Annotated in this window: 65 protein-coding genes, 1 riboswitch and 1 other annotated feature; of the genes, 53 read left to right on the top strand and 12 right to left on the bottom strand. The window is 47.7% G+C overall.

The window, feature by feature from the left end:
* Both PXY01_RS16010 and PXY01_RS16005 read right to left on the bottom strand, forming a co-directional pair.
* The coding region (locus PXY01_RS16010; protein WP_218028228.1) for a collagen-like repeat preface domain-containing protein at positions 1–737 on the bottom strand (737 nt) is incomplete at its 3' end.
* A gap of 97 nt (positions 738–834) precedes the next feature.
* Positions 835–2,454, bottom strand: a complete 1,620-nt coding sequence (locus PXY01_RS16005; RefSeq protein ID WP_246027972.1) for a glycosyltransferase family 2 protein — start codon at positions 2,452–2,454, stop codon at positions 835–837.
* 128 nt (positions 2,455–2,582) lie between these two features.
* Between PXY01_RS16005 and PXY01_RS16000 the strand changes: the two genes are divergently transcribed.
* The 3 genes from PXY01_RS16000 (at position 2,583) to PXY01_RS15990 (ending at position 6,315) form a co-directional block, all read left to right on the top strand.
* A complete protein-coding gene (locus PXY01_RS16000) occupies positions 2,583–3,677 on the top strand; it encodes a tetratricopeptide repeat-containing glycosyltransferase family 2 protein (RefSeq protein WP_127571076.1) in 1,095 nt (364 codons plus the stop codon).
* 145 nt (positions 3,678–3,822) lie between these two features.
* Positions 3,823–4,464, top strand: a complete 642-nt coding sequence (locus tag PXY01_RS15995; RefSeq protein WP_127571074.1) for a hypothetical protein — start codon at positions 3,823–3,825, stop codon at positions 4,462–4,464.
* Between the two features lie 108 nt (positions 4,465–4,572).
* Positions 4,573–4,762: riboswitch (Lysine riboswitch) on the top strand.
* A 161-nt stretch (positions 4,763–4,923) separates the two neighbouring features.
* Entirely contained in the window at positions 4,924–6,315 is a 1,392-nt protein-coding gene (locus tag PXY01_RS15990) for an amino acid permease (RefSeq protein WP_127571084.1), read from the top strand.
* A gap of 203 nt (positions 6,316–6,518) precedes the next feature.
* On the opposite strand, the gene PXY01_RS15985 is transcribed toward PXY01_RS15990, so the two are convergent.
* Complete coding sequence (locus tag PXY01_RS15985) at positions 6,519–8,093, bottom strand: FMN-binding glutamate synthase family protein (RefSeq protein ID WP_127571072.1); 1,575 nt, start codon at positions 8,091–8,093, stop codon at positions 6,519–6,521.
* A gap of 143 nt (positions 8,094–8,236) precedes the next feature.
* Positions 8,237–8,503 (top strand) — a binding site (T-box leader).
* A gap of 154 nt (positions 8,504–8,657) precedes the next feature.
* Here PXY01_RS15985 and asd point away from each other — a divergent pair.
* Together asd and PXY01_RS15975 are read left to right on the top strand one after the other, a co-directional pair.
* Complete coding sequence (asd, locus tag PXY01_RS15980) at positions 8,658–9,743, top strand: aspartate-semialdehyde dehydrogenase (protein ID WP_127571070.1); 1,086 nt, start codon at positions 8,658–8,660, stop codon at positions 9,741–9,743.
* A 237-nt stretch (positions 9,744–9,980) separates the two neighbouring features.
* Complete coding sequence (locus PXY01_RS15975) at positions 9,981–11,858, top strand: sensor histidine kinase (RefSeq protein WP_127571068.1); 1,878 nt, start codon at positions 9,981–9,983, stop codon at positions 11,856–11,858.
* 199 nt (positions 11,859–12,057) lie between these two features.
* Here PXY01_RS15975 and PXY01_RS15970 read toward each other — a convergent pair whose 3' ends face one another.
* A complete protein-coding gene (locus PXY01_RS15970; RefSeq protein ID WP_127571066.1) occupies positions 12,058–12,303 on the bottom strand; it encodes an NHLP leader peptide family RiPP precursor in 246 nt (81 codons plus the stop codon).
* A gap of 97 nt (positions 12,304–12,400) precedes the next feature.
* The gene (locus PXY01_RS15965; protein ID WP_164744458.1) at positions 12,401–13,183 is read right to left on the bottom strand and encodes a class I SAM-dependent methyltransferase; all 783 of its coding nucleotides are present in this window, start codon (positions 13,181–13,183) and stop codon (positions 12,401–12,403) included.
* A gap of 118 nt (positions 13,184–13,301) precedes the next feature.
* On the opposite strand from PXY01_RS15965, the gene PXY01_RS15960 reads away from it, so the two are divergent.
* A complete protein-coding gene (locus tag PXY01_RS15960) occupies positions 13,302–15,176 on the top strand; it encodes a histidine kinase dimerization/phospho-acceptor domain-containing protein (RefSeq protein WP_127571062.1) in 1,875 nt (624 codons plus the stop codon).
* Positions 15,177–15,207: 31 nt separating this feature from the next.
* On the opposite strand, the gene PXY01_RS15955 is transcribed toward PXY01_RS15960, so the two are convergent.
* A complete protein-coding gene (locus tag PXY01_RS15955; RefSeq protein WP_127571060.1) occupies positions 15,208–16,146 on the bottom strand; it encodes a hypothetical protein in 939 nt (312 codons plus the stop codon).
* Positions 16,147–16,427: 281 nt separating this feature from the next.
* Here PXY01_RS15955 and PXY01_RS15950 point away from each other — a divergent pair, with 281 nt between their 5' ends.
* The 23 genes from PXY01_RS15950 to PXY01_RS15840 all read left to right on the top strand — a co-directional run bounded on the left by PXY01_RS15950 (position 16,428) and on the right by PXY01_RS15840 (position 60,124).
* Positions 16,428–18,698 carry a CIA30 family protein gene (locus PXY01_RS15950; RefSeq protein WP_164744457.1) on the top strand — a complete coding sequence of 757 codons (2,271 nt, stop codon included), beginning with the start codon at positions 16,428–16,430 and terminating at the stop codon, positions 18,696–18,698.
* Between the two features lie 411 nt (positions 18,699–19,109).
* On the top strand, positions 19,110–20,588 hold the full coding sequence (locus PXY01_RS15945) for an Lsa family ABC-F type ribosomal protection protein (RefSeq protein WP_127571057.1): 1,479 nt from the start codon (positions 19,110–19,112) through the stop codon (positions 20,586–20,588).
* A gap of 47 nt (positions 20,589–20,635) precedes the next feature.
* Positions 20,636–22,252, top strand: coding sequence for an RNA polymerase sigma factor (locus PXY01_RS15940; RefSeq protein ID WP_127571055.1), 1,617 nt, complete (start codon positions 20,636–20,638; stop codon positions 22,250–22,252).
* A gap of 95 nt (positions 22,253–22,347) precedes the next feature.
* The gene (locus tag PXY01_RS15935; RefSeq protein ID WP_127571053.1) at positions 22,348–23,790 is read left to right on the top strand and encodes a VOC family protein; all 1,443 of its coding nucleotides are present in this window, start codon (positions 22,348–22,350) and stop codon (positions 23,788–23,790) included.
* 260 nt (positions 23,791–24,050) lie between these two features.
* Positions 24,051–24,878, top strand: coding sequence for an undecaprenyl-diphosphate phosphatase (gene bacA / locus PXY01_RS15930; protein ID WP_127571051.1), 828 nt, complete (start codon positions 24,051–24,053; stop codon positions 24,876–24,878).
* Positions 24,879–24,918: 40 nt separating this feature from the next.
* Positions 24,919–25,431 (top strand): metallophosphoesterase, encoded by a 513-nt coding sequence (locus PXY01_RS15925; RefSeq protein ID WP_127571049.1) that lies wholly within the window; start codon positions 24,919–24,921, stop codon positions 25,429–25,431.
* Between the two features lie 405 nt (positions 25,432–25,836).
* Entirely contained in the window at positions 25,837–27,339 is a 1,503-nt protein-coding gene (locus PXY01_RS15920; protein ID WP_127571047.1) for a malate:quinone oxidoreductase, read from the top strand.
* A 512-nt stretch (positions 27,340–27,851) separates the two neighbouring features.
* Positions 27,852–29,699, top strand: a complete 1,848-nt coding sequence (locus PXY01_RS22880) for a cellulose binding domain-containing protein (protein ID WP_246027971.1) — start codon at positions 27,852–27,854, stop codon at positions 29,697–29,699.
* Positions 29,700–30,032: 333 nt separating this feature from the next.
* Positions 30,033–30,305, top strand: a complete 273-nt coding sequence (locus PXY01_RS15910; protein ID WP_127571045.1) for a CD3324 family protein — start codon at positions 30,033–30,035, stop codon at positions 30,303–30,305.
* A gap of 125 nt (positions 30,306–30,430) precedes the next feature.
* Positions 30,431–30,952 carry a GNAT family N-acetyltransferase gene (locus PXY01_RS15905; RefSeq protein ID WP_164744456.1) on the top strand — a complete coding sequence of 174 codons (522 nt, stop codon included), beginning with the start codon at positions 30,431–30,433 and terminating at the stop codon, positions 30,950–30,952.
* A 331-nt stretch (positions 30,953–31,283) separates the two neighbouring features.
* The gene (locus tag PXY01_RS15900) at positions 31,284–32,261 is read left to right on the top strand and encodes an alpha-ketoacid dehydrogenase subunit beta (protein ID WP_127571041.1); all 978 of its coding nucleotides are present in this window, start codon (positions 31,284–31,286) and stop codon (positions 32,259–32,261) included.
* 156 nt (positions 32,262–32,417) lie between these two features.
* A complete protein-coding gene (locus PXY01_RS15895) occupies positions 32,418–33,401 on the top strand; it encodes a hypothetical protein (RefSeq protein WP_127571039.1) in 984 nt (327 codons plus the stop codon).
* 589 nt (positions 33,402–33,990) lie between these two features.
* Positions 33,991–38,496 (top strand): non-ribosomal peptide synthetase, encoded by a 4,506-nt coding sequence (locus PXY01_RS15890; protein WP_127571037.1) that lies wholly within the window; start codon positions 33,991–33,993, stop codon positions 38,494–38,496.
* Positions 38,497–38,542: 46 nt separating this feature from the next.
* Positions 38,543–40,021 carry a SagB family peptide dehydrogenase gene (locus PXY01_RS15885; RefSeq protein ID WP_127571035.1) on the top strand — a complete coding sequence of 493 codons (1,479 nt, stop codon included), beginning with the start codon at positions 38,543–38,545 and terminating at the stop codon, positions 40,019–40,021.
* A 9-nt stretch (positions 40,022–40,030) separates the two neighbouring features.
* A complete protein-coding gene (locus PXY01_RS15880; protein ID WP_127571033.1) occupies positions 40,031–41,284 on the top strand; it encodes a macrolide family glycosyltransferase in 1,254 nt (417 codons plus the stop codon).
* Positions 41,281–44,418 (top strand): cyclic peptide export ABC transporter, encoded by a 3,138-nt coding sequence (locus tag PXY01_RS15875; RefSeq protein WP_127571031.1) that lies wholly within the window; start codon positions 41,281–41,283, stop codon positions 44,416–44,418. Before PXY01_RS15880 ends, PXY01_RS15875 begins: the two co-directional genes overlap by 4 nt.
* A gap of 25 nt (positions 44,419–44,443) precedes the next feature.
* On the top strand, positions 44,444–48,262 hold the full coding sequence (locus PXY01_RS15870) for a non-ribosomal peptide synthetase (RefSeq protein ID WP_164744455.1): 3,819 nt from the start codon (positions 44,444–44,446) through the stop codon (positions 48,260–48,262).
* Positions 48,259–49,356 carry a MupA/Atu3671 family FMN-dependent luciferase-like monooxygenase gene (locus tag PXY01_RS15865; protein ID WP_164744454.1) on the top strand — a complete coding sequence of 366 codons (1,098 nt, stop codon included), beginning with the start codon at positions 48,259–48,261 and terminating at the stop codon, positions 49,354–49,356. Before PXY01_RS15870 ends, PXY01_RS15865 begins: the two co-directional genes overlap by 4 nt.
* Positions 49,349–50,650: an ACP S-malonyltransferase gene (gene fabD / locus PXY01_RS15860; protein ID WP_127571025.1), complete on the top strand. Its 1,302-nt coding sequence runs from the start codon at positions 49,349–49,351 to the stop codon at positions 50,648–50,650. Before PXY01_RS15865 ends, fabD begins: the two co-directional genes overlap by 8 nt.
* Positions 50,651–50,655: 5 nt before the next feature.
* The gene (locus PXY01_RS15855; RefSeq protein ID WP_164744453.1) at positions 50,656–57,762 is read left to right on the top strand and encodes an SDR family NAD(P)-dependent oxidoreductase; all 7,107 of its coding nucleotides are present in this window, start codon (positions 50,656–50,658) and stop codon (positions 57,760–57,762) included.
* A gap of 17 nt (positions 57,763–57,779) precedes the next feature.
* Complete coding sequence (locus tag PXY01_RS15850) at positions 57,780–58,040, top strand: acyl carrier protein (protein WP_127571021.1); 261 nt, start codon at positions 57,780–57,782, stop codon at positions 58,038–58,040.
* A 73-nt stretch (positions 58,041–58,113) separates the two neighbouring features.
* On the top strand, positions 58,114–59,256 hold the full coding sequence (locus PXY01_RS15845; RefSeq protein WP_127571019.1) for a radical SAM/SPASM domain-containing protein: 1,143 nt from the start codon (positions 58,114–58,116) through the stop codon (positions 59,254–59,256).
* 202 nt (positions 59,257–59,458) lie between these two features.
* Positions 59,459–60,124: a DUF4085 family protein gene (locus PXY01_RS15840; RefSeq protein ID WP_127571017.1), complete on the top strand. Its 666-nt coding sequence runs from the start codon at positions 59,459–59,461 to the stop codon at positions 60,122–60,124.
* Positions 60,125–60,130: 6 nt separating this feature from the next.
* Here PXY01_RS15840 and PXY01_RS15835 read toward each other — a convergent pair whose 3' ends face one another.
* Complete coding sequence (locus tag PXY01_RS15835) at positions 60,131–61,216, bottom strand: tyrosine-type recombinase/integrase (protein ID WP_127571015.1); 1,086 nt, start codon at positions 61,214–61,216, stop codon at positions 60,131–60,133.
* 317 nt (positions 61,217–61,533) lie between these two features.
* Here PXY01_RS15835 and PXY01_RS15830 point away from each other — a divergent pair, with 317 nt between their 5' ends.
* The 12 genes from PXY01_RS15830 to PXY01_RS15780 all read left to right on the top strand — a co-directional run bounded on the left by PXY01_RS15830 (position 61,534) and on the right by PXY01_RS15780 (position 76,461).
* Entirely contained in the window at positions 61,534–62,499 is a 966-nt protein-coding gene (locus tag PXY01_RS15830; protein WP_127571013.1) for a helix-turn-helix domain-containing protein, read from the top strand.
* Positions 62,500–62,873: 374 nt separating this feature from the next.
* A complete protein-coding gene (locus PXY01_RS22875; protein WP_127571011.1) occupies positions 62,874–64,889 on the top strand; it encodes an extracellular catalytic domain type 1 short-chain-length polyhydroxyalkanoate depolymerase in 2,016 nt (671 codons plus the stop codon).
* A 368-nt stretch (positions 64,890–65,257) separates the two neighbouring features.
* Complete coding sequence (locus PXY01_RS15820; protein ID WP_127571009.1) at positions 65,258–66,346, top strand: polysaccharide deacetylase family protein; 1,089 nt, start codon at positions 65,258–65,260, stop codon at positions 66,344–66,346.
* A 281-nt stretch (positions 66,347–66,627) separates the two neighbouring features.
* On the top strand, positions 66,628–67,386 hold the full coding sequence (locus PXY01_RS15815) for an aminoglycoside adenylyltransferase domain-containing protein (protein WP_246027970.1): 759 nt from the start codon (positions 66,628–66,630) through the stop codon (positions 67,384–67,386).
* Between the two features lie 143 nt (positions 67,387–67,529).
* Positions 67,530–68,513 (top strand): aldo/keto reductase, encoded by a 984-nt coding sequence (locus PXY01_RS15810; RefSeq protein WP_127571005.1) that lies wholly within the window; start codon positions 67,530–67,532, stop codon positions 68,511–68,513.
* A gap of 190 nt (positions 68,514–68,703) precedes the next feature.
* The gene (locus PXY01_RS15805) at positions 68,704–68,928 is read left to right on the top strand and encodes a hypothetical protein (RefSeq protein WP_127571003.1); all 225 of its coding nucleotides are present in this window, start codon (positions 68,704–68,706) and stop codon (positions 68,926–68,928) included.
* Between the two features lie 49 nt (positions 68,929–68,977).
* The gene (locus PXY01_RS15800) at positions 68,978–69,277 is read left to right on the top strand and encodes a PadR family transcriptional regulator (protein WP_246027969.1); all 300 of its coding nucleotides are present in this window, start codon (positions 68,978–68,980) and stop codon (positions 69,275–69,277) included.
* On the top strand, positions 69,274–69,528 hold the full coding sequence (locus PXY01_RS15795) for a permease prefix domain 1-containing protein (protein ID WP_127570999.1): 255 nt from the start codon (positions 69,274–69,276) through the stop codon (positions 69,526–69,528). The genes PXY01_RS15800 and PXY01_RS15795 overlap by 4 nt, the downstream gene beginning before the upstream one ends.
* A gap of 15 nt (positions 69,529–69,543) precedes the next feature.
* Positions 69,544–69,816 (top strand): hypothetical protein, encoded by a 273-nt coding sequence (locus PXY01_RS15790; RefSeq protein WP_127570997.1) that lies wholly within the window; start codon positions 69,544–69,546, stop codon positions 69,814–69,816.
* 9 nt (positions 69,817–69,825) lie between these two features.
* Positions 69,826–69,969: a hypothetical protein gene (locus PXY01_RS22420; protein ID WP_164744452.1), complete on the top strand. Its 144-nt coding sequence runs from the start codon at positions 69,826–69,828 to the stop codon at positions 69,967–69,969.
* Positions 69,970–70,034: 65 nt separating this feature from the next.
* Positions 70,035–70,406, top strand: coding sequence for an iron chaperone (locus PXY01_RS15785; protein WP_127570995.1), 372 nt, complete (start codon positions 70,035–70,037; stop codon positions 70,404–70,406).
* 439 nt (positions 70,407–70,845) lie between these two features.
* Entirely contained in the window at positions 70,846–76,461 is a 5,616-nt protein-coding gene (locus tag PXY01_RS15780) for an HAD-IIIC family phosphatase (RefSeq protein WP_127570993.1), read from the top strand.
* Here PXY01_RS15780 and PXY01_RS15775 read toward each other — a convergent pair.
* From PXY01_RS15775 to PXY01_RS15765, 3 genes are all read right to left on the bottom strand, one after another.
* Positions 76,458–79,064 carry an ATP-binding response regulator gene (locus tag PXY01_RS15775; protein WP_127570991.1) on the bottom strand — a complete coding sequence of 869 codons (2,607 nt, stop codon included), beginning with the start codon at positions 79,062–79,064 and terminating at the stop codon, positions 76,458–76,460. The genes PXY01_RS15780 and PXY01_RS15775 overlap by 4 nt on opposite strands.
* A gap of 239 nt (positions 79,065–79,303) precedes the next feature.
* Complete coding sequence (locus PXY01_RS15770; protein ID WP_127570989.1) at positions 79,304–80,440, bottom strand: NAD(P)/FAD-dependent oxidoreductase; 1,137 nt, start codon at positions 80,438–80,440, stop codon at positions 79,304–79,306.
* Positions 80,441–80,581: 141 nt separating this feature from the next.
* Positions 80,582–80,887 carry a hypothetical protein gene (locus PXY01_RS15765; RefSeq protein WP_127570987.1) on the bottom strand — a complete coding sequence of 102 codons (306 nt, stop codon included), beginning with the start codon at positions 80,885–80,887 and terminating at the stop codon, positions 80,582–80,584.
* Positions 80,888–81,154: 267 nt separating this feature from the next.
* On the opposite strand from PXY01_RS15765, the gene PXY01_RS15760 reads away from it, so the two are divergent.
* The 3 genes from PXY01_RS15760 (at position 81,155) to PXY01_RS15750 (ending at position 83,365) form a co-directional block, all read left to right on the top strand.
* Positions 81,155–81,625, top strand: coding sequence for a DUF2243 domain-containing protein (locus PXY01_RS15760; RefSeq protein ID WP_127570985.1), 471 nt, complete (start codon positions 81,155–81,157; stop codon positions 81,623–81,625).
* A 42-nt stretch (positions 81,626–81,667) separates the two neighbouring features.
* A complete protein-coding gene (locus PXY01_RS15755; protein ID WP_127570983.1) occupies positions 81,668–82,411 on the top strand; it encodes a cytochrome c oxidase assembly protein in 744 nt (247 codons plus the stop codon).
* Between the two features lie 171 nt (positions 82,412–82,582).
* Positions 82,583–83,365 carry an SDR family NAD(P)-dependent oxidoreductase gene (locus PXY01_RS15750; protein ID WP_127570981.1) on the top strand — a complete coding sequence of 261 codons (783 nt, stop codon included), beginning with the start codon at positions 82,583–82,585 and terminating at the stop codon, positions 83,363–83,365.
* Between the two features lie 82 nt (positions 83,366–83,447).
* Here the strand turns inward: PXY01_RS15750 and PXY01_RS15745 are convergent, their stop codons facing one another.
* Entirely contained in the window at positions 83,448–86,006 is a 2,559-nt protein-coding gene (locus PXY01_RS15745) for a glycosyl hydrolase (RefSeq protein WP_127570979.1), read from the bottom strand.
* Positions 86,007–86,287: 281 nt separating this feature from the next.
* Between PXY01_RS15745 and PXY01_RS15740 the strand changes: the two genes are divergently transcribed.
* From PXY01_RS15740 to PXY01_RS22870, 8 genes are all read left to right on the top strand, one after another.
* Positions 86,288–87,208 carry an ABC transporter permease subunit gene (locus tag PXY01_RS15740; RefSeq protein ID WP_246027968.1) on the top strand — a complete coding sequence of 307 codons (921 nt, stop codon included), beginning with the start codon at positions 86,288–86,290 and terminating at the stop codon, positions 87,206–87,208.
* Positions 87,205–88,170 carry a carbohydrate ABC transporter permease gene (locus PXY01_RS15735; RefSeq protein ID WP_127570977.1) on the top strand — a complete coding sequence of 322 codons (966 nt, stop codon included), beginning with the start codon at positions 87,205–87,207 and terminating at the stop codon, positions 88,168–88,170. The genes PXY01_RS15740 and PXY01_RS15735 overlap by 4 nt, the downstream gene beginning before the upstream one ends.
* A gap of 49 nt (positions 88,171–88,219) precedes the next feature.
* Positions 88,220–89,989, top strand: a complete 1,770-nt coding sequence (locus PXY01_RS15730; RefSeq protein WP_127570975.1) for a type 2 periplasmic-binding domain-containing protein — start codon at positions 88,220–88,222, stop codon at positions 89,987–89,989.
* A gap of 90 nt (positions 89,990–90,079) precedes the next feature.
* The gene (locus tag PXY01_RS15725; RefSeq protein ID WP_127570973.1) at positions 90,080–91,618 is read left to right on the top strand and encodes a carboxylesterase/lipase family protein; all 1,539 of its coding nucleotides are present in this window, start codon (positions 90,080–90,082) and stop codon (positions 91,616–91,618) included.
* A gap of 137 nt (positions 91,619–91,755) precedes the next feature.
* A complete protein-coding gene (locus PXY01_RS15720; RefSeq protein ID WP_373864301.1) occupies positions 91,756–93,345 on the top strand; it encodes an extracellular solute-binding protein in 1,590 nt (529 codons plus the stop codon).
* A 55-nt stretch (positions 93,346–93,400) separates the two neighbouring features.
* A complete protein-coding gene (locus tag PXY01_RS15715) occupies positions 93,401–95,164 on the top strand; it encodes a sensor histidine kinase (RefSeq protein WP_127570971.1) in 1,764 nt (587 codons plus the stop codon).
* Positions 95,142–96,758 (top strand): helix-turn-helix domain-containing protein, encoded by a 1,617-nt coding sequence (locus PXY01_RS15710; RefSeq protein ID WP_127570969.1) that lies wholly within the window; start codon positions 95,142–95,144, stop codon positions 96,756–96,758. The genes PXY01_RS15715 and PXY01_RS15710 overlap by 23 nt, the downstream gene beginning before the upstream one ends.
* A gap of 108 nt (positions 96,759–96,866) precedes the next feature.
* Positions 96,867–97,181, top strand: a complete 315-nt coding sequence (locus PXY01_RS22870; protein WP_127570967.1) for a WGxxGxxG family protein — start codon at positions 96,867–96,869, stop codon at positions 97,179–97,181.
* An 88-nt stretch (positions 97,182–97,269) separates the two neighbouring features.
* Here the strand turns inward: PXY01_RS22870 and PXY01_RS15700 are convergent, their stop codons facing one another.
* Positions 97,270–98,298 carry a hypothetical protein gene (locus PXY01_RS15700; RefSeq protein WP_127570965.1) on the bottom strand — a complete coding sequence of 343 codons (1,029 nt, stop codon included), beginning with the start codon at positions 98,296–98,298 and terminating at the stop codon, positions 97,270–97,272.
* A gap of 418 nt (positions 98,299–98,716) precedes the next feature.
* Between PXY01_RS15700 and PXY01_RS15695 the strand changes: the two genes are divergently transcribed.
* Positions 98,717–110,997 (top strand): non-ribosomal peptide synthetase (locus tag PXY01_RS15695; protein ID WP_127570963.1); only part of this gene is annotated, 12,281 nt, incomplete at its 3' end.

Below are 110,997 nucleotides of genomic sequence, written 5' to 3'. Positions count from 1 at the left end.
CCAGTGGTTCCCGTAGCACCCGTTGCTCCAGTCTCGCCAGTGGCCCCCGTGGCGCCGGTTGCTCCAGTTTCTCCAGTGGTTCCCGTAGCACCCGTTGCTCCGGTCTCGCCAGTGGTTCCAGTGGCTCCCGTTACTCCAGTTTCGCCAGTGGCACCCGTAGCGCCCGTAGCTCCAGTCGCACCGGTAGCTCCAGTCGCACCAGTTGCTCCTGTATCTCCACTGCCAGGTCCAGGCGGACCGGTTGGGCCAGTGGGACCGGTCGCACCCATAATGCCAATTCCGGTTGCGCCTGTAGGACCCGTTGCTCCTGCAGGTCCTGCGGGCCCCAAGTCCCCAGGCGGACCTGTTGCCCCAGTCGGTCCAGCAGGTCCTGGAAGTCCATCTCTACCAGGCGGCCCGGCAGGACCGGTCGGGCCAATTTGGCACGAGCAACCGAAAAAAATTGCTAGGTGATGCTGTATAGACCGAATGGATTGGATAAGAGTATCTTTCTTACTCGGAATCGTGTTGAACAAAAGAATGACCCCGCCAAGCTCATTTAGCAAGTCTTCGAACAATACGGCGGTTCCAAGAGGGGAGAAAGGGGATGTTTCGATGAGCGTAATTAAATTTTCCAGCAAAGCAAGCAGCGCTGCCTGCTGTGAGCTTGTGAAACTAATTTCGATAATCAACGAACGAAGTTCCCTCAATTCTTCGTCCAATTCTTCGATTTTCACATATGTCGGTGCAGTTAACACAAGTGGAACAAGCTCATAAAGGCAAACAAAATTTCAGTAAGGAGCTCCACTTGAGCATTGGTTATCGGTATCGTACCATTAGCCATCTCCTATCACCTCATATTTTCAAAGCTGACGGAAAGGCAAGCTGAGAGGGGACTGACTCATCCTCCTGCCAATCAACTAACCTTGGATGCGGATCGAGTATTGAGTCATATTGCTCTTTCCAACCGAATTGGGCTCCTGGGTCAAGTCTTTCATAACGTGCTGCTTTCAACCTTCTGTCGCTTTCACGCGCCCAGCCCCAATGTTTTAGCCGAAGCGGTGATAGAATGGAGGGCATATCTAGCAGATTACGAGGAAATCTTCCGCAGTGCTGACGGGCTTCATTCCATCTATACGGATAACCGGCAATATAACGCAGAAGGAAAGGCCGGTAAGTCCTATGAGCCTGCCAAAATGAGTCTTCTCTATACTGCGTCTCGTTCCAGAAATCATAAAGCCGAAAGCAGTATAATTGCGCACTTATATTATCGATCAGGCCGCGCACTTCATGCGTAAACCGATCTTCAAAATATTCATCTGCATCTAAATTCAAAATCCATTCCGGGTTCAATTGCACCGTCTTTTTCCATTGCAGCCGCCGAAGCTCGATCTCGTTCGCGAACATAGAATGTTCGTTGCGAACGTAGTATAGAGGGATGCCCTGCAGAAGATCATGAATGATGTCTGACGTTGCATCCGTACTGGCATCATCGATAATGACAGCAGCATCGATATATTCTCGGTGACGAATGAGAGCATCGCGTAGATATCGGCCTTCCTCATTAGCAGCAACCATAGATAGTACAAGCCGAGGCCTCATACCTCGGAGCAAAATCTCCGGAATCCGTATGGACGAGGCTGGCGCAGGACTCGATTCCCGCATAAACTGATGAGCATCAATCAACTCCGAGTCCCGGTAAATATGAAACGCTGGATAGTGGGTATCTACAGCCAATGATAGCCCTAGTGAGACTGCACGCACGCAAAAATGCCGATCTTCGCCCCATAAGGACAAGTTCGGAAGTCGTCGGAACGATATCGGTAATTCCAATGCCTCTTGACGAATAAGTGTACAAGCTCCAAGACCTCCAACCTCATACACGCCGGGGGTTCGAAGCTGTTCCAGCAGTCGGATTTGCGCTGTTTCTGCTTCCTGATCCCCAGGCGGGTGCTGCCAAGGCCAGTAGTGGTCTCTTAACCATACTTGAGGCAGTTGAGGGCTGTTGGGAGTCCATTTTGACCAGAAAATAGAGGATACGATTGAACGCTCTGATGCAAGAAGAGATTCGACGGTATTGGGATGAAGCAACAGATCGGAATCGACCAGAAACAGTGCGTCATATTGCCCATTGCGTGCAGCTTGCAGGAAGTCATCCTTCCAAATGGCAATTTGCTCGATCAACTCATCGTTCCAATAATGTGTTGTTTCGTCTCGACGATACGTTTGTCTTTGATCTTGACCAGACACAATCGTAACTCGAGCCGCTCCTTCTTCATTGATGGCATCTGATATTTGATGAAGCAGCAGGCTGGATTGCTGGTCTTCGTTGTCGTCGACGAACAAATAATCACATGTCCAACTGACCTGCCGCAATCGTAATAAGGACTGTAAGAACAAGGAGAGAATGTGGGGACTCTGCCGAATAGGGCTGGCTATTAGTATACGAGCTTGTTTCATCGCAAGTTGTTTCAAAACGTCACCCCCATACCGTTAGTCATATCGAAAGATATGAGCCATATATTAATGATATTCATCAATTCCAAAGGAAGTGGAACAGCATTAATAAGCTGCACGTACGATAAGGAAAGGGTGGACTCGCGATGATTGCGATTAGTTTATGTATGATCGTGAAGGATGAAGAGGATGTATTAGCTCGGTGCTTAAACTCCGTCCAAGGAATTGCCGATGAGATTATTATTGTCGATACCGGTTCCACAGATCGAACGAAAGAGATTGCCGCTTCTTATTCGAACGCGGTAATCTACGATTTTGAGTGGATCGACAATTTTGCCGCTGCTCGTAATTATGCTTTCAGTAAAGCAACTTTACCCTATATCCTGTGGCTTGATGCAGATGATATATTAACGGAGCAGAATCGGGACAAGCTGTTAGCTCTGAAAGGAACACTTTCCCCTGAAATAGATGTCGTCTCCATGGAGTACCACCTTGCGCAAGATGAGAACGGGAGAGTAACGAGCTTGCTTCGACGTAACCGACTGGTGAAAGCAAGCTGCGGATTTCAATGGATTGGAGCCGTTCATGAGTATCTTGAAGTTTATGGTGTATCCTTCGCTTCGGACATAGCTGTCACTCATGCGAGTGTTCGTCATGACAGTATCCGCAACCTGCGCATCTATCAGAAAAGACTAGCAGCAGGAGAGCAATTCAGCCCTCGGGATCTATACTATTTCGCCAATGAGTTGAACGATCATAAACAATATGAGCAGGCGATAACATATTACAAAAAATTTTTGGACACTGGAGAAGGATGGGTGGAAGACAACATCGCTGCATGCGGCAAATTATCCGATTGCTATGCAGCTCTAGGGCTTTCCGCAGAGTCTCTTGAATACGCGCTGCTGTCATTCCGTTACGGGACACCGCTTCCCGAATTTTGCTGCAGAATCGGGTATTGGCACATGCAGCGTGGAGACTATGAGACTGCAGCTTATTGGTATCGAGCCGCATTAAGCGCACCCAAGAAGGGTGAACGCTGGTCATTGCGCAATATGGCGTGCGAGAGCTGGCTACCCCATCTACAGCTTTGCGTCTGTTATGATAGACTTGGTGATTATAAGATGGCTTATATTCATAATGAACGAGCGCGTGAGTACCGTCCGAATAATGCTGCTGTGCTGCACAACAAACAATATTTAGAGCCTCTCATATTTCCATCGGATACAAAGGGGATTTAACAACCTCGTATTTATTTTGTAATAATTTTAGGTTTTTAAAGCTAGTACGATTTGTCGAAATATATTATAATCCTTCCATATTTTGCAGATGGAGCAGGGCGCGCTGGAACTAGGCGATTGAAGAAGAGAAGTGGAGGGCTTCGTTTTGTTGGATTTTATTACCGATTATCGTTGGTATTTTCTGCTGATCGCAGAAGGGGTATTCTGGATTACGCTGTTAACCGCTATTGTACTCAAGTATTGGTTCGATCAATCAAAAGCAGCGTTCTTTACATTCGTTATAACGCTCGTGAATGAGCTGTGGATTCTGTTCCTTGGTATCGTAGATGTCAATCAGATGAGCCAGTTGTCTGGTTTTCAAATTATTATCGTTATTATTCTTCTCTATACGTTATTTTTCGGCAAGCATCAGTTGAAGAGGGTAGACCGGTTTCTGTCTCGAATGGTAGCACGGATTAAAAAAATGCCGCCGCCAGTACATAAGGATGCGGTGAAATACGGGAAGGATAAGGCGATTGAGGAGTTTAAGCAATTCGGTCTACATGTGATCATGTTTCTAACGGCTCATGCTATCTTCTATGCATTCCTCTATTTTGGCAATCGGGATCAGTTCCCTGCTTTATTCGGTCAATGGATTCCATGGCTTCGAGAGCAATTTCAGCTTAACGAAGCTTTAGTCCAAATGAATAAAATATGGTCGGCTTTACTGCTGCTTGACGCTGTTATTAGCATATCTTATCTTATATTTCCGAAGAAGTCGGACGAACTGAAAAATCTGGATTCATAAAACGGCGATTCACTGGAATAATTCACCTGTTGATTTGAAGAACATATCTAATTAATATTATTAATTATTAATGTATTTAATAATTTCATAGTAGCCCTCATCCACGCAAGATGAGGTAGAGGTCGCGTTGTTGATGAGTACGTCGGAGGAAGTACAGTAAAGACTGATGATTCTGACGGAAAGGCACCATCGCCGAAGCGGTGCAGATTGCTGTCTGCTCTAGCTGGGGCCGTTGCCGAAAGGGACGGAACTGTCATGCTGTACGATCCGTAATACAGTATGTTGCGCTATCTTGCATCATGAGCATGGAGAGGGAATGGAGACTGCCTTCTTGATAAAGAAGGGCAGTCTTTTTGCGTTTATAGCTGTACATTTCAGAGCATCTTAAGAATAACATCTAGAGGGAGAGTACAGATATTGAAGCAGAACAAATTACGCAGAGGCTTGAAATCCCGTCATATGGCGATGATTTCGCTCGGCGGCTCAATTGGTACAGGGTTATTCCTGGCTAGCGGAAGCGCAATTCATTCCGCTGGTCCAGGCGGTGCACTGCTGGCCTACACCATTATCGGCGTCATGGTTTATTTTCTTGTGACTAGTCTCGGCGAAATGGCAACCTATATGCCGCTATCCGGAACATTCAGTACGTATGCGACCAAATTCGTTGATCCTGCGCTTGGGTTTGCACTTGGCTGGAACTATTGGTACAACTGGGCGATTACGATCGCGGCGGAATTATCCGCTGCTACCTTAATTATTAAATTTTGGCTGCCGGATAGTCCGTCATTTCTATGGAGTGCTGTATTCCTAGCATTAATGGTCGGCTTGAATTTGTTATCGGTCAAAGGTTACGGCGAATCTGAATATTGGTTCGCGATGATTAAGATCGCCACCGTTATCGTATTTATCGTCATTGGACTATTCATGATTGTCGGGATATGGAATGGCGAACCCGTCGGATTTCGCAACTTTACCGCCGGAGACGCACCGGTATCCGGCGGCTGGCTGGCTGTGCTAAGCGTCTGTATGGCAGCAGGCTTCTCGTTCCAAGGTACCGAGCTAGTCGGGGTTGCAGCAGGAGAATCCGAGAATCCGCGCGTTAATGTGCCGCGTGCCATCCGCAGTGTCTTTTGGCGAATACTGTTGTTCTATATATTGGCTATTTTCGTTGTGGGTATGTTAATCCCGTTTACAACCGATACGCTGGCGAGCGACAGTGTTGCGGCAAGTCCGTTTACGATCATCTTCGAGAAGGCTGGCTTAAGCATTGCGGCATCGGTTATGAATGCGGTTATTCTAACCTCGGTATTGTCCGCCGGCAATTCGGGAATGTATGCTTCAACGCGTATGCTGTGGGTGCTCGCTCGTGATCGTAAAGCGCCGAAGCGGTTCGTTATGCTTAACAGACGCGGCATTCCGGTATATGCTCTCATGGCTACAGCCGCTGTCGGCATGCTCGCTTTTCTGGCATCGTTCTTCGGTGACGGGCAAGTGTATATTTGGCTGCTTAATGCATCCGGTATGTCTGGGTTTATTGCTTGGCTCGGCATCGCCGTCAGTCATTATCGGTTCCGCAAAGCATATATTGCTCAAGGGGGCAGCCTAGACGATTTGCCATATCGCTCCTTATGGTATCCGTTCGGACCAATCCTAGCTGGAAGCATGTGCATGATTGTCATCATCGGACAGAGCATCAGCGCATATTCGGACGGGCGGATCGATTGGAGTTTTATGCTTGCGTCGTACATCGGCATCCCTTTGTTTCTGCTGCTCTGGCTCGGTTATAAATGGAAGTATAAGACCAAATGGCTCAAGCTCGAACAATGTCAGCTTGACTCGAACGTTGACTAGTACGAGTATTTTATGAAGCATAGAATATCGATGATGAGACGGCACGCACCTGCGTTAGCAGGTTCTTAGCCCTTGGCTTATTGGCTGCAGTTCCTCGTGAAGCTCAGACGATATCTCTGCCAAATGGGTGAAATGATCCCTTATTAACAGCAACAGCCTCCTGTGTATGAAGCCTTTAGGCATCAAATCAGGAGGCTGTTTAATTAATTCGATTCCGGATAAGGGAATAAGTCGACAATCCGAGCCGTCTGCCCGCTGGCGTTGACGAATACGACATGCTCACGCCGCAGCTCGCGCGGACTTGTTAAGCCGCAAGCGGCTGCGAGGGAGAACAAACCTTCTCTCATCTGCAAAATATAGTTCATGACGCGCCACTGTTTCTCTTCTGGAGCCAGCGCTTGCTGATATTTGGAGTCGGTCGTTGTAATGCCGGTCGGACATTTGCCGGTATGGCATTGCAGTGCCATAATACAGCCATTGGCCATCATAAAGCCGCGCGCGGAGCTGACGCAATCGGCGCCAAGCGCCAGTGCAATCGCAACTTTATCCGGTGTAACGAGCTTGCCAGAGGCGAAGATGCGGAACCGATCGCGTATGCCATATTTTCTAGCTGTATCGTCCAGAATAAGAAGACCGGCGTACAATGGAAGCCCCATCGAGTCAGCCATTGCCTTGAATGTGGCGCCCGATCCCCCCTCTGAGCCGTCTACCGTAATAAAATCGGGATAAATGTTCAGCTTGATCATCGTCTCGAACAAAGGCTCAAGCATCTTCGAATCGCCGACGACGATCTTAATACCAACCGGCTTGCCGCCTTCTTCCTGGAGCGTGGCAATAAAGCGAAGCGCTTCTTCCGGATTACGGAGCAGCTCGAACCGGTTGGGCGAATTGATCGATTTGCCAACCGGTACTCTGCGTGCGGCGGCGATTTTCTCGTTGACCTTCGAGCCTTCCAGATGGCCGCCACGAATTTTGGCTCCTTGGTGGAACTTGAGCTCGAACGCTTTGATGTTAGGGATCGCTGCTTTCCGCTTGTATTCTTCAATCGAGAATCGTCCCTCGTCATCTCGAAAACCGAACATGCCCGGACCAATCTGTGACACGATATCAACGCCAGTATCCAAATGAACGTCAGCTACGCCGCCTTCGCCCGTATTGATCCATGAGCCATCTGCCATCTTAGCGCCGCTGCCCGTCGATTGGATATAGTGCTCGCCGACGGAACCATAAGAGGTAGCAGAGGCACCGAACATCCCTTTCAGCCGCCAAGGATGTCGGCGATTCTCGCCAACGATAATAACATCGTCATCATGGAGCAGCCATTTTTTTACGGGCTCTTCGATCATTTTTTCTCTCCGAGTGAAGACGCCTTCGTCCGTGATAACATATTTTTTGCCGGGTACCGATTCCTCGTTATCGACTTGCAGCTCTTGCGCAAGCTTTGGGAACATTGCATTGGATAAGTAATATCCAGGCTTGTCATAATCGCGTTTGCCGCCGAACGAGATGAGATCCGTACGGTATTTGGCCGCAAAGACTAGACCGATGAAGTCTGCACGTGAGAACGGCCGGCCGTCTGTATCGTTATCAAACCAATACTGACGGAATTCCGGGCCCAGCTTCTCCAGCAGATAACGGAGCCAGCCGAGAATTGGGTGGGCGCGGATAATCGAATGCTTCGGCTTCCTGGACAGCATGAACAAATAGCCGAGAAAGCCGACAGGCACTAGAAGTAACAACACAACGATTAGAATGACGATGAGAAGTACATTGGACATTCGAAAACCCTCCAGCTGTTAATTGTTGTTAAGATATACCAGCTTTATTATCGCACAATTTCAGCAGGAGGAATGCTTAATTTCATTTTTTTCAAATTTTATATTTACCTGACCTTCATTTTTTGATACGATATTCGCAACGTTCAAATGCGATGAAGAGACGAGTAGATAAATACGATTCTTTCACAGAGAGCTCCATGAAGCTGAGAAGGAGCAAAGAATGATTTATTGAACAAAGACTCTGAGCAGCGCACCGGAAACCTTAATCGGGTGGGTGGTGCGACAGGAGCTCCTGTTACAGAGCTAAAGTATAAGCATTACAATCGTAATGCCGTACTTGAAGAGGCCGATGCGGTGACGTATCAGCGAATCTAGGGTGGTACCACGAGGATATTAATCTCGTCCCTGAGACTACGAAGCAGTCTTGGGGGTGGGATTTTTTTTCGCGCAAAGCAGGAAACTGCATCATAATCTCAACATAAGGTACATGAAGTAGTATCCATTGATTAGCGTTTAGCAGTATTGATACAATAAATATGCTTAGATGAAAGGATTGAATAGATCATGTCAGCAAAATTGAAAGTAGGTATCGTCGGAGGTACAGGCATGGTAGGGCAGCGCTTCGTCGAGCTGCTCGATCAGCATCCATGGTTTGAAGTTACAAGCATTGCCGCAAGCGCAGGCTCGGCAGGCAAAACATACGAGGAATCGGTGAAAGGTAGATGGAAGCTCTCTACACCAATCCCGGAAGCCGTTAAAAACATTGTTGTCAAAGATGCTTCGAAGGTGGAAGAGGTCGCATCTGAGGTCGATTTCATTTTCTGTGCTGTCGATATGAACAAGAAGGACATTCAAGCGCTGGAGGAAGCGTATGCCCGCACGGGAACGCCAGTAGTATCGAATAACTCGGCGCACCGCTGGACGCCGGACGTACCGATGGTTATTCCAGAGATTAACGATAATCATCTGGAAGTTATCGCTGCTCAGCGCAAACGTCTTGGAACGTCGACCGGCTTTATTGCAGTTAAACCGAACTGCTCGATTCAAAGCTATGTACCGGCGCTTAACGCGCTGCTTGAATTTAAACCGACTGAAGTTGTCGCTTCGACGTATCAAGCGATTTCTGGTGCCGGCAAAAACTTCACCGACTGGCCAGAGATGATTGATAACGTCATCCCATATATCGGCGGCGAGGAAGAGAAGAGCGAGCAGGAGCCGCTTCGCATCTGGGGTTCAGTAGAGAACGGTGAGATTGTTAAAGCAAGCGCACCGCTCATTACGACACAGTGCATTCGTGTTCCGGTGACAGACGGCCATCTGGCTACAGTATTCGTCAAGTTCGAGAACAAGCCTACGAAGGAAGAAATTCTTGCGCGTTGGGCGCAATTTGCAGGCAAGCCGCAGCTGCTTGAGCTTCCAAGCGCACCGAAGCAGTTCATTACGTACTTTGAAGAAGAGAACAGACCGCAGACGAAACTGGATCGCGATATTGAACGCGGCATGGGCGTATCGGTCGGCCGTCTTCGTGAGGATTCGTTGTACGATTATAAATTTGTCGGCTTGTCGCACAACACCGTACGCGGCGCAGCAGGCGGCGCGGTACTGATCGCTGAGTTGTTGAAAGCTGAAGGTTATATCCAAGCGAAATAATTACGATTATTCGGAATAACAGAATGGGCTGTTTCGTTTGTCATGCTGCATGACTACGGAACGCCCATTTTTTTACTCACCTCTTTAGCTGCTTCTACTAGGTAATGAAGTGTAATTGTCAATAATAAAATAGTATAATTTTGTCGGAAAATAAATTGGTAATTGTTATCGAAACAAGAAGGTATTAATCGAATAATGTCGAAATTGTCAGTAGGACTATAATAAGGAGAACTGACATTGAAGAGGTTTAGATTTGGGTTCATTTCTTTAATAATTACGATCGGTTTGTTAATCGGATTGTCGTCTGTCGTATACGCGGAAGGGAATCCACTTTATATCGACAGCTGGAAGCAAAGATGGGAGGTACAGCCATCAAGTCAGATCAGCACAGATTGGATATACGTTCAATTGAAGGATGGAATACCTCCTGTTAAGCCTCGTGATGTGAAAGCCCTCACAATAACGTTCGATATACCGGCGAGCAGCGAAGAACAGAGTCTATATATTCCGATGCTGCATGCCATGAATGTAACCATTACTTTTAATGAGACGACTATCTACACCAGTGTACGTGACTATACTTATGACCAGTATCGGATATTCACCTCGCTACCTGATCTTTCGAACGGCGGGGTCATAAAGATATATGCACAATCTGAAATCGATCGCATCGGACTACAATCCGGTGTATATATAGGGAGCCATGACCTTCTTGAAAGGATGAATGCACGAGCACATATTCGAGAAATTGCGTTCGGAGGTGCATTTATATTCGTAGCACTGGCTATGTACGCTTCTCTTTGGTTCTTGAAGAGAACTCAATGGGGGCTTTGGCTGACGCTTAGTACGATGTTTCTCTCCATTGGTGTCATGATCATCACCTATGAGCCATTTATTTATATGTACTTGAACTCTTTGGTCAAATGGCTCAATTATTTATTCGATATTGCGCTATTCTATTTTTTGCCTGCAATAACCTATTTTTTTGAACGAATATTCAGGCCGGATAAATCTCGAGTGTTGACGATTTTCCGTAAAGGACAAGTGATCTATTCATTGTTCTTGTACTGTGCATTAGTTATCCATATTATGACCGATGCTCGTTATCATACCATCTATTTTTTTCTGTCCGTTACATTACTCGGCTTCATTATGCTTGTTCAATTCCCGCTGATTGCGATTATTACAACTAAGTACGCAAGGCGAGGAAATCGAGAAGCAGTTATATTGGCCTTTGGGATCGGGGCATTCGCAATTGCCGGGATGGTTGACTTAATTACTTTCTATCTTCTGTCCATGAGATACGATTTATATTGGTGGAAGGTTGGCGCCGTACTGTTTTTTGTGTCATTACTTTTTCTGCTCGGGCGGCGTATGGCTGATAACCATAAGAAAGTCATTCAATATTCCAGCGAACTGCAGGATTACATCGGCAAAATGCATCAATCGGAAAAAATAGAGGTCATCCACGAGTTAGCACCATCTATTGCTCAAGAGGTGAACGAGCCTCTCGATAAGACGAAGGGGCTGCTAATGCAAATTGCGGGCAGAACGGAACAGGGGACGGAAAGCGGACATATTAAACTGGCGATCGAGGAGCTGGAGCGTGCATCATCAATCTTAAATGATTACTTCCACCTAATGGATACGGTGGACTCGGAGCAACATCGTCTACATATCCGAGACGAGCTTATCCAAGTCAGCGAAATCGTACAACCATATGCGCAGCTTCACGGCGGACTTATTGAGCTGGAAGCGGAAGATAATCTATATATTTATGGGAATCGAGATCGATTCAGACAATCACTGCTTAATTTAATTAAGAACAGCATTGAGGCGTTGAACGGTAAAGGGAACATTCGGTTAAGCGCATATAAGGAACGGGAATCGATTGTTATTGTTGTCGCTGATAACGGAGGAGGGATGGATGATGAGACGTTAAACCATCTTGGTAATGCCTATTTCACTTCTGGAAAAACATACGGAACAGGACTCGGTTTGATGACCACATTCCAGTTAATCGAAAGAATGAATGGAACACTCTCGTTCACCAGCCAACTCGGACAAGGTACGCAAGCCTTTATCCGAATACCTGCTGCTGATGGAATGGAATAACCTTCTGAAGCTAATAACGCGCCGGGCATTCGCTTGGCGCGTTAGCTTGTATGCGCATAGAGGCGCTGTTTATTATTAAGGCTCATCCGAGCATACATACAGGTATGAGCTAAGGAGAATGGATTGGTTCGGGCAATTAAGAACGGAACACTTATAAGGTAGTCCGACGGGAGCTTATATTACTCTCTTCTACTCGTTTTTACCAACCTTGTGTCGTTTGGCTGGCTCTTGCTTTGTCGACTTGTGGTGATGGTGGAATAACAAGATAGAAGCTGTTCGCCGTTTCTTCGACGACTGTCAGTTTAATATTCTCAGGAATTTCCACGCCAAATGCAGCATGAATGGCTGCTTTAGGATCTTCAAGAAGCTGTTTCTTGAAAACGGGATCGCTCCATGCTTTTTCAATGATCTGGGTCTTAAGAATCTGTTCTGCATTCGAGGACATGTCGGCAAGCACTCCTTATTAGTGGGTTATAGGAAAATTATACCCCACCAATATCGACAAATTCTACTAATAAAGTGCAAAATTCGCCATCCTCATATTATACTAAAAGAACTAGACCAAACATCCCGATTGTGTAATGGGAGAAGGGATCAGCCATCCAATCATCCCATTCCTTCATACGCTCGGGTTCATATGGATTATGCCCATACATAAGTGTTACAAGCTCCATATAGGCTCGCATGCTTTGCTTCATTGAACGTGTGCGTCCTTCTATCCGATAGGTCTCTAGGCGATCTCTTCTGAATCCTGCATAAGTTAGCTCAATAGATAGCACGTCTTGAAAGCGCATTAACGTGGAGACAGACAGCTTCCTTCGCGCCTCTAAGTATAAAGAATGAAAAAGAGGGAGTGCAGTTGCTCCGTTAGGATCGATACAGCTGTCGTCTACATCAATAATTACGATAGCAGAGCCAGGTCTCGTTCGTCGTCTCAACCATTGTGCGAAATGTTCTCGATTGGCGAGATGGAGGGCGGCGAGCCGGACGATAATGAGATCATAGACTTTATCGCTTTCATAGCTCTCATAAGCTATAGGAAGAAAACGAAGACCAGGAGCCTTCTCCTTCTGTTGAGCGTAATGGAAAATTAGCGGATCTTTCTCGAGTCCGACACAGTACAGCTGCGGATAGTAACAGCTTAGAAGAGATAAATAAGCACCGTTACCGGAACCGACATCGAGAACAGCTGGGCATGGATAGTTTAGAGTCAACTCCTTTAGAAGTGGCTGTAGCAGCAGCTCGTTCTCAAGCTCGAACAACCATTCCGTTGTAATGGTGAGCATTTGATCGAATAACTCGCTAGATTCGTTAACAGGAATCATATATATTTTCTCCATTTCTAATTGAGGTGATCATTTCGTCGTTTACTTTACATATCTTTGCTAGATATCATATTTCACCACCTTAGTCGAAATCTATTCCTGTAAGAGGAAGTGTGAAATGGTTATATATCGCATACTAGTAAGCTTAATTCTAATCGTTCTATTAAGCAGTATAAATAGCTCATACAATGAGCTTGCTGCTGCAGCTGAGTATTCAAGCCTTCCCTATGAAATCAAATGGTTAGAACGACTGGGCGAAGCAGATTTTCAAGATGCATTAGGCGAATCTAGTGGATGGTTGAATGTTCCGGTCTCATCAGCATCGGCGAAGAAGCCGGCAGGCAAGAATGCGTTCTTAGTCCGCTTTACGCTGCCTATGCTTACCGATGGAAGCGGGATTTTATTCGATGGCTTGACTGGGATGAAGTTTAAATTGTTAAAGCAAAATTCTATTTTATACGAGCATACATCTGTAGGCGATTATCCCTATCACCGTATACTTGTACCGCTTCACGCTTCTGAATCAGGCGTGCAGCTACTGTTGTACGGGGAAGCTATGAATGGCAAGCTCGGTATTACTAAGGCACCATTGGCAGGGCCTTATAATGAGCTCTCTTCCCGTTATGCGAAAGCGGATATGACCAGTATGATACTAGGACTTACGCTGCTGTTCGTTGCGGCTGTTATGCTGATATGCTCCATGTTTTTAACTCGTGAGCAGCTTCGAAACTGGTTGTCTCTCAGCATCACCGTCATGTCGATTGGCATCATCTTTATTATGAATTGTCCCTTTCCATATTTGTTTTTTAGCGATTACGCCGTATTATATGATATCTTGTCCGCTGCTGCGGTCTATATATGTCTTCCGGTATCCGCTTATTTCTTTGAGCACTTACTCGATAGCAAATGGAAGCCAATAATACGTTCTTGGAGAAACCTTTTAACGTTGTACGGTACAGCTGGAATGGCTATTAAATTAGGCGAAGAGTGGACAGACGGCTGGCTTGATCAGATCCATACGTTAATGACGAGTCCTGTTCAAAATATTCTTCTTATCTTAACTGTGGCTGTTATCTTCACACACTGTGTTCGGAGCGCAGTGGAACGTAATCGAGAAGCGATGATGATTTGTATCGGATTTGCACTAGCGATAACAGCAGCAGTGGTTATGAACAACGGGGGGGCGTGGCCGAACAAGCCGTTGTTACAAATGTGGGAGTGGCCGCTGACTTTTGTTCTGTTTCATTTAATCGTCCTGTTAGGCAAGCAATTTGTTAATGAGCATGCCCAAGCCGCGTCTTATATTAAGGAGCTGGAGCTATTCGAACAGCAACTGCATGAATCGGAGCAAAGGGAGGCTGCGAGTCAGCTTGCCGCATCGGTTGCTCATGAAGTTCGAAATCCGTTATCGGTGACGAGAGGGTTTCTGCAGCTTCTGACATACCGTAATGTTCTTGAGAAAGAGCCTCTCCAAGACGCACTTCAAGAGCTGGATCACGCTCATGATGTCATATCGAATTATTTGAAATATGCGAAACCGGAGAGCGATGATATTAAAATTATCGATGTAAATGAGCTGCTACAAGAGGCCTTGACAATTTTGAATCCGCTTCTGTTCGCACAAGGTGTAACGATCGACTATATACTCGGTCATTCGCTGTATGTCAAAGGCAGGTCCTCACAGCTCAAACAAGCGATGATAACGCTACTGAAGCATCGCATTAATTCAGTGCATGACAACCGCCGTATCGATCTGCAAGCGTTCGAAGAGGAAGGATATGCCGTCATCCGTATCGTAGACGAAGCGAAGCCGCTTATTGCGACGCCGTTCATGATGCCTCACATTTCGCTAACGAATCAAATTACGGATGCGGGTCTGCTATTTGCGTTACGAAGCATTGAGGCAATGAATGGAAAGCTCATTATGAGAAAGAAAAAAGGTGGCTCAGAGCTGATAATCCGACTTCAAATAGAGCAAAACAGTAAGCATTAAGCTAGCGTGCAAGCGCTGGCTTATTGCTTTTTTATTTCATTACGCTAGATAGATAATGGATCAGGCCACCGCGTAGCATAGAGCTTTTTGTTGCGGCAATATGACGGTAAGCTTCCTCAAGTTGCTGGATAAGCGACTTGTGAAAATCAAGCAAATGCTTATAAGGTACAGAATAAGACGTTATAAGCCGATGACGGTCAGCAGCATAACGAGTGAACCGAGCGAGTGCATCTGTCGTAAAAATCCATCGGTTCATAAGTTCGGCGGTAACGGTATCCGTGATTTGCAGCTGCTGCTGAAGCCGTATGAAATCAACGAAGCTGTTGTCGCTTCCCTCCAGCAAATCTTCCTCCCAATCGATCCAATCATCGACCATTTGCAATGTAGCGAGCACATGATCGATCAAGTGTGATGCTTCTTCCACTAGCGGTTCCTTATCGCCAAGCAACATCGCGCCGGTGCTTGCCAGCTTAACGGGGCTTGCTTTGCCAGCTAAGCTGGCAGGAGCATGCTCGAACAGATTGTATGTCGAAGCGGAAGTAACTCGTATCGACCATTCCTCGACGTATTGCCGGTAGTAGCGCCAGAACGAGGATTCTGAAGTAAACAATCTGCGGTATAGGTCCAAATAAGTCGTTTGAAACAGATTCCCCAGCGCTAATTTATTCTTCCAGTCCTTCTGATGACTGTCCATCAGATCATCCTGAATGAAGAAGTACAGCATGACGAATACATTCGCAATAGATAGCTCCCGACTAGTATGCTGACCGATTCCTGCGGCATCCTTCACCCAGAACGGAAGCAGGTAACAAATATAATTGTTCGTGCTTTCCTTCACTAATGGATTGAACTTGTGTATATAAGCTTCTGCTTGTTCCCGGAAAAGGGGGGGATAGCACTGAATTCGTTCGAATGCAGATTGAAAAACGATCTCCATATCGAGTCTGTAAGTCGTGTACCATTCGTTCACGGGACAATCAGGCTCCTTAAGTACGATCTTGTTAGACTGATATGGAGATTATAGCAAGATGTCCTTCCATAGACTAGCAATACCCTCAATTTGTTCTATGAAAATGGTAGCAAAAAGAATAATTAATGGGTAACGAAAGGGAAAAATAAGCATTATGAGTTATGTTAACGTAAGAAAAGTGGGACTTAAATTCAAGCTATGATGTGAGGAGGGAACGTTAAGTCTATCTATTGTTTCATACTCTAGCTTCATACCATTAAAGAATGAAAGGAAGAGTTGATATGCGCAAGTATTTAATGTGCGGCTTGATCGTCAGTATGCTGCTGGCGATCGTTCCGGCTTTCAATATGAAAGCTGAAGCTGTCGACTTAGAAAATCTGATCTCTAGGATGGGCTATGGAATTAATATGGGTAATACGCTAGAGCCGCCGAATGAAGGTGAATGGGCGACCGAAGCACGAGAGTATTATTTTGATGATTATAAGGCTGCTGGTTTTGGACACGTTCGTATACCGGTCCGATGGGATCTTCATACAATGAATGAATACCCATACACTATTGACCCTGTGTTCCTCGACCGAGTAGAGCAAATCATCGATTGGTCGTTGTCGAGAGGACTCATTACGATCGTTAACTCCCATCACGATGAGTGGATTATGGAAGGTTATGAGGCTAACATTGCCCGGTTCGAAAGCATCTGGCAGCAGATTGCACAGCGGTTCCAAAACAAGTCTAACGACTTGATCTTCGAGCTGCTTAATGAACCTCACGGTAATATGACTGACAATCAAGTGAACGATATGAATCATAGACTCATCTCATTAATTCGGAATACGAATCCTGACAGAGCGATTATTATCGGCGCAGGCGGCTGGAACAGCTGGAGGTCGCTTGTATACAGCATGCAGATTCCTAACGATCCGAATCTGATTGCCACATTCCACTATTACGATCCTTATGCATTCACGCATGAACTGAACGGCCCTTGGGGGACGGAAGCGGATCAATTAGAGATACGTAAAGCGTTCGCGGAGGTAAAAGCATGGTCCGACAAGAACCAAATTCCGGTGTACCTCGGTGAATATGGCGCGAGAGTCGAGAATGATCGTACTTCACGTCTAACCTATTATGACTTTATGTCCGACTTGGCGGCACGTTCCGGATTCCCTTCAGCAGTATGGGATGATGAAGGCTGGTTTAAAGTATATGACCGCAACAATCGCACGTTCGATGCGGAAATTGTTTATAACATTATGAACGAAGGTCCGTTCTCTTGGCCGGACATCGAAGAGCCAGGCACAATTTCACCACCGGCATTCCCTCCTCTGTATGCATATGGTGAGGAAATTTTTGAAGACTTTGATCAAGCTCGAGCTCCGTGGGGCTCTTATAGCGGGAGTGGCGCTGTAATTGATGCAGCAATTGTACCGAATGGTGACGGTCAGGCGATGCAGGTCGCATACACCGGGGCACAATCCGGCTATTGGGGCGTCGTTCAAGGGCTTCCTTCCGATTGGAGCTCCTGGCTTAAGCTGTCAATCGATGTGAAAGCGACGAATACGAACACGTTCAATCTAGTTCTTACAGAGAATGGTACGGACGGCGATGGTGAGCAGTGGAAGTATACGATCTCGCCGACGACATCATGGAAAACTTTCGTTATTCCATTCGCTGACTTTACGAAACGTATTGATTATCAGCCTCCAGGCGAGGATGCGAATAACGTCTTGAACTTGAACAACCTAAATAATATTCAGTTGCTCCAGAACAACTCGGGCTCCGGTACTATTACCGTAGACAATATTAAACTGATCGGATTGCCAGAAGGAACAGTGCAGACGCCAGCGCTTACAGCGAACGCAGGCGATTCTCAAGTGACACTGACCTGGAAGGCTGCATCTGAAGCACAAACTTATAGTGTTCTGCGGGCGGAAGGCAGCGGTGAATTCGTTACCCTCGCAACGGGGTTAACAGATCTGAGTTATACGGACAATACGGTAACGAATGGAGTGTCATATCAGTATCAAGTTGTAGCGGTTAACTCGGCCGGAACGGATGTTACGAATACGGTAAGTGCATCTCCGTTTGCTCCAATTAATCTTGCAGTGCAGTATCGTGCACTCGACCCGAACCCGACGAACAACTCAGCAACTCCGAACTTCATCATCCGCAATGATGGGGATACTACCATCGATCTGAGCAACGTGAAGCTGCGCTATTATTTCACGAAAGATGTTGCGGCTGAGTTTCGATTCTGGTCTGACTGGGCAGCTGTTGGAAAAGAGAACGTACAGGGTCGATTCGTTGATCTTGCTGTTCCAACAGCTAACGCTGATGCATACTTAGAGCTTTCGTTCACTCCGGAAGCGGGAGTACTGGCGCCAGGCAGTACGACAGGTCAAATTCATGGCCGATTCAGTGCTGCAGACTGGTCGAATCTGAACGAGCTGAACGACTATTCGTTCAACGGTGAAGTAACGAGTTACACGGATTCCACTAAAGTCACGCTGTATGTAAATGACAAGCTTGTATGGGGCGTAGAGCCTTCATAAATTATGACCAAATCATGACGAAGAGCAGTCGAATGCCATTCTGTTGGGGCAGCATTCGACTGTTCTATTTTGATGCCCGTAATGATGAGATATCATATCTTCCACAGATCAACAAAATCTTGAATGAATATAATGAGATATGGTAAACTACCGATAACTTAAAGGATAGGGATGAGAAGATGAAGAAGAGTGTGTAATGTTTCTTGCAAGCAATAGAACATACGTATTAGCGAACACAGTCGCTGTACCAGTGTTTTATTTGTGATGGGCAAGAAGTTACATACACTTCGGAACTCAACTCTATATACCCTTATCGAAGTCCGGATTAGGGCTAGATTTGCTGTATATATATTGAGCTGCGAGGAAGTAACTTTCTTGCGGCTCTTATTTTATATACAGGGGGATAACGAAATGTCGCAAATTAAAGTAACGAACCTTACTTTTGCCCATTATGGCAGTTACGATAATATTTTCGAGAACGTCAGCTTTCAGATTGATACCGATTGGAGATTAGGCTTCACAGGCCGCAACGGCCGCGGCAAGACGACCTTTATGAACCTACTGCTAGGCAAATATGAATACAGCGGGAGTATCTCTACAAGCGTACAGTTTGAATATTTTCCTTATGATGTAAGGAATCAAGACGACAACACGATTGATGTCGTAGCAAGCATATATCCTGATTATGTTCACTGGGAGTTGATGCGAGAGCTATCGCTTCTGAAAGTGATGGAGGATGTGCTGTACCGCTCATTCCGTTCATTGTCGAATGGTGAGCAGACGAAAGTGCTGCTCGCAGCGCTGTTGTTGAAGGAGAACAGCTTCTTGCTGATCGACGAACCGACTAACCATCTTGATATGCATGCCAGGAAGCTGGTTGGTCAATATTTGCGCTCGAAGAGCGGGTTCATTCTTGTATCGCACGATCGGGCGTTCCTGGATTATTGCGTCGATCATATTTTGTCCATTAATAAAACGAACATTGAGATTCAGCAGGGCAATTTCTCCGAGTGGTGGGAAAACAAGCGCCGACAGGATCAATACGAGCTGGCTGAGAACGATAAACTGCGGAAAAACATTAAACGGCTGGCAGAAGCGGCGAAGCGTACGAACGATTGGTCCGATGCAGTAGAGAAGTCAAAGTACGGGTCGAAAAATTCCGGCTCCAAGCTGGATAAAGGATATGTCGGTCACAAATCCGCGAAGATGATGAAGAGATCCAAGTCGATCGACCGGCGACAGCAGAATGCCATTGAAGAGAAATCGGGGCTGCTCAAAAATATCGAGTACGCCGATAGTCTGAAAATTGCGCAGTTGCCATATCATAAACACCAATTGATCGAGCTTGATCGCGTGTCGATTCAATATGGAGATAAGACTGTATGCAAGGATGTCCACTTTACGATCAATCAAGGGGATCGAATCGCACTCCTGGGCAAGAACGGCTCCGGAAAGTCGAGCATATTGAAGCTGATTTGCGGTGAGGACATGAAATACTCGGGCAAGCTTCGTATAGGTGGTCAGCTGAAAATCTCGTATGTCTCGCAGGATACTTCTCATCTGCAGGGCAGCTTAACACAATATGCAATCGATAGAGGTATAGACGAAAGCTTGTTCAAAGCGATACTAAGGAAGCTTGATTTCTCCAGAGCTCAATTCGAGAAGGATATTTCCGCATACAGCGGCGGGCAGAAGAAGAAAGTGCTTATCGCTGCCAGCTTGTGCGAGAAGGTACATTTGCACATATGGGACGAACCGCTGAATTACATTGACGTCATCTCCCGTATGCAGATTGAGGAGCTTCTACTCGACTATTCACCGACCATTCTATTTGTTGAGCATGACCGATCATTCTGCGACCGAATTGCAACGAAGGTCATAGAAATATAGAAGATCATGCATTCTACTTCGGATCACATACAGGAGAGTTGATCAAAGTGTACGATGAACTGCCGCAAGCATTGTTGGTAAGCAAGGCGCAGCAGGGAGATCAAGAGGCGTTCTCCACATTAATTCGGCAGCATCGAATGAAGATGCTTCAGTGGGCCAACCACATTGTTCGTAATTCAGTACTGGCCGAGGATATCGTGCAGGAGGCGTTAATTCTAACATTAAGGCGTTTAGGCAGCTTAGATCATCCAGACAAATTCGTTCCCTGGCTGCGCTCATTAGTACGGAATCAGTCACTAATGGCAATCCGAGCGCCGTCTGTCCGACATGAACAGTTGGCATACATTGATGCTGATGTGGAGGACCAGATGAGACATACCGTTGCGATCAATAATGATCCGCAGTTCCAAGCAATCGGGATGCAAGCGTTAGCGGAAGTTGAACGGATACTGGATAAGCTCGGCACTCGAGAACGACAAGTTATCCAAGCACATGCGCTGGAAGGACTAACCGTCGCTGAGACGGCAACAAGGCTTGGCATCCATAACGGAGCCGTATATACCGCTTTATCCCGCGCACGAAGCAAATTGTATGATTACCGCTTCAAGGAGGAAATCGATCGTTTTATGGCCGCACAACGGCGAAACCATCAGCCGGAATCCGGGCAAGCCGCTAATACGCGGTACGACCTGCATGCTGGAGCATACGATACGTTATGCTCCATGCTAATGCTTGCCGCTGCTCCCGCTCAGCTGTATGGATTGACGCTTAGTGATATGTTTGCCGCAACAGGACATGCTTTTCGATTTCACGCTGCATGTGATCTCGGTATTAGTGGTCCCTACTGTTACGATTGGAAGGCATCCGTAATAGTAGGATTGACACATCTGGGATTTTCTTTCGCTATATACGGCGGCCCAACTGTTCAATTGCAGGATCCTAATGTACTTATCGAATGTATGGACGAAATCCGTCAATCTATGTCACAAGGCTGGCCGACCGTCGCCTGGGGGCTAAGTAACGCGGAGTTCGGGATGATCCATGGCTTCGACGACCAGCGCCAGTGCTGGTCTGTTACCGACACGTCTGTCAAGGGGAAGGCTTTGCCCTACGATAAGCTCGGCCGTGTACGTCAGCCATTGGAATGGTTCGCTGCTATTCCTAGGAGGCATCTTTCCATCAACCATCATCCACACCTTGCAGCGAGCATCTTACGTCTGGCGACCCGAAACATTCGCGGAAATGATAAAGTGATGCAGTACTCGGTCAGCGGCGCTGCTGCTTATCGGATATGGATTGATTCTTTCAATGCTCAGCAGCAAGTTGACCCTTTAAGCGTAGCATACAATATGGCTGTCGTTGCCGAAGCTCGCCATCATGCTGTTGTTTTCATGCGACATTTGTTAGACGGAGCTTGGTATGGAGGATACCTGCCTGATTCGGCTCGTCTTGCTGTAAGGCATGCAGCATCGTTATTCGAGCAAATTGCTGAGCTGTTGCATCGGACATCTGGCTTGTTTCCGCTGCCTTATGGGGCCGATCCCACCTCGCCTGGACCGGCTGATCGGGCCGCTACCTTATTGGAACGAGCAGCTGTACTTGAGCTTGAAGCCGCCGAAGTACTAGAGGAAGCCGCGATGTTAATCGAGCTACATAGAAGCTGATGGATTGAAGCATGTAAGGAATTTAGAGGTTGCTGCATCAACATGGATGAGGGCATTGATATGGCCTACTTCAAAGGAGAGAGGAAGGGTATCAAATGACTAAGCAATTAAAGTCAGAAAAGACGGATTACGTACACCCAATTCGAAACAAAGTAGGAGGCATATTCATCCATGTCAGCAATATGGAGCGGTCCGTCAATTGGTATCATCGGCTGCTCGGCATGCCGCAGCGTTCCGCTGCTACGGAGAAAGTACACGCCATTACGATGGATGGCGGCTCGGAACTTGTATTAGACCAAAATGGCTATGACAGCGGGCTGGCATGGGAGAATCGAGCACAGCTTATGCTGGATTCCCCGGACGTTGGCGCAGCGTACCGATATGTGAAGAAGTGCGGCATTGAGATTGTAGAAGATATTATGCAATTCCCGGGGATGGCCTTCTTCACCTTCCGTGATCCAGACGGAAACCTGTTGATGGTATGCGGTAACCCGGGGAGCATTGAGGGGCCGGAGACCGATACAGAATCAGTAAAAAGAGCAACCGACAATGTTGTCGCCTACGATGCCGGCGGACTGCTGCTAACAGCAAGTGAACAAGCTTCACTGGCCCAAATTACGTCATCTGGCCTTGAACTGACAGGACATGCTTATGCTGAAGGTGAATTTGAGACACCACTGAGAATTGAAGCGACTGTAAGAATAGACCAAGGATCGATGTACCTCACATTTGCCAGCGGGATGGTAGCTATAAATTACGGTAATTCACCGGAGGTATTAGAGAATGGTACAGGTAGTGATCTATTCGTTGTACACCCTAAGCTGAATACGCATTTTACATTCCATCGCAAAGGTTCTGTTCCGATCGGTCAATGGGTGCATGTATCGTGGACAATCGAGGAACGGCGAATGGAAGTTCATGTAGATGGTAAGCTGTTTCACCGTCAAGACGGATATTTCGGCGGCATCAATGGACAAACTGGTATCTCAGGCGTCATGGGCCGTGTGACGGTCAAATCGTTAGCGGTAGAGTCGATTGCTCCGGAGAGTCAAGCCATCTATCTGCCAATCTCAGGCAGTGCCGCATCGGAGGATCATCTGACGGCAGATGCTGCTTGTCATGCTGTCGTTACGAGCAGCGGCTTGTGGCTAAGCGGTGGTGAAGAGCTAGGCTTCGCACGCACTGGCCATGTATATAATGTCCCCTTCGCATTCCGAACAGAGCTGCACAGCTTCACACGCTCGGCTGTAATTTACGGCGGTTATACCACATTAATGAAATGGAACAGTGACGGCAAGCTTTTGTTCATCGATCCAGCGACGAGAGAAGAAATATGGATAGACGGAGCTGCTCTACCTTATGATACAACGGCAACAATAGAGTGGAGGCTAGAGAATAAATTTATGTCATTAATAATCGATGATAAGACGGTCCTTGAACGCAAAGGCGATTATAGTGGATGCCGATTTAGGCTTGGAATCGGAGCGGAAGCTGGCAGTGCGGTCACGGTGAAGTCCGTAATAATTAATCAAATTTAATAAAAACAGAAGAAGCAGCTGAATGCTCACAGTTCATTCAGCTGCTTTTATCGTTGAGTTGATATAAGGTTGTAATTACGAGACGGAATATGGCTATGTGTCTGACACAAAAGCAGATGACCAGGAAAGATTCTATTAATAGATATAAAGGTTGCCATTTCATATTTTTCAACATTACAATATCGTAAGATGCCAAACGAATCCTACTGTCCGATTAAGTCGTGTTAATAGAGGAATAAGAAAAATAAAAGGAGAGAGTTATGGACATCTTAATCGGACTTATATTAGGAATTGTGGAAGGATTAACGGAATTTGCGCCTGTGTCCTCGACTGGACATATGATTCTGGTCGGCCATTTGCTCGGATTCGAAGAGACAGTGCGTGCCAGCACGTTCGAAATTGTTGTGCAGCTGGGATCGATATTGGCGGTCGTTGTTGTGTTCTGGAAGAAGATGTTGAGCTTAATCGGATTGGGTAAAAGTGTAATTCCTCGAAATGCTGCAGGTGTAAATCCCAAAAACAAACGACGGTTTAACCTTCTTCATATCATCATTGGCATGCTGCCATTCGGAGCAGGTGGAGTTTTGTTCTATGATACGATCAAGCATGAGCTGTTCAGTGCTCGAACGGTCGTTGTAACATTAATTCTCGGCGGCTTGCTGATGATCGCAGCCGAGAAGCTTAAAGCAACTCATCCATCAGCCGGAACGCTCGATCAAATGACTTATAAACAGGCACTGATTATTGGTCTGTTCCAAATGCTCGCGCTCGTTCCAGGCTTCTCACGTTCTGGAGCTACGCTGTCGGGCGGCCTGCTTGCAGGGCTAAATCATAAAACGGCAGCTGAATTCACCTTTATTATGGCTGTACCGATAATGGTCGGAGCTTCGGGCAAAGATTTGCTTGAAAGCTGGAGCTATCTGACTGCGAGTGATATTCCGCTGTTCGTTACCGGTTTCGTGACGTCTTTCATTACTGCATTATTTGCCATTAAGTTTTTCTTGAATCTAATTGAGCGTGTGAAATTGATTCCATTCGCCGTTTACCGTTTCATACTCGCGGCGCTCTTCTGGATCTTCTTGCTGTAGTTTTCAAATCATAATAATATGTATAAGGAAGGTGAATACGATGCAGAACATATTTTTTACTTCGGATCATCATTTCGGTCATAAGGGGATCATCGATTTCGAGTCACGTCCGTTCACCAGCGTCGATGAGATGAATGAGTTCATGATCGAGAAGTGGAACGCTGTTGTTGGCAAGAACGACAAAGTTTTTCATCTAGGCGATTTTTCCTTTTTGAACCAAGAGAAGACTGCGGCGATTGTCGCACGGTTGAACGGCCGCAAATATCTTATCTTAGGCAATCATGACCGCGGCCGTTCGCGTTCCTGGTGGCTTGAAGCCGGATTCGACGAAGTAAGCGAGTATCCTATCATATACAAAGAGTTTTTCTTCTTGTCGCATGAACCAATGTACATGAACAAGCATATGCCGTATGTAAATGTTCATGGACATATCCACTCACAGAAGTATGAAGGCCTTAATTATTTCAACGTCAGCGTCGAGCATTGGGATTATTCCCCGATCACGTTCGAGCAGATCCGTGATGCGGCAGTTCCTACCGAAGAGCAGGCATAACCATAGCTAATTGGAGCCGCGTGCAACGCGGCTCTTTTATTTTATCATACGCACCTAATGCATCTGCGGAAGAATGTCAATTCCAAATCGATTAAAAGTTCTAATCAAGCCTATACAAAAGATTCGTTTTACAAATAATAAAACTGGGAGTATCATCAACAATGCAATGTAAAGTTTTGTTCGGACAAGTGATGCGCTGTTGGACAGCATGTGAACCTTTAACGAAGAACGAGCGCGATTCTTGTCGAACGACTTTTATTTATCATATAATGGATAGTAAATCATTTTGATTCGTTATTTTATTACTTAGTCAAGATTGGTGTATGGCTGCTTCCGGCATAAGGTTACATTTACCGGGAGAACCAGCACCTTTTCTTCAAATAATAGCGTGTAAGGAAGGTAATCATGAGTAGCCAACAAACCAATACAGACGTTATCCTAATCGGCGCCGGCATTATGAGCGCAACGCTCGGGACGCTGCTGAAAGAATTAAATCCGACATGGAATATAACCGTATTCGAACGGCGTGAAGTTGCTGGCGAAGAAAGCTCGAATGAATGGAATAATGCAGGCACGGGACACTCCTCATTGTGCGAGCTGAACTATACAACGGAAAAAGCAGACGGCTCCATCGACATTACGAAGGCGATTAAAGTTAATGAAGAATTCCAAGTGTCTAAGCAGTTCTGGTCTTACCTTGTGAACAGCAAGCTGATTCAAAATCCGAGGGACTTTATCGTTCCAGTTCCACATATGAGCTTCGTGAAAGGCGAGAAGGACGTTAAGTTTCTGAAAAAACGGTTCGAAGCGCTCTCAAGCAATCCGTTGTTCCAAGGAATGGAATATTCCGATGATCCAGCGAAATTGCAGGAATGGATTCCGCTCATGATGAAGGATCGCGTCGTGAATGAACCTATCGCCGCTACAAGAAGCGAAGCGGGTACAGACGTTAACTTTGGCGCTCTGACACGTATGCTGTTCAACCATCTGAAAAGAAAGAACGTCGATATTCAATTCAACCGCAATGTAGATGATATTAAGCGTGCGGGCGACGGCTCTTGGGAGCTGAAGGTACGAGATGTTGGTACGGGATCAGTCGAGCGTCATAAGGCAAAGTTTGTATTTATTGGCGGCGGCGGCGGCAGTCTGCATCTGCTGCAAAAGTCCGGAATTCAAGAAGGCAAAGGAGTAGGCGGCTTCCCAGTTAGCGGTATCTTCATGGTATGTCAGAAGCCGGAGATCGTAAAGCAGCATAATGCGAAAGTATATGGTAAAGCACCGGTTGGTGCTCCTCCAATGTCAGTGCCGCATCTGGATACGCGTATGATCGACAAGAAAGAATCGCTGCTGTTCGGTCCGTTCGCTGGCTTCTCGCCGAAGTTTCTGAAGTTCGGTTCGATGCTTGACCTTGTCAAATCGGTGAAGCCGCATAATCTTACTACGATGGTGGCGGCAGGCTTCAAGAACGTGCCACTGACGACGTACTTGATCAAAGAATTAATGCAGTCCAAAGAGAAGCGGATGGAGGCGCTGCGTGAATTCGTACCGAACGCAAAGAGCGAGGATTGGAATTTAATCGTTGCTGGTCAACGTGTACAAATCATTAAAGATACAGCAACCGGCGGCAAAGGAACGCTCCAATTCGGTACGGAAGTTATCAGTGCTGCAGACGGCTCAATTGCCGCATTGCTAGGCGCTTCTCCAGGTGCTTCAACTGCTGTTTCCGTTATGCTGGAAGTCATCGAGAAGTGCTTCCCGCAGCAACTGAAAGAATGGGAGCCTAAAATTAAAGAAATGATTCCGTCGTATGGCGTGAAGCTCACTCAGAACCCAGCGCTTATTCAAGAGATTATGTCGACCTCGGCGCGTACGCTCGGCTTGAAGGAAGCTGCTGCTGTACAGGCGTAAAGATAATTTAGGACTCGCAGAGATGCGGGTCCTTTTTCGATATATAGACAATCATATGACCGAGACAGTAAAAGTCACAATAACCATGAAGACAAAATGTAACAGACTGCGATCGTGATCGACGATGACAAGATCAGACTAGTAGTTCAATCGGTACTGGCATCAAGTCATGTATCCTGATATAGAGCAGACCTTTCGGAGGTACTGCTTTTTTTTAATTTAGTACGTTTAAGAACAAAAATTTGGTTACCAAAAGAACAATCGAATGCTCGTCCGAGTGTGTAAAATAAGACTATAGATCCTATTCTACGCAGCACCAACCGCGAATTAGTTACAAATCTTGCAATTTTCTTTTTTTATTCGAGACAACGGATATCCAAAACAATTGTCTAACTAGATTTCCATCATGATGACAGAATGGAAAGGAGGTGAGGGTTGTTCTTCAGCATAATGTGAAGTTGTAGTGCCAACGTTTTCAAATACTTTTACTTAAAAGGGAGGAGAAATTTGTAATGCTGCAATTATCATTATTAGAGAGGTCGTCCAGAAAGACAAAATGGATGCTCGGGGCAGGCACACTGCTGTTGATGCTGGCATGCTGGCTGCTCGTCGCAGAACGTGCTTCGGCGCATGGATGGATTGAAGAGAGCCGTGCTGGCTTGTGTATGACGGGTCAGAACACGGGCTGCGGAGCAGTACAATATGAGCCGTGGAGTGTAGAGGGGCGTGGAGATTTCCCTGAAATTGGCGTTCCTGATGGTGAGATTACGGGCGGCGGCAAATATGCTCCACTGTACGAACAAACTGCAACTCGTTGGACGAAGGTTAACATGACAGGCGGACCTTATACGTTCCACTGGAAAATGGTTGCGAACCACAGCACGAACCGTTGGGACTACTATATTACGAAGCCAGGCTGGAATCCGAATGAGCCAATCGGCCGCGACGACATCGAGTTGTTCTGCCGCTACGAGGACAACGGCGCAATTCCACCGATGGACGTTCTCAACGACTGCTACATTCCGAACGACCGTGAAGGCTACCATGTCATTATCGGCGTATGGGATATTTTCGATACAGTCAATGCATTCTATCAAGCGATTGATGTTAACTTGACGCGCAATACTTCGTTGCCAGCTACACCTCCAGCAGGCTTCCCTGGCGATCCGAACCGGTTCAGCGATATCCGCGACTGGAGCTCGATCCGCCCTTATAATGCGGGTGAGCAAGTAACTTACAATGGATATATTTGGGAAGCAAAATGGTATACGGTTGGACAAGAGCCAGGCGTATATGGAGTATGGCAACAAGTTAGACCGGCTGATGGTTCTGGAGGAGGCTCGACGCCGACTGTACCTGCTGCTCCTACGGGACTAACGGCAACGGCGGGTAACGGACAAGTGTCGCTTACTTGGTCGCCATCGTCCGGTGCAGCAAGCTACACCGTAAAACGTTCGACGACGTCCGGTGGTCCGTACACGAATGTAACAACGGTTGCAACTTCGAGCTATGTTGATACGAGTGTAACGAATGGCACGACGTATTATTACGTAGTCAGCGCCACGAATGCAGCAGGCAGCAGCGCTAACTCGACGCAGGCAAGCGCAACGCCAGCTAACTCGACGACGACTCAGCCGCCAGCTGCTCCGACAGGCTTGACGACGATGGGTCACGATGGACACGTCATGCTTTCGTGGACGGCATCAACGGGTGCAACGAGCTATACGGTGAAACGCTCGACGACATCCGGCGGACCATACACGAACGTAGCGAACGTAACGACGAATAGCTATACTGATATGAGTGTAACGAATGGTACGACGTACTACTATGTCGTCAGCGCTTCGAATGCAGGCGGCAGCAGCGCTAACTCAGCTCAAGCTAGCGCAACGCCAACGGCCGGATCAACAATGCCTAGCGACATCGTTGTTCAATACAAAACAGGCGATACGAATGCTACTGACAACCAAATTAAAGCTCATTTCAATATCAAAAATAACGGTACGACAGCACTTGACCTCACGACCGTTAAAATCCGTTATTACTTCACGAAGGATGGAAATGCAAACGTGAACGGCTTCGTTGACTGGGCTCAAATTGGCAACTCGAACGTGAAGGTGACGGTTGGCTCGGTGTCCGGCACGAATGCTGACACGTATGTTGAGCTGAGCTTCACTTCCGGAACGATTCCAGCCGGCGGTCAGAGCGGCGATATCCAAGTGCGCCTCGCGAAGTCCGATTGGTCCAACTTCAACGAAAGCAACGACTACTCATATGACGGAACGAAGACGGCTTATGCCGATTGGAACAAAGTAACGCTGACGCAAAACGGCACGCTGGTGTGGGGAACGACTCCTTAAGTCGTAATCCGTTCTTAATGAAGTTAAAGGTGGTCTCACGACCACCTTTTTATTGTTCAATAACAACTAAACGATATGGAATATTAAGAAACATTATAGACATATGGATATATTTAGAATATACTGATGTTGTTTTGAGGAGGTGACATCTATGAATCAATACGATTTCGGACAAACGCTCTATGCAAAGTCTACACTATAGACTTCGGCGGTTGTTTGCATAGAGCATATTGAATTTTGACTGGAACCGCCGTGTCCTTAAAGGTAAATCGGTTTATAGTGGAAGACTTTGCTGCCTTGAAATGAAATTTATTTTAAGGAGTAGAGTCGAACATGAAATATGTTAACGCTGATATGATTTTACCTGAGGATCTGCTGAAAGAGGTTCAGAAATTCGTAAATGGCAGTATCATCTATATACCGAAGAGCAAAGGGACTACGCGCAAAGGATGGGGCGAGAGGACGGGAAGCAGGAAGCTCATTCAACTTCGTAATGCTGAAATCCGTCAACAATTCGCACAAGGCGAAACCATTATACAGCTGATGGAACGTTATCATTTGTCCTGCGAAAGCATCAAAAAAATTGTGTACTCCAAACCTAAATAATGGATTTATAATCATGGCCGCTTCGGATATGTCAGACGCGGCCTTCTTATATGATGTCGCTGTTCGGAAATGTTGATATTATCAGTAACATATTTTTTTTATGTAACCTTAAATTTATGGAGGTTATGATGAAGGTAACACTTCAACAAATTACAGAATCAAACAAAGAACAATTTGAAAACTTATTTAATTATTATCTCTATGAGCTTTCTCCATACTCACGGGAGGATATTGGAACAAAAGGAACTTTCGAAATGGAAGATATCTCACCATATTATAGGGATGAACGGTTATATCCTTACTACATCATGCTTAATGAAAGAATCGCTGGGTTCATTCTGGTTACTTCTCCTCCGTATGTTGCAGAGGATGTAGACTATTCGGTGCAGGAACTATTTGTGTTGCCAAAATATAGAGGCACGAATATAGCCCAAGATGCTGTCGTACAAATCTTCAAGCTGTACCCAGGTCGGTACGAGGTAGGGATGTACAAATCGAATATAATAGCTGTGAAATTCTGGACTAAGCTGTTATCAACACTTCAGACCCCGGTATTAGTAGAAGATGGTTCCTTTGAGCTTGATGGAAATGTAGTATCGACAACAGGTATGAAATTTTCGGTATCCTACGAATCTATATGCAACTAATATCAAAAGTGTCGTTGGATGAAGATGAGCGTCGCTTCTTAAAAGGTAAAACCCTACAATTAAAAGAATTGATAAATTAACCGTCATCTACAGGGCGGTTATATTTTGGGTTGTACGTTGCCATTGATGAGAGTTCTGTGACCAATTTGGATAAAACGCTCGCTCTGTATTACATATGTTACACTATTTTTATTATGTTGTATTAGTTACAGTTAAGCATTATTTTACTGAATTAATATCATTAATTGATCTTCTGTTATATACATTTTTCTATTCTGTACCATACAATCTGTAGTGGGTTTATCAATTCACGGATAGGTGGTGCAGCTATATGCTTATGAACATGAAAGAAGCGATTCGGCAAGCGCTTGATCTGGCTCTATCATCGAATGATGATGTCCTTATTTTTGGTGAAGACGTTGGAGGCGCTGGCGGCGTATTTCGGGTAACAGAAGGTCTGCAGCATAAGTACGGGGAAGAGCGCGTATTTGATACCCCGTTAGCTGAGTCGGCTATATGCGGACTAGCAGTAGGACTAGGAACTCAAGGCTTTAGGCCGGTCGTTGAGATTCAGTTTATCGGATTTATTTATGAAGCGATGGATCAGATCTTCGTTCAAGCCGCACGAATGCGGTACCGTTCAGGAGGCCGTTACCATGCTCCTATTACGTATCGAATTCCGTTCGGCGGCGGCGTCAAGGGAGCAGAAATGCATAACGACTCGTTAGAAGGTCTAATGATCCAAAGTCCAGGTATTAAGGTAGTCGTTCCTTCTAATCCATATGACGCCAAAGGATTGCTGTTATCCGCGATTCGAGATCAAGATCCGGTCATATTTTTGGAACATCTGAAGCTATATCATCTCTACCGTGAAGAGGTGCCGGAAGAAGATTATATGATTCCAATCGGAAAAGCGAAATGTGTGAAAGAAGGCCAACATCTAACGCTAATTACCTATGGCGCAATGGTTCAGTCTTCGATTAAGGCAGCAGAAGCAGTAGAGCAGAAGCATGGTATTACCGTTGAAATCATTGACCTCCGTACGTTAGTTCCATTAGATATTGATACAATCGTTCAATCGATCGCCAAAACAAACCGGGCAGTTGTCGTTCAAGAGGCGCAGCGCACGTCGGGAGCCGCAGCTGAAATTATTGCGCAAATTAATGAGCGAGCTATTCTTCATTTGGAAGCGCCGGTAAAACGTGTAGCACCTCCGGATACGGTATATCCTTTCGCACAAATAGAAGATCAGTGGCTGCCTTCTGTTGAGCGGATTGAAGCTGGAATTGAACAAGTGCTTGAATTTTGACAATATTAATTCCGTATAAATCTACCATGCTATAATTTATATTTTTTTCATTTTAAACTAACATATAAATATTAATGCAAACATATACAATCGTTCTATCATTCTAACATTAGTTGAATGAGCTATACTATCTACGCTTCATGGAGGCTTACACCGATGTCAAAAATGGTTTATAGCTTAATTGATGATTTGGACCTGTTCGATGTGGGCGTAACGGAGGCGCGGACTGGTGATTTTCTCGGAAAGCAGGCGCTTTATTTGGAGAAGGCCGGCTATGCCGTCCTGCTAAAGGACGAAATCCCTTTCTCCAGCTATCGCGTTCAAGCAGAGGTTGCGATACCCGAGGAGGTCGGGTTTATTGGAATCGTCTTCGGAGCTAAGGACGCCGATAATTATGAATTAATTTATTTGGCACCGTTAGAAATTCAGTATGATCCAGTGATGAACGGTTCGATGACCTGGCAAGTGTATAACGGCCCATTATACCAGAAACCTCTGCCGGATATGACCGGGCGATGGGTGAATTTGACCGTAGACGTTCAGCCGAACGGTGCAGCAGTATACTTAGGAGAAGACTCTACTCCTCAGTTAGTTATCCCGAATCTCCAACATGGACTTCCTTCCGGTCGAATCGGTTTTTGGGGCTTTCTCCCTAGCTATATTCGGAATTTTACGGTTGAGCAAATTCAACCAGCGACGATAGTCGAGAGGGAAACCGACCTGCAGCGTCTTGCTGCCGAATCATTTGTCACGGAGTGGATGGTGGCACCTCTTGACAGCGATAAGTGGACCAAAGCCGTCGTTGAAGAGAATGGAACGTTAAATCTGAATCGAATTTATTCCACCGAGAAGGTGCAAACGGTAATAGCAACAAGCGTATTCAAGTTATCAGCTGAACAGGAAACTGTGTTAACATTCGGGTTTAGCGATTATATTCAGTTATGGGTGAATGACGAATTACTATATGAAGGTGATTGGAAATGGAACCCGCCCGCAGATGACGGCCGTATTCGCCCTGACCATGCATCTGTAACGGTTCGCTGGAAAGCCGGTTTGAATACGATTCGAGCACAAGTTACGAATGACGAGCGATTCGGGTGGGGGTTATGTGTGAAGACAGGTATAACTAAGAAAAAATAGCTTTCTACGTATAATGAAGAGACAAAGAATGTCGAATAGATCTTCTCTTGTCGGAACAAAGGTGCAGCATATACTACCGCATCGTCTATGCGGGTGATTGACTATGGATATAAGCATTATCAATCATCCGCACTCGCCTGTATGATGAACGATCCCCCTTGTACTTCGCAATATTTCCCCACTCTTATATGACATAACATAACCTCCTCACATTAATGAAAACGTTGATATTTACCAAAAATTATTTCGTTCTTAACATCATTTCACATATTACATATGTTTGGACTTATTGATATTTTAATAGTAAATAAATCACTTGACTGGTTCCTAAAATCGCAAGTATCATAATAACACATCCGAATAACATCGAATGCTCATCGACATGTTCCCCTATATTACCTCCCAGTCTAATCAGACAACTATCGCTATCATTCATAATGATTACGACAAGAAGAAGAATAACTAATTCAACATGGATAAACCTTATGAGAACTAGTAGGACAATCTAGTGCACGTAAATACCACAACAAATATACCAACTGCATACCGTAAGGCTTAAGTAAGACGATTACAATGCTGGAGGGGTTGCATGATGGACACCGCGCGTTATCCGTTGACGCACCCGCAGAAGCGTGTATGGTATACGGAGCAAGTGTATCCTGGCACCGCGCTGCACAATATTACTGGTTCAATTCGAATCCGAGGCCCGCTCGATTACGGTCTGCTCGCTCAGGCCATCCGTGAACAGAAGCGCCAGCACGAAGCACTCCGACTGCGGTTCTCTGAAGAAGATGGGGTTCCCGTCCAATTCGTCCTACCATTTAGTGACACCGATGAAGTAGAGGAGCCCTTCGTTGATTTCTCCTCATCAGCCGATCCAGAAGGGGACTGGCTGGCTTGGGTTGAGCGGATAGCCGCAGAACCATTCTCGCTTGAGGAAGGTCCGTTATGCTCGTTTCCAATGTTCCGGATTGCCGCAGACGACGGTGGATTTCTTGTCAAAATTCACCACATTGTTTCCGACGGATGGTCCAGCACGATGCTAATTGATCGCATTCGGGATGCGTATGAACGATTGGTTCGAGAAGAGCCGGGGGTAGACGAGAGTGAACCTTCCTATCTGGAATATATCAAACGAGAGGCTAAATATCTTGAATCAACTCGTTTCCAACGAGACAGAACTTATTGGATGGATAAATTTTCGGACTGGCCGTCAGAAGATCCGCCTTCAGCGCCTTCGGGATCAATTGAGGGACAACGTAGAATTTATATGCTGGACGCCGAACGTTCCACAGCTGTTCACCGATTGTTAGCCGATACAGGTTGCACGCTTTCCGCTTTGTTTCATCTGCTCGTCGCGTTGTACTTACGCATTACGGAAGGGCGTACTGATATCGTCATCGGAATGCCTGTATTCAACCGTTCGGGACCGAGAGAAAAGGCGACAGTCGGCATGTTCACCAGCACGATGCCGCTGCGTATCGCTATTGATCGGGAAGCATCTGTCATGGACGAATTGATTCGGATTCAACGCGAGCTTAATGCAAGCTATTACCATCAGAAGTATCCTTATGATGTGCTCGTATCAGACCTGCAGCTGAAGCTGCGAGGTTTGGATTCCATGTTCGACATTTGTGTAAACGTATACAACACGAGAGTGATAACCAACTGGATGGAATCAAACGCGGAAGTGAATGAGCATCATTGCGGAAGCCAGCTCTATGCGATGCAGCTCGTCGTCAAGGACTGGTTCTCAACAGGCGAGCTAAAGGTGGAAATTGATTATAGGCCTGTTATGTATTCCGATGTGCAAATAGATCGAATATTCGAAAGATTCGTTATGCTAATTGACGGAATATTAGCGGCGCCAACTTCGCCCGTAGTTCGTCAATCCATCTTATCGGCAGAAGAGAGGAAGAGGCTTTCCGAGTATCTTTCCACTCGTGCTGAATACCCACGTAATAAGACGATTACGCAAATCTTCGAGGAGCAAGTTAGACGATCACCAGATCGTGTCGCGATCATGTATGGGAACAAGCAATTGACATATCGACAGCTGAACGAGCAGTCAAGTCGGCTTGCAGTCTGGCTGAATGAGCAAGGAATCTGCAAGGAGCAAACGGTCGGTTTATTATTAAAGCATTCGCTAGAGATGGTTGTTGCAATCATTGCCGTACTGAAGGCAGGCGCTGCTTACGTGCCAATCGATCCTGAATATCCGGTCGAACGAATCGGATTCATGCTATCGGATGCAGGCTGCAGCCTGCTGCTGGTGAATGTACCGATACCAGAAGGCATTAGCTACGAGGGACGAATTGGGGATGTGAGCGATCCTACATTGTACTTGGCGGACCCATATCTGTCTTCCAATAAGGCAAGTCCAGATCATTTGGCTTATATCATCTACACCTCTGGCTCGACTGGCAGACCCAAAGGCGTTATGATCGAGCACCGCGGGCTTGTTAACTATATATGGTGGGCCAAGCAGCAGTATATTCGCAGTGAAGAAGAGGTGTTTCCGCTTTATTCATCGCTCGCTTTCGACTTAACTGTTACGAGTATATTTACTCCGCTCATCGCGGGAGGACGAATCGACGTCTATCGAGATGATCAAGACATCTACGTGTTGGATCGTATCATACAGGACAATCAAGCTACCGTAATAAAGCTGACTCCGTCACATCTGAGCTTGCTGCAAGATCGGGACAATCGGACAAGCTCGGTTAGGCGACTTATTGTTGGGGGGGAAGATTTACGAACCGATCTGGCCAAGCGTATCTATGAAAGCTTTGGCGGACACATCGAAATATACAACGAATATGGTCCAACTGAGACTGTCGTCGGCTGTATGATCCATCGCTATAATCCTAAGCAAGATGTTCGAACATCGGTGCCAATCGGTATCCCATGTGCCAATACAGGTATTCATATCCTTGATTGTGATGGTAACCCTGTCCCTGAAGGGGTAATTGGCGAGTTGTATATAACAGGGGACGGCTTAGCCCGAGGTTATCGGAATATGCCTAACATAACGGCAGAGCGTTTCGTTCCTTGCCCATTCCTTCCAGGCGAGCGGATGTACCGGACTGGAGATTTAGCACGCCGGCTGGAAGACGGAACGGTTGAATATGCAGGCCGCGGGGATATGCAGGTCAAAATTCGCGGTCACCGGATCGAGCTAGGTGAAATCGAACGTGTATTAGCTGATCATCCGTCGGTACGTGAAGCGATCGTAATCGACCGGACTTCAGATGATGGCCGCAAATATTTATGCGCTTATATTGTACAGAGTAGTACACAATCCGAGGATTGGAGTGACTACTTGAGTCAGAGGTTACCTGCTTATATGGTTCCGGCGCATATCGTGAAGCTGGAGCATATTCCTCTAAACGTGAACGGCAAAGTCGATCGTAACAAGCTGCCGGCTCCAGATATGAAGCGGAGTCGTCTACTGGCCGGTTGTACAGAGAACAGCGTATTGAATCCGGCTGTGAGCGTGCTTCTTGCGGTTGCAATGGACGTTTTACACGTTAACGATATCCATACGCTAGATCATTTCTATACATTGGGCGGAGATTCGATCAAAGCGATTCAGCTCGCTTCTCGTCTACGAAGTCGCGGGTATAGGATTAAGGTTGCTGACGTACTGGCTCATCCTGTCTTCGAAGATATGAGTCATTATGTACAGCCGATAGCCCAAGAAACAGCCCATACGCTTGTCCGAAGCAAAGGAGTTCAACGCTCGACTCCGATCATAGACTGGTTCATGACAAGGCCGTTCTCTGAGCGGAATCATTTTGTGCAGTCCGTATTGCTGCGGCTGGATGGTGAACTTACGGCGCAGCAGCTTGACGGAATCGTCGAGACACTGATCAATCGGCACGATTCACTACGATTGAACATAGATTTGTCAACCGATACGCTCATTTATAACGATAACGCCATCATCGAAAACGTCTCCGTATACGATTTGTCACACCTAACGAGACTCGAGCGCCAGGAGCAAATAAAGACGATCGGCGAACGGCTAAAGGCAAGCTTCCGATTGGATCGGGATGCCTTGCTCAAAGCGTGCTTATTCGAGCTTGGCGAGGATGGACGACGATTACTACTCACAGCTCATCATCTCGCGGTCGATGCTGTTTCTTGGTCAATCCTGCTTGAGGAGCTAGGTCTTCTACACGGTCAATATACTTCACAAGAACCAGTCACGCTACCGACGGTTACGGCCTCATATCAGCTATGGGCAGAACACTTATGGAGCCGGAAGGAGGAGATGGAGAGCGAACGCTCGTATTGGCAGGCTCTTCTGGACAATGAAACGTATATCCAGTTCGAACAGCCTGCATGTAAGACGAGCAATGGAGTTGATTCCGTATCAGAGGAACTGTCGCAGGAGAGCACAGAGCAGCTGCTCCAGATTGCTTCCACTTCATACGGATCCAATGTTCAAGAGCTGTTGGCAGCCGCGCTTGCATCGGCCATTTGGAAACAGTTCGACATAGAGAAGCCTGTAATTGAATTGGAAGGGCATGGACGTGAGCCATTAGACCCGTCAATCGAGCTGTCCAAGAGTGTCGGCTGGTTTACGGCAATGTATCCGGTTCGCCTGCAGGCAGACGCAGACGACACGTGGGAACGTTGTATCAAGTCGGTCAAGGAGACGCTTCGTACTATCCCGTCACGCGGGATTAGCTATGGCATTCTAACGAGATTGTTACGCACGCTTCACGATCCTGGCGAAGGTCTTCGAATACGGTTTAACTACGTCGGACAACTGGATACTTCTCTGCATGCGGGAGCTGTGTTTGAATTGTCTGATGAAGAGACAGGTGCCGACATCGGGGCAGGTAACCCAATGACCACCCCGCTCGACATCGTGGCAATGGTGCTTGGCGGTAAGCTGAAGATTACCGTACGCTTTGACCGGAGCACGGTCCGGTCTGAGACTGCTGTAGCGTTAACTGACAGTTTCATCGAACGGACGGAGTCACTCATCCGCCACTGTCTTGGCGTCCACGATAGGGTGTATACGCCGTCGGATTTTTCGACTATTTCTTTGTCTCAGGAAGCTCTCGATAGTTTATACCGTTAACGACTCAAGAGAGAGAAAAATGAAATAAACCGAAAGCGTGGGATCCATGATGAGTAATCCGGTATCGATCGAGGTGGAGCAGCTATCCATCTTTCAATATACGAGAGGACAAGAATACGCAGGCAATCGGTTCGAAATTAGTCCTCGGCCCGAACGGTTCAAGTGTTATAACGGACCATGCATCAGGTTAAAAACATCCGTTCGCAAAGGGGGGGATGTAACTTCGTCAGAAGCATTTAACGGCATTGACTGGTTGAAGCAATTACTGCTGCCTTCATTCGGTGTTACATCAGTCAAGTTTCATGGTCATGAATCGGAGCTTTTATGGTCATATCCGTCAGCCGGGGGATGCTACCCGGTTGAACTGTACGTGCATGTCCGACGTTTAGGGAAGGTGAAGCCAGGTCTGTATCATTATAATGCGCTGTATGCGTCGCTGTATCGGATCTCAGATGCCCAGTCGGTAAGCGAATACGGATGCGGGCTTCCATCAGCCGGAACTAACGCGGATGTAACCTTTATATTAACGATTGTTCCGTGGAGAACCTGTTGGAAATATTCATATAAAGGCTACCGATTCGGCATGGTAGACGCCGGCCATGCTGCAGCTAATCTTCAGCTTATGCTAAGATCGCTCGGCTGGCAGGCGACAACGTACACTCGACTTCGGTCCGATGAGCTGTCCGCCATGTTAAAGCTAGATCACTTTGAGGTACCGGTTGCAATGATTGCCGCTTCCGCGAAGCACTCATTACCCGGCTTGAACGAAGACTCGGTTGAACAAGAATCCTATATTCAAGAGATTGCTAGTATTGAACCACAACACGATGATGACATCCTATTATTCGATTGGGACCCGATCTTCAAGTTTCGACAGCTAGTCGATCGGACAGTACGTGAACCGTCAGACAATTGCGTGACACGCATAACGCTCCCGGAAGATGACAAGTGGTCGAATTACGATCAGCTGCTGCCACTCATCGTTGATCGACGATCAAGTGCTGCGTTTGAACGCAGAAATCTGCCATACGAGCAGCTGGTCACGATGGCAGCATTCATTGAACGGACCGGCTTGCTGCCGACCTTTCATATGGTCATCCACGGGATAGAAGAGCTGCAAGCCGGTGTTTACCGCTGGTCGGAAGAGGGATTGGAATGTGTGACGGAAGGTGATTATCGGGACGTAACAGCCGGGATCTGTCTAGGTCAATCCTTTATCCGCGACTGCTCCGTCTTATTCGTCTTCACATTCGACATGGCGCATATACCGATTGATGAGTTCTCACGATATCAACAATTCTCTGTTGATGGCGGCACCCTGGGGCAGTTAATTCATCTCAAATCAGAGGAAATGGGTCTTGGCTTCTCGATTATCGGCGGTTTCTATGACGATGAGATGAGAGCTTTATTGAACTTAACGCCAACTCATCAAATTATCTATGCAGGCGCTTGGGGAAAAAATGCCTGGGACGAGAAGGAGGTCCGTAAGGACGATCGATATATAATGAACAAGCCGCAGTACTAGGAGGTTGTTATGACGAGAGGCATTTATTTCGGCGTTGACCTGCATGGTCACGTCAACCCAACGCTTGGACTTATTCGCGAGCTTACGGCGCGAGGCGAACATATCCGGTATTATTCGGGAGAGAAGTTCCGAGATAAAATTGAAGCGGCCGGCGCACAATTTGCAGCGTATCATCACCCGCTCGATTTCGGCACGATCAACGCTGGAGGCATCGATACCTTCCTTGTTACCGCCGACTTTATTCTCGACCGAAGCCGTCAAATTGTAGGGGCTACCATTGATGAGATTCAAGACTGGCAGCCTGATTATATTGTGCATGACGCTTTTTGTTATTGGGGCAAAGAATTAGCTGCAAGGCTGGGCCTGCCCGGTATCTCCGTCTTTGCAAATTTTGCATATATTGACGAGATGGCAGAAGTCGACCCCGAATTTTTTATGGAATACGTGCTCCGCGCAGGGGACGATCCTGTCTATACGAAGAACAAAGGCAAGACGGATGTATACCGTAGATTGGAAGCCAAGCTGAAGCAGCTACTATCAGTAAAATACGGTGTCCAGCCATTACAGCTGATCAATGATATTTTCTGCGGGAAGGAAAAGCTCAACATATTACCGACATCACGTGAATTTCAGTTATATGAGCAAGCGTTTGACGACAGCTATGTTTTTGCCGGATACGCTATTGAACAACGCCAGGAGCCGGACGACTTTCCGTTCGAGCAGCTTGACGATAGACCGCTGGTCTATATCGCTTTGGGCACGATTTTTAATGATGCAGAGCATTTCTATACGAAATGCTTGGAAGCTTTCCGGGACAAGAACGTGCAGGTCGCCATGTCGATTGGGCATCAAGTATCCGTCGAGCGTCTGGGACAGCTGCCGGACAATGTCATCGTTCGTTCTCATATGCCGCAGCTGGCGCTGCTCAAGCGTGCTTCCGCATTCATTACCCATGGCGGGTCGAACAGCATTCACGAAAGCTTGTGCCTGGAGGTTCCTATGGTTGTCGTACCGCAAAGCTTCGATCAATTCATGGGGGCGCTCGCCGTGGAGAAATCGGGAGCCGGGATTTTTTTGAAGGGTGACGACTGGCAGCCGAACGAGCTTGCGGAGGCCGTATTACGTGTCCAGAAGGAGCCATCGTTTCGCGAAGCTTGCCTTCGGATTCATCAGTCACTCGAATCGGCAGGCGGTCCAGCGCTTGCAGCAGATGCGATTCTGTCCTTCGTTGCAGCCGAACGCAGAAAGGCGCTTCAACGATGAGCCGCCGGTGGAGAAAGCTGCAGGCGCTTCTATTTATGATGGCAGCTTCCGTGCTCCTGTTGTCCGGACAAGCGGCTGCTGAAATTGTTGCGCCTTCACAAGAGAAGCTGATTAAGATCGATGCCTACATTCGCAAACAGAAGGATCGTGCAGAAATTCCCGGACTTGCAGTTGTAATCGTACAAGGGGATAAAACGATATTTAGCCAAGGATATGGCTGGGCGAATAAGGAAGACAAGATTCCTGTTACAAACGATACGTTGTTCGAGCTCGGTTCAACGAGCAAAGCGTTCTCTGCGCTTGCCGTCTTCCGTCTCGAGAAGGAAGGACAACTCAATCTCGACGCACCAGTCCGTCAATATTTGCCTTGGCTGCGCTTCACCTACAAAGGAGAAGAGGCTGTCGTAACGCTTCGGCAGCTGCTTCATCATACGAGCGGTATTCCTTTTCGAACGATAGCGGGTATACCGGTATCGGAGGATGAGAGCGGACTGGAGCAGACAGTCCGTACGCTCGAAGGGATGGAGCTCGATTATGAGCCGGGTGAACGCTATGAGTACGCGACCATCAATTACGACGTGCTAGCGTTAGTTGTTCAGCAGACTGCAGGCATACCGTTCGAGCAATATATGCGGGAGCAAATTCTCGACCCGCTTGGCTTAACTGGCACCTATATGTTCAAACCGCCTGAAGGCGCACCATTCGCTCAAGGCTACAAGCCCGGACTGCTTCGCGCGCAAGCCTACGATGCTCCTGCATACCGCGGCAATACGGCGGCAGGATATGTTATCTCCAGCGCTTCGGAAATGGAGCAATGGTTGAAAATTCAACTTGGCACAGCACCCAATCTCTCGCTCGATCCAGAAATTGTCCGTCAATCGCATATTCCAGACACAACGGTACCGCCGAATCCCGATGGCTCGTCCTATGCCGCTGGCTGGGGCGTGTTCCAGAAAGGTACAGGTGAGCTTGCCCATGAGGGCAACAATCCTAACTTTTCATCCTTTGTCGTGTTCCGTCCGGTGGACAGCATCGGAGTAGCATTGTTGGCGAATCAGAGCAGTATCCACACGATGATGATCGGCCAAGGTATCATGAGCATGCTCATGGACAAGAAAATGCCGGAACCGGTCAAGGATACATGGAAAAGTCTGGACAATACCGCTTCGGCCGTATTATTTACTGCGGCGCCAGTCATCCTGCTGACACTGTGGCAGTTATTTATAACGTTCGTGCAAATTGCGCGGCAAGAACGTCGCTTTACAAGCCGTCCTGCCCGAGCAATGGCCGTAAGCGTTGCGCTTATCGTAGGACTAACGGGCTTTGGCTATTGTCTATACCGAGTCCCCGATGCGCTGTTTAATGGTTTGACTTGGAAATTTTTCACCGTATGGGCGCCGTTTACGGTGCCTGCAGCTGCATGGACAATCTTCGGAGCTGCGGTGCTGTTTGGCTTCTATTATGTGTTGACCACATTGGCGCCGAAGCAGCGTGACAGATCGCTGCTGCCATTGATCGTGCTTAGCCTGGCCAGCGGCTTCGGCAATGCGCTTATTATTTTCATCGTCAATGCTGCACTTGCGCATGTAGATGACGACAAGTTTCCAAGCGGATTACTGCTTTATCTCGTCGCCGGTATTTTCTTATATGTTGCCGGTCAGAAGCTCGTCCGTACTCGACTGATTCATATTGCGAATGAGCTCGTCTATCGCAAACGGGTGGAACTGATCGAGGTCGTACTGAAGGCACCATTCCGTCGGTTAGAACGGTTAGAGCAGGGTAAAATTCAAGCGGCGCTCAACAATGATACGGAGACGATCAGTGAGTTTTCTAATATTGTGGTTACCGGTGCCACCAGTCTCGTGACTTTAATTTTCTGCTTTATCTACATGGGCACTATAAGCGTATACGGCTTGCTCGTTTCGTTGTTCGTCATCGTCACCGCAGCAGGACTTCACTTCTTGTTCGGGCGCCAAGCCCATCGCATCTGGGAACAGACACGCGACATTCAGAACATCTTCTTTGCATTTATTCATCATATGACATCTGGCTTTAAGGAACTGACGCTTCATGAGGGTAGAAGAAACGATTTCCAACAGGATATGGTTTCGAGCTCACGGATATACCGCGACAAACGGATTCGGGGCGATATGAAATTCGCCAACGTTAATGTAATCGGCGAACTGATGTTCTCGCTGGTCGTCGGCGTTATTGCCTTCCTGTTCCCGGTCTTGTTCCCAGAGATGAAGGCGGCGTCCGTTCAAACCTACGTCTTCATTCTGCTCTACATGACAGGCCCGATTCATGGCATTCTTGGTACCATCCCGAATCTAATTCGGGTGCGAATCAGCTGGGGCCGGATTAACAATCTTGCGGAAGAATTAGCAGACGACCGAAGTCGTACAGAGCAGTCAGATCAATACGAATCAACTGATTTGCCTATAGAAGACGGATCATTCCATACGCTGGAGCTGGATCGGGTCATGTACCGACATCCGTCTAGAGATGAAGGAACCGTATTTACGGTCGGACCGGTCAGCTTGTCGTTCCGCACCGGCGAGGTGACGTTCATTACCGGCGGCAACGGCAGCGGCAAATCCACGCTTGCTCGGCTTATAACGGGGTTGTACGCTCCGGACGAAGGACAAGTGCGGATTAATGGAAAGGCGCAGGAGCCGGAATGGCTGGGCCGGCATTTCTCTGCGGTATTCGCAGATTTCCATCTATTCGAGCAGTTGTACGGCATCGACGTCTCCGCTAATAGATCGGCCATTGAACGTCATCTGACACGACTACGACTAGAAGACAAAGTACAGATCGGTAAAGGTCCGCTGGATACGCTTGCATTGTCTACCGGCCAGCGCAAACGGTTAGCCCTTCTTATCAGTTACCTGGAAGACCGGCCAATCTATCTGTTCGACGAATGGGCAGCGGATCAAGATCCCGAATTCCGGCAGTTCTTCTACGAATCACTTCTTCCGGAGCTGAAGGAGCGGGGCAAATGCGTCATTGCCATAACACATGACGATCGATATTTCGGACTGGCGGACAAGATCGTCAAGCTCGAGCTAGGACAAATCGTCGACATTGAAACAGGGAACCGAATACCCGCATCATCGAATGCGGCAGGATAGCTGCAGCTTAGAGGGAGGGAATACGATGAGCGAGGCGACAAAGCTGGACCGCGCAAGCATTGAAGACATTACCGCACTGACTCCTGTACAGGAGGGCATGCTGTTCCATTACCGCAGCGGCAAGCATGAGGGCAGCTATGCGCAGCAGCTGAGCATCCGGTTAGAAGGCATGCTGAATATGGAAGCGCTAAGCAGTGCTTGGCAGCAAGTGGCGCGAGTAAACGAAATGCTTCGAACGGTGTTTCGTTGGGAGAAACTGGAGCATCCCGTGCAAATTGTACTTCGTGAGCCAAATATTCCGATCAGTGAGAAGGATTGTTCGGCGTCTAGTTCCAAAGCAAGAGAACGCCTAGTCCATATAGCTAGAGAAGAAGAGCTGTCAAAGCCGATTGACTTAACAACACATCCGCTACGAGTGCTTGTATGCAAGCTGAATGAACATAGCTTCGAAATGATCGTCAGCTGGCACCATATTTTGTTCGATGGGTGGAGTAACGGTGTTCTAATCAATGAGCTATTGACGGCCTATGATGCATTCGCAGCAGGCAACAAGGCACCGATTGTACGTAAAACGCGATTCAAGCAATTCGTGGCGTGGCATCAACAGGCTAACCGCGAAGCCAATCGGAATTTTTGGATGAACGAGCTCGCTGACCTTGGCGATCGGACTACGCTGCCTATACGTCACGGTACAGATTACAAAGCAGACCGCCGTCGTGTATCGGGCTCCGTTGCTGCTCCACTGATACAGGACACGATCATTAATTTATCCGATTACGCCAGACGTTTAGGCGTAACACCAGCATCGGTGCTTTACGCAGCGTGGGCACTGCTGCTCTACAAATACAGCGGAGCACCAACCGTCGTCTTCGGAACGACCGTCTCAGGACGCACCCCAGAGATAGAAGGGGTAGAACAGATGGTGGGGTTGTTTATTAACACCGTTCCGCTTCGTGTGGAATTGAATGATGAAGCCGAGGTTGAACAGGTTATCCAATCCGTCGATGCAGCGCTTCGCCGAAGAGAGCCGTATGATAGCTCGCCGCTGATGGATATTGCAAGCTGGAGCGGTGCGAACGGAGCGGAAGAGCTGTTCGAAACGATCGTCGTGCTAGATAATTATCCGCTCGACACTGCAATGCTCAAGAGCTCCAGACTTACCGTTGTCGGCTACCGGATGCAAGAATCGACCCATTATCCGCTGACGCTGGGCATAAACACGTTCGGTGAGTGGAGAGTTGAGCTTGAATACGATGCATCAAGCTTTTCTGAAGAATCAATTAAGCGGATGGTTGGCCACTATCAATACTTGTTATATCAAACGCTCCTTCAGCCGCAACAGAAGGTCAGTGAATTAGAACTGATAACTGCATCAGAGAAGGAACGGATTCTTACCGTCTTAAACCAACCGATTCGCAAGCCGCTCTGCGAGCTGGTGCATCACATTTTCGAGGAACGTGCACGTACCCATCCAGACCTGCCTGCGGTTATTAGCGGCGGGCGAAGCTACACTTACGGCAGCATCGACGCGAGATCAGACATTATGGCGCGAAGACTTAGGCGTGAAACGTTCACAAGCGGCGAGCGGCTGGTAGCGCTGCTGGCCGAACGATCAGAACAATGGATCGTCGCCATGCTCGCAATCTTGAAGGCGGGCTGCGGGTATATTCCGATTGATGCAGCCTATGCGCCTGCCAGAATTGCCTACATGCTGGAGGACAGCGCAGCAGAGCTGTTGTTAATCGGCGACGGTGTTGAAGTGCCAACATCCTTTACTGGGCGAATCATAAGGCTGGAGGAAGCGGAAGCTTGCTCAGATGATGATGAGGACAACTTTATCAAGCAAGAAATAACGTCCGAGCAAATTGCATATGTCACCTATACCTCGGGTTCTACCGGTGCACCTAAAGGGGTTATGACCGAGCATCGTCAGCTGCTCGCCTATGTTCTTGCGTTCCAGCGCGAATTCGGGCTTGGTCCTGGAGACGTTGTGCTGCAGCAAGCCTCTTGCTCCTTTGATCATTTCGTGGAAGAGGTGTATCCGGCGCTGTTGAGCGGAGCCGCTATCGTTATCGCACAGCGTGAGGAGGTACTTGATCCAGATCGACTCTTACAACTGCTGCAGACTTATCAAGTCACCTTCGTTACGGTCCAGCCGCTATTGCTGAGCGAATTGAACAAGCGGGGCGGGGTCCCTAGCGTCCATACGTATTTAAGCGGCGGTGACGTGCTTAAAGCAGTTCATTATGACCGATTAATTGAGAATGCCCGCGTATATAACACGTACGGACCGACAGAGGCGACAGTGTGTGCTGCCTATTGGCAATGTGACCGGTCGAAGGAGACTAGCATTCCGATTGGGTCACCGATCGCCGGTTACAACATTTATATTACAGATCGGAACGGCAGGTTGATGCCGATTGGAATACCAGGCGAAATTTGCATCGCCGGCAATGGTGTTGCGCGAGGCTACTTACACAATGCAGAGCTGACGAACAGCAAATTCATCCCCGATCCGTATCGTCCTGGCAAGAGGATGTATCGAACGGGAGATGTTGGTGTATGGCAGGAGGATGGTACGATCCGTTTCGAGGGCCGCACGGATGAACAGGTGAAAATTCGTGGCTATCGGATCGACCTAAGCGAGATCGAGCTTGCGCTTCAAGCCCATCCCGCAATTGGTGAAACGGTCGTCTTAGCAGCAGAAGACGCAGCGGGAGAGAAGCATATTGCCGCTTATCTCGTGACATTAGATGAACTAACTGCATTCGAACTGAGGGAGCATCTCACTCACCGACTTCCAGCCCATATGTTCCCGTCGGTCTATTATCGAATTCCATCGATTCCGCGTACAAGCAACGACAAAGTGGATAAAAAAGCGCTGCTTCTATGCACGGATCGACTTCCGTCTGGAACAAGATGCAGCGAAGCGGCAAGCAATACGGAGAAAGCCATCATAGCTATTTGGCGCGAGGTGCTGAAGCTTGACGATATCGGACCGGACGACCATTTCTTCGATATCGGGGGCAATTCCTTGCTGCTCATGACGCTGCAATCGAAGCTGGAGCGGACCTTCTCCGCTGGCATTACCGTCACCGATTTGTTCTCAATGCCAACGGTAGGCAAACAGGCCGCTTGGCTGGACAGCCGGCGAAAGCGAATGGAAGTGTTCGCAATTGATGGTTATCAGCGTATGCCCGAAGAATGCTTCCGAGGACATGCGGGTGCAAGTGATATATACGCTGCTGAGGACCCGATTACAATGCATGTCCCATCAAGCATCGCTCGCGCGCTGTACCGGTTAGCCTCGGAATATTCGGTTGAACGCATCGACATCATGGCTGCAATGTGGGGCTATTGGTTTGCAGAGGCAATTGCAAGCAGAACGTCAGTATTTCATATTACTGTAAATGGAGGTCACGAAGCGCTTCCGATTCGGATTGACTTAGATACCGCACATAACTTTCCTGGCTTATTTGCGCATATTGCTAAGGCAAGGAAAGCAGCGGCAGCCGAGCCTGATTCAGCAGTAAGGACTACATCAACCGATACGGCAGTTATCATTCCGTTACAACGAATCGGCCGGTTCACTCCTGAGCGCGATGCATTCGAGACGATGTCGCTCGTCTGCCGATCGGAAGAGCTTCTGCATCACGATCGAACCGAGCTTATCGGGCTGTACGATTGGATACTCATCATAGATGAACGAACTAGTCACTCGGATGAACTAGACTTGATGCTGTTGTACCGGAAGGGACGTTATCAGCCGGAAACTCCGGAATGGCTAATCCAATCTTATTTCGACCTGCTGCGGCAGCTATCTGGGATCGAGGTGGCAACATGAGCTTATCTTTCAGCCTGTTCTTCTTCTCCTCTGACAGCGAGGAGAATGAACGGGGCAAATACGCATCGCTGCTCGAATTAGCAGCCGAAGCGGACGAGCGTGGATTCGAGGCGGTGTGGACGCCGGAACGGCATTTTCACCGATTCGGCGGATTATTCCCTAATCCATCCGTTCTTGGGGCAGCGCTTGCAGTACGAACCGAACGAATCGGCATCCGGGCAGGGAGCATCTCGCTGCCGTTCCATCATCCGCTTCGTGTTGCGGAAGATTGGTCGATTGTCGATAACTTGTCAGGAGGAAGAGTGGGCTTGTCCGTCACGTACGGCTGGCATTCGAAGGAGTATGTATTTGCGCCAGGCTTGCATGCCTTGCACAGGGATGAGAACCGCGAAGCGATGTTCGATCGGCTGGCACAGCTCCAGCGGATATGGCGCGGTGAACCGATTAACTTCCCGACCAGTGAGGGTGAGCAAACGATTGAGCGTTTCTATCCGCCTCCCGTCCAGAAGGAATTGCCGATCTGGGTGACGACGGCAAGATCCCGCGACAGCTGGAGACGAGCAGGAGAGATTGGTGCGAACGTCCTGACCGCGTTATATGCCATCGACAAGTCTGCTCTCAAAGATCATATCGCCGAATATCGTCAAGCGCGCCGTCTCAACGGGCATCCGTCTGACGGACAGGTGACCGTCATGCTGCACACGTTTCTTGGGGACGACTTGATGGAGGTTAGGGAGAAGGTACGTGAGCCGATGCTCCGCTACTTGTCGCATCATACGGAGCTGTTCGACTCGGCTCATATCGCTCGTGAGCTACGCGTCGATCCGTCCCGCATTACTGAAAAGCATCGTAGATTGATCGCATCAGCTGCATTCGAACGGTATTGGAATGACAGTGCGCTTTTCGGTACACCGGATACGTGTAAAGCAATGGCTGACGAGCTTCAAGCAATGGGCGTAGACGAGATTGCATGCTTAATCGATTTCGGCGTATCTGAACGCCTTATGGCTGAAAGCTTGACGCGAATCGATCGGCTTCGAATGCATTACGCAGCAGATTCATCAGAGAAAGAAGGGAGCGGAATTTATGGATAGATGGGCGATGCTGTTTCCGGGTCAAGGCTCGCAATATCCGGGAATGGGTCAAGAGCTGTACAAGGAATGTGTAACGGCTCGGCGCGTATTCGAGGAAGCGGACGATACGCTCGGTTATAAACTGAGCGATATTATTTTCGGCTCGGACCCGCATAGATTGACCCGTACGGAATTTACGCAGCCTGCACTGTTAACGGTCGGGATGGCCGCTTACCGGGTCTTTATGGAACGGATCGGCAGCGCAGCTCCACACATGGCTGCAGGGCATAGTCTTGGAGAATGGACGGCACTCGCATGCGCAGGCGCAATAACCTTCACAGATGCGTTGCGGCTTGTCGCGCTGCGCGGCCGCTTAATGCAGGAGGCGGCGGACGAAGGAGCAGGCGCAATGTGCGCCATTATTGGCCTCGAGGCAAGCATCGTTGAGAAAAAATGCCTCGAGCGCAGTGCGGCCGGCGCGGAGGTCGTCATCTCCAACTACAATTCTCCTGTCCAAACCGTAATATCCGGACGTGCCGAAGCTGTGCACAGCACCTCTGCCGAACTGGAGGCTCGCGGAGCGAAGGCGGTCTATCTCAACGTAGGCGCTGCGTTCCATAGTCCATTAATGGCAGCCGCTGCAGAGCAGTTGGAGAACGCTTTGGAGAAAACGGCATTTACTACGCCATGCTGGCTCGTGCTGTCGAATGTAACGGCACTGCCACACGGTGCGCCGGATGAAATCGGAAGGCGGCTCGTCGAACAGATTACAGCGCCTGTTCAATGGACAGCAACGATGAACTATTTTGAACAAGCAGGGATCAGTACGGTTATCGAGCTTGGACCACAGACTGTGTTGAGTCGTCTAGCCAAAGCAAATACGAAAGGCATTCAAGCGTATTCATTTGAGAAGCCGAGTCAAGCGGAGGAGCTTCACGAGAAGCTAAAGCCATTCTTCACTGTTTCTCACTCATTAACGCGTGGCTTCATTACCGGATGTCTGACCGCTGCGGTCTCGACACGCAACCGCAATTGGGACGAGCAAGCTTACCAGGAAGGTGTCGTGAAGCCTTATCGTCAAATAGAAGCTATACAGGAACAGCTGGACGTCGAACAACGTGAACCGTCGCCGGAAGAAATGCGAGCAGCGTTAAAGCTGTTAGTGTCCATTTTCGAGACGAAGGGCGTTCCAGATGACGAAGCTACACAGCGTTTGCAGGAAATTGTGTCGCGGACCGCAACCGGTCATTTGTTCCCCGAGTACACCGAATCAGTAGAGAGCACCAATCGCGCGACGGCTGATGTCGGGAGGTGATGAAGATGGATTTCGGTACGGTTCGCCTGCAAAGCATGGAAATGGTGAAGCGTGCAGCGCCTGCAGTAAAGCCTGCGACCGATTCAGATATCGCAATCGTCGGAATCGGAATGCGGCTTCCATATGCGAATTCGGAATCGGAGCTGCTGCAGTTGCTGAGGGTAGGAAAGGATGCAATCCGCAAGCTACCTAACTCTCGCCGCATCGACACGGATCGTTACTTCCGCACAGTGGGGGTAGATCCATCAACACTTCATTATGGGGAGGCCGCATTTCTCGAGCATATCGACCGCTTCGACTATTCATTCTTTAAGCTGTCGCCTAAGGAGGCCAGTCTGCTCGATCCGAATCAACGCCTGTTCTTGGAGACTGCATGGTGTGCGATTGAGGATGCCGGTATGGGCGGCCGCCGTCTGGCAGGGAGCCGAACAGGCGTGTATGTCGGCTACGGCTCGGACTCCGAATATAAACGAATGATCGACCAAGCCGAGCCGGAATCCGCCTCAATGGCGATGCCGGGTAACGTCAAGCCGATTATTGCCAGCAGACTGTCATATCTGCTTGATCTGCGTGGTCCCAGCTTGCTTGTCGATACGACGTGTTCTTCCTCGCTGGTCGCCGTCCACTTGGCATGCCAGGCTTTGCGCAGTGGAGAATGTGAACAGGCGATTGCTGGAGGCATTCAGCTGCATTTGCTGCCAGTCCGGGAATTCGAGGTCGGTATTGAGTCGTCTACGGCGAGAACGCGAACGTTCGACGATGCCGCAGACGGGACGGGAACAGGTGAGGGTGCAGTTGCGATCGTGTTGAAGCCGCTCAGCCAAGCGCTGCGGGATCGCGATCCGGTATATGCCGTAATCAAAGGAAGCGCCGTCAATCAAGACGGCAGCTCAGTCGGAATTACAGCACCGAATGCGGACGCTCAGGCCGATGTGATCTCGGAGGCATGGCGGCAGGCCAGCATCGATCCCGAGACGATCGGTTATATTGAGACGCACGGCACAGGCACGCGACTTGGAGATCCGATCGAAGTGGAGGGCATCCGCCGCGCATTCAGTCGCTATACCAACCGCAAAATGTTTTGCGCCGTCGGCTCCATCAAAAGCAACCTTGGTCATCTCGACAACGCAGCCGGCATAGCCGGTCTGCTCAAGACGGTTCTAGCATTGAAGCACCGTCAGCTGTTTCCGACGCTCCACATAGAGCGGCCAAATCGAACAATTCCTTTTGTCCTGTCGCCAGTTTATATTAATACGCACCTCTCTGCGTGGGAAGAAGGAGATACACCGCTCCGTTGCGGCGTCAGTTCCTTCGGCATTAGCGGCACGAACTGTCATGTGGTGCTGGAAGAGGCTCCTGCTGCAGCTAAGAATGAAGAAGAAGTGCCAAGTGAAAAGGTTGAATTGCTGCCGCTGTCGGCGCGTTCAGAAGCATCCCTGCTGTTATTAGCACGTCAATATGCAGACTTTATCGATGCGAACCCGAACATGCAGCTCAATGAGCTTTGTTATACTGCATCTGTTAGCCGCGGCCATTATTCATATCGAATCGCGATAGTGGCCAGCACTCTACATGACGTATCCAAGAAACTGCGCGAACTAAGTGTTGAACAGCTCCACGGACCTACTACGCCAATTATTGAAGCGAATGAACGTGCCGATCATGTGCTGAACGAGCTTCTCCGCAATGAGGACTTCTATGTCCATTCAATAGAAGAGATAGGAAGATTATATGAAGCCGGTGCGGAGATCCGCTGGGAGAAGCTGTATGAGCGGCGGTATCTGGCGAGATTGAATGTACCTGCTACCCCATTCGAGCAGCAACGATGCTGGCTGCATTGGCCTGATGACGCAGCAGACGTTAAGGGGCATGCGACAGCGCCTAGCCGGTATCACCGTCTGGAGTGGAGAAAGGAGTCTGTATCGAATTCTTTATTAGTAATGGAACAGCCTTCTACTCTTATAGCAGGAACGGACCAAACGCTTATAGCCCGTGCTGCGGCGAGGCTTCGTGCAGCGGGCCGCTCGATGGCGGCGCAAGAGCCGTCCGTTTATGAGGCCGTACTGACTAACGAGACAACGAGCAGAGATGATAGCAACTTGTCTCCTATATCGGCTTATGCCACACAGTTTGATACTTTTCTCCGTCAAGTGGAGGGAACTGCTGTACAGAGAATTGTTGTGCTCCTGAACGAAGAGGAAGAGACTGATGCCGAACAAAGGCTGGATTATGGTGCTTGGTTGGTACTTGGACTGCTTCGAGCACTGGCCGCCATGGATCGGCAAGAAACGGTTGAGCTTATTCTTGCGGCTGCCGGCGTTTATAGGGTAGACGGCAACGAAGCTTGTACGAATCCAAGTGCAGCAGCGTTATTCGCTTTGGGCAAATCCATTCAGTGGGAAATGCCGTATATCCGAGTTCGTACGGTTGATTACGGCTATTGTACTGATGATGTCGACGGTCTCACCGCAGCATTGACACGCGAAGCAGATGACGGTGCACCATATTCAAGTGCATGGCGCAGCGGACAGCGTTATGTCGAGAAGGTGAGCGTGCTTCATTATAATCCAGCAGATCAGCCTGAATTTGTATGGAGGTCAGAGGGCGTATACCTAATCACAGGAGGATTAGGCAGTGTTGGCCTTCGAATCGCTCAGCGGATCGCAGCCAAGGGAGCCGTACGGATCGTTCTGATGAATCGAACTGAGTTTCCTCCACGAGAGGTTTGGGACTATATTCTCTCCGATGATCCGAATTCCGACGCGGCACATCGAATACAGACGATACGCGAGATCGAATGGACAGGCACACGGATCGAAATAATTCGTGCCGATGTCTCCGATGAACGATCACTACGTGAAGCGGTGCGGTTGCTTCGGCAGCGATGGGGCCGCATTAATGGCATCGTGCATGCCGCCGGCAATTTGAGCGGGGAATATTTGGTTAAGGTGACGGAGTCAGACTTCGATAGTTTTACAGCAGCGAAGATACGTGGCACTCGGCTATTGGATGAATTGACCCGTTCAGATTCTCCGGACTTTCTGATTCTGTTCTCATCTGCTATCACGCTTATTGGAGGTGTTGGATCTGGCCCGTATACGGCAGCTAACGCATGGCTGGATCACTACGCTGCTGCTCGTTGTGCAGAAGGTGCTCGTATATTCTCTATTGGTTGGCCGACCTGGGAGCAGGCGGTCCTAACTGCAGATCCAGAAGCAGATGAGCGCAAGGAACTATTCAGGATTTTACGCACAAATGACGGGCTAGATGCGTTTGAGCAGCTGCTCCATATGGACGCTCCTCATGTTATCACTGGGGAATGGAATCGAGAGAGCGCGCTTTTCACGCTGAGTGAACGACTGCCTTTCCGAATCGACACTGTGCCAACTGAAAGAGTGACACAATCGATTCATAAGCTTTCCAATTCGAGTAAACGAAACAAACCCGTTAAGCTGAGAGGCAAAATAGAAGGCGCTTCTTACTCTGAGGTAGAGCAGAAGGTAGCACAAGCTTGGATGGCGGTGCTCGGCTACGAGGAGCTTGGCATAGACGACAATTTTTTTGATCTGGGCGGTGATTCAATCCTAATCACACGGCTGCATGAGCGGCTGCAAGAGGAGTTCCCTGGCCAGACGAAGATTGCCGACCTGTTCAGCCATCCGACGATTGCGAAGCAATCAGCATTTCTGACGGACAAGGGTTTAATCGACGAAGCAAAAGACGTAACGGATAAACAGAGTGACAGTAACACAAAAGTGTCCACCGATATCGCCATTATCGGTATGTCCGTTCGTCTACCAGATGCACCGGACTTAGAAACGTTCTGGGCCAATTTGATCGGCAGCAAGGAATCGATTCGTGCGTATCCGGAGAATAGACAAGCAGACGGACGCAGATTCATTTCGCATTTCACCGATGTACCAGATACCGATGTGCGATTTAGTTACGGTGGATATTTAGAGCGTGTGGATGAGTTTGATCCGGAATTTTTCGGAATTTCTCCGCGAGAAGCAGCGCTCATGGACCCGAATCAACGGCTGTTCCTGGAAGCATGCTGGGAAGCAATCGAAGACGCAGGATACGGAGGAGGAAAAATAAGCGGCACTCAGACCGGCGTCTATCTCGGATATGCCGATTGGCCAGTCTATGGACAATACATTACGAAGAAGCATCCGTCGCTCATCCACGCCGCGGGAGCAGGCAATACTCCGTCGCTCATTGCGAGCCGTATTTCGTATTTGCTCGATCTACAGGGGCCAGCTTTTTTGGTCGATACTGCCTGCTCCTCATCCTTAGTCGCTGTACATCTTGCTTGTCAGGCCATTCGTAGCGGCGAATGCGACATGGCGATTGCAGGCGGGGTGAAGACTTGCCTAATGCCGATAGAGGGCGTCTTCGAGATCGGGATCGAGTCGTCTCAGTATAGAACGCGCGCCTTCGATGACAGCTCGGACGGAACGGTATGGGGCGAAGGCACTGTCGCCATTCTGCTCAAGCCATTGGAGCAAGCAATGGAGGACGGTGACCGCATATATGCGGTCATCAAAGGCTCCGCCATGAATCAAGACGGAGCATCTGCCGGCATTACGGCTCCGAATGCAGCAGCGCAGGAGAAGGTCATTGCGCAAGCATGGGAGAATGCGGCAATCAATCCGTCTACCATTACCTACATCGAAACGCATGGAACGGCTACCAAACTTGGCGACCCAATTGAGGTCGATGGCATACAGCGAGCATTCGAACGCTATACGGACAAAAAGCAATTCTGTGCAATCAGCTCGGTGAAATCGAATATTGGTCATCTCGACAGTGCAGCCGGTATAGCGGGACTAGCCAAAGCTGTCGCTTCGCTCCTATATGGTCAGTTAGCGCCAACGCTTCACTTTGAGCGACCGAACCGGAATATCGCATTTGCGCAATCACCCGTCTACGTCGTTGACCGCCCGCAAACTTGGGAGACAGAGGACGGAATGCCGCGGCGCTGCGGCGTCAGCTCATTCGGCTTCAGCGGAACGAACTGCCATATCGTGCTGGAGGAAGCACCGAAGAGGATAGAGCGATCGTCTCCAGCAAGCGAGGAGTCGGAAGGCTGGCGCATTCTAACGCTGTCCGGCAAGTCGGAGTCGGCTCTTCAGGCTCTAGTGACTCGTTACCAGGTTTTCTTGAGCGAAAGCGTTGATTCGATCGACGAAATTTGTGTAACCGCGAACATAGGAAGAGGGCACTATGCTTATCGGGCTGCATTCGTATTCTACAGCCGCCGTGAGCTGCTGGAGCAGCTCCAGCAATTTGAACGACTTACTGCTAGTTCAACGCAGGTGACCCATGATCCACCTAATATTTTTCGAGGTTATCATAAAATCGTCACGGGGGATCGAAATACTGAGACTGACGGACTCATAACTGCAGCTAAGCACCGCCAGCTTTCTGAAGCGGCATCAACACTGCTAGATTCAGTCGGCAGTTTCTCGAAGATTGGTGCCGAAAGCTTGTTCGAGCTTGCTAGGTTGTACATTTCAGGAGCCGAAGTCGATTGGATGAAGCTGTACTCACACTCACATACTCAGATTCGCAAGGTACGCGTCCCGGTCTATCCATTCCAACGAAGAAGATGCTGGATTGAATCGGATACACATTCAAATCCGACAGAAGCGGTCTCCACCATGAAAGCCTCAACTAGCCAGCTGTCCAATCCTATGCCGGTAAACATTGTGCTGAAGGGGGCTTCTTCAGATTACATTGATCCGCTTCTGGATAGTCTTGGGCAGCTGTGGGGTAGATTGTTAGGTCTATCGGAGCTTAGCGTCGATGACGATTTCTTCGAGCTTGGCGGACATTCACTGCTTGCGATCGAGCTGGAGAGAGAGCTTGCAAGACTTAACATCGACATTGATGCGGACGAGTTGTATCAGTATCGTTCGCTCGCTGCGTTAGCAAGCCACATTCGCAAGACTTGTGGTGAAGCGGCAATAGATATTCCGAGCCTAGAAACTCGAACCTTGGTCCAGTCGCCAAATGTTCAAGCAACGACTTTATCGACGCCTGCACAATCTATCTCACAAGAACGACAGGAGACATTTGAACCAACGAATGGGAAAGTGCTGGCTGAAACGTTAATTTTGCCAAACATCGAGCCGTTCAACGACATTTTTTACCGGAACTGTTTCTACAACTCGATGTTTCCCGTCATCCGCAGCTTTGGACGAAGCATCGCGCCGTTCTTAGCTAACGATCTGATTCTATACGAGGAGAACAATGGTCATTTCGCTGTACGTTATGACGCAATCCAGCAGATGGAGGTATTATTCACGAACAACAACATAAGGGCAGAGCTTCGCTACGGCAGCAGTGACATTGTGAATGAACTGCTAGTTAGCTTGTCCTCCGGCCAACCGGCCGTCGTCTGGGTTGACTGCTATGAGCTGTCTATTCGACAGGACGCATTCGGCAAACGGCATATTGATCATACGCTGCTCGTATTCGGATATGACCGCAGGGAGAGGCTGTTCCACGTCGTCGAGCATGATCGATTGGAGAACTTATCGTATCGAAGAAGAACGCTGCCATTTACTGATCTGGCAAATGCGTTCGACAGCTTCGTTGAGCGATACGTTCGTACAGGGGAACATGAAGTGACGCATTACCTTTTTGAACCGATGTCAAATGATTCAGCTTCGACTATTGATCCCGTTATTCAGTGGGCGCGATGCTGGCACAAAGGGCGGCTGCTGCTGCAAGAAAGCTTGTCGGCGCTTAGCCGTATTCAAGCAGATTACATCCGGCTGACAGCAGAGGACAATAGCTTACGTCCACATGTTGACCGGTTCATCGCCTTCCTGAATGATGCGACAGCAGCCAAGCGTGTCGAGCTATATAGACTCCATACACTGCTGCCTGAGGCGAAGGAGGAACAGGCACTTCTGAACAGTATATTGACGGACTGGGAGTACGTACGCAAAGGGATGGCCCGTTACATGTACGGCGACGTTTATCGGTCGGAAGTGTTCGAGTCTGGAGCGGACCGGCTCACCCAAATTGCCGAGAAGGAATTGAAACTTCAGCAAATGATTACCGCCCAGCTCGATGCAATTGCAGAACGGGCTATTAACTAAACAGAGGAGGAGTACGTATGACAACAGCTATTCGTGATAAGGTGATGGATTTGTTGAAGGAAGTGCTCGGAGATGAGGCTGAGCGATTAGAGGAGATTGGACCTGATGAGGATTTGGCCCAGTTCGGCGTCAATTCCGTTACGTTCATCCGTCTAGTGCTTGCGCTTGAAATGGAATTCGACGTTTCCTGGGAGGATGACAATTTGCAGTATCAAAACTTTTTAACCTTAAATAATATTGTCCAATACGTCGAAGCTTCGATGCAAAACACGGCTTAGCGTGCCCGCATCTATGTCATTTAGTAGAAGAAGCTGCAATACCCAATCTTCTCATTAGGAAAGGTGGCACCTTATGTGGACGAACGCCGGAACGCTTCGAGATGATAAGCTGATCGAGCACGTGCAGAGCTTAACGCCGGTTCTTAAACAATTGACGATATTTCCATCCGAAATTTGCAATTATCGCTGCTCCTTCTGCCACATTTGGGGCGATACGGGCTGGGCGCTTAAAGAGCCGCAGCGGGTCATTCGAGAGCAGCTTGATATTGAGGTGCTGAAGCGGTTCATCGACAACATTCCGAAGAGCCGCAATCCAATCGGAGTTATTCTAACCGGTGGAGAAGTTATGCTGTATAAACACTTTGAGGAGCTTGTTTCGCATTTGCGCAGCAAACGAATGAATGTCTACGTCAATACGAACGGTTCCTTAATTAAGAATCGCATCCCGTTCCTAATCGAAAATACGGTCGTCGTTAACATATCGATCGATGGTCCAGAGGAATTTCATGATGCGATTCGCGGCAAGGGGAGCTATCAGACGATTTGTGATAATATCGAGGCGCTAATCGCTGAGAAGAAACGCCGCCGTAAAATGTTTCCTTTCATCAGCATTAACATGGTGCTATCTACGTCTAACTACAAAAGCGCCAAAGACTTTATCCCCGCGCTGCGGGAACGGTTCAAGGATGCAACGGTTGTGCTCCATGATACGAAAAATCCATGGGCGAAACGCCGCGACATCTCGGTCAATTTCGCTCCGCTGCTCTACACGACAGAGCAACGGGGACGTGCATATGCGAAGCAAATGAAAGAGCATCTTGACTGTGACGTCTCTCCGGCATGGCAGGGATTCGTGGAGGATTCGATTCCGATCGATACCGAATGGCTGAAGCGCGACCTGCAGGACATTTGGGCCGCAGAACGCGTCGACTATTCCGATTATGTTGATATTCATGACTATTATACAGACATTGATAATGTATTCGGCCGATCCAAATGTGTAGCGCCCTGGCACGAGCTGATCATTCGGCGGACAGGCGACGTATATCCATGTGTCGATTTGCCCGACTACAAGCTCGGTAATATTTATCAGGACAGCTTTGAACAAATATGGGAAGGAGAACGAGCGGTTCGCTTCCGCGATTATTTACGGAATGATAATCTTATGATGTGTAACCGGTGCACGCGTCTGTTCGCCGATCCGGAATCATTCTAACTGCGAAGCAGCCATGTGCAGATCCGAAGAAAACAACCATCGTTGATGACGGTGGTTGTTTTCTTTACCAAGGAAGAGAAGATCACGTATACTATGAGCAAAGTGTGAAGGGCTGCCTTGATGAACGTTCGAAGAGACTTATTTCGATATATTAATAGGTAGAGATACATCATTAATCTATAATCGATACGAGGGATGCGAAGTGAAATACTTCACGAAGGATTGGTTTGAGGAACTACAACTATCATGCTTATTGCAATTCCCCGAGACGAAAGAGGAGTGGGAAGAGGAAGTATCGCTTTATGAAGCCGAAGGATTTAATTTTGAAGAAATGAGTCGGCTTACACTTGAACGCGACAAGTCTAAGTTTCTGAAATATTTGCCCGATGCGTTTCATCCATATATCCTTGACGGGACTTTAACAACCCAGTACCCATCCGAACAGCTTAAATTAATGGCCAAACAATGGGTAGAGAAAACTCGGAAACAATCGAGAGCGTTAGGAGAGAAATACCACGGCCACTATATGGCGATTAGAGAATCGCTCCCGGACAATGTCGTTCAATTGTGTAAAAAAACCTTGCATGATGCGAGAGTGCTTTCGACTGAGAGACGTTCGCAGGACACATTCAGCATAACTTTGGACTGCAAGGGGGCATTTCATTACCATACGAATGTCATCATCACTTTTACAGGTGTGAGCCATATACAGCCAGCCGACCTGAAACCGAACAGCAGCTGGCTGTACGATGAGGTGTATCTGACGAACACTGGTTTTGAGCTTCATGTATTGTTTGAATGTCCATTAATGGAATTTATCATAGCAGCGGATAACGTTACGATTGAAGTTCTTCCACAAAACACCTAATTCATCTCACCATTTAATGTCGACAAAATCGCTCACGTCGCGATCCTTCTTCAGCTGCCGGCTCAAATAGTTATCCTTCGTAATCTTAGTCGACGAATGATCAACCGTTTCGGAGATCCAATCCAGCGGCGCTCCTTTGGCGTAAGCAGTCTGTGCAAAATAATGCCGCATAAAATGGGGCGTAACCCGATGACCATGAACCGTCGTTAAGCCAGCATCCTCAATACACTTCGACAGATAAGTCGATAAGCTCGATAACGAATAACGCCGTCCGAGGCGATTAGGGTAGAAGGGGCTGTCGTCTTCGCTGTTCAGCTCCGTCCGCAGTCCAACCCGTCTCCGATATTCCAACAATGCCTGAAGAGCATAGTCTTTAATATGAACGTGACGGATTTTATCCCGTTTCGTCCGTGTAATGAGATAATGCTTTCTCTGACGCCGATCCCAATACAAGTCCTTCCAGCACGGCGTTATCACCTCATTCAACCGCATACCGCTAGTTGCCAATATAAGCAGGAGAGACTGCACCTTCGGATTGTCCTCATAAAACGCGATTGCGTCCTTCAAATCCAGCTCGTCGATGTCTCGTTCCGGAATTTCCTCTTTCACAAGCTTGACCGGACGGAGGCCGCGCGCAATATTTTTCTGCAGATAACCTTCCTCATAACACCACGTTAGAAAAGAGTGGACGATCACGACTTTCTTCGCCAGCGTGCTCGATTTCGCATACTGTTGTTCGAGATGATTCTGGAACGTCTCCATATCGAAGCGCGAGAGCTGCCGAATATCGTCCTTACCAATTACCGCCACATATTGCAAGAAAGCGACCAGCATCCTTATGTAATCTTCTTTAGTTTTGGGCTTCCTCGATTTGTCTCGATTATGGACGTACAAATAAACCATTCCTATATTCGATACTTGAGAAAAATCGTAGTTTCCATCTTCATCCTCATAAGCTGATACACTTCTGCGCAAATCAACATAATGGCTGTTGTTTGTCAAAGCGTTGATTAACTCATTGCGATTAGTGTAATCAATAAATAGAAGAGACTTAAATATTGATTGTTTATCCTGTACGAGTAGTTTATTCATATAATATTACCGCCTAGTTTAGGTTTACCTCTTTCTATTATAGCAAATAATGACCTCGAAAGTTATATCTTCATATGAAGATCTATTATTCTATTCAATCAAAAATAACTGTACATTCTTTTTGTTTAAACTTAATTATCTCCAATACTTATTAAATGAATCTATTTTTCGAACTTTAAGTTTTCTTTTCTTAATAAATAAAAAGTGATATTTAAATGACTATAAATAGGACATCTTTGCTTCATTGTGTTAAAATAAACTAAAAGAGAACAAGCTAGAATAGGCGTATAAAAATTATCTGAGGTGCAAGATAGAACATGACTGAATATATCAACTTAGTTCAAACGGCTCAAGAGATCGGAATTACAACTACATCGTTATATAAGATCATTAATCATGAAGATCCGAGCAAGAGATTAGAGCCTGTCAATCGTTCGACCCATCGAGGGGATGGTGGATACCGCTTCCGTCTCCGTGACGTGCTGGAGTTCAAGCAGAATTACGTGAAATCCGATTTGACCTCGGTTGAGGCGGCCAAACGGCTCGGAAGATCGGCTACCTATGTACATAAGCTGATAAAGGACGGTAAAATACCCTTTTATGAAGAAGAATACCGGGGGAAACGAACCTATTTTATTAAAGAAGAAGAGCTCGAACGGTATATGCGAGAATATCCAGATGCCGGAAAAACTGAAACGATCTACGACAAACGTACCGGATTGTTCTTGTACCAGCCGTTTGAACGCGATGGAGTACTTGCGAGAATTGTGGAGCTGAAGCGAATCAATAACCGCAAAATCGAAGCAGTGCTTCGAACGTATCAGGACGAGCTTCTCGCTTACGACGAGGCGATGGCGCAAGGATGGCAGCCATCGCTTACCATTGCGGAGCGTAAACCCATCAATGGATATGGTTACGCCCGATTTGAGTTCCCAACTCCGAAATCGGTAGACTCTATTATTTTTGCAATTATAGAAGCGTTGTTCCAACATGCAGGTCCAGCCAATTTGAAGCTGACGAACGAAGATGGACGATTAGTAGCCGAAGTCCGCAAATGTGTGTTAGACGGCGTCATGCCAGCAACCCATCCAGATTTAATTGATAAGCTGAAGCTGTTCCTGAAGTCAGGAGAAATTATACCGAAATACGACGGAACGCTCATCGATACCGGCTTACTGCCCGTCACGTTGTATTTGTCCGAAGAGAAGAGGAGGGAACTGACCCGCAAAGCAAAAGAAAGAAATATGACGCTTCAAGAATGGATTATGTCACGAATTGATTAACAGATCGGCGTTTTCCGACATATCGAGTAATCGCATTCGGGGTGCAAGTTCAGGTCGTTTTAATTAAACGGCCTTTTTATGTTGTGAATTAATAGGTGTTATTCTGAGATCGATTAAAACAACTTTAATTTACATAATATAAGCTATGTCAACTAGAGCTGATAAAATAACATAAATATCATTATGTAAACTTACTAAAGTTGAGCAACGTATTAAATTATCGCAGTAAAATCTATATTTTGTCTCGTTCAATTTGGGGCTGATATAAACTAACATATATTTGTAATAATTACATCTCATAGAAAAGAAAGGAGGACGGTATTTCAACGGACTGGAGCGAAACCAGAATCTATCCTATCGAAGGAGGTATCATAATGCTGCTTACAAGAAGAAGATCAGGCTCGATAAGTTTGTTCTGCGCGCTCCTGCTATGCATAAGTCTTCTTATTCCCCCATCATTCGCGCAGAAAGCATCGGCTTCGCCAGCGGGTGTTACACCCGGAACCTTGTCGCGCATTACTTCGTTCGGGGACAATCCAGGCGGGCTAAATATGTATGTCTACGAGCCGCGCAACCTGTCTGCAAACCCAGCCTTACTGGTGGCTGTACATTATTGTTCCGGCAATGCGTCCGGTATGTACAGCGGCTATGCGCGTGATTATGTCACAGCGGCCGAGCAATATGGATATGTCATCATTTTTCCTGAGAGTACCCATAGGGAATACAGCAACTGCTTCGATGTATGGAGCCCGCAAGCATTGACGCGGGGCGGGGGCAGTGATCCGGTCAGCATTATGTCGATGGTGTCGTGGGCCAAGTCGAATTACAACATCGATAGCAGCAGAATATACGCGATGGGCGCTTCCTCTGGTGCTATGATGACCAATGTGCTGCTCGCTAGTTATCCAGATGTTTTCGCTGCCGGAACGGCATTCATGGGTGTCCCAGCCACTTGCTTCGCTACCGGTTCCGCCACCAATTTCTGGAACAGCCAGTGCTCAACCGGCCAAATCTCCAAAACCGCTCAGCAGTGGGGCGATGCAGCCCGTGCCATTTATCCCGGCTACAGCGGCAGCTATCCACGGATGCAGGTTTGGCACGGCACAGAGGATACCACACTACACTACAACAATTTCGCTGAAGAAATTAAGCAATGGACGAATTTACATGGCGTCTCCTCAACTCCTGTTCTATCGGACAGCCCCCAACCCTCTTGGACTCGTACCCGCTATGGCAGTAATTCAGCTCAACCTCCAGTCGAAGCAATTAGTGTACAAGGCGTTGGCCACTATATACCACAGTCCGGAATGGTGGCATACTCTATTGCTTTCCTTGGACTCAATAGCAGCGGGGGGACAGCGACCGTACCAGCTGCTCCGCTCAATCTGACCGCAACAGCTGGCAATGCAAGCGTAATGCTTAACTGGTCAGCTTCGTCAGGTGCAACGAGCTACATCGTTAAACGCGCTGTGACTAGTGGCGGTCCATACACGACCGTTGCAACGGGCGTGACGGCAACCAGCTACACGAATACAGGTCTGACGAACGGAACGACCTATTACTATGTCGTTAGTGCGTCGAACTCGGCTGGCGAGAGCGCAAATTCGAATCAAGCAAGTGCAACGCCTACGTCGAGTACGCAAGTACAAGCACCAGCAGCGCCAACAGGACTTACAGCAACAGCCGGCAATGCACAAGTCGCTTTGAGCTGGAACGCATCAAGCGGGGCGACGAGCTATACGGTGAAACGAGCTGCGACTAGCGGTGGACCGTATACGGACGTCGCAACGGGAATTACGGCAACCAGCTACACGAATACGGATCTGACGAACGGAACGACCTATTATTATGTTGTGAGCGCTTCGAATGCAGCCGGTCAGAGCGCTAACTCCTCACAAGCTAGCGCTGTACCGACAGGAGGCGGAAGCAGCGGACCTACCGGAACACTTATCGCACAATACAAATTAAACAACGGTAATGCAACGGATAATCAAATTTATGCGACGTTCAACATTAAAAACACGGGTACATCTGTTGTCAGCTTAAACAGCTTGAAGCTGCGTTATTATTTTACGAAGGACGGTAACGCAAGCTTGAACTTCTACAAGGACTACGCTCAGATCGGAGCATCTAACGTGAACGGTACAATTGTTAGCACGAATGGAACGAATGCTGATTCCTATCTTGAACTTTCGTTCAGCGCTGCCGCAGGATCAATCGCGCCAGGAGGGCAAACTGGAGAAATTCAAATTCGAATCGCGAAGTCTGACTGGTCGAACTTTAATGAAAATAACGATTATTCTTTCGACGGAACTAAGACCTCATTCGTAGATTGGAACAAAGTAACACTGTATCAAGATGACACACTGGTATGGGGGATTGAGCCATAAAAAGACCCAGGAGAATTGTAAGGTGTAAGCGGAGATGTGGGCAACTGCTTATCATATATCCGCACATTTTACCTCCAGAGAACCTATAGAGCTGTAATATATGAGGTTAAAGAAGCTTGTACTATCTTTTTATAGGTCTGGAAGACTAAGCTTTTTCCAGTAAAATGTTAACTTTGTTAGGTAATAAAGTGTGGAACGCTTTGATAAAATGACGAAGTAATAAATTTATCCTCAAGAAGAAAGGGGTGGAAGGCTAAAGCCGGCGAAGGGATATACACCATCATATAATCCCAGAGGTGGCGCTGAAGATTGATACGGATTGGAGTGACTGGGTCAACCATACTTACAAATTGCAAGGAGGTAGAATAATGTTTAAATCGAAATTGAAGAAATGGACGACGGTCGGGACGCTCGTTGCATCTTTAATCACGGGTTCGTTTGCCGTATCAGGCGATGCGGCCTTCGCTGCCAGCTGCGCGAATGGATATGTAGCCTTAACTTATGATGATGGTCCAAACCCTAGCAATACAACAAACCTGCTTAACGCCTTGAAGCAGAACGGATTACGAGCGACGTTCTTCAATATTGGCAGAAATGCAGCAAGCAATCCGTCACTTGTGCAAGCACAAGCATCTGCAGGCATGTGGATAGGCAACCATTCTTATACACACCCTTATATGACATCATTAAGCAGCTCGCAGATGGCTTCGGAAATTAGCCAAACGCAGCAAGCGATTCAATCCGCTACCGGTACCGCGCCGAAGCTGTTCCGTCCGCCATACGGTTCGACGAATGCTACGCTCAAGTCCGTGCTAGCGCAGTATGGATTAACTGAGGTCATCTGGAACGTTGATACGGGAGACTGGAACGGTGCCAGCACATCTCAAATCGTCTCTAAAGTTGCATCGGCTCAGAACGGCGACGTTATTCTCATGCATGACGGTTATCAGACGACGCTGCAAGCTGTACCGCAAATCGCACAAACTCTTGCTAACAAAAACATGTGCGCAGGCATGATCTCGACAAGCACAGGTCGTGCAGTTGCTCCAGATGGCGGAGGCGGAAACAACGGCGGCGGCGGTACGAATCCAGGAACAGTTACTAGGATCGAAGCAGAAAACATGACGAAAGGCGGCCAATATACAGGCAACATTAGCTCGCCGTTCAATGGTGTTGCTTTATATGCTAATAATGATCATGTGAAATTCACACAGTATTTTTCAACCGGTACACACAACTTCTCGCTTCGTGGAGCCTCTAACAACTCACAAATGGCTAGAGTAGACCTGAAGATCGGCGGAGTTACGAAGGGAACCTTCTACTTCGGAGGAAGTTACCCTGCCGTCTATACGCTCAACAATGTCAGCCATGGAACGGGCAATCAAGAGATTCAGCTCGTCGTTACCGCCGATAACGGTACATGGGACGTATACATCGATTATTTGGAAATTAACTAGTGAAGCTAGGGCTGCCTTCTTGGCAGCCCTTTTGTATTACCAACGATCATAAGAGTGTGATCCGAAAGATCGACAACGTTACTTTCTACATACAAGCTTACATAGCGTCGAGTCCAAATCTGTTAGGCAGTATGCCTATTCATACAGCCCGAGCACCGAGTCTATGCTGTACGTCTTACCGTACTCTCTAATGAAGTGTAATAATTAGTTATAAACTAATATTTCCCTATAATTTAGATATTAGTGTAGATATACTAATGAAGAAAAGGAGGTCATTCACCTTGGACATAGAGCAGTTACTAGCCAAAACAGCATACAGCATTCGTTCGATTCTAGAAGAGAACTTAGTCGGGATCTATTTGCACGGTTCGTTAGCAATGGGCTGTTTTAACCCGAATAAAAGCGACATCGATATAATCGTAGTCGTTCCGCACGCTCTGTCAAGAGATGAGAAACAACGAATGGCTAAAAGTCTACTTCTTCTCCATGACGAGATACCAAGCGGGCTTGGGTTTGAAATGAGTATTGTGTTGAGGTCTGTTGTACAAAACTTTATTCATCCAACACCTTTCGAATTCCATTACTCTAATTACCATCGTGATAAATATGCAACGGATGAGAACTACATTTGCGGCGGATTCGAAGATCCAGATTTAGCAGCACATTTCACAGTCATCTATCATCGTGGCCGCACTATTCACGGAGAGCCGATAGAAAACGTATTTCAACCAATCCCAAGGGAGTACTATATTCAATCCATACTCAATGATATTGCGGAGGCGCCGGCACTCATCCAAGATTCTCCGGTATATTACACACTAAATCTATGCAGAGTGTTGTTCTACTTAAAAGAAGGAATCGTATCCTCGAAGCGGGAAGGCGGAGAATGGGGAATGCGCGCATTACCTCAATTCGAAACACTTATTGCAAATTGTTTAGATCAGTATAACGGCGAAGGAAAGACGGACAACTCTCTGCTGATCGATGAGTATACACAGTTTGCTGAATTTATGCTCAAAGAAATAACCTTATCTAAGTGACTGAATATAATTCTACTGGCAACTGATTATTACATCGGTTGCCTCTTTGTTTTTCTAAGCGCTATAATAATGAGAGCGCGTTCATTCCAACGCTTGCTGCAATATATCCGTTTGCTATCATTGCTCGATAGGAGGATTCATCTATGAACAAACGTCCGCTCGGCAGAACGGGCATACAGGTCAGTGAAGTCAGCTTTGGTACGTGGGCAATCGGGGGCTCATGGGGGCAGACCGATGATGCTGAATCGCTTCGCGCATTAGACAAAGCGATGGAAGCGGGTGTTAACTTCTTCGATACAGCCGACGTTTACGGTGATGGCAAGAGTGAACGACTACTTGCCCGTGCCACGAAGGGCAAAGAAGATAAGATTCATATTGCAACGAAGTTTTGCCGCCAAGGAGATATATACGACCCGAACACCTACTCTGAACAGCGTATCCGTCAGTGGTGTGAGGATAGTCTCAAACGTCTGGAACGCGATACGATCGATCTGTATCAGATTCACTGTGCGCCGTTTGAAATTTTGAAGCAGGGCGCTGTATTTGAGGTGTTGGACAAGCTTCAGCAGGAAGGAAAGATCCGTGCTTACGGCGTAAGCGTGGAAACAGTAGAAGAAGGGTTGTTCTGTCTCGAGAAGTCCGGCGTGCAGGCGCTGCAAATCATTTTTAACATTTTCCGTCAGAAGCCAATTCCAGAGCTGCTTCCTAAAGCAAGTGAGCGAGGAGTTGGACTGCTTGTTCGGCTACCGCTAGCAAGCGGTCTGTTAACCGGCAAATTTACAGCGGATGCTACGTTCGAACCAGAGGATCACCGGAATTTCAACCGTGACGGTGCTGCATTCAACGTAGGCGAGACGTTCGCAGGGCTTCCTTTCGCCAAAGGCGTCGAGCTCGCTTCCCAGCTTGGCTGGATTGCGGAAGGCCGCGGCAACATGACACGCGCTGCGCTGCGCTGGCTACTCGATTTCCAAGAAATTACATGCGTCATCCCAGGCTTCAAAAATACCCGCCAGGTCGACGACAACCTCGGCGTTCTGCAAGCAAAACCGTTCAGCGCGGAAGAGCATGCACGATTGCAGAAATTTTACGAGGAACAAATTCACGAGCATATTCGTGGAGCCTATTAAAGAGTGGAAGAGAGCCGCGAGGCTCTCTTTTTTGTATGCTGCAGTTTATCCTGTACCTAAATTAGGTTAGGTTAACCTCAACATCAGGCACCGTAACGTTCGGCAATACATACGATGAAATGTGCCGAATGACTCTCATCAGCTTCTGCAATTCTGATCGATGAACCTTTGTGTCAGTGAGGTAACCAGTATGGATTTAGATTTTTTCGCAAGACTGTCCGATAAAGAGCTTTGCGCGGCTTACGAAGGTGATATGGAGTGGATGGAATCTGAATTTCTCGCTGATGATAATCCGTTAAAATCGCTGTGTCAACGATATGAGGCGGAGATTGGCGAGGAAATCGTCATTATGGATGCAATCGACGCGATTTTATACGAGATGGCTTGCAGGTACTACAGAATAAAAGCAAAATAATGAACGGCACATGAATGAAGCAGTTGTCCAGAAGGGCAACTGCTTTTGTATGATCATTCTCATTCTGAAGCTCCTGGAGCATCAAGACATGTACGGCTATGAGATGACCAAGATGATCGAGCAAAAGTCAGAAGGACTGTTGACATTCAAAGAAGGGACGCTATATCCCATTCTTCATACTTTAGAGGTGGAGGGACTTGTCACCTCCTACTGGGAGGAGGAAGGAGGACGCAAAAAGAATTATTACAAAATAACAGATGACGGGCGAAGGAATCTGGGTGACAAGAAGAAGGAGTGGTCACTGTTCAGCACGACAGTATCCCGGATCGTTGGGGAGGAGCCGATATGAGCAGCTTAAACATTAGCGCGAATCCCCTCGTTCAGCAATTCCTTGAGCAGATGTGTGCCAAAGTCCGTGCCAAAGCTGTACATGAAGATATTCGATTAGAGCTGTTGAATCAACTGGAGCATATTTACCCAGAAATGTTAGCAGAAGGAATGCAAGAAGAGGAGGCGATTAAAGCCGCAATCCAACGAATAGGCGATGCAGATCTGGTCGGCAGACAGTTAAATTCCGTACATAAGCCAGCTGTGGAATAGGGAGTTCTATCGCTATTGGTCGGCATGCTAAGTATTGGTGGTATCACCTTGTTGTCATTGTATCAGGCCTTCGATGCCAATATATCCGAGCGATTACCCCATGCAGCAAGTGAAATGACCTTCTCCTACATGATTTACATCCTGGGCTGGATGTTCGGAATTGTACTCGTATCAATAATATTTTTGTTCCTGACCAAATCTGCCAAATCGGGATCCCAATTAAAGGACCATTATGCGAGAGGAATCTTTACGGGAATGACCGCCTTGCTCGCGGTTCAATTTGTATGAGCTATCCTCATGAGTGTCGGAAGGCTGCCCGTTCTGGGCGGAATGCAAATGCCGATTATAAGTTGGACGAGCGGAACCGTCATTGAGCTAGGAGCGATCGGGCTCATGCTTGGTGCCTATAGACGCAAAAATATGCAGAGGAGTCATGTATGAAGGCGCACGAACAGATCATACTTGAAGTAACATTCTAGACTACCCATAACGATTGGAGGAAGCGAATGAATATTTTTTCTGAATTTATCGAACAGATCGATAACCCTCGGCACCGGGCTCGCACAGAAGAAGTGTTGAAATGGGTAGCCAAACAGTATCCAGCTCTTGTGCCGAAGGTGGCATGGAACCAGCCTATGTATACCGACCATGGTACATTTATTATCGGGTTTAGCGTAGCAAAGCCGCATTTAGCTGTTGCTCCTGAAAGGGCAGGCATCGTTCGATTCTCTGATGAAATTGTACAGGCAGGCTATGAACACACCAAACAGTTGGTTCGCATTCCATGGACCAGCCCGGTATATTTCTCTTTACTGGAGCGAATGATCGAATATAATATAGCAGATAAGGCGGATTGTACGACATTTTGGCGCAAATGACATGTCATAAAATGCAAATAAAATCCAGGTCATGACAACCAGCAATCGAGCACGAATCAGGCAGATGATAGCATAGATTAGAATACTCAAATGGGAGAACTGCAGAAGATATTGCAGTTCTCTTCGCGTTTGTGTCCAAGCTATGCATTGTAGGACGATAGAGCAATGATTCCGGGTCAGCAGCCATGGACGGCTGCCGTTCCATTCCGGAGACTTCCGAGGGATTGCGATTAAGTCTGACCGCAATTGTTCGCGAATCATTCCCTTTCAAGGCAGTCCTAATTTTAATCTAAGACCCTTGATAAATCAGGCTTTCTCAAGGTCTTAGAACAAAATTAAGACTATATAAGCCCCTATAAATCTTTTACCATCAGCATTATTAACGATTATCTATTTAGCTTCTAAATCGTCATGTAATGCTATGTAGGAGGTTACGGCAATGATTGCGAACAGAAGCACCGCAATATCTCCCGTTTCGTTTACAGACATTATCGACCTTCACTGCTCTCGCCAGCCGGATGCAATTGCTTATACGTTCCTAGACGATGGGAAGGAGCAATCGGTAACCTATCAGCAATTGCAGACCCGTTCTCAGCGCATAGCAGCTGAACTGCAAAAAAATACAAATCCGAAGGATAAAGTATTAATTCTCCAGCAGCCAGGACTTCAATTCATTTATTCCTTTTTCGGATGTCTATATGCAGGCTGTATCGCAGTACCGGCCTACCCGCCGACGAGCAAGCGATACGCTGAACGAATCGAACGGATCTACTCGAATTCGAAAGCGACAGCCATACTTACGTCGGGCAAATGGACAGCTCGACTTTGCCAGTCGAGCTCTTTCAACACAATGCAGAGCTCGGTCAATCTCATCTCAACGGAGCTATTGTTGGAGCAATCCATTTTATATGAACCTCGATATACACCTGCTCCGAATGACACGGCATTTATTCAATATACATCAGGATCGACCGCTAGCCCCAAAGGCGTCATCGTCACTCATCGAAATTTATTGCATAATTCTGAGATGATACGCCAAGCTTTCAGCCTATCGAAGCAGAGCGTCGGATTGGTGTGGCTTCCACCTTATCACGATATGGGCTTAATCGGTGGTATATTGCAACCGCTCTATACAGGCTTTCAGATGTATTTAATGGCTCCGAGCGAATTCGCCAAGCATCCTGTCCGATGGTTAGAATATATCTCGCAATATAAGGTGACGGTTTCAGGAGGACCTAGCTTCGCCTTCGATTTATGCTCCCGCCAAGTAACACGACAGCAGCTGGAGCAGCTTGATCTCAGCTCTTGGGAGATTGCCTTCATCGGAGCAGAACAAATTCAAGCCCAGGTGTTAACTACCTTTAACGAGAAATTTGCACATAGCGGATTCCGACAATCAGCGCTTTACCCTTGTTACGGATTAGCAGAATCTACACTGTTCGTAACGGGAGGTCCAGCCGACAGACCACCTATCATTATGCGAGTGAATCGAGAATGCTTGCAAGCGGGGACGGTTGTACCTGAGCAGCAGTTAACAAGTGATACGATCGAAGTAGTCGGCTGCGGTACAAGCTTCGAAGGGGAGAAGCTGCTGATCGTCAACCCCGACACCCATCGCAAATGCGGCGTTGGAGAGGTAGGCGAGATTTGGTTGCAAAGTGACAGCGTGGCAGCTGGTTATCTCCATCATCAAGAGGAGAGCGAAGCCATATTCAGCGCACGCATCTCGGATATGAATGAGGGACCTTTTCTTAGAACCGGAGATTTAGGATTTAAATTCATTGGTCAATTATTCATCACTGGTAGATTAAAGGATATAATTATTGTTCGCGGACAAAATTTTTATCCGGCAAATATTGAGCATTCGATCGAACAGCTGGATGAACGTTTTGTTACTGACGGATGTGCCGCCTTTGCCGTGACGGGCAGCATGGGAGAAGAGCTCGTGATCGTACAGGAGCTTAACCGACATTACCGCGATGGGAATACGGAACAGCTTGCACATTCCATTAGAGAAGCTGTAGCCAATCAATTTGGATTACAAGTTCATGAGGTAGTATTTATTAAGCAAGGCTCTCTTAACAAAACGACCAGCGGCAAAAAAATGAGAAGTGCTTGCAAAGATAGCTTCTTGAAGCATTCATTAAAGGTTATCTACCATCATTCATGGAAAGCACCCACACCTTGTAAGCGGGAATATAGCGACTTTAATAAGGCATCTCCTGAGCAGCTTCGAGCATGGGATTACGAGCAATCGAGCTCATACTTGACGCAATATATCAGACATTTTCTACAATCACGCCTTCCTATTGAGCAAGACAGTCTTACACCTGAAACGACGCTGCTTGCTCTAGGCTTTGATTCGATTTCTTGCATGGAACTGCTATACAATCTGCAGGAGGAATACGGTGTCAAGCTCGCCTTCGAAGACATGTTGTTCCAAGATCTCACATTAGCTGAATTAACTGACCTAATCATCTCACAATTATCGACAGACGTCAGTACGGTAGCGATCCAATCGATCTTCCGCATCCCTATGAACGAGTTACCGTTGTCAGAGGATCAGCGTCGGCTTTGGTTCGTTGAGCAAATGAATCCTGGCATCGGGCTGCTGCACATACCTGCGGCACTGAAAGTATCTGGAACGCTCAATACCGTTCGACTGCGCGAAAGCTTCCTGCGAGTCATCACAAGACACGATACACTTCGAACTAGTATTCATGCTGCTGGTGGGGTATTGTATCAACGAATTGACGAGGAAAGTCCCATCGAGACGGCCTGGCGGCTTGTGGAGCTTGAAGAAGGCAGCGATCAGAGTGTTATCATGAGCGAACTCATTAAGGAGCCATTTCATTTTGATCGGGGACCAATTTTTCGGTTCGCCGCTATAAAGGCAACTCCCGATGAAACGATACTGCTGCTGGTCATTCATCATATCATTGCTGATCTGAAATCGTCCTTCATGCTATTAAATGAAATAATGAGTGATTATTGCGACTTAATCGAGAAGAGAGATGAGAGTATAACCTCACGTTATATCGATTACCTGGCTTGGAAACGCGACGAGCTGAGACCGGATAAGTATCATAGACAACTTCTGTATTGGCAGAATCAGCTAACTGGGGCCCCTGCTGTCATTGCGCTGCCTTCGGACTATGCAAGACCTGTGGAACGAAGCTACCGAGCCGGACAAGTATCATTCGACATTCCGATATCATTGTACAAACAAATTCAAGCCTACTCTGTTAGACACCGCGTTACACCGTATGTCGTCATGCTAAGCGCATTTACGGCGATGATTCACCTCGTTACGAATTCATTCGATATTGTATTGGGAAGTCCGTTCAGCGGACGTTTATGCCGAGAAGCAGATCGGATGATCGGAAATTTTGCTCAACCGATACCGCTGCGTTCGATTATGAAACCCGATGATTCGTTCTCGAGCTTCGTTATTCGCATGAAGAAAACGGTAATATCCGCCTTTACCAATCATGACATTCCGTTGTCAAGCATCGTCGAGGCAGTTAATCCGGAGCGTTCGGCCTACTTTAACCCGCTTATTCAAGTAATGTTCAGTTATATGAAAACAAGCATATCAAATAGGGAGCATCAGGGCCTGACAATAACACCGTTATCCATTATTCCGAATGCAACGGAGTTCGACTTATTCGTAACCATTTGTGAAGACAATCAGCACGAGCTCTCGGGTACATTCAGCTACAGTGCCGAGTTATTCAGTAAACAGACGATCCAACTGTATGTGCAGCTATACCTAGGCACTCTAGATCATGTCATAAGTAAACCAGACGAAATATTAATGAATTTAAATATTAATGGAATGAATGAATTAAAATTACGCAAACCGGTAGTAGAAAAAATCATCGTCGTCTCATCCTTTACCGCCAACCTCGTCGAGGATTCGCTAAGTTTTTGGCTGAGACGAATGGGGCGGTCTAGTGAAGTGGAATTTGTACCATATGGGCAAATCTTTCAGCAGCTGTTGAATCCGAACAGCGAGTTTGCTGGCAATACAAGTGGGTTTAATGTGATGCTTATTCGCCTTACCGATCTTGCAGGGGAACGGGAAATGGGGACGAACACTTCGAGCCTATCTTTCAACAAGGACGTTCTTCGTGCGAATGTTGCACAGTTATTGCAAGCCCTCGAGCTCTACTCGCAGCAGGCATCGGTCGGCTGTATCTTATGTATTTGCCCGGAACCACAACATATTTTGCAGCAAAATGAAACACTGCTTCAATCGTTAGAGGAAGAAGTGCTCCACCACGCTTCGCAGATTAAAGCGTTCTATCCAATCCGGTCCTGGCAGCTGTCAGCCGGATTCGAAATCTCTAGATATGAGGACTTCTTGGCCGAACAGATGAGCAGTTCGCCATACAGCCTAACTTATTACAATGTTATGGGAACAGCTGTCGCGAGACAGATCGCCAGTATCATACAGAGACCGAAGAAAGTGCTCGTGCTGGATTGTGATCATACCATTTGGACGGGCGTATGTGCCGAGGATGGACCGAACGGCGTCGTGCTGGATGAACGAAGCTTATATCTGCAGCGTTTCGTACTAGACCAGCATCGACTTGGCATGCTGATCTGTCTGTGCAGCAAGAACAACGAAGCCGATGTGTGGAACGTGTTCGATACTCGGGATGATATGCTGCTGAAGCGGAAGCATATTGCCGCTTTTCGGGTTAATTGGGAGGAGAAATCGCATAACATCATGCAACTGGCAGAAGAGCTTTCACTAAGCGTCGACAGCTTTGTTATACTTGATGACAATCCAATCGAATGTGCCCGGATCGAAGCGGCTTTACCGGACGTTAGTGTCATTCCGGTGCCGGATAGCTTGCATAAGCTCCGCTTGCTGCTGGAGCGAGTATGGCTGTTCGATCGGGCGTCCGTTAGTAAAGAAGATCTGTCCCGCAACCGCATGTACCGCCAGAATGCCGCTCGATCCAGGTTTGAAGCGAGTGCGAAAGAGAAGCTAAGTTATACGCAGTTTCTGTCACAGCTTAAGCTCGAAATCGAGTACGCGCCGCTCGATACAACACTTATAACAAGAGTGTCACAGTTGACATTGCGAGCGAACCAATTCAATTCGACCGGCATTCGATACCGCGAAGAAGAGCTCCTTGAACTACTGAAGCAGGATCGTCACCACTGCTTAACCGTGAGCGTTAAGGACCGGTTCGGACAATATGGTCTTGTCGGAGCCGTCTTCTATGAGCAGCAGCAGTCGAAGTGTATTGTCACCGGATGGGTGCTCAGCTGCCGGGTACTAGGGAAAGGCGTTGAACATCAGATTCTCGCTTATTTGGCCGGGATGGAGACGGAAGGGCAGGTAGAGGAGATTATCCTCCAATATATTCCAACAGAGAAGAATACTCCATTCCTAAAGTTTCTACATGATGTCCATGCACCAGAAAGACTTGAAGAATCCACATGCCAAAGCTATCATCTTACAGCGAATCAGGCTTTGAGTGCGCCTGCTCGAGTTACTGCTGAACAAGCATCAAGCAGGCATCCTTATAGAAAGCTATCCGATCCGATTGACGAAGCAATAGCATACAACTGCGTTGCCATTAATAAATTACTACTCCAAATGGAGCACGCTGAAGATTTGCTTCTCTACATCCAGCAGAACCGAACGTCCAACAATGCGACCAGCGGCTCAACAGAATATGTTGCGCCAAGAACCGAGACGGAATGGTTAGTTTCCAGCATTTGGTCTGAACTCCTTAGAGTGGAGAAGATTAGCGTTCACGATAGCTTCTTCGCGATCGGAGGCCATTCCTTAATGACGCATCAGATTGTCTATATGATTCAAGATGTATTCGGTATCGAGCTTCCATTGACTGTTCTATTCAATCATGACCTTACTATCGCTAACTTAGCCGCCGTTATCGATTCGGAATTGATCGACCAACACGAGAGCCAAGAGCTCGAATCGCTTGCCAGCGGACTGATTAATAGTGGAGAGGAGTCAATCTCACAGCTAGCTCAAGAAGCTGCATTGGAGTATATTCATGCAACGGACTAAATAAGCCGTTTCTTCTTCGCAAGCTTAGCAGCTTCCATCATGTTCGCTGCCGATATTTTCTTAAGCGTATTGGTAATATGAGTCATCAGCGTTTTCTCTGAGATCGCATTGTCTCCGCGGTCTTGATTAATTCGATCCAAAATTTGCTTCCGCGTTTCTCCTTGGTACTGGTAGTAATAGCTTAAGATTTCGATCTCGGTCTTCGTAAGCAGCGGCTTACTCTTTTTCGTTTCCTGCAGCTTCAGACGCGCTTCGATGCGGGCAAGCAATTCTTTCTTTGAGAACGGCTTCGTAATATAATCATTGGCGCCCGCCTCGAAGCCTCTCGCAATATCGTCCGCTGTATCTCTAGCCGTAAGCATGATGACAGGCAGCTCGTCCGGCGTATACACTTCCCGAATTTTCTCGCACACCTCGTAACCCGACATATTCGGCATCATAACGTCGAGCAAGATTAAATCAACCTCCTGACTCTCAACAATTTCTAGAGCTTTCATCCCGTTCGAGGCTACAATTGTCCCCCAATTATGCATGGACAGATGGTTAAGAATGACTTGAACGTTAATCGGATCATCTTCCACTACAAGAACTTGGATTGTATGCTGCTTCGAACCTGACTGCTGTTCGGCCTGTATATCCGTGGATGGAGCCGCTTCATTATAACCTCCATACATCTCCGGAATGGGGATAAGGCTGGTCGCAGACTGCTCTTCACCAATCGGCAGTGTAAATATGAATGTGGAGCCCTGTCCGACAGTAGACTCGACAGTGATGTAGCCGCCATGCATCTCCACCAGCTGCTTCGTAATGGACAAGCCGAGTCCGGTTCCGCCGTACCGGCGAGACAATGAGCTGTCTGCTTGTACGAATGACTGAAAGATGGTCTCTAATTGATCTTCCGGAATGCCGATCCCCGTATCCGTTATTCGAATCTCAACCTGATCCTCCAACCTGCTTCCCGTTATCGTAATAGATCCTCTCTCAGTAAATTTAATAGCGTTGCCGATCAGATTGAATAGAATCTGCTGAATCCGGTTCTCGTCACCATAGACGAAGAGGGGACTAGAAGTCAGATTGATAATTTCGACATCTTTCCCTTTTAATAATGTTTTATTTACTGCAGCGACGATACTAATAATTTGCGAAATATCGACCGATTTGCACAACAATTTGATTTCTCGATGCTTAAGCTTGGAGAAGTCCAGCAAATCGTTCACTAGATTACTGAGTCGTTTGCCACTCGAGATCACGATATTCAAATTCCGACGGATGTGATCCTTCGGTCCATCTAGTTGATCGATCACCGATTCCGTTATTCCAATGATCCCGTTAAGCGGTGTGCGAAGCTCATGTGACGTGTTCGCAAGAAATTCATCCTTTACTTTAGATAAATGCTCCAATTGCTTATTAGAATGCTCCAATTGCGTCAAATAAATTTCCTGATTTCGGTATACTTCATTAATTCTGCGAATATGGATGAACACTATACACAGCATGGTTATAAATAGTCCGTAAGTAACAATCGAATCCCGATGCGGTGGATTAAATATATTATTAAGATTCTCATATAAATTAAACATAAGAAACGTGACCATACCGAATGCAAGCACCTTCGTCTCAAGGTTGGCTTGCTTAATAGCGATGACAATAATTGCGATAACGGTAATTAAGAAATTAATCGTACCTATATCGCTTAACGTCCCCGACATATATTTAAAGCCTAGATCCATAACGTGAGCGACAATAAGAATGCCCATAAATACGGCATGCGTAATAAATATAAAATTGCTCCACCACTTAAACAGCATGTTTCTTGAATACTCTCTGAAGTAGCTGCGAATAAACAAAATAAAAGTGATCGGTATCGCATCGTTGCAGTACTGCCTAATATACTCCCACAAAGACGGTGAATTGTAGAATAATATTTTAATATCTGTGCTTGTAAAAGTATGTATGGCATGTGTTAGCAAATATAAGGAAAGCAATAGATATGAGCAGTTCAATCCCTTACGCAGTCCTAGTATGGCAGCGAAGAGAGAGAAGAGAAGCATAAGCAAAATAACGATGAAGTACAGCACAAAATTTTTCTTGTAAAGAGCATCGATCAAATCGGCTTTGTTGCCGACAAGTACGACACCCTTAATGCCCGTCCATTTTAGTTCGGAGTGAATTTTGAAATAGACCGTTTCGTTAGCAAGCGCAGTCGAGCCGAGCGGAATCAAATTCAGGTTCCGACCGTAAAATGGCTCAGGATGGAGAAAATCTCCGTATCCGTACACTTTACTCCCTTGGAAATAGACCTCGTAAATCTCGTATATGTTGTTCACATATAGATAGCAATCCGATTCACAGACGAGGCTAGGAGGAAGAGTGAACCGAACCCATATCGTTTTGCCACCGGAATGATTAATTTTGTTAATGTCCGACACATTGTTCCAATTCGCCTGCTGGATGGATTGGAACTCGTAATCATCCATCGTGTATTGAATGTTTGATATATCTTGCTTATGGCCGCCAATATCCATGTATGGAATATTAGCCACAAGAAATAGTAGAACCAACGGTCCAATAAAAATAAAACTAAACGTGCGGAGCTTAACCATTCTTCACTTTTCTTCCTTTCTAAGTTGAAGTTATTCGTACGTTTCTATACTGTTTTGGTCAACCTCCAATTAGTTTTGTATATATAAAAAATTTACTCAAAATAAATATTTTCTGACATTTAGAAATTGTAACATAATGCCGTCATCGATTGTAGGTGTAAGACAACAAATCTTCTAAAAACAAAAGAACAGTTCTAGATTATACTAGAGCTGTTCTTTCACTAATCTTCGAATCTTTCTCAATGCAATTCATTATAATCTAACGCTTTACGAACATCGTAATCCGCAAGCTCGATGTCCAGCTCCAGTCCGAGCGTCAGCCTCGCCAACTGGCTTCCGATATATGGGCCCATTGTTAAGCCCGAGGCACCGAGACCGTTCGTTACAAGTAGTCCTTCCCAGCCTGGTACAGCACCGACAACGGGGAGAAAATCAGCTGTATAAGGGCGAAATCCTACTCTTACTTCACCGAAGGTGCAATCCGTGAGAGCAGGGGCATAACAGGTGCATTGACTCAAAATTTCATACATACCGCCAACCGTGACTCTCGTATCGAATAATTCTGTGTTCTCATGCGTTGATCCAATCACAATTTGCTGCTGCTCAAAAGCAAGCAAATACTGATTGGAAGGTGGCATAACGACTGGCCAGCTTCCCGTCATCTGTTCCTCATCTGGAAGCTGTACATGCATAATTTGGGCTTTCTGGTGACGAACTTGAAAATCGATGCCTAACGGCTGAAGCAGTGTACCTGCCCAAGCACCCGCACATACCACTACGGCATCTGCCGTATAACCGGACAACCCAACGGTAACGCCGGTAACTCGATGCCCCTCATAGGTAACCACCGCATCACCGTTAATAAGCTCAGCGCCATATTTTTGTGCAGCTCGCAGCAGAGCATCCCGCAGCGCACGTCCATCGACACGTGCAGCTCCGCTAATATGAACAGAAGCATAGTGTTCCGCAAGCAATGGGAATTGCTCTTGTGTATGCTTCGCATCAAGCCGCGTAATGCTGCCGATCTCAGCCGTCGCATCCGCTCTTCGCGTAAGTGCCCGTTCTTCAAGCTTGTCTAATTTACTGGAGTCTGTATGGATATGAAGCGCTCCAACTCTTGCATAGCCGGTGTTAGACTCACCATCCTGTTCAAGCGCTGCAATCAATTCCGGGTAATAACGAGCGCCGGCTTTGGCCAACCGATACCATGCCTTATTGCGCCTTTGCGACAGCCACGGACAAATAATGCCAGCGGCTGCCTCTGTCGCTTGACCCGCGTCTTTACGGTCGACAATAATAACCTCTGCTCCGAGCCTGGCCAGATGGTAGCCGGTTGACGCGCCCGCAATGCCAGCTCCAACAACGATAACCTTCATATCAATATCATCCTTTATCGATTTCGCTATATCCATTATACCTGTCCAAAATTTTAGATACAGCGTGAAAAGCAATAGAAGGGCGAAAGAATGACAAAAAGGCCCGCCTGAATTGGTCAGGCGAGCCTACTTATGAACAGATTAAAGCTTGGTAACAGGCTGATAAGTATAGTCCTTTACGATTCTTAATACGGTAAACTGGCGAATTCCTTTCGGCTGCGGCTCTATAACCTTAAATTCCATATAGGGGGATACGTTTTTCAGTTCCGTATCTAAACCATATTGCTTTTTGAACAACTCGATGCAATCCCCAACATTAGCGGTCGTACCTCGGTCCAATAACATTTCAAATTGCTCCACTGTTGCGCCATAATAATCAATAGCTTGAACAGTGACAAAAAATTTATCTTTAACGACACTTCGTTCCCCGGATTGATTATTTTCCATATTCAGTATGTTTCCTCCTTGTGCATATACAATAAAAGTTATTTCATTGTAAAGATTCCCCTATGATCCAGCATATGACTTGGTTTTGTTTGTTTTTTGTCTACTGGACATATTTTTTATCGGCAAGATTATAAATAATTAAAGTAAAAAACTGCACCATTCGAATTTTTGACAAAAAGTGTGAAGGGATAACCTATAGACGATGTTTATACTGAGGCTGGACCGGCAATAAAGGTAGAGAAAAAGAACCGAGGAGAGTAGCATAAGATGTCCATTATGACTTTTCACTCAGAACGTACCCGTCGCCGTCCTATATCCAATCTGTGGTCAGGAGTTTTGTTCGGCTTCGGGCTCATCGCATTTATTGATGAGGTAATATTTCACCAATTGCTCCATTGGCATCACTTTTATGATAAGTCATCAACAGAGGCCGGACTAATCTCGGACGGGCTTTTTCATGCGTTCAGCTGGTTTGCTACGATCGCTTCATCATTCATGCTCGCCGAGCTCAAGCGAAATTATATCTTCCAGCTCCAACGCTGGTGTGGAGGTCTATTCCTCGGTTCAGGAATTTTTCAATTGTACGACGGAACCATTCAACATAAGCTGATGAAATTGCATCAAATTCGTTATAACGTCGACAGCCTGCCGTATGATGTCGTATGGAACATCACTGCCGTTCTGCTAATCGTCATTGGCACCATTGTTACTGCTCGAACCCATAATAAGTCGCGTTAGTCTCAAGCAAAGAACTAGCGAACACCATTTGAGGGATATCAATTGAGATTGATAGCAATTATTTTTTTCTTCGTGTTAACAATTCTATATCTTTCTGCAGCTGCGGTCTCTAACAGACGCTTCCGCAAATGGCCGTCTCACCGGAGTATAGCATGGTCAGCTGGTATTGGCTGCATCGCGTTAACAATGGTTTGGTCTTTAAGTGGAGGAGAGCATACGAGCTTCATTAACCATATGTCCATCCACCTGTTACTTGGTATGTTCGCACCGCTGCTAATTGCGATTTCTGCTCCTATAACGCTCATCGCTCGTTCCCTACCCATTCCATGGGCTAGAACAATCATTCGAATCATTCGATACTCGTATATTCATTCGTTCATGCATCCCGTTACCTCAGCATTGCTAAATGTCGGGGGAATGTGGGCGTTATATGTGACTGATTTATATAAGCTCATGCATCACAGCAGCGTCATCTATACTATGGTTCATATCCATCTATTTGCCGCTGGCTATTTATTTGTATGCTCCATTCTCTATTTCGAACCGACTGTCCGTCGTTTCAGTTACCGATACAGAGCGATTGTACTTGTTCTAGCATCAGCTGGGCATAGTATTCTGTCGAAATACTTATGCCACTCACCTCCGAATGGAGTGCCGATCGAGCAAGCGGAGGCAGGAGCGATGCTTATGTACTATGGAGGCGACCTGATCGAGATCTTCATTGTGATGATTTTGTGCTGCCAATGGTATACAACGAGATTAGTACCTAAAGCTAGTAGGCTGTAGTCAAGCGAACCTAATCCTATCAGCGGCTTATATATCAATAATCGGTATGCATGGTAAAATAGTAAAGACTGGATTGTATATCCGAGCCAGTCGATGCAGACAAGCACTTAACATTTGAGTCGTCAAATGGTACAAGAGAAGCCGCCGACATGGGAAAGGGGATAAAATAGAATGGAGCTGGGTATCCGCGGTAAACGGGCCATTATTACAGGAGGAAGTAAAGGAATCGGATTTGCGACAGCTATGCTGCTTGCATCCGAAGGAGCACGGGTAGCCATCATCGCAAGAAATGAGGCTACGCTGAAGGAAGCTGCGCAGCGAATTGCGGCGAAGACGGGAACAGAGCCATTATTCATCGCAGCAGACGTATCCGTCGAAGAAGAGGTAAACCGAGCTGTAGCAGAAATTGCTGTACGGTTGGGTGGGATCGACATTTTGGTTAACAACGCAGGCACATCAGCAGCGAGGCCATTCGATGCGGTTGATAAGGCGGCTTGGACTGCCGATCTGGATTTGAAGCTATTCGGCGCTATCCATTTCACTCAGGCCGCGCTGCCCTATATGCGTCAAAATGGAGGAGGTGCAATCGTCAATGTCACCGCGATAGGCGGCAAGACGCCATCAGGCTCATCGCTGCCTACATCGGTTAGCCGGGCAGCTGGTCTGGCATTAACGAAAGCTATGAGTAAGGATTTGGCGCCTGACGGAATCCGGGTAAACGCCGTCTGCATCGGCCTCATCCGAAGCGATCAGATTGAACGGATGTGGCAAGCAACGGCTCCACATTTGAGCTGGGACGAATTCGCAGTGGATGCGAGACATGACATTCCACTCGGTCGAATCGGCCGGGCAGAGGAAGCTGCCAACGTAATAGCGTTCCTCGTATCGGAAGCAGCATCCTACGTAACCGGTACGGCGATCAATATCGATGGCGGTAAAGCAGCTGTTCTATAATACACGAATGAATAGCCAGAGACATAAAGCGAGAGCTTTATCAGTCTCCGGCTATTTTCGTGGGAATCTAGTTAGGCCACGGCTATGGTTCAACTCCCCATTGCAGGACACCATCTACATATCCGGTCATTCTCGTCCAATCTGCGTAGCTGGAGCCAGATGGGTTAAACGAGTAATCACCTGTCTGCGTGTAGCTGCTCCAGTCCGTACGCGCAATTCGAAGCTGAATTTCGGACGCAGCCCCTGGTGTGAGCGTACCGGCAGCACTTGTAAATCCGATCTCAAAGTACGTATCGGCACCGGTCGTTGGAGAGGATAACGTCACGAATGCACCTGTCAAGTTATTGCTGCCGGCGCTTGCCCAGTCGTACCAGAATGCCTGCGTTTTGTTCGCGTCGACCGTATAATAGTACCGCAGCTTGACCTTCGTTAGATCCAGCGCGTTCGTACCCGTGTTCACGATCTTTATACGCGGAGCAATCGTATTGCTAGAAGCCGACGTAATTCCGCTGTACATTTGAATTTTAAAGCTGCCTGTCGCCGTCGCTGCAGTTGGAGTCAACGTCACAGAGTTAGAGCTCGTCGAGCTTGATCCATTAGATGCAATGATGCGGTAGGTGTACATCGTGCCATTGACGACCGTCGTGTCTGTATAAGTCAGGCCAGTCAAATTAGAAGCAATCTCGGCGAAAGAACCGCTGCCCGCTGCACGTTCGACTTTGTAAGAGACAGCGCCTGCGGAAATCGTCCACGTCAGTGTCGCTTGTGTATTGCCTGCTGTACCCATTACAGTGAAAGCGCCAGGGGGGACAACCGTCGTATCGACAATCGATACGGCGATCACCGGATCAACGCCAGCGCTGAAATCGAACGTCAGATTCGTCGTACCGACTGCTTGAGCAGCTAGGTAGCTTTTCTTAATCGTAACCGTCGTTCCTGATACGGTGTAATCCGTACCCGATATGAGGGAGGTTGACCCATTTTTAATGCCATTAAGCGTATTTCCGTTTAGATTCATGGTAACCGTGATATCGGCCTGATTAGCTGTTTTCTTGTCGAATGAAGCGTTTGTCGGCGTAATAGATGAGTTGTCGGTCGGATTGCTAATTTTTAAGCTCGGCAGCTCATCCAGTGTAATGACATATTGACTTTGATACAGCGTCGCCAGGGTAGCCGGAAAGTTATAAGCGGAGCTCATCAGAAACTCGCCATACCACGGGCAGAAATAGAGCCAGCCTGCTTTCTCCTCGGTCAAATTTTGTAAGCTCGGGACGGTATCGTTCTCCGTCATCGCAACCATTTTCTTCCCGTCGGTTAAATCTACAAGCTGATAGAAGATCGATGTAATAGCATCCTCATTCGGTACACCGGACAACCCGTCATAACGGTTATAGACCGTATTGTATTTGTCATATCCAACAATATCTACCTTATCGTCACCAGGATACCAAGCAGGGGAAGTGCTGTACACGTAGCTGTTGTAAGTCCAAATCAAATTGTGCAAGCCGTACGTTTCGGTAAGCTCGGTATAGAGCAGATTCCACAGCTGCTTGTACACCTCGGCGCCGGCCTTCGCCCACCAGAACCATGCACCCTCGCCATTCAGCCCGCCGTTGCCCTCCGCCTCATGGAAAGGACGGAAAATAACCGGAACTCCGTTATTTTGCAAAATCTGCAGCTGTTCCGCCAAATCCTCGATCGCCAGCATCAAATATTGATATTCTTTCGTACCAGGAACGACCGCATTGGCTGTATTAAAATTCGTTTCTGTAGGCTTATAGGTTGCATCAGTCCAATCGACAAACTGTCCAAGCTGATAGGTCGTGAAGTTTTTGGGCACGTTAATGTGCCAGCTGGCTGTAGCGATTCCGCCGCGGTTATTCACCCAATCGATCATCCGGCTAGTCGTTCCATCTTCCCAGCCATACAACGGATTATAGTTCATCAAATCGAAGCCGCGAATAGCCGGATATTTGCCCGTTATATTATAGATCCAGTCAAATTCCAACTCGTAATCTCCGTTATTTCCACCCCCGTATATTTCCTGCTGACCCGAGATAATATGGTTGCCGTACACCTCCGTCAAATAATTCATCAATAGCTTCGTTTCTGGTGTCGCTTGAGAATCGGACAAAACCGGCTGTACATTCAACGGATCAAGATCGGCGTAATCAACCGTGAAGGAGTCGAAATAAGCAAATCCCCAACCGGCCTTCAGCTCGATCGTGTTGCTTCCTTGGTTCAGCTTGTGATAACCGAAATTGAAATTTGACCATGTCGTCGTATAAGGCAGCATAAATGAGCCTTTATTAACGCCATTAACTGATAAATACTGGAGGCGACCTTCTGAGCTTAGCTCCTGCATATAGCGTGTGGAGATCACATACATGCCCGTTTCTGGAACCGTTACGGTGAAGGTGATCGTCCCGGCGTTCTGCATCCATACAAATCCGCTTCCGGTATAGCCAGGCTTCGGTGTCCCGTAAATATGTGTCGCCACTTGGAGATCAGAGCTAAGTTGTGCGTTCTCACCTTCGATCGTATAGAGCGCTGAGTCTGCCTGAGCGGGCACGGCCAACAGACCAAGAAGCAAAGATAATGATAGCAGGACCGTGCTTGTTTTTTTAAGCCAAATATTCATTCATTACCACATTCCCTTTCTATATGAAATAGGATAATCGCGTAAACGCAAAAAAGACTGCGCTTACATCCGTACCGTACCACGCCATTCAACCTCTGTATATGAATCTATATATCTATCAATTTTGCTTTTCGTTACCACTTATGTTCCGAGTGAAAAAGGTAAAGGAAGGTGAAGGAAGTAAAAAGTTGCGCGTTGTTCGTACAATTCCCACTTACCTATAATGAAAGCGTATACAAGGAAATGAAAGACATCAAATTAAAGAGAAGAGGAGTGGAACGGTGCGAGCACAAGCCTATAGTACGAGGAGCACTTCGATACGAAAATTTATTTACATTTTACCGTTCATGATTCTGCTTGGCGTCTTCTCTTATTACCCGCTGTATGGGTGGGCCTATGCCTTCTTCGACTACATGCCGCCGATCCCCTTGTCCAAATCACCGTTCGTCGGGCTGCAGTGGTTTCATTCCTTGGTGGAGAACGATGTGAAGATCGAGCAGTTACTGCAGGTCATCAAGAACACGTTAGGAATAAGCGGCTTAGCTCTTCTATTTTCGTGGCTGCCAATGATTTTCGCTATCTTCTTAACCGAGATCAAAGCCGTACGTTTTCGCAAGTTCATTCAGACGGTAACTACTCTTCCTAACTTTATAAGCTGGGTGCTGGTGTACTCACTGGCATTCTCCATGTTTTCCAGTGAAGGTATTATTAATGGTTTATTAAGCCAGTTGGGGCTGATTGATTCTCCTATTCTATTCCTGCAGAAATCCGACCATGTGTGGTTAACGATGTGGATGTGGATGACTTGGAAGACACTCGGGTGGTCGGCCATTCTCTACATCGCAGCGATTATGGGAATCGATGACTCCCTTCATGAAGCCGCCCACGTAGATGGCGCAACGAGAATGCAGGTTATCCGTCACGTCGTCCTGCCAAGCATGCTGCCGACATATTTTGTATTGTTAATGCTGCAGATTGCAAGCTTCTTGAATAACGGCCTGGAGCAATACTTCGTGTTCCAAAATGCCTTTAATAAAGAACACATCCAAGTGCTAGACCTATACGTCTACAACCTGGCCATGGGAGGCGGCAGTTATTCCGTGTCCGTTGCAATCAGCATGCTGAAAAGCTTGATTAGCGTTGTACTTCTCTTTACGGTGAACGGTCTATCCAAATTATTAAGAGGAGAGAGCATCGTATGAGCAACACAGCCGAATTCGTCCCGCATGAACCGTCTCATCGCAGCCGAATAGACAGCAAAGTGAAATATAAGCTAAGTACGACGGATAAAATTATTTCAGTTGTGATCTATACTCTGTTTTCTATATTCGCATTTATATGTGTCTATCCGTTCTACTCCATTATTATTAACACGATTAGTGCTAACGACATAAGCGCTAGAGGGGAAGTCGTCTTTTATCCCAAGCATATTCACTTCCAGAACTATATCGATGTGTTCAAGATACCAGGATTATGGAACGCTGCGCTCATTTCATTGGGAAGAACCGTCATTGGAACAACGTTAACGGTAGGGGCGTCGGCGTTCTTAGGGTTTATGTTTACTCAGGAGGATATGTGGGGCCGGAAATTTTGGTACCGGTTTACCGTCATTACGATGTTCTTTAACGCCGGAATTATTCCATGGTATTTAACCATGAAATCGCTTCACTTAACGAACAACTTCTTGGCCTATATTCTTCCGACCATCGTAGCGCCGTTCTTTATCATTCTCGTGAAGACGTTCGTCGAATCGACGCCCAAAGAGCTGCAGCAGGCCGCCAGCATTGACGGAGCTGGAATATTGACCATCTTCTTCAAGGTCATGCTTCCGATCTGTAAGCCTATATTAGCGACAGTAGCCATCTTCGCCGCTGTGGACCAGTGGAACTCCTTTCAGGATACGCTGCTGCTCGTTACGGACAGCAATCTGTATAGCCTGCAATTTATTCTCTACAACTATATCAATCAAGCAAGTTCATTATCGACGATGGTTAACCTTCAGAACGCCGGCTCAACTGCGATGGCAAGTCTGGCAACCAAGCAAACGACAACCTCGATCCGAATGACTGTGACCATTATCGTGGTCGCGCCGATTCTGCTTATTTATCCAATTTTTCAGAGGTACTTTGTGAAAGGGATTATGATTGGTGCTGTGAAAGGCTGACCTTGAACCGCACCGTTATAATACATTCTCGAATATGAGGGGGCTGCATATGAGGAAACGAAGAAGGCCGATTAAGCAAACGTTAAGGGCATCGCTATCTGTTTTGTTAGTGGCAACGATATTGGCTGGGTGTAGTGGAGGATCTACTAACACCTCTAGCTCCGGAACGGAGGGGGAAGTTTCTAAGTCCGACGGCGCAGTCGATCACAGCAAGCCGCTAACGATAACGGTATTCGATAACGCTGCCAATTATCAAGGTGAACAGACAGGCTGGTATGGAAAGCTAGTCAAAGATAAGTTCAATATTACACTAAACATTCTTGCTCCTCAGGTAGCTGGTGATCAGCTTTATAAGACTAGGACAGCAGCAGGAAATTTAGGTGACCTTCTAATTATCGATAACAGTCAATTGGAAGAGCTGATTCCAGCAGGGCTTGTGCTAGATATTACCGACAAAATTAAAAATACGAAATATTTATCCCAATACTTAGACAACCATTTCAAGCCATTTAATGATGGCTTTGATCAAGTGAACCCGGAAGGCAAAATTTATGCGCTGCCGACATTTGAAGCAGATACCTCGCCGACGACGTTCTCAGAGGAAATCCCGTACTCGAGTCCAATAATGCCGTGGGATTATTACAAAGGAGTAGGCGCACCGAAGCTCAACAATTTATCGGACCTGTTGAACGTATTGAAGGAGATGCAGGCCAAATATCCAACTACGCCGGACGGCAAACCGATCGTTCCGATCACGCTGTGGAAGGATTGGGATAACGGCAGTATGGAGAATGTCCGTTGGCTCAGCAACTGGTATGGCTTTGAGCAGCCGGACGGCACGACAACCATTCAGCTGAATGCCAAAGGCGACATCGTACCTCTGATAGACGACAACAGCATGTACAAGAAGATTCTTCAATTTTTATTCGATGCTAATCAGATGGGATTGGTCGACCCCGACTCACCTTCCCAGGATTGGAACAAAGTCGCGGAGAAACTGACGAATAAACAGGTACTTCTCCTTTGGTACTCCTGGCAACGAGGCTTCTACAACACGATTGAGAGAGGTAAAAATGGCGATGGTAATGTCGCAATTCCGATTGCAGACACCCGTATTATGCAGAGCAGCGATGCTTATTTCGGCAACGGAAGAGTATTCGCGATCGGATCGAAAGCGAAGGACCCTGACCGAATTATGGAATTTCTCGACTGGACGGTCTCTCCGGAAGGAATGCGCTACTATACGAACGGCTTCGAAGGGTTCAACTATGAGAGAACGTCCGACGGTAAGTTTATACTGACCGAGATCGGTCAGACAGCCTTCCAGAACAATACACCCGTCCCAGATGAGTATGGCGGCGGAGGCTATCAGGATGGTCAAAGTAAGCTGAACAGCATGATTATGAGCGATTTTGTCTTCGATCCGGACACCGGAGAATTTTACAATAACAACTACTGGAGCACAACGATCGAAGCGAACAAGACGGCCCTGACGATCGATTGGCAGAATACGTTTAACGCCAAGAACGCAACAGACTACTACCTGAAGAATGATATGATCGATATCGTTCCGAATATTAATACGAGCCTTGGCAGCGATTCATCAGATATTAAGAACAAACGCAGCCAAATTTCGGATTATGTGAAAAATACGTCCTGGAAAATGATATTCGCCAAAAATCAAGCAGAGTTCGACCAGCTCTGGACCAAGATGCAGAAAGACGCTGTCGGCCTCGGTTGGAACGACGTCGTAGCGGTGGATACGGCCAAAGCTCAAAAAATTGTACAAATGCGCGCTGAAGCAATGACCAATCAATAATTTTATATTACGATAGGAGGGGGATATATCGACCAGATATTCCCCCTTCGACAATTTCTTTGAAACTATAATCTGGAAGGGGCTTTTCAAATGCTAAGACTCGTGAAAGTAGAGAATGGAATCATTCAAGGGCTTCCGGCAGCCGATCCCCGCATTACAAGCTTCAAAGGAATTCCTTTTGCCGCGCCGCCGGTAGGCGCCAATCGCTGGCGTGCCCCACAGCCCGCCGCTAACTGGGAAGGGGTACTTAAGGCTTACGAATTCGCGCCAGTACCGATGCAGGTACGCCAGGAGCTGGATGATAATAATATCTACACCCGGGAATGGGCCGTTGAGCCGAACATTGCGATGAACGAGGATTGTCTATACCTGAACGTGTGGACGCCAGCGAACAGCGCTGATGAGAAGCTTCCCGTATTCGTTTGGTATTTCGGCGGAGGTCTGCAGGTTGGCCATACGGCCGAAATGGAGTTCGACGGCGAGCGTATTGCTCGAAGGGGCGTTGTCGTTGTAACGGTCAGCTATCGATTAAATGTATTCGGTTTCTTATCCCATCCTGATATTACGGCTGAAGCACCTCAAGCGCCTGCGAACTTCGGTCATTTGGATCAACAATTCGCTACTCGCTGGGTTAAACGCAATATTGCGGCTTTCGGAGGCGACCCGGACAATATTACGATCGGCGGACAGTCAGCGGGTGGAGGCAGCGTCTTAAGCCAGCTTACATCACCGAACAATGAGGGACTTTTCCAGAGAGCCATTATTCAGAGCGGCATTATGGCTCCTCTATATCCGGGAAATTATATGCCAAAGTTTTTGCGTACGTTAGCTGAAGCCGAACAGGATGGTGTTCAATTGTTCGAAGCTTTAGGTGTATCCTCGTTGGCGGAAGCACGGCAGCTTGATGCACAGTATGTACTCGACAAATACTTGGAATCGAATGCATTCTGGGGTGCCGTTGTCGATCATGCGTTCATGGTAGGCAATCCATTTGAATTATTTCTAGAGAACAAGCGCCAGATGGTTCCCGTACTGTTCGGACATACGTCATCTGAATTTTACAGCGCACCACAAGTGACAACGATGGAGGGGCTGAAGCAGCTCGCTGTCGAAATGTTCGGCGAGGAGGCCGAAACGTTCCTTGCGCTGTGTGATGCCCAATCCGGCGATTTGAATGAAGCCGTGCGCAAAGCGTCGATAAGCGCCATCGAATATGCAATCCGAATTGCAGGTCAAGCTAATATGGATACAGGAGCTAATATCCCGCTGTACTATTACAATTTCGACGCAGAAATTCCAGGATGGGATAATCCAGGTACGTTCCATTCAGTAGATCTATGGTTTTTCTTCGAGACGCTCGCCAAGTGCTGGAGACCGTTTGTCGGCAAGCATTACGATTTAGCCCGTCAAATGTGTCATTACTGGGCTAACTTCATTCGTACGGGAGACCCGAATGGCCAAGACTCGACAGGAGAGGACCTGCCGAAGTGGGAGCCATATACACCAGCTTCGCTATGTGTTATGCAATTTGCGGAGCAAGCTTTTGCGACGAAGGAGCAGCCTAGCGAGATCGTGAAATTTCTTGTTGAGCAGTACTTCCGAACGAGATTAAGCTCGAGTCCTTTATGAGCAATAGAACCATCCGTTCTTTGCTAGCGTTAAGTATGGTCATTATGCTTCTATCGTCTCTTGCAACATGCTTCATTATCAACGACAGAGACAGTGCCGATAATGGGATCTCAAGCGGGATACAAGCCCAATCGTCAATGGAAAGTGACACTGCCGTAACAAATTCGAATCCGTTAGGCTCATATGATCCCCCAATAGAAATCACGACCGTACGCAACCTTAGCGACGTCGTGGAGAACAACGTCTTCAATGTGCTGGAAGATGAAACATTGGAGAATAATCGATGGTCGAGACTGTACGAAGAGGAGCTGGGCATTAAAATCAAATACAACTGGGTGATGAAAGGCGACGACGTATCGGACCAGTACTTACAGAAGATGAACATGACGCTTGCTTCCGGTGATCTTCCCGACATTATTCCAGTAAACGCTTACCAGCTGAAACAGCTTGCAGATTCGGGCCAAATTGAGGACATGACAGCCTTGTATAAGCAATACGCTTCTCCGTTACTTCAACAAATTCTTACAGGCGAAGGGTCCGGGGCATTCGATGCTGCGACCTTCGACGGCAAGCTAATGGCGATTCCGCAGACAGGAACGTCGATCGATCAAGCGCAGCTTGTCTGGATACGTACAGACTGGCTGGAACAGCTTGGATTAAAGCCTCCTAGGTCGATGAACGACGTGCTGGCGATCTCCAAGGCATTCTCGGAGCTGGACCCTGATGGAAACAATCTTAGAGACACCTACGGTCTAGCCATTACCAAAGACTTGTGGGGTGGAGCCATGGGGCTTGAAGGCTTTATGGCAGGTTACGGGGCGTACCCTAACATCTGGCTGCAAAATTCATCCGGCAAGCTGGTGTACGGCAGTATTCAGCCGGAAGTTAAGAAAGCGCTTCAAAATCTTCAAGCGATGTATCACAACGGAGAGCTGGACCCCGAGTTCGGTGTAAAGGACGGAAGCAAAATTTCACAAATGATTGCCTCCGGTAAGATTGGCATGGAATTCGGACAGCAATGGAACTCCATCTGGCCTTTGCAGTTGAACAAAAATAACGAGCCGAACGCACAGTGGCAAGCCTTTCCGATCTACACCGAAGCAGGTGATCGGGCCAGCATACCGTTGAAGTTCGGCACAACAAGGTTTTTCGCTGTACGCAAGGGGGCCGCTCACCCGGAGGCTGTCATCAAGATGTTCAATTTACACGTGGAGAAGAACTGGGGAAAGACGCAGGAGAACGAATATTATTATGCGCCGCCGGATGCGGAAAGTGTATGGCAGCTATCTTTGGTTCAGCCTGCACCTACTCGCAAAAATTTAGAGATCTTTCGAACATTGAACGATGTACGTAAATCTGGGGACGAAACGCAATTAACGGGAGAAGCGAAAGCGATCCAACAGAAGCTGAAACTATATGCGTCGGGCTCCAAAGAAGGCTTCGCTTTATGGGGATGGGAAAGGATTTACGGAGCTGAAGGAGCGGAGGGAGTCATCGACCAGTACGACAAGAACAATCAATTTCTCTTCGACCAATTTGAAGGAGCACCCACCCCAACGATGGTCGAACGTTTGAGGACGCTGGACAAAATGCAGAACGAAGTGTTTGTCAATATTATTCTAGGCGCACCGATCGAGCAATTCGACAAATTCGTACAAGATTGGACCAAACTCGGGGGTGAACAGATAACGAAGGAAGTCAACGATTACTATTCATCGATTCACTAACAGTAATCATCCTAGGCTTCTCAATCAAGGGAGCAATTAAGGCTGGAGGCAGGCTATGTTCAATACACCGTTGTTCTCTTTACGCAATACACTGTTTTTACGGTTAATTTTTACATTCATGCTCATATTGACGCCTTTAATCATCCTAGGTATTTATCTCTACCAGTGGTCGGTTCATACGGCGAGAGAAGACATTTCTAAGACAGCTGCCTCACAGACTGCTTTCTATCTTAACGATCTTGAGAATGAAGTCGAGCGGATAAAGCTGCTGCAGTTTGGACTGCTCGAGGATGAAGACTTGAATAAGATGACACTCCTCTGGGACCGGATGGGAATTATTGAGAAAACGAATAAAATGAATTCGTTGCGAAACCGACTGTACCTCATTCAGAACAGCAGCATGTACATTAAAGAGGTTAGTGTATCCATTCGTCCGATAGAACGAACGATCTCTTCTGTTGACGGTGTAAATATGCTGGATGCAGAACGTTATAAGGCGATCCAATCCGTATATAACAGCCGTAAAAATCGAATTACAGCATGGGGGAACAGCCTGTTCCTCCATGCTGCGAAGCCGAGCGGAGATTCAGAAGGACAGCCTTTGTTCGTCGTTGAGATTGAATTAGACCAGCAGAAGCTGACGGAAGCACTGGCCCAATTCAATACATATTCAGGAAGCGGCACATTACTTGTCTCGACGAACGGCCTCAAGTTTGCTAGTGGTTCTGTGACATCATTTGTTGCGGAGGCAGCCGCATATATAGAGAATCGAATTGCCTCTCATGATTCTCGTGAAGCATTTAAGATGGGGGATCAATCTTATTACACGGTATACGCAGGCTCCGATAAATTGAACATAGCGATCTACCGCTTCATTCCCACTGAAGTCATTCGCAAGCCATTGGACAAATTTTACACGTGGGCATGGTTATTTGCGTTGGCAGCTCTCGTTATCGTCGTCCTATACGCGATGTCGACATATAAATTCATCCATAAGCCGCTGCTTCGCTTAGTGAGAAGCTTTCGACGCGTCGAGAATGGTGATCTCGATCAAGTGATTACGCATACATCCAAGGATGAATTTGGTTATTTATTCAGCAGATTCAATCAGATGGTTGCCAATCTACGGGCACTGATCGATCAGGCCTACCGTCAGAAGCTTATGACTCAGCGTGCAGAATTAAAGCAGCTGCAGTCGCAAATCAATCCTCATTTTTTGTTCAACAGTTTGTTTATCCTGAACACAATGGCTAGAAGCGGGGATATGGAACGGGTCGAACAATTTACAATCCAGCTGGGCGAATACTTTCGTTTCGTAACTCGCAGCGCATCTGATGAAATAGCACTCTCGCAGGAAATTCATCATGCTCGTACCTATACAGAGATTCAGCTTCTTCGATTCTCAAGACGAATACAGGCACAATTCGAGGAGCTGCCGGGAGAGGCTGCGCATATAAAGCTTCCTCGGCTTGTCGTGCAGCCGATCATTGAGAATGCTTTTGAACACAGCTTGGAGCGTAAAGAAGACAACGGTTTAATTATTGTCCGTTATGAGAGAGGGGACGGCCAGTTTCAGATTATCGTAGAGGATAATGGTGACGATTTGACAGAAGAGAAGCTGCGCAGTATCACTGCTGCGCTGGCTAACCGCGACGAATATGCGGAGACGACTGGCATGATAAATATTCACCGCCGATTAATGCTTACATTTGGGGAGAATGGCGGGATCGCTGTATCCCGCAGTAAGCTCGGCGGGCTGCAGGTGCGGATTTATTTTCCATGGGAGGAGCACGTGCATGTACCGTTTACTGATCGTTGATGACGAAGAAATGATTACGGATGGGTTGTACGAGACCTTCGCTGGACAAAATTTAGATCTAGATTTATGCAAAGCTTATTCAGGCAAAGAAGCATTAGGCTGGCTTCAGCGAACTCGGGTCGACATCGTTCTATCCGATATTCGGATGCCCGGAATTGACGGAATGCAGCTGCTGGAGATTATCAGTCAGCAATGGCCGCATTGCCGCGTTATTTTTCTTACCGGATACAGCGACTTCGATTCCGTATACCAGGCGATTCAGACGCCTGGCGTTCAATATTTGCTTAAAAGTGAAGGGTATCCCAAAGTGATTCAAGCCGTCAAAGCAGCGATAGCGGAGCTGGAAGAAGGCTTGCGACGTCACGAGATTGTCCAGCAGGCGCTAGACAAGCTTAACACGCTCGAAGTGCTGGCCCGCGGCGAATATTTTCGGCATCTGCTTCACGGTGTAAAGCCGGCGTTGAATTTGAAGGACGATTTTCGCAAGCTGAACATACCTCTTAATGCAGATCAACCGATCTTCGTTGTGCAAGGGGAGCTTTCTTCTGCTTCATGCTCGGAATCGTACTGCAATCGGCAGGAGTCATCACTCACTGTGACGCTGTTTACCGAAAGCTTCTTATCCGATTATGTCCGATGCCTTGGCTTCATTGACCGGTTCGGTGACCTTGTCTGGTTGATCCAACCGCTAGAGGGAAAGAAAAGCCCGATGGAAGAAGGAACGGCTCTTCCTTATTTAGAAGGGCAATTCGAGCTTATCCAACGTGCGTGCATGGATAACCTTGAGCTGTCCGTTGCGATCACACTGGGCGACAGTGCTTGTGAGTGGAACAAGCTTCCCTTAGTCTATGACAAAATAAAGCGTCAACGGCAGCGTAAAGCTGGCGACGGAGCTTTAATGGTGCAAACGGTTATTCTGAATCCGTTCAACCCAACTTCTTATATGCAGGAGCGTTCGCCGAGAGAGAAGTCGGACTATTTGACTTCTTACTTGGAAGCAGGACGACGTCACGATTTCTTTCAGTTGTTCGACCAGTTGACGTTAATCGAGAAGGATATGGATGCAGCTTACCTTCTAGAGCTTTATTATACCGTCGCGCTAAGCTTATTATCCTACATCAATCGCTGGGAGCTGGAGGACCAAATGAATGGCCTTTCAGCTCTTATGCGCCGTGATGAATTTTCAACCTGGGAGGAATCGTTCCAGTTTCTTCGTACCACTGCGAAGACACTCTTCGACCTGAGGAGCTCCGGAGAAAGAAACCGGGCGGTCGAAGCGATTGCCAAGATTCGTGCCTATATAGAAGACCATTTGAACGAAGATCTATCACTGGTCCGTCTTGCCGGGTACATTCATTTTAATCCATCCTACTTATCCCGGCTGTTCAAGCAAGAAAGCGGGGTCACTTTGTCCGAGTATATCGAAGGAGCCCGTATCGAACGGGCTAAGCAGCTGCTGAAGAGGAATGATTTAAAAGTACAGGAAATTGGATACCGAGTAGGCTATGAAGCCTCCCAATCCTTTACACGGTTCTTCAAAAAAGCAACAGGACTAACACCCCAGGAATATCGGGACGCATCAAGAGCGTATTAAGACTAAAGGTGCTCCCAATAGATGCTTACCGGTTGTCTGCATGGATTATCTTCAAATCGGAAACAACAATGAAGCAAATCACTTTAGACACAGGAGCTGATTGTTCCGATGAAGAAGATCGCCACACTGGCACTTGCAGGCTGCTTGGCCGCGACGATTGCATCAGGACACATGGAGGCAGCAGGCAATACAGCAAGAACGACTGATGTTGGAAACAGCACCTATCAAGACCAAATGTATAATACCAACCGTTATAATGCGTACAATACGAATCGTTATGGAACGAATAACAACGATACGTTCAGAGCACGTGATCTGGCAACGACTGACGACAACGACTTCGATTGGGGATGGCTCGGCCTGCTTGGACTGATTGGCTTGGCCGGTATGAGAGGTCGAAGCAGAGAGCGCGATCGCGCGTAGAAGATAACAGATGGGTAAGGAGCGCTAAGCTATAATAAGCCATATTTACAGCTTAGCGCTTTTCCCGATGAAGAGATATAATGCCTGTCTATACATGAAGCTGCAGTTGCTTCAGTTCGTCATATACCTCAGTAAGTATCTGCCTCTCATTATCTACCACTGACTGAAGAATGGACACAATCTTGTCAAGGGTGCTCACTCTTCTCACAAGACCGAATTTAAGCAGTAGAGCGCGGACCGTCGAAATCTCTTCGTACAGTTCGCCATAGGCCAAGACGCTCGCTTCCCGAATGAGACCTTGCTGATGCATATACTTTAGACGCTCCAGCATTAAAATTTTGTGATCGGATAACACATGGAAAAACCGGAAATCGCCTGTTTGATCACTCGTACGTGCCGCTTCAAGCTGACGGAACAGATGCTTATAGATGTTCATGCCATAATCGAGTACTGGAGTCGAAATCCACGTCGGTTCTCGGTGCGGGGTATAAGTTGAATTCAAATAGTCCGATAAAGCTTGCATGACCCCTTTGACATCGAAGTCATAAGTCATCTCCGGCTTATACTGCCAAAGCTCCACGCAGCCCAGCCAATTCAGCCTCGCCGGCAAACTCCGAATGCCTTGTTCCAAGTGCTCGTACTTGACCTCAAAATGACCGTAATACATTGAGCCGCTCTTATCCCGATGATAATCCAATAATATAAACACTTCTCGCTCTTCATCGAACCCGATAATAAGTGGATCATGCTGTTCAACTCGTGATTGATAATGAAAATATCCGGGTATGTCGTATTGATTCACAAACTGATAAATATATTTGCCTTCAGATAGCATTTGTTTATAAAAGTCGATCCAATTTCCTTGTGCTTCAATCTCTTCAAAAGTAATTCGGGAAACATCAATCCAAGGACAGTCTTGCTCTGGTGTCGTATGATGGGAGTAGTTGACGACAGTATCCTGTCCATTCAGTCCTTGTATCAGTTCAAGCTGAAGGAAACCGGAATATATCCATGCGGGATAGGAGGGGTGACGCTGGGCAATCGAAAAGACATGAGCCTGGTTCGCCCACGAGGCGACTATAGGCCGCTCAACGGGTAATAGGATGCAGGAGCTCATTATTCATTCTCCTCTCAGAAAGGGTAGAATGTCCAACTAGATAAAAGCAGCCATTCACAGCTTTATGCTTCATTACCCCTATTTTGGCAATTTGAATCAATATATCATTTTCCTTTCGGATCATCAATTCCATATTTTTTGTGAAAACTTCTCTTTTTTTGTTATTAATTCGATCAAACACGCATCAATACTGAAATATAGGTATTACTACCTATATTCTAAATGAGCATTTTTTAGGTTTACATAGCAATTTTTATTATTTAAGATTATGAACCATGACACCGCATTTGGTGGAAATGATGATGAAAGGGGGAAGTGAGCGGATCTACTAACCATTCTAATTCGTCTACGATTGTTTCGTAAATCTATTAACGGAAAGGTCGGAATTCATGTTCAGATCAAGGAGTGGACTTTAACAATGACTCATATGGAACATAAGCCTCTGTTTCCCCTCACTCATCCGCAAAGCAGAATCTGGTATACCGAGATGATGTATCCCCAATCGGACTTGAACCATATCGCGTTCAGCAGTGAAACGGAGCAGGAGCTCGACTTTCGGATGCTTAAGACGATCATTCGCCGATTTGTGAACCACCAAGACGCTTTCCGCATTCGTTTGACAATGGAGCAAGGCCATGTGACGCAATATTTCGATTCTGATTCCCATTGTGCTGCTATTGAATTCGTGAAGCTGGAGGAACCGTCCGGATTAGATGAGCTCCTGAAACGGAAGGAACCGTTCCAAGCTGATCCGACCCATTGTGAGCTTTATAAATTTTATCTCTATGAACTCGGAGAACGAAGAGGGTTCATCGCCAAATTTCATCACCTCATTGCAGACGGATGGTCGAGCACTTTACTTATTGATTACGTTTGGAACGAATACATAAAGAGCATGAATAAGGCAGAAAGCATCATAGAGGACACTAGCCATTCCGTTCCAAGCGGCTCTTATCTTCGCTATATGGAGAGTGAACAAAAGTATTTAAGCTCCAAACGTTTCGAACGCCATGAGCAGTTTTGGCTGAACAAGTTCCAATCGCTGCCTGAACATCTTCCCAAGCCATCTGCGTCTCTAGCTGCATCACGGACCTTCTTCGTGCTGGATGAGCAGCAAGATGCCAATATCAAAAGCTTTGTTCAGGAGAAGGGCATTACCGTTCCTACTTTCTTCATGTCGATCTTTTATATTTATCTCAATCAGGTGGAGCGGTGCCGGGACCTTACGCTTGGAACACCTGTATATAACCGATCAAATCGGGAGGCGCGCGAGCTGTTCGGCATGTGTACCAGCACCATGCCTGTCAGATTGAACAGCAGCCCGGATCAATCGGTAAGTGAGCTGTTGGCATACGTACATGCCGAGCTTCAACGCTGCTACTTCAACCAGAAATACCCGTACGATCTATTAGTTCCCGCACTCAAAAGGACAAATCCTGAGTTAACCCGGCTGTTCGAGTACAGTGTCAATTTCCTCAACTATCGATTCATTCCTTCGTTACATGGCAAGCCAATCGTTACGAATTGGCACCATTCCGGCAGTCAAGAGGAATCCCTTACCTTAACGATTGCAGAACGGCATGAGCAGAAAATCATTATGATCTACGACTACAAAACAGAACTATACTCAGAGCCGGACATCATTATGGTGCATAAGAGAATCCAGCATATTATTAACCAAGTGCTGCGATCCACTGATCTGAAGCTTTCAGAAATTGAGATCGTCACTCCCGATGAGCGGCAGCGTTTGGACGGATTCAATCAAACCTCCATCCCTTATCCTTCCGAACGTACTCTGGTCTCTATGTTTGAGGAACAGGCTGCAAAATCGCCGGACGCAATAGCCGCTGTGTATCAGGAGGAGAAGCTTACTTATCGGGAGCTAAATGCCAGAGCTAACCAACTGGCTCATAGGCTTCGCGCAGAAGGTGTTCTGCCGGGCCATAACGTGGCGGTTATGGCAGCCCGTTCGCTCGAAATGTTAGTTGGCATTTATGGCATTCTGAAAGCTGGCGCAGCTTACTTGCCTATCGATCCTGATTATCCGCAAGAGCGAATATCATATATGCTGCGGGATAGCGGGGCGCAGCTGCTCCTTGTCGAAAACGTATTCGAAACTCGCGTAGGTGCGGCTTGCAAGATTCTTGCGCTGCATGATGATGGGAACGGCGATTGGCCTTCATGCAATCCTGAATCTGGCATCAGCGGGTCCGACCTGGCGTATATCATTTACACCTCGGGCTCTACAGGACAGCCGAAAGGCGTCATGATTGAGCATCATGCCGTGGTCAATCGGTTAGTATGGATGCAGCGCCAATACCCGCTTCAAGCTAAGGATGTCCTGCTTCAGAAAACGCCGTTAAGCTTTGATGTATCCGTATGGGAGCTCTTCTGGTGGGCCTTTAACGGCGCTAGTGTATGCCTATTAGAGCCTGGCGGGGAGAAGGACCCTGCTGTACTGATGCAGACGATTGCCGCATCGCGCGTATCGGTGCTTCATTTTGTACCTTCCATGCTTAATGCTTGGCTGGAGGCTGTCGAGTACGGAACATTCTCGGCTGATCTATCCAGTGTCAAGCGAGTATTTACGAGCGGAGAAGCGCTTCACATCGGACAGGTAAACCGCTTTTACGACCTGACTGAGGCTAAAGGCTGGGAAGCAGCCCTCATCAATTTGTATGGTCCAACGGAGGCGACAGTCGATGTAACGTATTTCGACTGTACACCGGGACTGGATATTGTTCCGATTGGTAAGCCGATTGACAATACGAAACTATACATTGTAGGAGAGCAAATGCAGCTTATGCCAATCGGCGCTGTTGGCGAGCTATGCATTGCCGGAGCAGGACTTGCACGTGGTTATCTTAACCGGCCTGAGTTGACAGATCAGAAGTTCGTGAGCAATCCATTCGAGGCCGGAGGGCGAATGTACAGAACCGGAGATCTTGCGAGATGGCTTCCGGATGGAAATATCGAGTACCTCGGCAGGATGGATAGTCAGGTGAAGGTTCGCGGCTATCGGATTGAGCTGGGAGAAGTTGAGGCACAGCTGCTGCAAATAGCGGATGTACTAGAAGCAGCCGTCATCATTAGGGATGATCACACCGGACATAAGCAGCTATGCGGCTATTACACTGCGGCTAGAGAGCTTCCATCAAGCGAAGTGAGAGGCGCTCTGACCGGGCGGCTGCCGAGCTACATGATTCCGGCATACTTCATCCAGCTCCCAAGTATGCCGCTCAGCCCGAACGGCAAGCTGGATCGCAGAGCACTTCCTCAGCCGGAAGACCTCTTAACGACCAAAGCAACCGATAGAGCTCCCCGGACGCCGGAGGAGAAGGCGCTCGTCTCCATCTGTTCCTCCGTACTTGGACACCCAAATATCGGCGTACAGAATCATTTCTTCGAATCAGGCGGAGATTCAATCAAAATTCTCCAGGTGATCTCTAAGCTCGCTCAAGCTGGATACAAGCTGGAGATGAGAGATGCTTTTACCTATCCTATTCTGGAGCAAATGAGCTTAAGGCTAACGCCACTGACCTATGCGACCGACCAGCGAGCAACGATCGGAGAGGTGAAGCCGACACCTGTTATCTCCTGGTATATGGAGGGAACAACAGAACCGCTTCACCATTTTAACCAGAGCATCTTCTTATACCGTCAAGAGCGGTTCGACATCCATGCATTGAGTCGTGCCTTGGAGAAGATTGTCAACCATCACGATGCTTTAAGAATTATAATGCGGAGAGAACAAGCAGGCTGGATGCTGTGGAACCGTGGAGCCGATGAAGGGGAGCTTTACAGCCTCGAAGTAATAGATTGCCAAGGATCAAGCTTCAGCGTAGAGATGGTTCAAGCGCGAGCTTCCGAGCTTCAAGCAAACATTGATCTAAATAACGGTCCGCTCATGAGGCTCGCACTCTTCCAATGTCCCGACGGCGATCATCTGCTGATTGTCATTCATCACTTGGCGGTTGACGGATATTCGTGGCGCATCTTGCTGGAGGATTTGAGTCAAGCGTATGATCAAGCGCTGCGAGGCGAGGAGCCGACTCTCCCGCTGAAGACCGATTCCTTCCAGACATGGGCCAATCAGCTTCACGATTATGCAGCTGCCGAAGCTGTATACAAGGAGCTGCCATACTGGCTGGATATCGAGCAAACTTGTACGTGTAAGCTTCCTAAGGATATGGATGAGTCAGCTTCCCTTGTATGCGACACAGAGACGGTTGAGATTACTTGGTCTCGGGAAGAGACAGAGCTTCTGCTTAAAGATGCTCATCGTGCCTATAACACAGAAGTGAACGATTTGCTGCTTACCGCATTAAGTACAGCGATCTGTACATGGAGCGGGCGAAGTGAGTTAACAATCGACATGGAGGGACACGGAAGAGAAGGGATTTTCCCTGGCCATGATTTCTCTAGGACTGTTGGTTGGTTCACGAGCATCTATCCTGTCGTCCTGAGCAATCAAGCTAACTCATCTCTTCGTCACCAGATTAAAGCGCTGAAGGAGCAGCTTCGCTCCATTCCGAATAAAGGAATCGGTTACGGGATCTTAAGATATCTTTCATCGACACAATCGAATAGAAGTCACCATCTCCAAGCAAGACCGGAAATACTGTTTAACTACTTGGGACAGCTCGACCACGATCTTCAGAGCAGCGCACTACAGCTCAAGCTCTCTCCATACGATGGGGGAGCTCGGATTGATGTCCGATCTGTACGCAAATACGTGCTGGAGCTAATCGGTGCCGTTAAGAATGGCCAACTAACGATGGAGATCAGCTACAGCTCGAAGCAGTATCGCCGTGGAACGATTGAGAAGCTGGCCACTGAGCTGCGCAAAGCGCTTAGCGAGGTGCTCCTGCACTGTTCAGCCAAGCAACAGCCGGAATTGACACCTAGCGACATTGTGGCAGATGGCATATCCATCGATGAATTGGAGGAGCTCACAGAGCGTCTCGGCAGCATAGTCAGCAGAACAATTGAGAATATATACCCATTAACCCCGATGCAGAAAGGGATGCTGTTCCACTCGCTAGTTGACAATGAGCCGGAAGCCTTCGTTCAGCAAATCAGTCTGACGCTGCAAGGAGCATTAGAGATTGAGCTGTTCCGTTCCAGCTGGAATGCGGTAACCCGTCGTCATGATGCGCTCAGAACGAATTTTCTTATGAACGGACGAGAAGAACCGCTTCAAATTGTATATCAGGACCGAGAGATCCTCTTCCACTATGAAGATATACAAGAGATGACAATGGATAAACAGCAGCAGTATATATATCAATATGTCACGAACGATCGCAGCAAAGGGTTTGATTTGGCGGCCGACCCGCTGATGCGAGTATCGGTTATCCGCAAGGGAGAGACAGAGTATCAATTGGTCTGGAGCCATCATCATATTGTACTGGATGGATGGTGCCTTGCTCTGCTGATACAGGAGGTCTTCACACACTATTCGGCCTACCGCAAGGGATGCCAGCCGGATCTGCCTGCAGCTGTTCCATATCACAGCTATCTGTCCTGGCTGACGAACAGGGACACTGAAGCAGCAGGGGCATACTGGCGCACTTATTTGCAAGGTTATGAAGGAATCTCCACCTTGCCCAAACGTATGGACGCAGACCAGCGAGCCGGACACGTAGCTCAAGTGTTGGAGACCGAAATTGGCATAAGCCTCACGAAACAGATCAGTATCGTCGCCAAGCAGCAAGGCGTTACGCTGAACACGGTACTGCAGACCGCCTGGGCAATTGTGCTGCAGAAGTATAACGGGACGGAGGATGTCGTATTCGGAAGCATCGTTTCCGGACGACCGGCTGAAATTCCGGAGATCGACCAAATGATCGGTCTGTGTATTAACGTTATCCCGGTACGAGTTGCTTGCAGCCCTGAAGAAAGCGCAGCAATGGTGTTGCGAAAGGTTCAACATCAGGCGATCGATTCTCATGCGCACGACCATTATCCGCTATATGAGATTCAAGCCCAAGTGAAACAAGATCAAGTGCTCATTGACCATGTGCTGGTGTTCGAGAACTATCCGTTATCGGACAATGTAAGCAAGCTGGGAGAGCGGACGGAGACGGGCCTGCATTGCTCTGACCTTTCCATTCACGAGCAGACCAACTATGACCTCAATCTAATCATCTTTGCCGGCGAAGAGCTGAGATTCCGTTTTCTATATAACGGTAATGTCTATGATCCACAGGTGGTGGAGGGAATTTCCGATAGCTTAGTTCATGTACTGAATCAGATCGCCCACCGTCCAGAGATGAGCATCGGGGATTTCGAGCTGTTGTCCGAGCAAGCATTCATTCGTCAGCAGTCACGTTATCAGCTTCGCACAGACACAGACTATTCGAATAACCAGACGGTGCACGAAATGTTCGAATTACAGGCGGAACGGACACCGGATGCAGTGGCAGTAGAAGCGGATGGGATAAGAGTGACCTATCGTGAGCTAAACGAACGGTCTAACCAGCTTGCTCGCGTACTGGAGCTGCGAGGAGTTGGCAGAGATCGAATCGTTGGCTTGATGATGTACAGATCCGCACGTTATATCGAATTTGTGATGGCGGTATTGAAAGCAGGCGGAGCTATTTTGCCAATCGATCCGGACAACCCGGCCGACCGAATACGCTATATACTGGATCACAGCCAACCGGTGCTCGTTATTTCTGAGACCCCTGCAGATCAGGCTGTGCTAGGAGATGCGGTTCTGCTTCTTGCAGAAGCTGCTGAGAGAGAATCGATCAGCATGCCGAGTACCAATCTGAATACGAACAGCAAGAGCACGGATGCCTTATATGTTATCTATACCTCCGGGTCAACTGGGGTTCCGAAAGGCGTTCTGCTCGAGCATCGAACGATCGTCAATCTGATGCAATGGCAAACCGACCATATTCCTGTAGTAGAAGGGGTTACTAGAATTACGCAGTTCGCGTCCATGAGCTTTGATGTCTGTTATCAGGAGATCTTCACTGCACTGCTGAACGGAGCAAGACTTCACATCATACCTGAAGAGCTGAAGAAGCTGCCCAAGGCGCTCATCGAAGAGATCGTAAGCAGCAAAGCAGACATCGTATTCCTTCCAACGGCCTATCTTAAATTCATCGCCTCGATGAAGATGCTTCTGGACCAATTGTCTCTTAGCTGTGTGAAGCATCTGGTGGTCGCCGGGGAACAGCTGGTCATCCATCCGCTCCTAAGGTCATATTTACAAGAGAATGGAGTCATCCTCCACAACCACTATGGACCGTCCGAAACGCATGTCGTAACCGCTCATGCCGTAAAGGGTCAGGACGCATTCATTCCAAGTGTGCCGCCTATAGGTATGCCGATTGCGAACACCTCAATATTCATACTTGATCGTAACGGATGTCCGCTTCCCGACGGTGCGATAGGAGAGCTGTGCATCGGCGGTGCCGGGCTTGCACGAGAGTACATTAACCGTCCTGAGCTAACCGATGAGCGATTCGTTCCTCATCCGCTTTCTGCCGATGAACGAATCTATCGTACGGGGGATTTGGCAAGACGGCTGCCCGACGGCACGCTGGAATACTTAGGCCGAATCGATCAGCAAGTGAAAATTAGAGGCTACCGAGTGGAACCAGGGGAGATTGAATCACATCTTCTTAACATCAAGCCGATTAGCGAAGCCGTCGTGCTGGCACTGGATGATGTAGAGGGAGGAAAATATTTATGCGCCTACGTTGTGGCGCCGCGCAAGCTTGTACCGGAAGAACTCAGAGCAATGCTCGGAGAGAAGCTGCCAGCCTATATGATTCCGTCCTTCTTCGTCCAGCTGGATCGTATGCCGCTTACGGTTAACGGAAAAGTAGACCGCAGAGCGCTTCCGCTGCCAGATCGGAAAGCGCTTCGAGAGAAAACATACAAAGCACCCCGCAGCTTAACGGAACGAAAGCTTGCCGATATTTGGAAGAGTGTGTTAAGGCTTGAGCAGGTCGGTACAGACGATCATTTCTTTCACATTGGCGGCCATTCCTTAACGGCCGCGAGCCTTTCGGGCTTGATCAGCCGAGATCTGTTCGTTCAGCTTTCCATTCAAGATATATTCCGGCACCCAACGCTCGAAAGTATGGCACAGCTCGTGGAATCCCGTACGATTGGCGCTTTTGCACCAATTCCTAAAGCCGATATACGTGAGCATTATCCCGTTTCCTCCGCTCAACAACGAATTTATCTCTCAAGTCAGCTAACAGGCGGCGGACTAAGCTATAACATGCCGGGAGCACTTCGAATAGAAGGGCACTTCGATCTTGAGAAAGCCAATGAGGCGCTTCGAACCATCCTGTACCGCCATGAGTCGTTGCGGACGGCATTTCGGATAGTAAACGGAGCAGTCGTACAGAAAATTGAAGAAGAGGTGCCATTCCGAATCGAGCTTATTGAAGCGTCGGGTGAGGAAGAAGCGGCGATATTGCATCGTTTTATCCGACCGTTCAACTTGTCGAAAGCTCCGCTTCTTCGGGTAAGTCTAGTCACGTTGGAAACCGACCGTTATCTGCTTCTATTCGATATGCATCACATTATCTCTGATGGAGTCTCGCTGCAGCTGCTGGCGCATGAATTTGTCGAGTTGTATCAAGGGCAAGAGCTCCAAGCTCTTCCGATCCAATATAAAGACTATACACAATGGCAGCAGAGCCCGTCTTACCGGCAGGCATTGGAGCCACACCTGGATTACTGGATGAATGTATTCCGAGACGGCGTTCCGCTTCTGGAGCTGCCGACGGATTATCCGAGACAAAGTGTGAACAGCTTCCAGGGAGGTCAAGTACACTTTAGAATCGACCGTCTGCTGACGGATGGGATCAAAAAGCTGGCTCGGAAACAGGACGTCACACTGTATATGACACTGCTCGCTGCTTTTAACGTGCTGCTGTTCAAGTATACGGGTGAACAGGACATCGTCGTTGGGAGTCCGGTAGCGGGACGGGAGCATCCAGATGTGGAGCCGCTCATCGGTGTATTCATAAATACTTTGGCGCTGCGAAGCTTTCCGGAAGGAAGCAAAACATTTCGTAAGTTTCTGGCCGAGGTAGGGGAGCGGACGCTGGAAGCGTTCGAGCACCAAGCTTACCCGTTCGAGGAGCTGGTGGAAGCCTTGCAGCTGCCTAGAGATGTCAGCCGCAATCCACTATTTAATGTCATGCTTGTGCTCCAGAACACGAAATCGATTTCGGTTTCAACGGATGGACTAAGCATCGAGACGATGGAGGCGGACCCTGGAGCCGTCAAGGTTGATTTGACATTGACGCTCACGGAGGATGCAGACGGGCTGCAGGCTAATTTGACATACGCTTCCGATTTATATAAGCAGGAAACGGCTGAACGTATGGCTGATCACTTCGTACAGCTGCTTCAGTCGGTAGTTGAGGAGCCGGATCGACAGCTCAAAGATATAAGCATCATGACCAAGCACGAACAGCATACCGTGTTGGAGCTGTTTAATCAGACTGCAGCCGCATATCCCGCTGAGTCAACCGTTCACAGGCTGTTCGAAGAGCAAGTTGAACGTTCGCCCGATGCGGCAGCAATCATCTTCGGGGAAGAGCGGATAACTTATGCCGAGCTTAATGCGAGGGCAAACCAAGTGGCTCATAAGCTGAGAAGCTGCGGTGTGCGGGCCGATTCAATCGTTGGAATCATGACGGAACGTTCTGTAGATATGATGGTAGGCATTTTCGGTATTTTGAAGGCGGGCGGAGCTTATTTGCCGCTAGACCCAGCTTATCCTGTGGAGCGGATTCGTTTCATGCTTGAGGATAGCGCAGCGATGGTGTTGCTCTCGAACGTGGACGGAATGGAATGGTTCGAAGGGGAAGTGCTGGAGCTAAGAGAGGACAGCTTCCGCGATCAGCCTAACTACAATCCGGAGGCCGTCAGTAGACCAAGCGATCTCGCTTACGTGATCTACACCTCGGGCTCCACCGGTAAGCCAAAGGGCGTCATGATTGAGCATCATTCTGTCATCAACCGTCTGCATTGGATGCAGAAGAAGTACAAGATTACCGAGGGAGATGTCATACTTCAGAAAACACCAATTAGCTTCGATGTGTCGGTATGGGAGCTGTTCTGGTGGTCGTGGTACGGAGCCGCTGTTTGCCTGCTGACGCCTGGCGGGGAGAAGGACCCGGCTCAAATCGCTGCTGCAATAGCAGAGCATCATGTCACTACGATGCACTTCGTTCCGCCGATGCTTGGAGCATTCCTGGATTACCTAGATACTCATCGGGATGCAAGAGATGGCTTGGGCAGCTTAAAGCATGTTTTTGCCAGCGGTCAGGCATTACTGAAAGGACAAGTAGAGCGCTTCTATGACCTTCTGGGCGGACAAGGGGTTCAACTCGTCAATCTGTACGGACCGACGGAAGCGACGGTGGATGTATCCGCATTCGACTGCAGGGCAGGCCTTGATCGTATACCGATTGGGAAACCGATCGACAACATCCGCTTGTACGTGGTGGACCGTTATTTACGTCCGCTGCCGGTCGGCATACCTGGTGAGCTGTGCATCGCAGGCGTCGGTCTAGCTAGAGGATATTTAGGACGGCCGGAGTTGACAGAGGAACGATTCGTAGCCGATGTTATGAGGCCAGATGAACGAATGTACCGCACCGGAGATATCGCTAGGTGGCTGCCGGACGGTCATGTCGAATATTTGGGCCGGATGGATCATCAGGTCAAAATACGCGGCAACCGGATTGAACTGGGCGAAATTGAAGAAAAGCTGCTTTCGCATGAGCTTGTGCGGGAAGCGACTGTCATCGACCGGACCGACGAGTACGGGACGAGCTATCTGGTTGCCTATGTTGTCGCGGAGCAAAATATTTCGGCCTATGAATATCGGAAGCATCTTGCCCATAGTCTGCCGGCATATATGATCCCTGCCTATTTCGTAAGCATGGATCGTCTGCCGCTAACGCCGAACGGTAAGCTTAATCGACAGGCGCTGCCAGCTCCTGATCTGTCGCAGGGAGCCGCTCCTTATGCCGAGCCCGAGACCGCGCAAGAATGGATGCTCACGAATATATGGAGCGAGGTGCTAGGGGGAGGCCGCATCGGAGTTCATGATCCGTTCTTTCAAATTGGCGGAGATTCGATCAAGCTGATCCGAGTCGCTAACCGAATTCATCAAGTATTCGGCATCCAAGTCGAGCTCAGGGAGCTGTACACCTATCAGTCCATTCGAGAAATTGCAGATTATATGAAGCAGATTGAATTTGGCCGCACGAATGTGCAATTGGAGCAAGGGTTAGAGCTTGTCCGGAAATTTCAGGAGCAGATCCGCAAGGAAGCAAGCTTACAGCATTACTTGCAGCGCGGTGTAACGGATTACTACCCGCTGAGTAAGATCCAGTCGAGCATGGTTTATTATTCGAAGCTGAAGCCGAATGAACCGATTTATCATGACCAGTTCTTCTTTAGGGCAACAATCTCACCATTCAACACTATAAGGATGCAGCAGGTCACCCGGATGCTCACCGCCAGACATGACATTCTGCGAACCGTATTCGATACGGTTCATTTCTCCGAGCCAGTTCAGCTCGTCTATGGACAGGTAGAGCCTGATCTTACGATCGAAGATATCCGCCATTTGTCGATAGAGCATCAGAAGCAGCATATCGAAGCTTCACGCCAGCAAGATCTAGCGGACAAATATTTAACGGATGATCGATTACTGTGGAGACTTCGCATATTCCAGACAGGTGACGAAGAGGCGGTCATCCTGCTTTCCTTCCACCATGCTGCGCTCGACGGGTGGAGTGTTGCCGTATTCCAGCAGGAGTTCATGGAGCTGTACAACCAAGCTGACGCTTGGGAAGACGTTACAACAGCACCTAATGTCGACAAGCTGCCTGCACTCCGCACCTCCTACAAAGAATATGTGGCGCTGAACGCTTACAAAATGACAGACGAGCAGACGGTCGATTATTGGCACAACTATCTATCCGGCTATACGCGTGGTAAGCTGCCGTTCAATATCGGACGCAAGATGCTCGCGAACACGCTGCCAAGTTCCATCATTAATCGAACGGTCAAGGAGTCGATGGTACGCAAGCTAGAGGAGAGCGCATCACATTACGGCTGTCACGTCAAAGATCTGTGCCTTGCTGCCCATCTCTACCTGCTGCGGATCGTGACAGCCGAGAAGGACGTCGTCACAGGAGTCGTCTCTCACGACCGACCAGCCGTTCAGGATGGAGATCGAATCTTGGGCTGCTTCTTAAATTCGCTACCGATGCGAATACAACTGGGAAAACGGGAGGAGAAGCAGGCGCTGCTGCGACGAGTCTCGGATACGTTATACCAAATGAAAGCTCATGAGCTGTTTTTGAGCGATATTGCACGAATGATTGGGGAAAAAACCGACGCTGCGCTCAATCCGATCTTCGACATCCTGTTCAATTATACCGATTTTCACGTTGTGGATTATTCCGAAGCTGGAGGCGGCGTCCGTCCTGAGGAAGCGGACGGCTTAGAGCTGGAGGGTGCGGAAATGACCAACACGCTGCTCGACGTGGAGGTGCACCGCAGCGGCAAACGAATGAACGTCCAGATCAAATATTCGCCTCAATACTTCTATGAACAGGATATGGAAACGGTCTTCACGCTCTATGTCCGAATTTTGGAGAAGCTGTGCGACACGGACAACCGCTATCTCGACAGTGT

Source organism: Paenibacillus xylaniclasticus (assembly GCF_004001065.1).
GTDB lineage: Bacteria > Bacillota > Bacilli > Paenibacillales > Paenibacillaceae > Paenibacillus_T > Paenibacillus_T xylaniclasticus.
Note: the sequence above shows the minus strand (reverse complement) of the source record. Positions and strands in the feature narration are given on the sequence as shown.

What these genes read in the sequence shown, in the direction of transcription:
- PXY01_RS15720 (WP_373864301.1), top strand. Translation starts at nt 91,756, where the DNA reads ATGGAAAGTGACACTGCCGTAACAAATTCGAATCCGTTAGGCTCATAT.
- PXY01_RS15970 (WP_127571066.1), bottom strand. Translation starts at nt 12,303, where the DNA reads ATGTCCTCGAATGCAGAACAGATTCTTAAGACCCAGATCATTGAAAAA.
- PXY01_RS16000 (WP_127571076.1), top strand. Translation starts at nt 2,583, where the DNA reads ATGATTGCGATTAGTTTATGTATGATCGTGAAGGATGAAGAGGATGTA.
- PXY01_RS15850 (WP_127571021.1), top strand. Translation starts at nt 57,780, where the DNA reads ATGACAACAGCTATTCGTGATAAGGTGATGGATTTGTTGAAGGAAGTG.
- PXY01_RS15710 (WP_127570969.1), top strand. Translation starts at nt 95,142, where the DNA reads ATGTACCGTTTACTGATCGTTGATGACGAAGAAATGATTACGGATGGG.
- PXY01_RS15985 (WP_127571072.1), bottom strand. Translation starts at nt 8,093, where the DNA reads ATGTCCAATGTACTTCTCATCGTCATTCTAATCGTTGTGTTGTTACTT.
- PXY01_RS15835 (WP_127571015.1), bottom strand. Translation starts at nt 61,216, where the DNA reads ATGAATAAACTACTCGTACAGGATAAACAATCAATATTTAAGTCTCTT.
- PXY01_RS15780 (WP_127570993.1), top strand. Translation starts at nt 70,846, where the DNA reads ATGATTGCGAACAGAAGCACCGCAATATCTCCCGTTTCGTTTACAGAC.
- PXY01_RS15920 (WP_127571047.1), top strand. Translation starts at nt 25,837, where the DNA reads ATGAGTAGCCAACAAACCAATACAGACGTTATCCTAATCGGCGCCGGC.
- PXY01_RS15880 (WP_127571033.1), top strand. Translation starts at nt 40,031, where the DNA reads ATGACGAGAGGCATTTATTTCGGCGTTGACCTGCATGGTCACGTCAAC.
- PXY01_RS22880 (WP_246027971.1), top strand. Translation starts at nt 27,852, where the DNA reads ATGCTGCAATTATCATTATTAGAGAGGTCGTCCAGAAAGACAAAATGG.
- PXY01_RS15820 (WP_127571009.1), top strand. Translation starts at nt 65,258, where the DNA reads ATGTTTAAATCGAAATTGAAGAAATGGACGACGGTCGGGACGCTCGTT.
- PXY01_RS15855 (WP_164744453.1), top strand. Translation starts at nt 50,656, where the DNA reads ATGGATTTCGGTACGGTTCGCCTGCAAAGCATGGAAATGGTGAAGCGT.
- PXY01_RS15910 (WP_127571045.1), top strand. Translation starts at nt 30,033, where the DNA reads ATGAAATATGTTAACGCTGATATGATTTTACCTGAGGATCTGCTGAAA.
- asd (WP_127571070.1), top strand. Translation starts at nt 8,658, where the DNA reads ATGTCAGCAAAATTGAAAGTAGGTATCGTCGGAGGTACAGGCATGGTA.
- PXY01_RS15845 (WP_127571019.1), top strand. Translation starts at nt 58,114, where the DNA reads ATGTGGACGAACGCCGGAACGCTTCGAGATGATAAGCTGATCGAGCAC.
- PXY01_RS15775 (WP_127570991.1), bottom strand. Translation starts at nt 79,064, where the DNA reads ATGGTTAAGCTCCGCACGTTTAGTTTTATTTTTATTGGACCGTTGGTT.
- PXY01_RS15865 (WP_164744454.1), top strand. Translation starts at nt 48,259, where the DNA reads ATGAGCTTATCTTTCAGCCTGTTCTTCTTCTCCTCTGACAGCGAGGAG.
- PXY01_RS15745 (WP_127570979.1), bottom strand. Translation starts at nt 86,006, where the DNA reads ATGAATATTTGGCTTAAAAAAACAAGCACGGTCCTGCTATCATTATCT.
- PXY01_RS15900 (WP_127571041.1), top strand. Translation starts at nt 31,284, where the DNA reads ATGCTTATGAACATGAAAGAAGCGATTCGGCAAGCGCTTGATCTGGCT.
- PXY01_RS15875 (WP_127571031.1), top strand. Translation starts at nt 41,281, where the DNA reads ATGAGCCGCCGGTGGAGAAAGCTGCAGGCGCTTCTATTTATGATGGCA.
- PXY01_RS15950 (WP_164744457.1), top strand. Translation starts at nt 16,428, where the DNA reads ATGCGCAAGTATTTAATGTGCGGCTTGATCGTCAGTATGCTGCTGGCG.
- PXY01_RS15810 (WP_127571005.1), top strand. Translation starts at nt 67,530, where the DNA reads ATGAACAAACGTCCGCTCGGCAGAACGGGCATACAGGTCAGTGAAGTC.
- PXY01_RS15830 (WP_127571013.1), top strand. Translation starts at nt 61,534, where the DNA reads ATGACTGAATATATCAACTTAGTTCAAACGGCTCAAGAGATCGGAATT.
- PXY01_RS15945 (WP_127571057.1), top strand. Translation starts at nt 19,110, where the DNA reads ATGTCGCAAATTAAAGTAACGAACCTTACTTTTGCCCATTATGGCAGT.
- PXY01_RS15965 (WP_164744458.1), bottom strand. Translation starts at nt 13,183, where the DNA reads ATGATTCCTGTTAACGAATCTAGCGAGTTATTCGATCAAATGCTCACC.
- PXY01_RS15785 (WP_127570995.1), top strand. Translation starts at nt 70,035, where the DNA reads ATGAATATTTTTTCTGAATTTATCGAACAGATCGATAACCCTCGGCAC.
- PXY01_RS15905 (WP_164744456.1), top strand. Translation starts at nt 30,431, where the DNA reads ATGATGAAGGTAACACTTCAACAAATTACAGAATCAAACAAAGAACAA.
- PXY01_RS22870 (WP_127570967.1), top strand. Translation starts at nt 96,867, where the DNA reads ATGAAGAAGATCGCCACACTGGCACTTGCAGGCTGCTTGGCCGCGACG.
- PXY01_RS15725 (WP_127570973.1), top strand. Translation starts at nt 90,080, where the DNA reads ATGCTAAGACTCGTGAAAGTAGAGAATGGAATCATTCAAGGGCTTCCG.
- PXY01_RS22420 (WP_164744452.1), top strand. Translation starts at nt 69,826, where the DNA reads ATGAGTGTCGGAAGGCTGCCCGTTCTGGGCGGAATGCAAATGCCGATT.
- PXY01_RS15800 (WP_246027969.1), top strand. Translation starts at nt 68,978, where the DNA reads ATGATCATTCTCATTCTGAAGCTCCTGGAGCATCAAGACATGTACGGC.
- PXY01_RS15760 (WP_127570985.1), top strand. Translation starts at nt 81,155, where the DNA reads ATGTCCATTATGACTTTTCACTCAGAACGTACCCGTCGCCGTCCTATA.
- PXY01_RS15795 (WP_127570999.1), top strand. Translation starts at nt 69,274, where the DNA reads ATGAGCAGCTTAAACATTAGCGCGAATCCCCTCGTTCAGCAATTCCTT.
- PXY01_RS15870 (WP_164744455.1), top strand. Translation starts at nt 44,444, where the DNA reads ATGAGCGAGGCGACAAAGCTGGACCGCGCAAGCATTGAAGACATTACC.
- PXY01_RS15895 (WP_127571039.1), top strand. Translation starts at nt 32,418, where the DNA reads ATGTCAAAAATGGTTTATAGCTTAATTGATGATTTGGACCTGTTCGAT.
- PXY01_RS15730 (WP_127570975.1), top strand. Translation starts at nt 88,220, where the DNA reads ATGAGGAAACGAAGAAGGCCGATTAAGCAAACGTTAAGGGCATCGCTA.
- PXY01_RS15885 (WP_127571035.1), top strand. Translation starts at nt 38,543, where the DNA reads ATGATGAGTAATCCGGTATCGATCGAGGTGGAGCAGCTATCCATCTTT.
- PXY01_RS15960 (WP_127571062.1), top strand. Translation starts at nt 13,302, where the DNA reads ATGGTTATATATCGCATACTAGTAAGCTTAATTCTAATCGTTCTATTA.
- PXY01_RS15805 (WP_127571003.1), top strand. Translation starts at nt 68,704, where the DNA reads ATGGATTTAGATTTTTTCGCAAGACTGTCCGATAAAGAGCTTTGCGCG.
- PXY01_RS15890 (WP_127571037.1), top strand. Translation starts at nt 33,991, where the DNA reads ATGATGGACACCGCGCGTTATCCGTTGACGCACCCGCAGAAGCGTGTA.
- bacA (WP_127571051.1), top strand. Translation starts at nt 24,051, where the DNA reads ATGGACATCTTAATCGGACTTATATTAGGAATTGTGGAAGGATTAACG.
- PXY01_RS15765 (WP_127570987.1), bottom strand. Translation starts at nt 80,887, where the DNA reads ATGGAAAATAATCAATCCGGGGAACGAAGTGTCGTTAAAGATAAATTT.
- PXY01_RS22875 (WP_127571011.1), top strand. Translation starts at nt 62,874, where the DNA reads ATGCTGCTTACAAGAAGAAGATCAGGCTCGATAAGTTTGTTCTGCGCG.
- fabD (WP_127571025.1), top strand. Translation starts at nt 49,349, where the DNA reads ATGGATAGATGGGCGATGCTGTTTCCGGGTCAAGGCTCGCAATATCCG.
- PXY01_RS15700 (WP_127570965.1), bottom strand. Translation starts at nt 98,298, where the DNA reads ATGAGCTCCTGCATCCTATTACCCGTTGAGCGGCCTATAGTCGCCTCG.
- PXY01_RS15715 (WP_127570971.1), top strand. Translation starts at nt 93,401, where the DNA reads ATGTTCAATACACCGTTGTTCTCTTTACGCAATACACTGTTTTTACGG.
- PXY01_RS15750 (WP_127570981.1), top strand. Translation starts at nt 82,583, where the DNA reads ATGGAGCTGGGTATCCGCGGTAAACGGGCCATTATTACAGGAGGAAGT.
- PXY01_RS15925 (WP_127571049.1), top strand. Translation starts at nt 24,919, where the DNA reads ATGCAGAACATATTTTTTACTTCGGATCATCATTTCGGTCATAAGGGG.
- PXY01_RS15735 (WP_127570977.1), top strand. Translation starts at nt 87,205, where the DNA reads ATGAGCAACACAGCCGAATTCGTCCCGCATGAACCGTCTCATCGCAGC.
- PXY01_RS15935 (WP_127571053.1), top strand. Translation starts at nt 22,348, where the DNA reads ATGACTAAGCAATTAAAGTCAGAAAAGACGGATTACGTACACCCAATT.
- PXY01_RS15990 (WP_127571084.1), top strand. Translation starts at nt 4,924, where the DNA reads ATGGCGATGATTTCGCTCGGCGGCTCAATTGGTACAGGGTTATTCCTG.
- PXY01_RS15770 (WP_127570989.1), bottom strand. Translation starts at nt 80,440, where the DNA reads ATGAAGGTTATCGTTGTTGGAGCTGGCATTGCGGGCGCGTCAACCGGC.